The 86,216-nt window shown below is 61.9% G+C and carries 83 protein-coding genes and 1 pseudogene (1 of these 84 cut by a window edge); 21 read left to right on the top strand and 63 right to left on the bottom strand.

What is annotated here, in order from left to right:
- Nucleotides 1–975, top strand: partial view of an A/G-specific adenine glycosylase gene (gene mutY, locus PO883_RS03400; protein ID WP_289308502.1) — the 3' portion only. 132 nt of this gene lie to the left of the window's left edge; the window shows 975 of its 1,107 coding nt (coding positions 133–1,107); its start codon lies off the left edge, out of view; it ends in the stop codon at nucleotides 973–975.
- A 30-nt stretch (nucleotides 976–1,005) separates the two neighbouring features.
- On the opposite strand, the gene PO883_RS03405 is transcribed toward mutY, so the two are convergent.
- The 8 genes from PO883_RS03405 to PO883_RS03440 form a co-directional block, all read right to left on the bottom strand.
- Complete coding sequence (locus PO883_RS03405; protein ID WP_289308503.1) at nucleotides 1,006–2,142, bottom strand: deoxyguanosinetriphosphate triphosphohydrolase; 1,137 nt, start codon at nucleotides 2,140–2,142, stop codon at nucleotides 1,006–1,008.
- A 1-nt stretch (nucleotide 2,143) separates the two neighbouring features.
- A complete protein-coding gene (gene aroKB / locus PO883_RS03410; protein ID WP_373890028.1) occupies nucleotides 2,144–3,775 on the bottom strand; it encodes a bifunctional shikimate kinase/3-dehydroquinate synthase AroKB in 1,632 nt (543 codons plus the stop codon).
- A gap of 36 nt (nucleotides 3,776–3,811) precedes the next feature.
- Nucleotides 3,812–5,920: an Ig-like domain-containing protein gene (locus PO883_RS03415; RefSeq protein WP_289308505.1), complete on the bottom strand. Its 2,109-nt coding sequence runs from the start codon at nucleotides 5,918–5,920 to the stop codon at nucleotides 3,812–3,814.
- A 92-nt stretch (nucleotides 5,921–6,012) separates the two neighbouring features.
- The gene (pilQ, locus tag PO883_RS03420) at nucleotides 6,013–8,169 is read right to left on the bottom strand and encodes a type IV pilus secretin PilQ (protein WP_289308552.1); all 2,157 of its coding nucleotides are present in this window, start codon (nucleotides 8,167–8,169) and stop codon (nucleotides 6,013–6,015) included.
- A gap of 47 nt (nucleotides 8,170–8,216) precedes the next feature.
- Nucleotides 8,217–8,759: a pilus assembly protein PilP gene (locus PO883_RS03425; RefSeq protein WP_167092087.1), complete on the bottom strand. Its 543-nt coding sequence runs from the start codon at nucleotides 8,757–8,759 to the stop codon at nucleotides 8,217–8,219.
- Nucleotides 8,760–9,437 carry a type 4a pilus biogenesis protein PilO gene (locus PO883_RS03430; RefSeq protein WP_187363455.1) on the bottom strand — a complete coding sequence of 226 codons (678 nt, stop codon included), beginning with the start codon at nucleotides 9,435–9,437 and terminating at the stop codon, nucleotides 8,760–8,762.
- Between the two features lie 18 nt (nucleotides 9,438–9,455).
- Entirely contained in the window at nucleotides 9,456–10,109 is a 654-nt protein-coding gene (locus tag PO883_RS03435) for a PilN domain-containing protein (RefSeq protein WP_289308506.1), read from the bottom strand.
- Entirely contained in the window at nucleotides 10,109–11,182 is a 1,074-nt protein-coding gene (locus PO883_RS03440; RefSeq protein ID WP_054265867.1) for a pilus assembly protein PilM, read from the bottom strand. The genes PO883_RS03435 and PO883_RS03440 overlap by 1 nt, the downstream gene beginning before the upstream one ends.
- 353 nt (nucleotides 11,183–11,535) lie before the next feature.
- Here PO883_RS03440 and PO883_RS03445 point away from each other — a divergent pair, with 353 nt between their 5' ends.
- Entirely contained in the window at nucleotides 11,536–13,887 is a 2,352-nt protein-coding gene (locus PO883_RS03445) for a penicillin-binding protein 1A (protein ID WP_289308507.1), read from the top strand.
- Nucleotides 13,888–14,033: 146 nt separating this feature from the next.
- Here the strand turns inward: PO883_RS03445 and cyaY are convergent, their stop codons facing one another.
- Complete coding sequence (gene cyaY, locus PO883_RS03450; RefSeq protein ID WP_289308508.1) at nucleotides 14,034–14,360, bottom strand: iron donor protein CyaY; 327 nt, start codon at nucleotides 14,358–14,360, stop codon at nucleotides 14,034–14,036.
- A 41-nt stretch (nucleotides 14,361–14,401) separates the two neighbouring features.
- Here cyaY and PO883_RS03455 point away from each other — a divergent pair, with 41 nt between their 5' ends.
- The gene (locus tag PO883_RS03455; protein WP_187363456.1) at nucleotides 14,402–14,572 is read left to right on the top strand and encodes a lipoprotein; all 171 of its coding nucleotides are present in this window, start codon (nucleotides 14,402–14,404) and stop codon (nucleotides 14,570–14,572) included.
- Between the two features lie 3 nt (nucleotides 14,573–14,575).
- Nucleotides 14,576–15,853: a diaminopimelate decarboxylase gene (lysA, locus tag PO883_RS03460; protein ID WP_289308509.1), complete on the top strand. Its 1,278-nt coding sequence runs from the start codon at nucleotides 14,576–14,578 to the stop codon at nucleotides 15,851–15,853.
- A gap of 17 nt (nucleotides 15,854–15,870) precedes the next feature.
- Here lysA and PO883_RS03465 read toward each other — a convergent pair whose 3' ends face one another.
- The 6 genes from PO883_RS03465 to PO883_RS03490 all read right to left on the bottom strand — a co-directional run bounded on the left by PO883_RS03465 (nucleotide 15,871) and on the right by PO883_RS03490 (nucleotide 22,778).
- A complete protein-coding gene (locus PO883_RS03465) occupies nucleotides 15,871–16,881 on the bottom strand; it encodes an Rpn family recombination-promoting nuclease/putative transposase (protein ID WP_289308510.1) in 1,011 nt (336 codons plus the stop codon).
- A 42-nt stretch (nucleotides 16,882–16,923) separates the two neighbouring features.
- Complete coding sequence (locus tag PO883_RS03470; RefSeq protein WP_167092138.1) at nucleotides 16,924–17,544, bottom strand: sulfite oxidase heme-binding subunit YedZ; 621 nt, start codon at nucleotides 17,542–17,544, stop codon at nucleotides 16,924–16,926.
- Between the two features lie 5 nt (nucleotides 17,545–17,549).
- Entirely contained in the window at nucleotides 17,550–18,530 is a 981-nt protein-coding gene (msrP, locus tag PO883_RS03475) for a protein-methionine-sulfoxide reductase catalytic subunit MsrP (RefSeq protein ID WP_289308511.1), read from the bottom strand.
- Nucleotides 18,531–18,618: 88 nt separating this feature from the next.
- Nucleotides 18,619–19,800 (bottom strand): c-type cytochrome biogenesis protein CcsB, encoded by a 1,182-nt coding sequence (ccsB, locus tag PO883_RS03480; protein WP_289308512.1) that lies wholly within the window; start codon nucleotides 19,798–19,800, stop codon nucleotides 18,619–18,621.
- A 51-nt stretch (nucleotides 19,801–19,851) separates the two neighbouring features.
- The gene (locus PO883_RS03485) at nucleotides 19,852–21,954 is read right to left on the bottom strand and encodes a cytochrome c biogenesis protein ResB (protein ID WP_289308513.1); all 2,103 of its coding nucleotides are present in this window, start codon (nucleotides 21,952–21,954) and stop codon (nucleotides 19,852–19,854) included.
- 146 nt (nucleotides 21,955–22,100) lie between these two features.
- A complete protein-coding gene (locus PO883_RS03490; protein ID WP_289308514.1) occupies nucleotides 22,101–22,778 on the bottom strand; it encodes a cytochrome c in 678 nt (225 codons plus the stop codon).
- Between the two features lie 199 nt (nucleotides 22,779–22,977).
- On the opposite strand from PO883_RS03490, the gene yihA reads away from it, so the two are divergent.
- On the top strand, nucleotides 22,978–23,703 hold the full coding sequence (gene yihA, locus PO883_RS03495) for a ribosome biogenesis GTP-binding protein YihA/YsxC (RefSeq protein WP_289308515.1): 726 nt from the start codon (nucleotides 22,978–22,980) through the stop codon (nucleotides 23,701–23,703).
- A gap of 88 nt (nucleotides 23,704–23,791) precedes the next feature.
- Nucleotides 23,792–24,802 (top strand): porphobilinogen synthase, encoded by a 1,011-nt coding sequence (gene hemB / locus PO883_RS03500; RefSeq protein WP_167092118.1) that lies wholly within the window; start codon nucleotides 23,792–23,794, stop codon nucleotides 24,800–24,802.
- 53 nt (nucleotides 24,803–24,855) lie between these two features.
- Here hemB and PO883_RS03505 read toward each other — a convergent pair whose 3' ends face one another.
- The 6 genes from PO883_RS03505 to PO883_RS03530 all read right to left on the bottom strand — a co-directional run bounded on the left by PO883_RS03505 (nucleotide 24,856) and on the right by PO883_RS03530 (nucleotide 34,377).
- Nucleotides 24,856–25,755: a hypothetical protein gene (locus tag PO883_RS03505; protein WP_289308516.1), complete on the bottom strand. Its 900-nt coding sequence runs from the start codon at nucleotides 25,753–25,755 to the stop codon at nucleotides 24,856–24,858.
- A 174-nt stretch (nucleotides 25,756–25,929) separates the two neighbouring features.
- Nucleotides 25,930–27,825, bottom strand: coding sequence for an FAD/NAD(P)-binding protein (locus tag PO883_RS03510; RefSeq protein ID WP_289308517.1), 1,896 nt, complete (start codon nucleotides 27,823–27,825; stop codon nucleotides 25,930–25,932).
- 95 nt (nucleotides 27,826–27,920) lie between these two features.
- A complete protein-coding gene (locus tag PO883_RS03515; protein WP_289308518.1) occupies nucleotides 27,921–31,013 on the bottom strand; it encodes an efflux RND transporter permease subunit in 3,093 nt (1,030 codons plus the stop codon).
- On the bottom strand, nucleotides 31,010–32,203 hold the full coding sequence (locus tag PO883_RS03520; protein WP_289308519.1) for an efflux RND transporter periplasmic adaptor subunit: 1,194 nt from the start codon (nucleotides 32,201–32,203) through the stop codon (nucleotides 31,010–31,012). The genes PO883_RS03515 and PO883_RS03520 overlap by 4 nt, the downstream gene beginning before the upstream one ends.
- 84 nt (nucleotides 32,204–32,287) lie before the next feature.
- A complete protein-coding gene (locus PO883_RS03525; protein ID WP_289308520.1) occupies nucleotides 32,288–33,652 on the bottom strand; it encodes an ATP-binding protein in 1,365 nt (454 codons plus the stop codon).
- Nucleotides 33,649–34,377: a response regulator gene (locus PO883_RS03530; protein WP_289308521.1), complete on the bottom strand. Its 729-nt coding sequence runs from the start codon at nucleotides 34,375–34,377 to the stop codon at nucleotides 33,649–33,651. The genes PO883_RS03525 and PO883_RS03530 overlap by 4 nt, the downstream gene beginning before the upstream one ends.
- A gap of 172 nt (nucleotides 34,378–34,549) precedes the next feature.
- On the opposite strand from PO883_RS03530, the gene PO883_RS03535 reads away from it, so the two are divergent.
- Nucleotides 34,550–35,026 (top strand): Spy/CpxP family protein refolding chaperone, encoded by a 477-nt coding sequence (locus PO883_RS03535; protein ID WP_289308522.1) that lies wholly within the window; start codon nucleotides 34,550–34,552, stop codon nucleotides 35,024–35,026.
- 252 nt (nucleotides 35,027–35,278) lie between these two features.
- Nucleotides 35,279–35,938 (top strand): hypothetical protein, encoded by a 660-nt coding sequence (locus PO883_RS03540; protein ID WP_289308523.1) that lies wholly within the window; start codon nucleotides 35,279–35,281, stop codon nucleotides 35,936–35,938.
- An 18-nt stretch (nucleotides 35,939–35,956) separates the two neighbouring features.
- On the opposite strand, the gene dsbD is transcribed toward PO883_RS03540, so the two are convergent.
- The 7 genes from dsbD to PO883_RS03575 form a co-directional block, all read right to left on the bottom strand.
- Entirely contained in the window at nucleotides 35,957–37,822 is a 1,866-nt protein-coding gene (dsbD, locus tag PO883_RS03545) for a protein-disulfide reductase DsbD (RefSeq protein WP_289308524.1), read from the bottom strand.
- A 182-nt stretch (nucleotides 37,823–38,004) separates the two neighbouring features.
- The gene (locus PO883_RS03550) at nucleotides 38,005–38,715 is read right to left on the bottom strand and encodes a M48 family metallopeptidase (RefSeq protein WP_206091407.1); all 711 of its coding nucleotides are present in this window, start codon (nucleotides 38,713–38,715) and stop codon (nucleotides 38,005–38,007) included.
- Between the two features lie 5 nt (nucleotides 38,716–38,720).
- On the bottom strand, nucleotides 38,721–41,834 hold the full coding sequence (locus PO883_RS03555; RefSeq protein ID WP_289308525.1) for a type I restriction endonuclease subunit R: 3,114 nt from the start codon (nucleotides 41,832–41,834) through the stop codon (nucleotides 38,721–38,723).
- Nucleotides 41,831–43,072, bottom strand: coding sequence for a restriction endonuclease subunit S (locus tag PO883_RS03560; RefSeq protein WP_289308526.1), 1,242 nt, complete (start codon nucleotides 43,070–43,072; stop codon nucleotides 41,831–41,833). The genes PO883_RS03555 and PO883_RS03560 overlap by 4 nt, the downstream gene beginning before the upstream one ends.
- On the bottom strand, nucleotides 43,069–44,097 hold the full coding sequence (locus tag PO883_RS03565) for a YhcG family protein (RefSeq protein WP_289308527.1): 1,029 nt from the start codon (nucleotides 44,095–44,097) through the stop codon (nucleotides 43,069–43,071). Before PO883_RS03565 ends, PO883_RS03560 begins: the two co-directional genes overlap by 4 nt.
- The gene (locus PO883_RS03570; protein ID WP_289308528.1) at nucleotides 44,094–46,496 is read right to left on the bottom strand and encodes a type I restriction-modification system subunit M; all 2,403 of its coding nucleotides are present in this window, start codon (nucleotides 46,494–46,496) and stop codon (nucleotides 44,094–44,096) included. Before PO883_RS03570 ends, PO883_RS03565 begins: the two co-directional genes overlap by 4 nt.
- 448 nt (nucleotides 46,497–46,944) lie before the next feature.
- Nucleotides 46,945–47,874 carry a sodium-dependent bicarbonate transport family permease gene (locus tag PO883_RS03575; RefSeq protein ID WP_289308529.1) on the bottom strand — a complete coding sequence of 310 codons (930 nt, stop codon included), beginning with the start codon at nucleotides 47,872–47,874 and terminating at the stop codon, nucleotides 46,945–46,947.
- Nucleotides 47,875–48,241: 367 nt separating this feature from the next.
- Between PO883_RS03575 and PO883_RS03580 the strand changes: the two genes are divergently transcribed.
- The 3 genes from PO883_RS03580 (at nucleotide 48,242) to PO883_RS03590 (ending at nucleotide 51,265) form a co-directional block, all read left to right on the top strand.
- Nucleotides 48,242–49,354, top strand: coding sequence for a molecular chaperone DnaJ (locus PO883_RS03580; protein WP_289308530.1), 1,113 nt, complete (start codon nucleotides 48,242–48,244; stop codon nucleotides 49,352–49,354).
- Between the two features lie 76 nt (nucleotides 49,355–49,430).
- The gene (locus PO883_RS03585) at nucleotides 49,431–50,336 is read left to right on the top strand and encodes an SEC-C metal-binding domain-containing protein (RefSeq protein ID WP_289308531.1); all 906 of its coding nucleotides are present in this window, start codon (nucleotides 49,431–49,433) and stop codon (nucleotides 50,334–50,336) included.
- 317 nt (nucleotides 50,337–50,653) lie between these two features.
- The gene (locus PO883_RS03590; protein ID WP_289308532.1) at nucleotides 50,654–51,265 is read left to right on the top strand and encodes a ParB/RepB/Spo0J family partition protein; all 612 of its coding nucleotides are present in this window, start codon (nucleotides 50,654–50,656) and stop codon (nucleotides 51,263–51,265) included.
- Here PO883_RS03590 and PO883_RS03595 read toward each other — a convergent pair.
- From PO883_RS03595 to PO883_RS03750, 32 genes and pseudogenes are all read right to left on the bottom strand, one after another.
- Nucleotides 51,247–52,823 (bottom strand): annotated as a pseudogene (locus PO883_RS03595) (IS66 family transposase). The gene PO883_RS03590 and the pseudogene PO883_RS03595 overlap by 19 nt on opposite strands.
- Nucleotides 52,824–52,881: 58 nt before the next feature.
- Nucleotides 52,882–53,223, bottom strand: a complete 342-nt coding sequence (gene tnpB, locus PO883_RS03600) for an IS66 family insertion sequence element accessory protein TnpB (protein ID WP_289308533.1) — start codon at nucleotides 53,221–53,223, stop codon at nucleotides 52,882–52,884.
- The gene (locus PO883_RS03605; protein ID WP_289308534.1) at nucleotides 53,220–53,516 is read right to left on the bottom strand and encodes a hypothetical protein; all 297 of its coding nucleotides are present in this window, start codon (nucleotides 53,514–53,516) and stop codon (nucleotides 53,220–53,222) included. The genes tnpB and PO883_RS03605 overlap by 4 nt, the downstream gene beginning before the upstream one ends.
- A gap of 185 nt (nucleotides 53,517–53,701) precedes the next feature.
- Nucleotides 53,702–54,097 carry a 50S ribosomal protein L17 gene (gene rplQ, locus PO883_RS03610; RefSeq protein ID WP_289308535.1) on the bottom strand — a complete coding sequence of 132 codons (396 nt, stop codon included), beginning with the start codon at nucleotides 54,095–54,097 and terminating at the stop codon, nucleotides 53,702–53,704.
- A 110-nt stretch (nucleotides 54,098–54,207) separates the two neighbouring features.
- The gene (locus PO883_RS03615; RefSeq protein WP_054265842.1) at nucleotides 54,208–55,185 is read right to left on the bottom strand and encodes a DNA-directed RNA polymerase subunit alpha; all 978 of its coding nucleotides are present in this window, start codon (nucleotides 55,183–55,185) and stop codon (nucleotides 54,208–54,210) included.
- 133 nt (nucleotides 55,186–55,318) lie between these two features.
- Complete coding sequence (rpsD, locus tag PO883_RS03620; RefSeq protein ID WP_054265841.1) at nucleotides 55,319–55,942, bottom strand: 30S ribosomal protein S4; 624 nt, start codon at nucleotides 55,940–55,942, stop codon at nucleotides 55,319–55,321.
- Nucleotides 55,943–56,171: 229 nt separating this feature from the next.
- Nucleotides 56,172–56,576: a 30S ribosomal protein S11 gene (rpsK, locus tag PO883_RS03625; protein WP_008444339.1), complete on the bottom strand. Its 405-nt coding sequence runs from the start codon at nucleotides 56,574–56,576 to the stop codon at nucleotides 56,172–56,174.
- Between the two features lie 12 nt (nucleotides 56,577–56,588).
- Entirely contained in the window at nucleotides 56,589–56,954 is a 366-nt protein-coding gene (gene rpsM, locus PO883_RS03630) for a 30S ribosomal protein S13 (protein ID WP_054265840.1), read from the bottom strand.
- A gap of 28 nt (nucleotides 56,955–56,982) precedes the next feature.
- Nucleotides 56,983–57,096 carry a 50S ribosomal protein L36 gene (gene rpmJ / locus PO883_RS03635; RefSeq protein ID WP_010394471.1) on the bottom strand — a complete coding sequence of 38 codons (114 nt, stop codon included), beginning with the start codon at nucleotides 57,094–57,096 and terminating at the stop codon, nucleotides 56,983–56,985.
- Between the two features lie 37 nt (nucleotides 57,097–57,133).
- Complete coding sequence (gene infA, locus PO883_RS03640) at nucleotides 57,134–57,352, bottom strand: translation initiation factor IF-1 (protein WP_005663428.1); 219 nt, start codon at nucleotides 57,350–57,352, stop codon at nucleotides 57,134–57,136.
- A 36-nt stretch (nucleotides 57,353–57,388) separates the two neighbouring features.
- Entirely contained in the window at nucleotides 57,389–58,723 is a 1,335-nt protein-coding gene (gene secY / locus PO883_RS03645; RefSeq protein WP_167083925.1) for a preprotein translocase subunit SecY, read from the bottom strand.
- Nucleotides 58,724–58,755: 32 nt separating this feature from the next.
- Nucleotides 58,756–59,187: a 50S ribosomal protein L15 gene (rplO, locus tag PO883_RS03650; protein ID WP_054265838.1), complete on the bottom strand. Its 432-nt coding sequence runs from the start codon at nucleotides 59,185–59,187 to the stop codon at nucleotides 58,756–58,758.
- Nucleotides 59,188–59,215: 28 nt separating this feature from the next.
- Nucleotides 59,216–59,404, bottom strand: coding sequence for a 50S ribosomal protein L30 (rpmD, locus tag PO883_RS03655; protein WP_054265837.1), 189 nt, complete (start codon nucleotides 59,402–59,404; stop codon nucleotides 59,216–59,218).
- Nucleotides 59,405–59,414: 10 nt separating this feature from the next.
- Complete coding sequence (gene rpsE, locus PO883_RS03660; RefSeq protein WP_054265836.1) at nucleotides 59,415–59,933, bottom strand: 30S ribosomal protein S5; 519 nt, start codon at nucleotides 59,931–59,933, stop codon at nucleotides 59,415–59,417.
- 12 nt (nucleotides 59,934–59,945) lie between these two features.
- Nucleotides 59,946–60,308 (bottom strand): 50S ribosomal protein L18, encoded by a 363-nt coding sequence (gene rplR / locus PO883_RS03665; protein ID WP_054265835.1) that lies wholly within the window; start codon nucleotides 60,306–60,308, stop codon nucleotides 59,946–59,948.
- Between the two features lie 11 nt (nucleotides 60,309–60,319).
- Complete coding sequence (gene rplF / locus PO883_RS03670; protein WP_099873837.1) at nucleotides 60,320–60,853, bottom strand: 50S ribosomal protein L6; 534 nt, start codon at nucleotides 60,851–60,853, stop codon at nucleotides 60,320–60,322.
- 12 nt (nucleotides 60,854–60,865) lie between these two features.
- Nucleotides 60,866–61,261 carry a 30S ribosomal protein S8 gene (gene rpsH / locus PO883_RS03675; protein WP_054265833.1) on the bottom strand — a complete coding sequence of 132 codons (396 nt, stop codon included), beginning with the start codon at nucleotides 61,259–61,261 and terminating at the stop codon, nucleotides 60,866–60,868.
- 14 nt (nucleotides 61,262–61,275) lie between these two features.
- Nucleotides 61,276–61,581, bottom strand: a complete 306-nt coding sequence (rpsN, locus tag PO883_RS03680) for a 30S ribosomal protein S14 (protein WP_054265832.1) — start codon at nucleotides 61,579–61,581, stop codon at nucleotides 61,276–61,278.
- Between the two features lie 4 nt (nucleotides 61,582–61,585).
- Nucleotides 61,586–62,125, bottom strand: a complete 540-nt coding sequence (gene rplE / locus PO883_RS03685; protein ID WP_054265831.1) for a 50S ribosomal protein L5 — start codon at nucleotides 62,123–62,125, stop codon at nucleotides 61,586–61,588.
- A gap of 6 nt (nucleotides 62,126–62,131) precedes the next feature.
- Nucleotides 62,132–62,446: a 50S ribosomal protein L24 gene (rplX, locus tag PO883_RS03690; protein ID WP_099873836.1), complete on the bottom strand. Its 315-nt coding sequence runs from the start codon at nucleotides 62,444–62,446 to the stop codon at nucleotides 62,132–62,134.
- A gap of 9 nt (nucleotides 62,447–62,455) precedes the next feature.
- On the bottom strand, nucleotides 62,456–62,824 hold the full coding sequence (gene rplN, locus PO883_RS03695) for a 50S ribosomal protein L14 (RefSeq protein WP_008444317.1): 369 nt from the start codon (nucleotides 62,822–62,824) through the stop codon (nucleotides 62,456–62,458).
- A 455-nt stretch (nucleotides 62,825–63,279) separates the two neighbouring features.
- Nucleotides 63,280–63,552: a 30S ribosomal protein S17 gene (rpsQ, locus tag PO883_RS03700; protein WP_054265829.1), complete on the bottom strand. Its 273-nt coding sequence runs from the start codon at nucleotides 63,550–63,552 to the stop codon at nucleotides 63,280–63,282.
- Entirely contained in the window at nucleotides 63,549–63,740 is a 192-nt protein-coding gene (gene rpmC, locus PO883_RS03705; protein ID WP_054265828.1) for a 50S ribosomal protein L29, read from the bottom strand. Before rpmC ends, rpsQ begins: the two co-directional genes overlap by 4 nt.
- Nucleotides 63,741–63,752: 12 nt before the next feature.
- Nucleotides 63,753–64,172: a 50S ribosomal protein L16 gene (rplP, locus tag PO883_RS03710; protein WP_054265827.1), complete on the bottom strand. Its 420-nt coding sequence runs from the start codon at nucleotides 64,170–64,172 to the stop codon at nucleotides 63,753–63,755.
- 2 nt (nucleotides 64,173–64,174) lie between these two features.
- Nucleotides 64,175–65,023 carry a 30S ribosomal protein S3 gene (gene rpsC, locus PO883_RS03715; RefSeq protein WP_289308536.1) on the bottom strand — a complete coding sequence of 283 codons (849 nt, stop codon included), beginning with the start codon at nucleotides 65,021–65,023 and terminating at the stop codon, nucleotides 64,175–64,177.
- A gap of 9 nt (nucleotides 65,024–65,032) precedes the next feature.
- Nucleotides 65,033–65,365: a 50S ribosomal protein L22 gene (rplV, locus tag PO883_RS03720; protein ID WP_181002795.1), complete on the bottom strand. Its 333-nt coding sequence runs from the start codon at nucleotides 65,363–65,365 to the stop codon at nucleotides 65,033–65,035.
- Nucleotides 65,362–65,637 (bottom strand): 30S ribosomal protein S19, encoded by a 276-nt coding sequence (gene rpsS / locus PO883_RS03725; protein WP_054265824.1) that lies wholly within the window; start codon nucleotides 65,635–65,637, stop codon nucleotides 65,362–65,364. Before rpsS ends, rplV begins: the two co-directional genes overlap by 4 nt.
- 9 nt (nucleotides 65,638–65,646) lie before the next feature.
- Nucleotides 65,647–66,474: a 50S ribosomal protein L2 gene (gene rplB, locus PO883_RS03730; protein ID WP_054265823.1), complete on the bottom strand. Its 828-nt coding sequence runs from the start codon at nucleotides 66,472–66,474 to the stop codon at nucleotides 65,647–65,649.
- Nucleotides 66,474–66,791 carry a 50S ribosomal protein L23 gene (gene rplW / locus PO883_RS03735; protein WP_054265822.1) on the bottom strand — a complete coding sequence of 106 codons (318 nt, stop codon included), beginning with the start codon at nucleotides 66,789–66,791 and terminating at the stop codon, nucleotides 66,474–66,476. The genes rplB and rplW overlap by 1 nt, the downstream gene beginning before the upstream one ends.
- Nucleotides 66,788–67,408, bottom strand: a complete 621-nt coding sequence (gene rplD, locus PO883_RS03740; RefSeq protein ID WP_126077555.1) for a 50S ribosomal protein L4 — start codon at nucleotides 67,406–67,408, stop codon at nucleotides 66,788–66,790. Before rplD ends, rplW begins: the two co-directional genes overlap by 4 nt.
- 2 nt (nucleotides 67,409–67,410) lie before the next feature.
- On the bottom strand, nucleotides 67,411–68,067 hold the full coding sequence (gene rplC, locus PO883_RS03745; RefSeq protein ID WP_166870758.1) for a 50S ribosomal protein L3: 657 nt from the start codon (nucleotides 68,065–68,067) through the stop codon (nucleotides 67,411–67,413).
- A gap of 414 nt (nucleotides 68,068–68,481) precedes the next feature.
- Nucleotides 68,482–68,985 (bottom strand): hypothetical protein, encoded by a 504-nt coding sequence (locus PO883_RS03750; RefSeq protein ID WP_289308537.1) that lies wholly within the window; start codon nucleotides 68,983–68,985, stop codon nucleotides 68,482–68,484.
- 254 nt (nucleotides 68,986–69,239) lie between these two features.
- Between PO883_RS03750 and PO883_RS03755 the strand changes: the two genes are divergently transcribed.
- From PO883_RS03755 to PO883_RS03795, 9 genes are all read left to right on the top strand, one after another.
- Entirely contained in the window at nucleotides 69,240–69,815 is a 576-nt protein-coding gene (locus PO883_RS03755) for a TerD family protein (RefSeq protein WP_289308538.1), read from the top strand.
- A 249-nt stretch (nucleotides 69,816–70,064) separates the two neighbouring features.
- Nucleotides 70,065–71,399: a VWA domain-containing protein gene (locus PO883_RS03760; protein WP_289308539.1), complete on the top strand. Its 1,335-nt coding sequence runs from the start codon at nucleotides 70,065–70,067 to the stop codon at nucleotides 71,397–71,399.
- A gap of 41 nt (nucleotides 71,400–71,440) precedes the next feature.
- Complete coding sequence (locus PO883_RS03765) at nucleotides 71,441–72,475, top strand: ATP-grasp domain-containing protein (protein ID WP_289308540.1); 1,035 nt, start codon at nucleotides 71,441–71,443, stop codon at nucleotides 72,473–72,475.
- 2 nt (nucleotides 72,476–72,477) lie between these two features.
- A complete protein-coding gene (locus PO883_RS03770; protein WP_289308553.1) occupies nucleotides 72,478–73,632 on the top strand; it encodes a phosphoribosyltransferase domain-containing protein in 1,155 nt (384 codons plus the stop codon).
- Nucleotides 73,613–74,380, top strand: a complete 768-nt coding sequence (locus tag PO883_RS03775) for an HAD family hydrolase (RefSeq protein ID WP_289308541.1) — start codon at nucleotides 73,613–73,615, stop codon at nucleotides 74,378–74,380. Before PO883_RS03770 ends, PO883_RS03775 begins: the two co-directional genes overlap by 20 nt.
- Nucleotides 74,377–75,468, top strand: a complete 1,092-nt coding sequence (locus PO883_RS03780) for a cysteine protease StiP family protein (protein WP_289308542.1) — start codon at nucleotides 74,377–74,379, stop codon at nucleotides 75,466–75,468. Before PO883_RS03775 ends, PO883_RS03780 begins: the two co-directional genes overlap by 4 nt.
- Nucleotides 75,461–76,375, top strand: a complete 915-nt coding sequence (locus PO883_RS03785) for an HpcH/HpaI aldolase/citrate lyase family protein (RefSeq protein WP_289308543.1) — start codon at nucleotides 75,461–75,463, stop codon at nucleotides 76,373–76,375. The genes PO883_RS03780 and PO883_RS03785 overlap by 8 nt, the downstream gene beginning before the upstream one ends.
- Before the next feature lie 28 nt (nucleotides 76,376–76,403).
- Complete coding sequence (locus PO883_RS03790) at nucleotides 76,404–77,591, top strand: TerD family protein (RefSeq protein WP_289308544.1); 1,188 nt, start codon at nucleotides 76,404–76,406, stop codon at nucleotides 77,589–77,591.
- Between the two features lie 248 nt (nucleotides 77,592–77,839).
- Nucleotides 77,840–80,728, top strand: a complete 2,889-nt coding sequence (locus PO883_RS03795; RefSeq protein ID WP_289308545.1) for an EAL domain-containing protein — start codon at nucleotides 77,840–77,842, stop codon at nucleotides 80,726–80,728.
- A gap of 65 nt (nucleotides 80,729–80,793) precedes the next feature.
- On the opposite strand, the gene creD is transcribed toward PO883_RS03795, so the two are convergent.
- The 3 genes from creD to creB all read right to left on the bottom strand — a co-directional run bounded on the left by creD (nucleotide 80,794) and on the right by creB (nucleotide 84,555).
- The gene (gene creD / locus PO883_RS03800; RefSeq protein WP_289308546.1) at nucleotides 80,794–82,212 is read right to left on the bottom strand and encodes a cell envelope integrity protein CreD; all 1,419 of its coding nucleotides are present in this window, start codon (nucleotides 82,210–82,212) and stop codon (nucleotides 80,794–80,796) included.
- A gap of 220 nt (nucleotides 82,213–82,432) precedes the next feature.
- The gene (gene creC, locus PO883_RS03805) at nucleotides 82,433–83,863 is read right to left on the bottom strand and encodes a two-component system sensor histidine kinase CreC (protein ID WP_289308547.1); all 1,431 of its coding nucleotides are present in this window, start codon (nucleotides 83,861–83,863) and stop codon (nucleotides 82,433–82,435) included.
- Nucleotides 83,860–84,555, bottom strand: coding sequence for a two-component system response regulator CreB (creB, locus tag PO883_RS03810; RefSeq protein WP_289308548.1), 696 nt, complete (start codon nucleotides 84,553–84,555; stop codon nucleotides 83,860–83,862). Before creB ends, creC begins: the two co-directional genes overlap by 4 nt.
- 234 nt (nucleotides 84,556–84,789) lie before the next feature.
- Here creB and PO883_RS35035 point away from each other — a divergent pair, with 234 nt between their 5' ends.
- Nucleotides 84,790–85,485, top strand: coding sequence for a PEP-CTERM sorting domain-containing protein (locus tag PO883_RS35035; protein ID WP_167083953.1), 696 nt, complete (start codon nucleotides 84,790–84,792; stop codon nucleotides 85,483–85,485).
- Nucleotides 85,486–86,216: the final 731 nt, after the last annotated feature.

The following is an 86,216-nucleotide window of genomic DNA, read 5'->3' on the forward strand; positions in this document are numbered from 1 at the left end:
TCCGAGATCATGCTGCAGCAAACGCAGGTGGCTGCGGTGCTGGCCTACTACGCGCGCTTCCTGGAGCGCTTCCCTACCCTGCACGACCTGGCGGCGGCACCATCGGAAGAGGTGATGGCGCAGTGGAGCGGTCTTGGCTACTACACGCGCGCGCGCAACCTGCATGCCTGCGCCAAACGCGTGGTCGACGAATACGGCGGCCTGTTCCCGATCGATCCGGCCCTGCTGGCCGATTTGCCCGGCATCGGCCGTTCGACGGCGGCGGCCATTTCCGCGTTCTCAAACGGCAGGCGCGCCGCGATCCTGGACGGTAACGTCAAGCGCGTGTTCGCGCGCGTATTCGGCATCGATGAATTCCCCGGTGTGAAAGCGGTCGAAGATGGCTTGTGGCGGCGCGCAGAAGCGCTGCTGCCGCTTGAGGGTATCGAATCGGGTATCGAATCGTATACGCAGGGCTTGATGGACCTCGGGGCGACGCTGTGCACGCGCAGCAAGCCCGATTGCCCGCGCTGCCCGCTGCGCGAGCGCTGCGTGGCCCACGCCACCGGACGCACGGCCGAACTGCCGGTGCGCAAACCGAAAAAGACCATTCCCGAAAAACAGGCTGCCTTGCTGCTGGTGATCGAGGGCGGCCAGGTGCTGCTCGAACAGCGCGCCCAGAGCGGCATCTGGGGCGGGCTGATGTCGCTGCCGGAAGTCGATGGCCATGCCGTGCGCGGCGCGCTCGGCATCGATGCGGTGGCACCCGTGGCCAGCGCCTTCGGCGAGGTGGAAGAGGTGTCGGCGCTGCTGCCGCTGGTGCACGTGTTCACGCACTACCGGCTGCACATCGCGCCGTTCCAGGTAGCGCTGTCGCGCCGCTCGCCACTGGCGGCGCCCTATCTGTGGTGGGACCTGGCGCGCATCGATAGCGCACCGCTGCCGGCGCCGGTCAAGAAGCTGCTGCTGGAGCTGTCCGCGCCGTCCCTGTTCTAGTTACAAATCGACTGATTACAAGTCGACTGGTTACAAGTCGTCGAGCGAGAAGATGCGCCGGTGTTCACGGATCGCGTAGCGGTCCGTCATGCCGGCGATGTAGTCGGCGATCTTGCGCGCCTGCCGCGTGGCGTCGCCCGTGCCGAGCTGGTAATCGGGCGGCAGCAGCACCGGTTCGGCCATGAAGGCGTCGAACAGTTCGCGCACGATGCGGCTCGCTTTCACGCGCATCCGGTTCACCTTGAAATGGCGATACAGGTTGGCGCGCAAGAAGCGCTTCAGTTCCGTCGCATCCTTGCGCATCGGGTCGGAAAAACGGATCAGCGGCCCGCTGGCGCGCACCGCGTCGGTGTCGGCCGGCGCGGCTTCGGCCAGCAGCACGCCGGATGTTTCGATCAGGTCGTCGGCCAGCACCGTGATCAGGCGGCGCAGCGTTTCATAGATGGCGCGCCGGCCCGACAAGCCCGGATACGCCTTCTGCACATCGTGCCAGCGGCGCGCAAAAAAGTCGACTTCCTCCAGCTGCGCGATCGTGATCAGGCCGGAGCGCAGGCCGTCGTCGATATCGTGGCTGTTGTAGGCGATTTCGTCGGCCAGGTTGGTCAGCTGCGCTTCCAGCGAGGGCTCGGTGCGGTCGATGAAGCGCTGCGCCACGGGGCCGAGCAGCTTGGCGTTGGCCAGCGAGCAGTGCTTGAGGATGCCCTCGCGCGTGTCGAACATCAGGTTCAGGCCGTCGAAGGCGCCGTAGTGCTCTTCGAGTTCGTCGACCACGCGCAGGCTTTGCAGATTGTGCTCGAAGCCGCCGTGGTCCTGCATGCATTCGTTGAGCACATCCTGGCCCACGTGGCCGAACGGCGTGTGGCCCAGGTCGTGCGCCAGCGCGAGCGCTTCGACCAGGTCTTCGTTCAGGCGCAGGTTGCGCGCCATCGAGCGCCCGACCTGGGCCACTTCCAGGCTGTGGGTGAGGCGCGTGCGGAACATGTCGCCCTCGTGATTGAGGAAGACCTGGGTCTTGTATTCGAGCCGGCGGAAGGCCGAGCAGTGAATGATGCGGTCGCGGTCGCGCTGGAACTGGCTGCGCGAGGCATGCGAGGTTTCGGCATGGCGCCGCCCGCGCGCCGTCTCCGAGTGCACGGCGTACGGGGCGAGGTGCTCTTCGGGATGCATGTCAGCCGACGCAGGCGGCCAGGGTGGCCAGCAATTGTTCGCGCGGGGCGCTGGTGATGTTCGGGCTGCCCAGCGGCTTGAGCAGGATGAACTTGATGGCGCCGCCTTCGTTCTTTTTGTCGACCTCCATCAGTTCCAGCCAGCGTTCGGTGCCGAGATCCGGTGCAACGGTGGGCAGGCCGGCGGCGGCCACCAATGCGCGCATGCGCGCCACGGTGGCCGCGTCGACCAGTCCCAGGCGGTGCGACAGGTCGGCCGCCATGACCATGCCGCAGCCGACCGCTTCGCCATGCAGCCAGGCGCCGTAGCCCATGCCCGCTTCGATCGCGTGGCCGAAGGTGTGGCCGAAGTTGAGGATGGCGCGCAGGCCGCCCTCGCGTTCATCCTGGCGCACCACGTCGGCCTTGATTTCGCAGGAACGCGAAATGGCGTGCGCCAGCGCCTGCTGGTCGCGCGCCATCAGCTTGCCGATGTTCGCTTCGATCCAGTCGAAAAATTCGGCGTCGATGATGGCGCCATGCTTGATCACTTCCGCCAGGCCGGCCGACAGTTCGCGCGGCGCCAGCGTCTCGAGGGAAGCGGTATCGGCCAGCACGGCGCGCGGCTGGTAAAAGGCGCCGATCATGTTCTTGCCGAGCGGGTGGTTGATGCCGGTCTTGCCGCCCACCGAGGAGTCGACCTGCGACAGCAGGGTGGTCGGCATCTGCACAAACGGGACGCCGCGCATGTAGCTGGCGGCGGCATACCCGGTCAGGTCGCCGATCACGCCGCCGCCCAGTGCCACCAGGGTGGTCTTGCGGTCGCATTTGTGCTCCAGCAGGGCGTCGAAGATGGTCATCAGGCTATCCCAGTTCTTGAACTGTTCGCCGTCGGGCAGGATGATTTCGAGCACGTCACGCCCGGCGGCGCGCAGCGGCGCGGCCACGCGCTCAAGGTACAGCGGGGCCACGGTGGTGTTGGTGACGATGGCGACCTTGTGGCCGGCGATATGGCGCTCGAGCAGCGCCGGATCGGACAGCAGGCCGGCACCGATGGTGATCGGGTAGCTGCGTTCGCCCAGGTCGACGTTGAGGAAAATCCGGGATTGTTCGTTGATTGATGCTTGCGATGGTTGCATATATGGCCCGCGCCCTGTTCTCGCGGCGGCTGGGCCGAGCGCGGACAGTTGCGTCAGAATAGTTTGGACCATCGATTGTACGTTAGGTCGGCCCGTGTCGATCACCAGGTCGGCAATCTCGCGGTACAGCGGCTCGCGCTGGGCCGTCAATTCTTCGAGTTTCTTGCGGGGGTCGGCCGTCTGCAGCAGGGGCCGGCTTTTGTCGTGGGTGGTGCGCAGCATGATGCTGCTGACGCTGGCGCGCAGGTAGACCACGCGGCCGCGTTGTTTCAGGAAGGCACGGCTGGCGGGGTCGAGCACGGCCCCGCCGCCGGTGGCGAGGACGATACCGTCCTGCGCCGTGAGGTCACGGATGACCTCGGCCTCACGGCGCCGAAAGCTCGCCTCGCCTTCGATTTCGAAAATCCACGGGATCGTGGCGCCGGTACGGGCCTCGATCTCGTGATCGGAATCGATAAAGCGTTTACCTAGCTTCCTGGCAAGGATGCGGCCGATCGTCGTCTTGCCCGCGCCCATCAGCCCTACCAGGAAGATATTTTCCGATTTCAATGATTACTTGGCCGGAACCGATTTGAACACCTGCGAGGCAACCGACTTGCCGCGTGGCGTCGTGGTGCGGATCACGAATTCACCATCGCTGCAGAGCTCATTGCGCTTGATGTTGACAGAGTGCTCCGTGCCGCCAATGCGGTTGGTCGCGGGAACCGCGCTAGGCGATGGCAGGCCCGGGGCAACCTTGTCGACGTCGCCCGTCCCAACCGTCGTGCTGCTTGGCAGCGGATTGTTGTTTTCATCGGCGACGCGGAAATACAAGCTCTGGTTCGTGCAACCAACGCCAGACAGGCCGACGATCTTGTACGGATCGCCGTCGGCAGAGGTCCAGTCGCGCAGGGTGCCGGTGGCCGGATCGAATACCTGGCGGGTGAAGGTCGGTACGTCGCCACTGAAGACGATCTCGGTTTCTTTCCAGATGTAGTTGATGCCCCACTGGCCGTTGCCCACCGTGGTGTAGACCGGATGGTTGTAAGGGAACGGCAAATCGGCGCGCGGCACATCGTACTTGCCGTCGAGCGTACTGCCTTTTGCCGGATTGCCCAGCACTACGTCAGCACTGCCGGCATCGAGGAAAGGATCGCCCTGGTCCGAATACGGCTCGCCAGAACCTAGTTTGCAGATGTCGACCAGCGGACGGTATGGGGTGCCCGGTTCGACCGGTTGCACCTGCTCGAAATTGGTGCAGCTGTACTGGCCGTCGCCATTGACGTCGGTAAAGTTTTCGATGCCCTGGACATACGCCAGTACGGTGACGCGGCCATTCTTGGGACGGAAGGCCTGGCTTTTCAGGTCGACCGTGCAACCGCCGCCCTTGGTGCGGCAACCGCCTTGTTCTGGCGATGCAATCGCGCCGCCTTCGGTGACCAGATTGACGGCGGTGTCGTCCGAAATCGGATTGCCGTACTGGTCGGCCAACATCACGGTGACTTTGGCGACCGAATTGTCATAGAACATGCCGTCGATATTGTAGCTGTCGGCGCTGAGCGACATCGATTTCTGGATCGGCAGGCCGGTCGAGATGATCAGGCTGTCCGACAGGCCATTGATGGTGGTGCCGTTGCGCGACGCTTGTGCAATCACGCGCACCGGCGTCGGAATGGTACCCGAGGCGACGGTGGTGGTGACGTTACCCTGGGCATCCGAGGTTGCCTTGCTTGGCTGGACAATCAGGCCACCGGTACTGGTGGTGGTCTTGAACGTCACGTCCACGCCCGGCAAGCCGATGCTGTTCTGGTCGAGCACGCGGAAAGTCAGGATGGCCGATTCCTTACGGCCCAAGCCGCCCGAACCGCGCAAGACGATCGAGCTGCCGTTCAAGTCCGAACCGACGAACTGGATGGTGCCGATATTGGCCTTGCCGACGTTGATCTTGATCGTCTGCGTGGTGGTGCCGAGCGTGACCGTGATGGTATCGGTAACGCGCAGGCAACCTTTGTTGGTGTAAGTGACCAGCTGCTTGCCGTCCGCCAGCGAGCCGAGGACCAGCGATGCGGTGCCGTCGCCGGCGCACAGGGAATTGATGGTCAGGCCAGGTACGCTGGTGGCGCCGACGCCGCCGGTGGTCACCGGAATGGTCAGCACGGCGGTACCGAACGCCGGCAGGATGTCGGTTTGCTCAGGCGTGAATCCGACCGTGCCCAGGGTCAGGGGAGCTGCGCCCACTTCCAGGTTGATATTCGCTTCCGCATTCTTGCCGCCGGCGACCACGGTGGCGCCGATCGTGACGGCACCGGCCGCCAGGACGCTGGCCGGCTTGACGGTAATGATCGCCACGCCCGACGCATTGGTCAGCGCGGAAGCCGACTCCGGTGTGAACTGGAGCAGCTTGTCGTCGGTCTTGAATTTGACGACCTCGTTGACGGCAACGCTGCCGTTGGCGTTGAGCACGGTGGCCTTGACCTGGCCGGTCTGGCCACCCGAGAGGGTGGTGATCGGCGTACCGGTGGAGTCCACCAGTTGCAGCGTCATTTTCGGCTCGGCCGGCACCGGCGGCGTCGTCGTGCCCGGCGTGGTGGTGCCCGGCGTGGTGGTGCCTGGGGTGGTGGTCGAGGAAGTCCCGCCCGGGGAGCCTCCGCCGCCGCCGCATGCGGCCAGGGCCGTGGCCATGGAAACGCAGGTCAGCAGGCGAACTGGGTTCGCGAAAGCGCGTTGTAAATAAGTGGGCAGCATGTTAAGTCCTGATTAAATGTATTCGGGTGTTAGCGCGTCGACAGACGGTCTGCGACGATTTTGGGGGTAATGAAGACCAGCAGTTCGGTCTTGTTGTTGGTACGCGAGGTTTTCTTGAACAGATAGCCCAGGACCGGCAGGTCGCCCAGTAACGGCACCTTCTGGACCTGGCTGCTTTCGGTTTGCTGGTAAATACCGCCCAGCACGACCGTACCGCCATTTTCGACCATCACCTTGGTTTGCACGTGCTGGGTGTTGATCGCAAAGCCGGCTCTGGTTTCTTCGCCCTTGGAATCCTTGTTGACGTTCACTTCCAGCACAACGTTGCCGTCAGGCGTGATCTGCGGTGTCACTTCCAGACGCAGATTGGCTTTTTTCCACTCGATCGAGGTGGCGCCGCTGCTGGTCGATTTTTCGTACGGCAGTTCGACACCCTGCTCGATCACGGCGACGTTCTTGTCTTCCGTCACCACACGCGGGCTGGAAATGATCTTGCCCTTGCCGTCCGCTTCGAGTGCCGACAGTTCCAGGTTCAGGAAGCGGTTGGCGGCAGCCGAGAACAGGCTGGCGGCCAGGGTAGCGGCCGGGTTGCCGCCGATGTTGGCGGCAGGCAGGTTCAGCATGGTGGTATTGTTGTAGCTATCGGGGGTATCCTTGACCTGGCCGGTGGTTTGACCGACACCGACCAGGTTGCCGCTGAGGGCGACGCGCTCGTTGCCGCGGTACGAATAGCCGGAATCGCCACCGCGAAAGGTACGCAGGTCGGCAAAGCCGATCTTGGCACCCAGGTTGCGGCTGAAGCCGTCGCTGGCTTCAACCAGGCGCGCTTCGATCAGCACCTGGCGCGAAGCGATGTCGGTCTTCTGGATCAGCTTGCGCAAATCGTCCAGCTTCGAGGCGATGTCGGTGATGAACAGCTGGTTGGTGCGCGGTTCGATCACGGCGCTGCCGCGCTTGGACAGGATGCGGGTGCGATTACCCTCGCTGTCGGGCATTGGCGTACCGTCGGCATTCAGGCCAAACACCATACGGAACGATTCCGCTTTCTGGTAGTTAAGCTGGAAAATTTCCGATTTGAGCGGCTCGAGATCGGCGATCTGGGCGCGCTGTTCGAGTTCCAGCTTTTCCTTGGTCAGCAGTTCATCTTTCGGTGCAATCCACAGCACCGAACCGTTCTTGCGCATGTCCAGGCCCTTGGCCTGCAGCACCACGTCCAGCGCGTGGTCCCATGGCACTTCTTTCAGGCGCAGGGTCAGGTTGCCGCTCACCGAATCGCTGGTGATGATGTTCAGGCCCGAGATGTCGGCGATCGCCTGCAGGGCGGCGCGCACTTCCACGTTCTGGAAGTTGAACGAGATTTTCTCGCCGCGGTAGCCCTGGGTACCCTGGGTCAGCTTGTTCGGGTCTTCCTTGATCGGCTTGACGTCGATGACCAGCTGGGTGTCGCTCTGGTACACGGTCTGTTCCCACAGGCCGCGCGCTTCCACCGTCATGCGCACATTGTCGCCCTGGGGCACGGTCGTGATCTGCGACACCGGGGTGCCGAAGTCGGTCACGTCGAGACGGCGGCGCAGGGTTTCCGGCAAGCCAGTTTTCATGAAATCGACCACCACCGTGTTGCCAACCTGGCGCACGTCGACCGCCACCTGGCTGTTCGGCAGGTCGACCACGACCCGGCCTTCGCCATTGGCGCCGCGGCGGAAGTCGAGGTCGCGCAGGACCTGGCGTTTGCCAGCCTGGTCCGACACGGCCGGCGCGGAGGAAGACGAAGCGCCGTTGAGCACCGGCTTGCCGACGCTGTCGACCGCTTGCGCCACGCCGCCGGAACCATCGATGGTGACGATGATCGACTTGCCGTCGATGGCGGTAGCGTAGTTGAGCGGACGCTTCAGGTTCAGCACCAGGCGCGTGCGTGAGCCGGCCTGGACCACGTTAATGCCGCGCACGTCGGCCAGGTTCACGTCCTGGGCCGTCTTGCCGGTGGCATTGACCGTGGCGCCGAAATCGAGGGCGATGCGGGTCGGATTGGTGATCGAAAAGCCGATCGGCAGTTTGGTCGGGGCGGTTTTCATCGCCACGTTCACCACCACGTTCGAGCCCTGCTGGTTGGCCGTGATCGATTCGATCGCGTTGTCTTGCGCCAGGGCGCTATTGGCGCCAAGGGCCAGAGCCAGTAATGCGCCCATGCGGATCACCGCGCCCATGAGGGCGGTGCCATTCATTCTCAGTGCGATCATTTCTTCTCCTTACTTTCCTGCAACTCTAGCTTGGTGGGACGTTCGATCCACTCGCCACCGGCGTCCTGGACCGTTTCCTTGATACTGATTGCTTCATCGTTCACGCCGGTGATGATGCCGAAATTCTGGCCCACCCGGTCGCCTGGCTTGACGTGGTACATGGTCTTGTCGATCTGCACCAGCGCGTAGGTGACGCCTTTCGACTTCATGCTGCCCACCATCGACATGGTGTCGAGCGGGAAGGCTTCGAGCGGTTCCTTGCGCCGTGATTCGTCCGGCTTGAGCGGATTGTTGGCCCCGTTGGCGGCGCGCGCCAGCTCGGCCAGCAGCTTGTTCGGGTCGTACGGGTCGATTTCTCCGGCAGTGCTGTAGGCAAACGGGACGAAGGTTTTCGGTTCGGTCAGCGGCGGAACGTCGACCTTGGTTTCCTTCCTGGTCTGGTCCATCCATGCATTGACTTCCTGGACGTCGCTATCGCCGCAGCCTGCCAGCAGGCCCGCGCAGATCAGCAGCGCGAGGCTGTTTCGTGTGGTGTTCATTTACGCGGCCCCTTTGCCATCTTTGGCCTTCTTGTCGCGGTCGGCCTTGATCTTGCGTTGCGCGTTCGCCTCTTCGGGGTCGAGGTAGCGGAACGTCTTGGCAACCGCTTCGAGCACCAGGCCGCCATCCTTGTTGGTGGTCAGGGCCATATTATTGAGCGTGACGATGCGCGGCAGGTTGGCCATGTCGCTGGCGAATGCGCCAATGTCGTGGTACGTGCCGGTCACCTTGATGTCGATCGGCAGTTCGGCGTAGTAATCACGCACCACCACCTGGCCCGGCTTGAACAGGTCGAACGACAAGCCGCGGCCGACGCCGGCCTGGTTGATGTCCGACAGCAGGGCCGCCATTTCAGCCTTGCTCGGCAATTGCTTCTGCAGGCGTTCGACATACTGGTCCACCTGCGCCTTTTGGGCGATCAGGGCATCGAGGTTGATCGCCTGGGCGACCTTGGTCTTGTACTCGCCCTGCAGGGTCAGTTCGGTGGCGGCCAGCTGGTCGTACTCTTCGAACTGGGTGCTCCAGTAAAAAAAGTGGCCGGCCGTGATGACCGCCGCCATGACGCCGATGCCGCACAGGATGCGCGGAGCGATCGGCCATTGTCCCGGCGGGCGGTCTCCCAGGTTCTGGAACTGGGAGCTAAGCGAGCCACCCAGCGATTTCAGGTCTATATTCATTCTTTCAATCCGATCTGGCTAGGGGGCCGCTTTCGCGGGTACCGGTGAGCCGGTGGCGGGGGTGGCAGCGCCGGCGGCCGGTTTCTGGCCCGGCTTGAGCGCTTCATCCTTCTCGCGCTGACGCTTGATGTACAGGTTCAGCGAAAACTCGACGACTTTCTTGCCGGTTTTACTCTGCGCCAGTTGCACCGCGCGTACCTCGGTCAGGTCGGGGCGTTCGAGCCATGGCGAATTGCCGGCGATATTGCGCAGCAATTCGGCAACCCGTTCCTGCGACTGGGCGAAACCGCCCACCGTGACGCGCTGGCCATCTTGCTTGAACGACTTGAGATAGACGCCCTGCGGAGTCTGCCGAACCAGTTCATCGAGCAGATAGACCGGCTGGTTGCGGTCGCCCTGCAAGTCTTCGACCGCCTGCTGGCGTGCCTTGAGCGCTTCGATTTCCTGTTTCAGGGCGGCGATTTCGACGATTTTCTTGTCGAGTTCGACGATGGCCGCTTTCAGCACGCCATTGCGCTGCTCCTGGATCGAGATGCGGCGCGCGTTGTAACCGCCGACCGCCATCACCACGATCACGCCGAGCACGGCCGACAAGGCCATCAGGGCGACAAAGGCACTCTTCTTTTGCTTGCGCTTTTCTTCCCGGTGGGGAAGCAAGTTAATTCTGATCATCAGCCAAACCTCCGCAGGGCCAGCCCGCAGGCAACAAGGTAGGCGGGGGCCTCGGTACGCAATTGCTGCTCGCGCACGGATGGGCCCAGCGACATGCCTTTGAACGGCGATACCACCGCGCTGGAAATTTTGGTACGGCTTGCCACGATGTCGAGCAGGCCTGGAATCAGCGCGCAGCCGCCAGCCAGGAACAATTGATCGATCCGGGTGTAGGGCGTGGAGGTGTAGAAGAACTGGATCGCGCGGGTCACTTCGAGGGCCGCGTTTTCGAGGAAGGGAGCGAGCAGGTCGGCCTGGAAGTTGTCGGGCAGGTCGCCCGCTTTCTTCTTGGCGTCGGCTTCATCGAACGACAAGCCATACGAGCGCACGATATCCTGGGTCAGCTGGTTGCCGCCGAAGGGTTGCTCGCGCTCGTAAATGGTTTCGCCGTTGAGCATGACCGAAATGTGGGTGACCTGGGCGCCGATCTGGAACAGCGCCACGATCTGGCCCTCGGAACCCTTCATCTGCGAGGTCACGCGTTCGAGCGCGGCGCGCGCCGCATACGATTCGATATCCATCACCACCGCGGTCAGGCCGGCCGCTTCGGCAATCGCCACGCGGTCTTCGACCTTTTCCTTGCGCGAAGCGGCCAGCATGACGTCGATGTCGTCGATCGAATTGGCGGCCGGTCCGATCACGTCGAAGTCGAGGCTGACCTCGTCGAGCGCGAAGGGAATGTACTGGCTCGCTTCGGACTCCACCTGCACTTCAAGCTGGTCTTCGGACATCCCGGCCGGCAGGATGATCTTTTTCGTGATCACCGAGGCCGGCGGCATGCCGAGCGCGACCAGCTTGACGCGGGTACCGCTTTTCTTCCAGACGCGGCGCACCGCCTCCGACACCTGCTCGATATTTTCGATGTTTCCGTCGACAACCGCACCACGTGGGAACGGTTCGGACGCGTAGCGTTCGAGACGCAGCTCGTTTTTGCCGACCACGACCAGTTCAACCAGCCGGACGCCGGACGTGCTGATGTCCAGACCGAGCAAAGGTGGCCTGGATTGACCGAACAAGGAACCTAAATTGACCATCAAGACCGTACTCCCTTACCTACCTATAATCAATGCTTACGCTGCAAAACGGGCCTTGCAGAACCGAAAATGAAAGTGCCCGACGCGGGGAATTTGTTACAAAACCGCCATTTAGCATCCATACATAAGGCAGTACATTAAATCGTAGCAATAAGCGTGATCTCGTGTAAAGGTATTTCTGTTTTGAAATTTTATGCCTGTGGGCTGGAATGCGACACTCTGTGAACTGTGGGTCATCACAGTTGTTTTGCGGGCACAAATGTTCCAAAAGGCAAGTAGTTGGCAATGCGCCGCGGCAGGTGGCGGTGCATTATAATGAGGGGCACCCAATTAAAGCGAAAGATTCGACCCGCATGAGCTCTTCCAAGCCGGACGCCAGCACTTCTTCCCCGTCGCGCCCCGCCCGTGCGCGCTCGCCCAAGCGACTGTTGTTAATTGTCCTCGGCAGCCTGACCGGCACGGCCCTGATCGGCTTGCTGATCGTGGTGTTCGCACTGGCCATGGCCTACCCGAATCTGCCCCCGCTCGATACCCTGACCGACTACCGGCCCAAGATGCCCTTGCGGATTTTTTCGGCCGACAATGTGCTGATCGGCGAGTTCGGCGAGGAGCGCCGCAACCTGGTCCACATCAAGGATATTCCGGAGGTCATGAAGAAGGCGGTGCTGGCGATCGAAGACGACCGCTTCTACCAGCACGGCGGGGTCGACTACACCGGCATCCTGCGCGCGGCCTTGCACAATGCCACCGGCGGCGCCAAGCAGGGCGCCTCGACCATCACCCAGCAGGTGGCGCGCAATTTCTTCCTGTCGAGCGAGCAGACGCTCAAGCGCAAAGCCTATGAAGTGCTGCTGGCCTGGAAGATCGAGCAAAACCTGACCAAGGACCAGATCCTCGAGGTCTACATGAACCAGATCTACCTGGGCCAGCGCGCCTACGGCTTCGCCTCGGCGGCCCAGATCTATTTCGGCAAGAACCTGAAAGACATCACCGTGGCCGAGGCGGCCATGCTGGCCGGCCTGCCCAAGGCGCCGTCGGCCTACAACCCGGTGGTCAATCCCAAGCGCGCGCGCACGCGCCAGCAATACATCCTGCAGCGCATGCACATGCTGGGCTACATCACCCCGGCCCAGTTCGAGACCGCCAAGGCCGAGCAGCTGCGCATCAAGAACGACAGCAGCGAATTCGGCGTGCACGCCGAGTACGTGGCCGAGATGGCGCGCCAGCTGGTGTACGAGCAATTCAAGGAAGAAACCTATACGCGCGGCCTGAACGTGTTTACCACCATCACCAAGTCCGACCAGGACGCGGCCTACCTGGCCCTGCGCCGCGGCGTGATGGAGTACGAGAAGCGCCACCCTTACCGCGGCCCGGAATCGTATATCGAGATCCCGCAAGCGAAGGAAGAAGCCGATGAAGCGATCGAAAACGAACTGGCCGAGCACCCCGACAGCGACGACATCATCGCCGCCATGGTGCTGCAGGCGACGCCCACCGGCATCACCGCGGTGACGGCCTCGGGCGAGGAAGTCAAGATCAGCGGCACCGGCCTGGCGTTCGCCCAGAACTGGCTGTCGAGCAAGGCCCCAGCCAACCGCAAGGTCAAGCGCGGCGCCGTGATCCGCATCAGCCAGGATGGCGGGACGGCCTGGTCGGTCACGCAGATGCCGGAAGTGCAGTCGGCCTTCGTGGCGGCCGACGCCACCGATGGCGCAATCCGCGCGCTGGTGGGCGGCTTCGACTACAACCGCAACAAGTTCAACCACGTCACGCAAGCCTGGCGCCAGCCCGGCTCCTCGTTCAAGCCCTTCATTTACTCGGCCTCGCTCGAACGCGGCCTGTCGCCGGCCACCATCATCAACGATGCCCCGATCTCGTTCGATGCCGGCCAGACCGGCGGCCAGGCGTGGGAACCGAAGAACTACGATAACAAGTACGAAGGGCCGATGACCATGCGGCGCGGGCTGACCAAGTCGAAGAACATGATTTCGATCCGCATCCTCAACAAGATCGGCGCCAAGTACGGCCAGGAATACACGACCCGTTTCGGCTTCGAGGCCGAAAAGAACCCGCCCTACCTGACCCTGGCGCTGGGCGCGGGCGCGACCACGCCGCTGCAGCTGGCCGGCGCCTACGCCGTGTTCGCCAACGGCGGGTTCCGGGTCAGCCCCTACCTGATCTCGAAGGTCACCGACAGCAGCGGCAAGGTACTCTCGCAAGCGACGCCGGACAAGTCGGGCGATGAAGCGAACCGGGTGATCGATGCACGCAATGCCTTCCTGGTCGACAGCATGCTCAAGGATGTGGTGCGCTTCGGCACGGCCACCAAGGCGCTCTCGCTCAAGCGCACCGACATTTCCGGCAAGACTGGCACCACCAACGATTCGATCGATGCCTGGTTCGCCGGCTACACCCCGAAACTGGTGGGCATCGCGTGGATCGGCTACGACCAGCCCAAGAACCTGGGCAACAAGGAAACCGGCGGCGGGCTGGCCCTGCCGATCTGGATCAGCTACATGCAAAAGGCGCTCAAGGGCGTGCCGAACGAGGAGCGGGTGGTGCCCGAGGGATTGGTGATGGCGGGCGACGACTATTACTACGTCGAAAATCCGCCCGGCACCGGAGTGCAAAGCCTCGACATCGGCGCACGCGGCACGCCGGCCGAGGAAAAGGTCAAGGACGCGGTCAAGAACGAACTGTTCTGACGCAGGCAAGATAAACCGGGGTCAGACCCCGGTTCTGGTGGTTGGGGTCTGACCCCGGTTTATCGCGGGGTCATATCGCGGGGTCAGACCCCGGTTCTGGTGGTTGGGGTCTGACCCCGGCTTATCGTGCCCGGTTTATCTTGCCGTCAGAGCGTGACGCGGGCGCCGCCCTGGGCGCTGGCCAGGTCCGACAGCGCGGCGAACAGTTCGCTGCCGTCGCGCGTGTTGACCCAGGCGCCATCGATCCGCTTGTAGTGGAAGCCGCCCGACTTGGCGGCCACCCACAGTTCCTGCATCGGCGCCTGGCTGTTGACGATGATCTTGCTGCCGTTGTCGATGAATTCGATCTCCAGCACATTACCGCTGCGCTTGCACTCGACATCGATGACATCCTCGTCGTTCAGCCGGTCCATCGCCGCTTCGATCTTGTTCAGGGTCGTTTCGGCCAGGTCCAAAAATTCTTTTTCGCTCATGCTACACTCCAAGGTCTGCCAATCAAACCGTGATTCTAATCGTGAAGTCTTCATCTGCGCTCAATATCGGCATCACCGCCGTGGTCTTTGGCTTGCTGGCAGGCTGCGGCCAGGCCGGTCCGCTGTACTTGCCCAAGCCGCCCGCCAAGCCCGCCGCACCCGCCGTTTCACCGACCACGCCGCCCCCACCCTCTTCTCCCGCTGCCCAATAATCCATGCCGCATTTCTTTCACCTGGACGGCGTCCTGCACGCCGAACGCACCCCCCTGTCCCGCATCGCTGAACAGTTCGGCACGCCGACCTATGTGTATTCAAAAGCGGCGCTGCTGGACAATTTCGCCGCCTTCGCCGATGCCTGCGCCGGGCGCGATGCGCTGGTCTGCTATGCGATGAAAGCCAATTCCAACCTGGCCATCCTCGATCTGCTGGCGCGCCGCGGCGCCGGCTTCGACATCGTGTCGGGCGGCGAACTGCTGCGCGTGATCGCCGCCGGCGGCGATCCGGCCAAGGTGATTTTTTCGGGCGTCGGCAAGACCGTCGACGAAATGCGCCTGGCGTTGTCGCACGATATCCTGTGCTTTAACGTCGAATCGATTCCCGAGCTGCACCGCTTGAACGAGGTGGCCGGCGCCATGGGCAAGCAGGCGCGCGTGTCGCTGCGCGTCAACCCGAACGTGGATGCCAAGACCCATCCGTACATCGCCACCGGGCTGAAGGCAAACAAGTTCGGCGTTGCCTTCGACGATGCGCTGGCCACCTACCGCACCGCCGCCAGCCTGCCGCACCTGACCCCGGTCGGGATCGATTGCCACATCGGCTCGCAGCTGCTGGACGACGCGCCCCTGCTGGAAGCGCTCGACAAGCTGATCGAACTGGTCGACGCGCTCGGTGCCGAAGGCATCGTGCTCGACCATCTGGACATGGGCGGCGGCATCGGCATCAACTACGGCGCCGCCGGCGATGCGCCGCCGGTACCGGTGGGCGACTACCTGGGCCGCGTGTTCGCGCGCATCGACGCCTGGCGCGCGGCCAGCCATGGCGGTGCCCCGATCAAGGTGATTTTCGAGCCGGGCCGCGCCATCGTGGGCGATACCGGCGTGCTGCTGACCCGCGTCGAGTTCCTCAAACCGGGCGCCGAAAAGAATTTTTGCATTGTCGACGCCGCCATGAACGACTTGATGCGCCCGGCCCTGTACCAGGCCTGGATGGATGTGCAGCAAGTGCAGGCGGGCACGCAGCCAGCCGTGAGTTACGACGTGGTCGGGCCGGTGTGCGAGTCGGGCGACTGGCTGGCGCGTGAGCGCGAACTGAGCGTGGCGCAGGGCGACCTGCTGGCCATCATGCAGGCCGGCGCCTATGGTTTTACGATGTCGTCGAACTACAACACGCGCGGCCGTGCCGCCGAGGTGATGGTCGACGGCGACACGCTGCACCTGGTGCGCCGGCGCGAAGAGCCAGCCGAACTGTTCGCGCTGGAATCGTTGCTCCAGTAAGCCGGGACACGGGGCGTTCAGGCGGGCGCCGCGTTAGCGCCGAACAGCGCGGGCAAGCTGGGCGAGTCGATGCTGCGCTCGATCCAGCCTTCAAGTTCTTCCTGCGTGGCTTGCTCAATACGTTGCGCAGCCATTTCCGGAACGTCGCCGAACCTGACGCGCAACAGGCGTTTGAGCACCCCGCGAAGTGCGATGACTTGCCCTTCCGCCTTCCCTTCCGCCTTCCCTTCCGCCTTACCTTGCGCGCACCCTTTTTGAAAGCCGAGTTCCTCGAACTGTTCGGCCCAGCTTGCAAGCTTACCGCCCATGTCAGCACCCTCCTCCATACTCTCAACCATCAACAATTCCTCTGCGCTGGCTCCGCGTGCCAGCAGTGCGCTTATCCACACCTGAACGGAGCGCCGCAGACTGGCCTGGGGCGCTCCGTTGAACCAGGTCGTCAGCGCAGCAAAGACGTTTTTTGAGACATCGGGACCGGCTGAAAGTTCAAGCCGGAACAGCAGCGCCAGCAAGCTGGCATTCGCTTCCAGCGCCGCCTTGTCCAGGCGCTGCTGGTCGATCAGCACGTAGCGTTGGGATGGCTGGAGGGCCGCCAGCTCGGCGGGCGCTTGCATGAGCAGGCCGGACAAGTCCATGCTGGCGCTCCAGCGCGGCACGCCGTTGTAGAAGACCAGCGGCAGCACCGGCGGCAACAGCAGGCCAGGCGACAATTCGTGGCGCTTGACCAGGTCTTGATACAGCAAGCCGATGTAGGTCTGCATGCGCAGCGCCATCCAGCGGTCGACGCCGGACTGGCATTCGAGCAGGATGTATACGTACAAAAACTGTTCGCCGACCCGCACGCGCCAGACGATGTCACCTTCGCGCGCCGACAGGTGCTCGCTCACATACGCCGGGTTGACACGCTGGAAGGCCGACAGCGCAACGTCATCGAGCAGCTTGAAGGAAGTGAAGTCCGTGATCAGTTCGCGCACCAGTTCCGGGTGGGCGAACAGCGAACGGTATCCGAGGTCGTGAGGGGTGGGCATGGGGCATTGTAGCGAGCGACCCTGCCCCGCCTTTGCGCTGCCTCAGACGCGCGCGGCGGCGGCCTTCTGGCGGCTCCACACTATCCGCAGCCCCAGCAGCACGGCCACGATGGCGCCGGTAATGAGCGGTTCGGTGAAGTTGTTCTTGCCGGCTTTCATCCACCAGAAATGCAGGATCGCCAGCGGCGCGATCAGGTAGATGAGCCGGTGCAGCCACTGCCAGCGCTTGCCGCCGAGGCGCTTGATCATGCCGTTGGTACTGGTCACGGCCAGCGGAATGAGCAGCACGAAGGCAATGAAGCCGACCGTGATGAAAGGCCGCTTGATGACGTCACGGAACATCTCCGCCAGATCGAAAAAATGGTCGAACCAGAGAAAGGTGAGGAAATGCAGGCAGCCGTAGAAAAAGGTGAACAGCCCCGCCATGCGGCGCAGCTTGACCAGCCAGTTCCAGCCTGTCAGGCGCCGCAGGGGCGTGAGCGCCAAGGTGATGCACAACATGTAGAGCACCCAGTCGCCGCTGCCGCGCGTAATGAATTCGAGCGGCTCGACCAGTTGCCCGCTGACGGTCAGGTACACCATGCGCGCCAGCGGCACCAGCGCCAGCGCGAACAGCGCGGCCTTGATGGCGAGCAGCTGGCGGGAAGCGGGATTGAACGCCATCGTGCTCAAAAGTTCTTTTTCAGGTCGAGTCCGCTGTACAGGGAGGCAACGTCGCCGTAACCGTTGAACATCAGCGTCTTGCGCTTTTTCTGGAAGAAGCCGTCTTCGCCGATGCGGCGCTCGCTGGCCTGCGACCAGCGCGGGTGGTCGACCTCGGGATTGACGTTGGAATAAAAGCCATACTCGGACGGCGCCGATACATTCCACGCCGTACGCGGCTGGTCCTTGACGAAGCGGATCTTGACGATCGACTTGGCCGACTTGAAACCGTATTTCCAGGGCACCACCAGACGCACCGGGGCACCGTTCTGGTTCGGCAGGGTCTGCCCGTACATGCCCAGGGTCAGCAAGGTCAGCGGATGATTGGCTTCATCGATGCGCAAGCCTTCCACATACGGCCAGTTGAGCACGCGGCTGCTCACGCCCGGCATTTGCGCCTTGTCGGCCAGGCTGACGAATTCGACGTATTTGGCGTTGCCGGTCGGCTCGACTTTCTTGATCAGCTCGGAGAGCGAATAGCCGACCCATGGAATGACCATCGACCAGCCTTCCACGCAGCGCAGCCGGTACACGCGCTCTTCGAGCGGCGCCAGCTTGAGCAGCGCATCGAGGTCGAGCGTCATCGGCTTTTTGACTTCGCCTTCGATCGTCACCGTCCACGGGCGCGTCTTGAGCGTGTGCGCGTTCTGGGCCGGATCGGCCTTGTCGAGGCCGAATTCATAGAAGTTGTTGTAGCTCGACGCATCCTTGAACGGGGTCTGCTTGTCGAGCGCGCCATAGGCGGGATTGAGCTTGCCGGCCAGCTTTTGCGCCGGTGCGGCGGCCGCGAAGGCTTCGCGGTTGGCCATTTCCCACAAGGCGCCGCCAGCGACGGCGCCGGCCGCCATCTGCGCGATGAAACGGCGGCGCGATTCGTACACCGCCTGCGGCGTGATGTCGGAGGAATACGGCAGGTCGATACCGTTGGGGCTACGTTGGATCAGCATGGGCGTCTTTCGGCAAATCAAATGGTTTCAGCGAGGGATGACCCACATTACACCATCTTGCCGCTTTCAGCCCAGCAGGTTTGCGCCATTAAAGTTTGCCATAAGAATGCAAGCCGGACAGGAACATATTCACGCCCAAGAACGCGAAGGTCGTCACCACCAGGCCGATCAGGGCCCACCAGGCCGCCACGCGGCCGCGCAGGCCGGTCATGAGGCGCATGTGCAGCCAGGCCGCGTAGTTGAGCCAGACGATCAGGGCCCAGGTTTCCTTCGGGTCCCAGGACCAGTAGCCGCCCCAGGCTTCGGCCGCCCACAGGGCGCCCAGGATGGTGGCCACGGTGAAGAAGGCGAAGCCGACCGAAATCGACTTGTACATCACGTCGTCGAGCACTTCCAGCGACGGCAGGCGGTCTTCCAGGTGGCCATACGACTTGACCAGGTAGGCCGAGCCGACCATGGCCGCCAGCGCAAAGGTGCCGTAGCCGATGAAATTGGCAGGCACGTGGATTTTCATCCACCAGCTCTGCAGGGCCGGCACCAGCGGCTGGATGTCGGCGGCATCGCGCGAGACCGTGTACCACAGCAGGAAAGCGACCGCGGCGGCGATCACCGGCAGGACGAAGGCGCCCAGCTGGCGCGTGGCGTAGTATTTCTCGTAGTAGAGATAGAACATGGCGGTGATCATCGAAAACAGGATGAACACTTCATACAGGTTCGACACGGGAATATGGCCGACGTCGGCGCCGATCAGGTACGACTCGTACCAGCGCACCATCATCCCGGTCCAGCCAAGCACCACGGCGGCCCAGCACAGCTTCGAGCCGACCGAGGAACCGAAGTTCGAGCGGCTGAGCAAGCCGACCCAGTAAAACACGGTGGAAAACACGAACAGGGCGCTCATCCACAAAATCGCGGACTGGCTCGACAGCATGTATTTCAGGAAAAATTTCTTGTTCGCCATGTCGAGGTTGCCGGCATACAGGGACACGGCGAACAGCGACAGCAGCGCCACCAGCGGCATCAGCCAGCGTACCGGCTTCCAGTGCCAGCCGAGGGCGGCGAAGGTGGGCGCGGCCAGCACCAGGATCACCTTTTCGTAGGCATCCATGAAGGCGCCGTAGCGGTTCAGCGCGAACAGCGCGGCGCCCAGCAGCAGCGCGGCGAACAGCCAGTCGAGCGGGCCCAGGCGCTTGAAGTAGCCCGGCGCCTGCTGGTAAGTCTGGCCCTGGGTGGGGTGGGGTGCTGCTTGTGATGCTTGTGATGCTTCCATCTTGTTCTCCAATACGGCACTGCCAGCGTGCGCGGGGATATGCGGCACAGCTTACGCCAACTGCGGAAGCTTGGCTTTCAAATCGTTGAATTCATGCTCGAAATCGAGCGTCTTGCGCTGCGTGCTCATGGCCATCAGGGCGTGCGCCGGGCCGCCGTCGTCACCGTCGCGCACCCAGATCCACAGGCGCCGCTCGCGGATATAGAACATGGCGAACACGCCCAGCACCAGGAACACGCAGCCGAGATAGACCACGGCCTTGCCCGGCGAACGCGTCACCTGCAGCACCGAGGCCTTGACCTCGACGAATTCATCGAGCTGCAGATAGACCGGGGCGCCGTAGAAAAAGCTGTCGGACAGGGCATTGGTGGCCAGTTGCAGGAAGCGCGCCTGTTTCTCGTCGCCGGCCAGCTGGGCCATGCCATTTTTTTCGCGCGCGGCCTGCCACAACTCCCACAGGGTGCCGTTGAGGATCTTCATGAAGATGGCGGCTGCCTTTTCCTGCTCGGCGGCGGGAATTTTCTCCAGGAAACGCGACACCGCCACGTAACCGCCCTGGGTGCCGTCGCCGGCGAAAATGGACAGGCTCTTCGAGGACGATTCCTGCAACTGGCGCGCCAGCGTGGCCGCCGGGGTGTTGCTGGCGGCCGGCATGGCGCGCCGCGCATAGCGTTCGGCCGCCAGCTCGCGCAGGGCCGGATCGGCCAGCGCCGCGCGCAGGCGCATCCATTCCTTGACCGTGTGCGCCTCGTCCGAGGGAATGCGCAGGTAGCTGAACGGATCGTTGGGCGAGGCGCGCACGCCAGCCAGGAACACTTCGGCGCCATCGACCGTCACCGGCTGCATGTAATTCTGGTATTCGCGCGCCTGGCCGGTCTTGTCGCGCAGCTTGTACTGCACGCTCGGGCCGACATTCTTCAAATCCTTGTTGTTGGCATTCTTGCCGGCCGAGCCGGAATGCTTGTCGAGCGTGACGGCGAACTGCTCGTTCAGGCTCTGGCCCTTGGTGACGGCGCGCGCATCCTGGCTGCCGGCCGTGTTTTCGACGTTGAACGGCCGGAAACCGCTCCACTCGACCGTGTATTGCTCGCCGCCGCGCGCCAGCGGCGTGGAAGCGTTCACTTCGCCGTTCATGGCGAAGGATGCCGTGTCGGTGCCGCTCATCGGGTAGGCCAGCATCTTGAGCTTGGTTCCGCCATCTTCAAAGCTCGACTGGTACAGCGCCACGCCCTTGTAGATCAGCGGTTCGTTGACCTTGATCGTGGCCGGGAAGGTCTTGCCGGTTTCATGGTCGCGGATCACCACTTCGCTGGCGAACAGCTTGGGCATGCCGGTCGAGTAAAAGTCGATGATGAAGCGCTTGAGCTCGATCGTGAACGGCAGCGGCTGCAACAGCGAGCCATCCGGGCGCGGAATGATCGCGATATCGCTCGACTGGCCTTCGGGAATCAGGGTATTGCCGCGATAAGTCGGATTGCTCAGGCTCAGGCGGTTCTCGGCGGGAATCTCGGAAATCAAGCCGCCGCCCACGAAGGGCTTCTTGCCCAGGAACCATTCCTGGAACTGGATCGGGATGTCCGAATCGAGCATGCCGCCAACCAGGATGATGATGATCGAGCTGTGCGCGAAGATGTAGCCGAACTTGTTGGCCGCCCCCTTCCTGGCCGCGACCAGGGTGGCGTTCTCCTTTTCCACGATCTTGGCGGCGTAGCCGGCGTCGACCAGGCGGGCCGCGCTCTGGCGCGCCAGGTCGGCCCGCGAGAGCGGCGCGCTCCATTCGGTCTTGTGGTGGAAGTTGCGCAGCGAGGTTTCGCGCACATTGTCGCGCCAGCTGCGCATATCCTTGATCATTTTCGGCGCGTTGCGCACGATGCACAGCGAGGTCGAGAGGATCAGGAACACCAGGATCAGCAGGAACCACCAGGCCGAATACACCGCATACAGGCCGAGCTTGTTGAACACATCGAACCAGAACGGACCGAACTGGTTGACGTAATTGGGCATGGGCTGGTTTTGCGTCAGGACCGTGCCGATCATCGAGGCAACCGCGATGATGGTCAGCATGCTGATGGCAAAGCGCATCGACGAGACCAGCTCGACTGCCTCGCCCAGGACCGGGCGGCGCGTGTTCAGGACTATTCCGGTGGTGCTCATTCTCTACAAATCCCTATGTGCAGGCACGAATAACCCGCGAGGATACCAACAAAAAGGGCAGCCCGCTTGCGCGCCGCCGCCCTCTGACCTTCCCTGGCAGGCGCGCGCCTGGCGGCGCGTGCCCCGGCCGCGAGCGGCCGTACCGCTTACTTCAAGCCGGCGATGTAATCGGCGACGGCTTCCATTTCCTTGGTCGACATGCGCTGCGCCAGGGTCGTCATCTGCACGCTGTTTTCGCGCTTGCCTTCCTTGAATGCCTGCAATTGCCCAACCGTATAGGTCTGGTGCTGGCCGGCCAGGCGCGGGAATTGCACCGGGATGCCGTTGCCGTTGGCGCCGTGGCAGCTGGCGCAGGCGGCCACGCCGGTGGCGGGAATGCCGCCGCGGTAGATTTTCTTGCCCAGCAGGACGGTATCCTTGTTCTTGGCCGCGCCCTGTTTCGGGGTTTGCGTGGCCAGGTAGGCGGCGATGTTTTTCTTTTCGTCATCCGACAGCATCTTGGCGAAACCGGTCATGACCGCCTGCTTGCGCTTGGGCGTGGTGAAATCGACCAGTTGCTTGTGGATGTAGACGTCGAACTGGCCGGCCAGCTTGGGATTGTCGGCGATGGTCGAATTGCCGGCTGCGCCGTGGCAGGACACGCAGGCGGCCAGGCCGCGCGCGGCATCGCCACTATCGTACAGGGTCGCGCCTTTGGCGGCGTCGGCCTTGGCTGGGGCGGGTGCATGCTCGGCAGCGGACACGAGGCCCGACACGGCAAGGGTAGCCACCAGCAAGGATTTCACAAACGCCGCTCCGGCGGCCGGTAAAAACGCACGATTCATTCAAACACCCTGAGACAAGTCGAAAATTGGTTTTGTTGGGAATTGCCGGATCAAACCTGGGCCGGAAATTCGGTTCTAATGTAGTGCAAACGATCTTGTGTGCTCGCCATGGCTTTTGCGTGACAACAATTCGTAACCCCTTATTGTACAATAGCTTTCTCGCGTTATCGCCCCTCTTGTTGCATTTTCTGCCCATCCCATGTCCAAACTCTGGCAAGCCCGCTTCTTCACGACCGTCAACCAACTGCGCGATTTACCCGATACGCAGGCACCGGAAATCGCCTTCGCCGGGCGTTCCAATGCAGGAAAGTCGACCGCCATTAACATTCTGACAAATCAGAAAGGTCTCGCGTTCGCCTCCAAAACGCCGGGCCGCACCCAGCACATCAATTATTTTTCGATCGGTGGCGCCCATGTCGGGCAACACCGCAAGGATGCCACCATCGTCGAGGAAATCGAGGCGCTGCTGGTCGACTTGCCCGGCTACGGCTACGCCGAAGTGTCCGGTTCGGCCAAGCTGCACTGGCAAAAGCTGCTGGGCGACTACGTCCAGCGCCGCGAACAGCTGGCCGCGCTGGTGCTGATCATGGATTCGCGCCGCCCGTTCACCGAACTGGACGTGCAGATGCTCGAATGGTTCGCCCCCACCGGCAAGCCGATCCACTGCATCCTGACCAAGGCCGATAAGCTCAACCGCAACGAATCGACGAATGCCCTGCGCCAGGCGCGCATGATGCTCGAAAGCTATGTCGACGAAGATGGCGAAGGCTTCCCGTTCACGGTGCAACTGTTCTCGGCGCTCAAGCGGGTCGGCATCGACGAAGCCAACGACAAGATCATCGACCTGCTGGGCCTGACTGCGATTCCCGCCGATCCCGACACGCCGCTGGTCGACCCGGTCGACAGCGACGACGGCACGGCCTGACGGCAGGGCCCGACAGGCCGTGCCCGACAGGCCGTGCCCGACAGGCCGTGCCCGATTACCTGATTTTTTGTTCACTCGGAAAACAACGATGTCCACCATTCCAGTGCAGTTCCCCGCCACCCGCATGCGGCGCATGCGGCATGACCCATTTTCGCGCGCCATGGTGCGCGAAAACACGATCACCTCGTCCGACCTGATTTATCCGGTCTTCATCGTCGACGGCGTCAACCAGCGCCAGCCGATCTCGGCGATGCCGGGCATCGAGCGCCTCTCGGTCGACCTGCTGCTGCAGGTGGCCGAAGAATGCGTCAGCCTCGGCATTCCGGTGCTGGCCCTGTTTCCTTCCATCGATACGGCGCTGAAAACCGCCGACGGGATCGAAGCGACCAACCCGGACGGCCTGATTCCGCGCGCCGTGCGCGCACTCAAGGCGCGTTTTCCGGAACTGGGCGTACTGACCGACATCGCGCTCGACCCGTACACCAGCCACGGCCAGGATGGCTTGATCGACGCCAACGGCTACGTGCTCAACGACGAAACCACCGCCATGCTGATCCGCCAGGCCCTGTGCCACGCCAAAGCCGGGGTGGACGTGGTGGCGCCGTCGGACATGATGGACGGGCGCATCGGCGCGCTGCGCCAGGCGTTCGAGCAACAGGGTTACATCCACACCCGCATCATGGCGTATTCGGCCAAGTATGCGTCGGCCTTTTACGGCCCGTTCCGCGAAGCGGTCAGCTCGGCGGCCTCGCTCGGCAAGAGCGACAAGTTCACCTACCAGATGGACCCGGCCAACGGCAATGAAGCGCTGCGCGAAGTGGCGCTCGACATCGCCGAGGGTGCCGACATGGTCATGGTCAAGCCGGGCATGCCCTACCTGGATATCGTGCGCCGCGTGAAGGACGAATTCCGGGTGCCGACCTTTGCCTACCAGGTCAGCGGCGAGTACGCGATGATCAAGGCGGCCGCGCAAAACGGCTGGCTGGACCATGACAAGGTGATGATGGAAGCGATGATGGCGTTCAAGCGCGCCGGCGCCGATGGCGTGCTGACCTATTTTGCGCTCGATATTGCGCGTTTGCTCAAGGCGCGCGCGTAAGCCGGAGCGTTACCAGCACAAGGGGCGCCGCAGCGCCCCTTTTTCATGCCATCTTAGCGTCCGCGCCGGTTTTCCGGAAACATTTCCTTCTGCAAGAAATCGGCCAGCTCCGCCGTATCCTGCACCCGCGCGCTCATCGTCACCACGCGCTGCAAGCGGTGCGAATCCCACTCGAAATCGCCGGTCTTTTCCTTGCGGATAATCTCGATCATTTTCTTGATCACGGCCGTCTCGATATCCTTCTCCGTGCCCAGCTCGACCGTGACTTCCTGCAGCCAGCGCCGCTTGAAGCTCGGATTCCAGCCACGGAACTTGACGGTGGCCGTCATGGCATTCTTCTTCACCTCGAACACGCCGCCGGTATCGTTGCGGTCATCGCCCTGGCTGCGGCCATTGGCGGCCGCGATATTCGCCTTGGCGATGCGCATGCCGCGCTCGGCCGCGCTTTCCTCGGCCGGCTGCTCGCTCTCGGTCTGGCCGCGCGCGCGCCGGCGGGCCTCGATGGCGGCCGCCATGTCGGTCTCGGGCGCCACCACGGCAGGCTTCACCGGCTTGGGCGGCTCCGGCGTATCGGCTTGCTTGACCGGCTTTTCATTCGGGATGGTAATCGTGTTCGGCAAACGCTGCACCCTGGCCACGGTCGGCTTGCTGGGGCGCGCCTGGGTGGTCGGTTTGGGCGTCGTTTTCGGCTGTTCCTTGGGCTGCGGCTTCGATTGCGGCAGCGTGACGTACACCATCTCGGCGCCCGAGGGCGGCGGCGGGGCTTTTTTCTCGCTCTGGGGTTTCAGCACCCACAGCAGCACCAGCAGCAGGTGCAAGGCCAGCGTGACGGCGATCCCGACCGAATTGAAGCGCTTGATCTCGTAACTGGGCACCGCGTGACCGGGCAAGGGCTGACCGCAATGCTCGCAGTAGCCGGTATTCTCGGTCGAATGGTGGGAATGGTCACGCAAAATAGAACAGCTTTCCAGGGTACGGCGTCAACGAAATGCGGCACAGGTGCCGAAGTCTATACGTTTTGCGACTTTTGCGCATCGGCAAGCTCACCCTGTGCAGCTTACAAGATGAGTGTCTTGATGGTTGTTACTATATGTATCAGTGCTGCAACAATCGGGCCAGTCCGGGCTTCAGGTGGTGGCGCGCTCGGCGGCGGCCTGGAAGCGGGGACGCGCCTGGCGCCGCGCACGGTCGCGCTCGGCCAGTTGGCCGAACAGTTCGCGCACGCAGCGTTCGGCGTCGAGCACCTGGCGCGAGTGCATGCGCGGCCGTGGCAAGGCGTGGGTATAGTAATTCGGGCCTTCGACCAGGTAGCCGAGCGCCCACAGGTTGGCGCTCGGGCGCGCCGCGCTGTCGAGCGGATGATTGGCCTGGTCGATGTCGATCCCGCCCGGGTGGAAGGTGCCGTTGTAAAAGGGGCGGATGGTGCCGCGCTTGAGCAGGTTGCGGATCAGCGCACTGTCATCGGTTTCCGGCGAAAAGACGTCGAGCCGGGCCACCACCAGCGCATCGACGTGCTGGATGGCCGATCCGGAGGCGAAGCGCGTGTGCAGGGCGAACTGGGACAGGTCCTCGTCGATGCGGATGGCGGCGTTGGGCCCGGCCGCCACGCTCAGCACGCCGGCCTCGATCAGGGCCAGCAATTGCTCGTTGCGCTGGCTGGGCGGGCCGAAGGTGACCCGGTTGATGGCCGGGTTGTAGACACTGAGGAACTTGCGGTGCGAGGCGGCGCTCAGGCCGCCATGCTCGAGCATGTCTTGCAGCACGCTGCGGGCGTCGCGCAGCACGTCGGCCGCCGCCTTGATCGGACTGCCCTGGTTGCCGCGCCGCGCTTCCGACAGGTCGTCCGCGATCATGCAGGTGAAAAAGGTCGAAAAGTCGTCGGCGTTGGCGAACTGGCGCCCGTGCAGGGGAAACAGCATGGCGTCGAGCGCGGCGCGCTCCTCCGAGCCCGGCTCGTAGGCGGCGCCCTCGGGCACCGGGCGGCCCAGCGCGCCACGCCAGGCGCAGCCCATTTCCTTCATCAGGAGCGGCAACAGTTCGCGGTCGAAGTCGAGCTGGGGGCTGCCGCGCTCGCGCTGGGCTTGCTGGCGCAGGGCGCGCACCGCCTCGTGCGTGAAAAAGCGCGCCTGGTGGCGCCCGTTCAAGCCTTTCTGGTTGACCCCGCGCGCCGCCGCCGGCAGGCATTTGCGCGAAAACAGCAACAGCGCCGGCTCGCGTCCCGAGCGCAGGTAGCGCAAGCCGCTGCCGGCCGGCTCGAAGCGCCCGCCCCGGCCCACCGTGAGCTGCGACACCACATCGTGCGCGGTCAGGCCCAGCCCTTCGATGGCGACCCGGGCATCGCTGGCAATGCCGACCAGCTTGTCGAGCGGATACACATGGCGGATAAAGGCCAGCTTGCCGTTGTAGCGCGCATGGTCCTGGGCGAACTTGTGGCACCAGGCTTCCTCGTCGGTCAGGTTATTGCGGCTGTGGCCGGTAGTCATGAACACAAAGTCGCTGCTGACCGAAAAACCGCTGTCGAGTTCCACCATGAAGCTGCCGTCCGGCATCTGGAACATGTCGATGGCGCGCTGCCGCAGGTGGGTCAGCGTCACCGCCGGCGGCAGGGCCGCGCGGATGGCATCGAAGGCCCAGATCAGGTAGCGCCCCAGCAGCTGGCGCGGCAGGTAGTCGGATTCGGCGATGCTGGCGCCACCCTCCTCTCCCGGCGCCACCTGCACGAACTGCTCGCCGAAGCGGCGGTAACCCTCGGCATGGGCCCATTCGGTCAGCGAGGGCGTGGCGCACACCGGGGCCAGTTCGACCGCCTCGCGGAAGGGGAAAATGGTGACCTGGCTGGCCACGGTATTGATCAGGAGGTGCTGCGGCTGGCTGGGCGAATGCACGCCCGGGCCGCACTCGCCGGGATCGATCAGATTCACTTGCAGCGGCGTATTGTGCGCGCGCGCAAACGCGGCGATGCGTTCGAGCAGGGACAGGCCGCGCGGGCCCATGCCGATGAGGGTGACGCTGTGAGGTTTCATGGTGACCGCCCGTCAATGAAAAAATGCAGCTTCCATGGTGGCAGGCGGTCAAAAGATCGTGTTGTTTCCAGTCAATTAAATCCCTAGCGGAAACATCAACGCGCCTTTTCCAAGCTTGCCAGCTGGGCATCGCTCATCGGCCCGCTGCCGCTGTACTTGTCGAGGAACAGGTAGATCACGGGGGTGATGTAGAGCGTGATGACTTGCGAAAACAGCAAGCCGCCGACCACGGCCAGGCCGAGCGGCTGGCGCAGTTCGGCGCCGGCGCCCACCCCGAGCGCGATCGGCAGCGCGCCCATCAGCGCGGCCAGGGTGGTCATCAGGATCGGGCGCAGGCGCAGGATGCAGGCTTCGCGGATCGCCGCGGCCGGGCTCAGGCCCTCGTTGCGCTGGGCGTGCAGGGCGAAGTCGATCATCATGATGGCGTTTTTCTTGACGATCCCGATCAGCATCAGGATGCCGATGATGGCGATCATGGTCAGGTCCAGCCCGAAGATGCGCAAGGTCAGCAGCGCGCCCACGGCGGCCGATGGCAGGCCGGCCAGGATGGTCAGCGGGTGGATGAAGCTTTCGTACAGCACACCCAGCAGCACGTAGATGACGCCCAGCGCGGCCACGATCAGGATGATCTGGCTCGACTGCGAATCCTGGAACACGGCGGCGTCGCCACCGTATTTGGTGATCACCGAGGCCGGCAGCTTCATGTCCACGCCCATCCGGTCGATCTTGCCGGTGGCCACGCCCAGCGGCACATTCGCGCCCAGGTTGAACGACAGGGTGATCGCCTGCAGCTGGCCCTGGTGGTTGACCGAGGTCGGGCCCACCGTGCGCTCGACCGTCGCAAAGCTCGACAACTGCACCAGCTGGCCGCCCTTGCTGCGCACCGACACCCGTCCCAGGGCATCCTCGGACTGGCGGTCGGCCAGTTCGGCTTCCAGGATCACGTTGTAGCTGGCGGCGGCCGAATAGATGGTCGATACCTGGCGTTCGCCAAAGACCGCGTACAGGGCGGTGCGCACGTCGGCGATCTGCACCCCCATGGCGTTGGCCTTGTCGCGGTCGATCTTCAGGGTCGCTTGCAGGCCGCGGTTCTGCGAATCGCTGGTGACGTCGCGGAAGTCCGGGTCGGCGCGCATGCGCTCCAGGTATTTATTGGCCCAGTCGCCCAGCGCGTCGGAACTGACGCTTTGCAAGGTGTACTGGTAGCGGCTCTTGCTGGGCCGTCCGCCCAGTTGCAGGTTCTGGATCGGCGACAGGAATACCGACACGCCGGCCACCTGGCGCGTGGCTTTGCGCAAACGCTCGACCACCTGCGGCATTTTGACGCGCTGGCCGCGCGGTTTCAGGGCGATGAAGCCGCGCCCGGTGTTGCCGCCGCCGGTAAACGACGTCACATCCTGCACGCTCGGGTCGGCGCGGATCACGGCCACCACTTTTTCCTGCAAGACCAGCATGGCGTCGGTCGAGGTATCCTCGGCCGCTTCGATGGTCATGCGCAGCTGGCCCAGGTCTTCCTCGGGGAAAAAACCCTTGGGGATGGTGCTGTACATGATGATCGTCAACACAAAGGTGCCGAGCGCCACCAGCAGCACGATGAAGCGGTGTGCCAGCGCGAAGTCGAGCGAGCGCGCGTAACCATCGCGCACGCGCGCAAAGCCAGCCTCGAAGTGGCGCCCGATGAAACTTTTCTCGCCGCCCTCATCAAGCGCATGGGGCGGCAGCAGGCGGCTGGCCAGCATCGGCACCAACGTCAATGACACCAGCGCCGACACCAGCACCGACAGCCCGACCACCACCGCGAATTCATGGAACAGCAGGCCGATCACGCCCGGCATGAAGAAGATCGGAATGAACACGGCCACCAGCGAGATCGAAATCGAGACGATGGTAAAGCCCATTTCGCGCGAACCGACCAGGGCGGCCTCGACCGGCTTCTTGCCCATTTCGATATGCCGCACGATGTTTTCCAGCACCACGATGGCGTCGTCGACCACCAGGCCCACGGCCAGGGTGATGCCGAGCAGCGACACGTTATCCAGGCTGTAGCCGAAGGCATACAGCAGCGACAAGGCGCCCAGCAGGGAAATCGGCATGGTCACGGCCGGAATGAAGGTGGCGGCGGCGCGGTGCAGGAACAGGAAGATCACCAGCACCACCAGCGCCACAGTGCCGGCCAGGGTCAGGTTGACGTCGTGGATGGCTTCGCGGATCGACACCGAACGGTCGTTGACCAGGGTAATCTTGATCGAGGCGGGCAGCTGGGCCTCGAAACGCGGCAACAGCTTGCGCACCGCGTCGACCACCTGCACCGTGTTGGCGTTGGGCTGGCGCTGCACCAGCAGCACGATCGAGCGCTCGCCGTTGTAGCTGCCGGCCGCTTTCACCGACTGGTAGCTGTCTTCCACCGCGGCCACGTCTTTCAGGCGCACCGGCTCGCCGTTGCGGGTGGCCACGATCAGCTCGGAAAACGCGGCCGCGTTCATCAGCTGGGCATTGCCCTGGATGGTCATGGTCTGGCTCGGTCCGTCGAGCACGCCGAGCGGCGCGTTCGAGTTGGCGGCGCGCAGCGCCAGCGCCAGCTCATCCATCGACAGGTTGCGCGCGTTCATCAGGTCGGCCTTGGCGCGCACCCGCACCGCAAAGCGCTTCTGGCCGTTGACCGACACCTGGGCCACGCCGGGCAGGGTCGACAGGCTGGGAGCGACCAGGTTTTCGGCGTAATCGTTGAGCTCCGACAAATTCATCGAGGGCGAGGTCATGGCCATGAACAGCACCGGCGCGTCGGCCGGGTTGACCTTGCGGTAGGAGGGCAACTCCGTCATCTCTTGCGGCAACTGGCGCTGGGCGCCGAGCAGCGCGGCCTGGACATCGATGGCGGCCACGTTGACATCGATGCTGGGATCGAATTCCAGGGTCAGCGAGGTCTGGCCCTGGGTGCTGGTCGACGTGATGAGGTTGATGCCGGCGATGGTCGAAAACTGCTTTTCGAGCGGCAGCGCAACCGAGGAGGCCATGGTTTCCGGGCTGGCGCCGGACAGGTTGGCCTGGACGTTGATGACCGGGGTGTTATAGCTGGGCAGCGCGGCGACCGGAATGGCCATGTACGACAGCACGCCCACCAGAATCAGGCTGAGCGAGAGCAGCACCACCATCACGGGGCGCCGGATACACAGTTCGGACAGATTCATTGTGCCGCCACCGTGGCCTTGCCATCGCGTTTCGCAGCGGGCCCGTCGGCCAGCTTGACGCGGGCGCCGGGACGCAGGTTCTGCTTGCCTTCGGTGATGACTTTTTCATCGCCGTTCAAGCCCGAGACGGCCGCGTTCACGCCGAAGGTGTGCAAGCGCGTGACCGGCACCTGTTGCGCGGCCTGGCCGGCGTCGACCACGTACACGAAGGTGCCGTGGCTGTTGCTGATGATGGCCGCCTGCGGGATCACCACCGCGTTCCTGATGGTCTGCACCGTCACGCGCGCGCTGACGTACTGGCCCGGCCACAGGCTGGTGGCCTTGTTGTCGAACAGGGCCTTGACCTTGATCGAGCCGGCCAGCGGATCGACGCTATTGTCGATGAAGCTGAGCTTGCCGCTGGCCGCCTTGCCGCCGGCCGTGCCGAGCGCCTCGACCGTGACCGGGCCATTCTTTTGCGCGGCCAGCAAGTCGCCCAGCGCCGCTTCCGGCAGGCTGAAGGCGATGTTGATCGGGTCGAGCTGGGTGATGGTGGCCAGCGAGGTGGCCAGCTGCACCAGGCTGCCCGGGAACACATTGATGGCGCCGACCCGGCCCGCCATCGGCGCGCGGATGGCGCTGTAGCTGGCGTTGACCTGCTCGGCCTTGAGCGCGGCCTGGCCGGCGCCGACCAGCGCGCGCGCCGAATCGACCTGGCTTTTCAGGGTATCGACGGCGCTCCGGGCGATGAATTTTTGGGCGAACAATTCCTCGCTGCGCTTGTACTGGCGCTCCAGGTCGGCGAAGGTGGCGGCATCGCGCGCGATCTGGGCGCGCGCCTTGTCGATATTGGCGCGCTCGCTGCGGTCGTCGAGCGAGAACATCAGTTCGCCCGCCTTGACGAACTGGCCTTCCTTGATATGCACCGTGCGTATCGTGCTGGTCGTTTGCGGATGCAGGTCGACCGTGCTGACCGGGGTCACGCTGGCATTGGCTTGCAGCAGCACCGGCACATCCTGGCGCTGCGGCGCCACCACGTTGACGATGGCCGGCGGCTGGGCGCCGCCCTTGCCGTTCCTGTCGCCCGGCGCAACGGCGGCGCCCTGATGCTCGCCCGGACCGGCATGCTGCGCGCCCCGGCCCAGATACCATGCGCCGGCGCCGATGAGAACGGCGAGGCCGGCGATGATGACGATGCTTTTCTGTTTCATGCGTTTCCCTGCTCGCCACTGCGGGCGGCTTATGATCGGTTCAGTACATTCAATGGTAAGCGATGGCGGCGCTGGCGGGCGGAGCTATTTGCCGGCGTAATACTCCGGCAGGACCAGGGTGACCTCCAGGCCGCCCTCCGGATGGTTGGCCAGCGCGATGCTGCCGCCGTGCTGCTCGGCGATATTGCGGGCGATGGTCAGGCCCAGCCCGGTGCCGCCGGATTCGCGCGAGCGTGACGTTTCGACCCGGTAGAACGGCTCGAACACGCGCGCCAGCTCGCCCGGCGCGATGCCGGGGCCATTGTCGCGCACGCGGATGCGCGCCGCGCCGGCGCCCGCTTCCACCGTGAGATGGGCGCGCTGGCCGTACTTGATGGCGTTGTCGATCAGGTTGACCAGGCAGCGGCGCAGCGCCATCGGCCGCCCCAGCAAGGCCATGCCGGCGTGGCCGTGGACCATCACCTGCTGGCCGGCGTCGGTGGCGTCGCAGGTGACGCTGTCGAGCAGCGAATCGAGGTCGAGCGCCTGCATCGCTTCGGTGGTGTCGGTGCTGCGCGCCAGGTCCAGGCCTTCGCGCACCATTTCCTGCATGGCCGACAAATCGCCCACGAGGCGGTCGCGCAGCTCGCCGTCGCCGACTTTTTCGAGGCGCAGGCGCATCCGGGTCAAGGGCGTCTGCAAGTCGTGGGTGATGGCCGCCAGCATCTGGGTGCGCTGGAAAATGTATTGGCGGATGCGCGCCTGCATGGCGTTGAAGGCCGCGCTGGCCTGGCGGATCTCGCTCGCGCCCGACAATTGCAGCGGCGGGTGGTTGATGTCGTTGCCGAGGTCCTTGGCGGCCTGCGCCAGCTGCTTGAGCGGACGCGTGGTCATGCGCGCAACCAGGTAGGCGAGGAAAGCGATGCTGACCAGGAACAAGCCGATGATCATGCGGTAATCGGTTTCGTGGGCGATCACCGAGGGCGGCGGCGGCATCACCATCAGGCGCAGCAGTTCACCATCGCGCAGGCGCACGTTGATGCTCTCGCACACGCCTTTCCATTGCGATTCGGTGGGACCGAACATGCTGTTCTGGATGCGCGGCACGTCGCAGGCGGCGGGCCGGGCCGCGATGCTGGCCAGCTTGTACTGCGGCCCCATGCGCACCGCCAGCGCCGCCGTGAACGCCGAGGGCGCGGGCTTGACCGGCAGCTCGTCGTTGATGACAACCAGCTGGATGCCGGGGCGGTTGGCGGCGTCCAGATAGGCCAGGCGGGCCGAGGCCGGCACGGTTTCGGTGGCGGTGATCAATTGCTCGGCGCGGTCCATGGCGTGCTGGTCGCGGAAGGCTTCGATCACCCTCTGGCGTTCGTTTTCAGCCAGCAGCTGGGTCAGCACGGCGGTGATGACGACGCCCAGCAGCAGTGTCAGGAACACGCGCCCGGTCATCGAACCGAAGAAGGCCTTCACGCGCCGGGCTCCACCGTCACCTGGCCGGCCAGCACGTAGCCGCCGTTGCGCACTGTCTTGATAATCTGCGGCAGGCGCGCATCTTCGCCGAGCTTCTGGCGCAGGCGGCTGATCTGGATATCGATCGAGCGGTCGAAGGGATCGGCGTCGCGGCCCTGGGTCAGGTTGAGCAGCTGGTCGCGGTTGAGCACGCGGTTGGGATGCTCGAGGAATACGCGCAGCAGGCGGAATTCGGCGCCGGACAGCATGATGACGATGCCCTCGGGATTGAGCAGGTGGCGCGCGGTCAGGTCCAGGGTCCAGCCGGCAAAGCGCATCTGCTGGGCATTGTCGGAAGGCGCGTTGGACGGCATCGCGTGGCTGCGGCGCAGCACGCTGCGGATGCGCGCCAGCAGCTCGCGCGGCTCGAAGGGCTTGGGCAGGTAATCGTCGGCGCCCATTTCCAGGCCCAGGATGCGGTCGAGCGGCTCGTTGCGGGCGGTCAGCATGATCACCGGCAGGGTCGAGGTGGCGCGCAGCTTGCGGCACAGGGTCAGGCCGTCGTCGCCGGGCAGGTTCAGGTCGAGCACGATCAGGTCGGGACGCGCTTCATCGAGCGTCTTCCACATGGCCGTGCCGTCGGCCGCGGCCAGGGCGCGGTAGCCGTTCGATTCGAGGTAATCGGCCAGCAGCGAGCGGATGTCGCGGTCGTCGTCAACGATGAGAATGGTAGAAGGAGTATCCATGCCCGCAATTATCCCCACTTAGCGTGGCCCCGGATAGCGGTTTTGTATCGTCATGTATATTGCCATGGTGCCGATACATATTGATACAAACTCTTTGGCAGCAGACACGGCTTGGAAACATGCAAGGCACATGATGCAGTTGCACCCCGCACATTCACTCAAAGGAAACGCCATGAACGTACTGATTAATGTCCGCAACAGTCTTGTGATCGGTTTTGCCGTGCTGGGCATGGGCGGCGCCGCCGTCGCCGTGCACGCGCAGGAGAGCGGCCATCCGAAAGCGGCCAGCGTGGAACGCCACCACGGCGAGCGCGCCAACTGGGGCGCGCACATGGCCGCGCGCCAGGCGCGCTTGCACGACCAGCTCAAGCTGAGCGCGGCGCAGGAACCGGCTTGGGCGGCGTTCACCGCTGCCAGCAAACCGGGCCAGCGTCCCGCCCGTGGCGAACGCGGCCAGTGGGCCAGCCTGACGGCCCCCGAGCGCATGGAAAAGCAGCTGGACATGGCCAAGCAGCATGTGGCCGCCATGGAAACCCGGCTGGCCGCGCTGAACACCTTCTATGCGGCACTCACGCCGGAACAAAAGAAAGTATTTGACGAGCACAGCATGCGCCGCGGCCATCACGGCAAGCACAAACGCCACGCGTAAAGCAGCGTCATGTGCAGGCCATTCCCCGCGCGCCACGGGGAATGGCGCCCGGCCCGCCTTCTCCGTTATGCAAGGCGGTTTAAATTTCTACTTTAACGTTGTACTTACACCTCAATTGTGTCTTGCCGCCATAAAAATGCGTGTGCGGGGATTCCTGCAAAGTGTAACGTGGTGTATCCTCGAGAAAATCTATCCGCGCGGCAATCCCATACCAGTTTCCGGCTGCGGCATCAACCACATTCCGGGGGCAACATGAGCACGATGGTGTACGACAAGACCGAAAAGGGTCGAGAGGAAATCTCCACACGAAAACATCAACTGTCATCGCGCCTGCGCACGATCCTGGTGATGATGGACGGGCGTCATTCGCTCGATGATTTGCTGCGTAATTTTGCCGGCGTGGGCGTGACTGCGGACAGCGTCAAGGAATTGCTGCAAGAAGGCTATATTTTCCTCGCCAGCGGGGAAGAGCCAGTGGCGGCGGCGGCACCCAAGCTGCCGGCATCGGCACGGGCGCGCCAGGTGGCGCGGCGCGCGGCCGGAGCCGAAGGCGCTCACCATGACGAGGGGCACGACGACGCTGCGGCGCCGTTGCCCGTGGTCGCCAGTGCCGAGGCGCCGTCCGCGCAGGCGCTGGCCGAGAGCCAGCTCGACGACGCCACCCGTTTTCGCCACCTGTACGACTTCTACAACCAGACCATCAAGAGCACGATCGGGCTGCGCGGCATCATGCTGCAGCTCAAGGTGGAAAAGTGCAATAACGTCGACGACTTCCGCGCGCTGCGCCTGCAGTACCTGCAAGCGGTGCTCAAGGCCAAGGGCAGCGAAATGGCGCGCAGTCTGCGCGGCCGCCTCGACGAGCTGCTGGGCGGCAAGCCCGAGCACGAAGACTTCATCCTCCCGGACAATTAAGTCCGCGCCCCTGCGGGCTTAGTTCAGCTTCTTCAGCGAGGCCGTGAACTTGTCCGCATTCTGATATCCGATCACGCGGCTGCCTGCAATTTCCTGGCCGCGCTGATCGAACAAGATGATCCCCGGCGGCCCGAACAGGCCGAAGCGCTTGAGCATGGCCTTGTCGTCGGCATCGTTGGCGGTGACGTCGACTTGCAGCAAGAGCGTGCCGGCCAGTTGCTGGCGCACGCGCGCATCGACAAAGGTCAGCTTTTCCATTTCCTTGCAGGACACGCACCAGTCGGCATAAAAATCGAGCATCGCGGTCTTGCCGGCGTTGTGCGCCAGCGCGGCGTCGAGCTGGGCCACGGTTTTGACGCGGGTGAAGGCCAGCCCATGCTGCTGGCCGCCCACGCCCAGATGGGCCAGCGGTGCGAGCGGATCGCGCCCGCCGGTGGCTGCGCCGACCAGCTGGAGCGCTCCCAGCAGGGCGCACACCACGCCGAGCGCGAGTCCGGCCCAATGGCGGACGTGGCGCAGCATGTAGACGCCGTAGCCGAGCAGCAGCGCGCTCCACAGCAGCATTTGCAGCAGCGGCGGCAGCACGGGCGAGGTCAGCCACAGGGCCATGCCCAGCATGGTGACGCCGAAAAAGCGTTTGACGTGGTTCATCCAGGCGCCGGTGCGCGGCAGCAGGGAACCGGCCGACAGGCCGACCAGCAACAGCGGAATGCTCATGCCCATCGCCAGCGAAAACAGCGCGACCCCGCCGACGACGCCATCGCGCGACTGGAAGATGAAGGTCAGCGCGCCGGCCAGCGGCGCGGCCACGCAGGGACCGACGATCAGGGCCGACAGGGCGCCCATGATGAACACGCCGATGAGTTTACCGGCCGACTGGCGTCCGGAGGCGTCGACCAGGCGGTGTTGCAGGAAGGATGGCACTTGCAGCTCGTACACGCCGAACATGGACAGCGACAGGGCCACGATCATGATGCCGACGCCAATCAGGATCCACGGCTTTTGCAGCTCGGCGGCCAGGCCCTCGCCCATCAGGCCGGCGGCCACGCCCAAGGCGGTGTAGACCAGGGCCATGCCGAGCGAATAGGCCAGCGCCAGGATGAAGCCGCGCGCGCGCGTGGTGCCGGCGCCCTCGCCCACGATGATCGATGCCAGGATCGGGACCATCGGCAGCACGCAGGGGGTAAAGGACAGGCCGAGGCCCAAGGCGATGAAGGTGGGGATGATCAGCCACAGCTTGCCGCCGCCGAGCAGCGCGGCGCCGTCGCCGGTGGCGGGCGTGGCGGCCGGGGCCTGGACTGCGGCCGGGGCTGGCGCTGGTGCGGTGGGCGGCTCGGGTGTGAGGGCTTCGTCGGCGCTGCCCTGCTTCGGCTTGGCGACGGGAATGGAGGCGGGCGGGGTCGACATCGATGGCTTGGACATGCCGGGCGCTGGCGACGATCCGGCCGCGCCTACCAGGCGGGCCTCGGCCTCCTGCGGTGCGTAGCACAGGCCGGCGTCGGCACAGCCCTGCGAGGTGGCCGTCAGCGTGAACATGCCGGACGACTCGACGGGAATCGTGATGGTGATGCTCTTGCGGTGGGTTTCGACATCCTTCTGGAAGGTTTCGTCGAACTTGACCTTGCCGGGCGGGATGAGCGGGGAGCCCAGCGTGGCGTTGGCGGCGGTGAATTTGAAGCGTTCGCGGTACATGTAGTAGCCGTCGGCGATGTTGTAGGTGACGGCGATGGTTTGCGGGTCGACCATGCGGGCAGAGAACTTGAAGGCCACCTCGGGGGCCAGGTAATCGTCTTCCGCGCGCGCGGGGCTGGCGAACAGGAACGAGAGGGCAAGCAGGAGCAGCGCGAGGGCGTGAGCCGGCGCTTTCAACGAAAAGGCAAACATGACTTCCTTAGCGGGACGCGAAGCAGAATAGTACACCGGGGGAAGAGGTCGCGTCTGCGGCGGGTCACGGCCAGCGGCCCTCATGCAAGGTGAGTGATCGAAGCAAGCGATTCGGTTTTGCAAGAAGCTTACGAATACTGGACGCCGGCAGCGGCCACGCATGTCGGACGCGACGATGTTCGTCAATACTCCCATTCCTGATGCGCCAATGGCAGACTGTTCAACATCTCTCTATATTGAGGCCACTGCGGCATGTGTGTATCCATGAGCGCAATGAAGCGCTCATTGTGATGCCGCTCCACCAGGTGGATCAGTTCATGGGCGACGATATATTCGAGACACTGTAACGGTTTCTTTGCCAGATCCGTGTTGATACGGATATTTTTGGGGCCGGGGCTGCAACTGCCCCATTTTGTCTTCATCTTCTGCACGAAGAACTTTCCGGCCTTCGCGCCCACAACGTTCTCCCACTTGGCAATCAGGGACGGGATGACTTCTTTCAGCTGCTCACGATACCAGGCATCGAGTACCTCTTGCCGCTTCTCGTGGCTGGCCCCGGGCCGCAACTGGAGAATCATCTTATTGTGTTTGAGTTCGACGGTCGGAGCAGCCTCTTTCTCGACCAGCTTGAGCAGGTAACGCTTGCCCCAAACGTAGTGGCTCTCGCGGTCGAGATATTCACGGGGGGTTTCGCGCTGCTGCTCGCGCAATTTCTTCTGCTGGCTCTTGATCCAGGCCAGCTTGGTGATGGCGAACACCCGGATGGTGTCGATGTCCATGCGCAAGGGCGCGGAAATACGCACCTTGCCGGCGGGGGGATGGACGCTCAAGTGAAGGTTCTTGATATCCTTCTGCACGACGTCGACAGCGATATCGCCCAGCTTAAATTGCATCAAAGTCAATATTCCTTTTGCTGCCGGATGATCGGGAAAATGCGTTCGACTTCATCCACGTCCTGCAAGATCCCGTACAAGGCTGCCTTGATCGCGTTTTCTTTCGCCTGGACGCCGCGCCAGCCATCGGGTCGCGCGTGTTTGATGGCCGCATCGATCCTGAGTGCAAGCGCCACCATGGCATCGCTTTCGCCTCCCAGATCCCCCGCCCCTGATTGCGCCACATGCTGTGCGCCAGCACTACCTTGCCGCAACAAATTGTATAGCGCACGTCGTCCCGGCGTGTTCAACTGCTTCGGGGTGTCATCGGCCTGGCCCGCCTCGACCCGCTTCGCCAGATCCGCGACCTTGATCAGGTAATCCTCGTACTCAAGCGCCGTGGCCTTGCGCGCCGCGATGATTTCGTCGAGCAGCGCCGACATGCTGGCGTAATAGGCCGGGTCGTTCAAGTGCTCCTTGATGATCTTGCTGCGCACATTGTTCTCGATGGTTTCGGCAACCGCCTCCTTGCTACCCCTGAGTCCTGCCGGCAGACTGTCAATGGCCTTGGCAATGCCGGTTTTGACAATCAATTCCAGCAGCGGCATGTCGTCGAACGGCGAAATTTTTCTTGGTTCGCTCGCTTCGATATACGTGTCGATCAGGTGGCGCATGTCAGCCTCGAAGGGCTTCACGTCCAGCTTTTCATTGGCGGCGTTGCGGATCGTCTCGCGCAGCTTCAGGTAGCGCTCAATCGCCTGTTTGATGCGTTCGATATCGGCATCGGTATAACCGGCCTTGCCGAGGTCGTCCGAGATATTGGCGAATGCGCGCACCAGCGCCACCATGGCCTTGTAGAGTGCGACACGCTGCGGCTCGTGCGCCTTCAGATCGTCCGCGATTTCGGTGTTGCCACAGAAATAGCGAATGTGTTCGAGCTCTCCCTGGGGCGGTGCCACCGGCTCGCAAAGGAGCGCGACCGTTTCCAGCGCATTGTCCAGACGCTCGCGCCCCTTGCTCAAGCGATCCTGGAGCAGTACTTCGGACGCGGCACCGCCGGCGCTGTGGTCCAGTTCCGAGGTGTACACGGCAATGGCGTTCTCTACCTTCTTGAACAAATCCTTGTAATCGACGACGTAGCCGAATTCCTTGTCGTCGCCGTCGAGCCGGTTGGTGCGGCAGATGGCCTGGAACAAGCCGTGATCCTGCATTCGCTTGTCGATGTAGAGGTAGGTGCAGCTTGGCGCGTCGAAGCCGGTCAAGAGCTTGTCGACCACGATCAGCAAGCGCATGTTCGCCGGCTGCTCCTTGAACAGCTTCTTGGCATGGTCCTCGTACGTTTCGGTCCTGGATTTGTCGGGCAGCGCCGCCACGTTGTGCAGCAATGCAGTGTAGGTGTTGTAGATGAACTGCTTGGCGGTTTCCGTATTGGCGCCGGTGTCTTCCAGCGCGATGTCCTGCGCGTGTGGGTTATAGGAGGTAACCACCGCGCATTTGCCTTTGAAGGGCGTACCTTGGAACAGCTCGAAATACTTGCACGCTTCGTAGATACTGGAAGCGACCAGAATGGCGTTGCCGCGCTGGTCGGACAGGCGCGGCCTGTCGCTGAAATCGAAAACGATGTCGGCCACCACCCGATGCATGCGCGACTTGGAACTGAGCACATTTTGCATCGTTCCCCACTGCTCGCGCAGTGCCGCCTTTTGCCAGTCGTTCAAGCTTTTGGTTGTGGCGTCGAACCATGCGTCGATCTTTTTTTCCGAACCAAGCCGCTGGTCGATGTCGCGCGCCTCGTAGATCAGATCAAGCACGACTTCATCCTCGACCGCCTCGCTGAATTTATAGGTGTGGATGTAGCCGCCGAACACTTCCAGACTGGTTTGCTTGTCCTGCTTGAGCAGTGGCGTGCCGGTAAACCCAATGAACACCGCGTTCGGCATCAGCGCCTTCATTGTGCGGTGCAACTTGCCGCTCTGGGTGCGGTGGCATTCGTCGACGAAGACAAAAATCTCGCCGACTGTCGGGCAGGGTTGCGCTTCCAGATCCTTGATGAACTGCTCAAAATTGTCGACGCCCTTCTTGCCGAATTTGTGTACCAGCGAGCACAATAAACGTGGCGCGGCCTGGCCGAGCCGGGCCATCAGGTCGCGTCCGCTGTTAGCGCGGGTCATCGGATAGCCGGCGGCAATGAACACGCCCTCGATCTGCTTGTCCAGTTCATCGCGGTCGGTGACGATCACGACACGGGCCTTGGGTTTATTTTCCAGGATCCATTTGGCCAGCAAGACCATGACGATGCTCTTGCCGCTCCCCTGGGTGTGCCAGATGATGCCGCCCTCGCGGCGATGCACATGGGCCTGGGCCGCCTTGATGCCGGCATACTGGTGCACGCGCGGCAGTTTCTTGACGCCGCCGTCGAATAGCACGAAGTCGTGCATCAACTCGATCAGGCGCGACTTGTCGCACATCTTCAGCAGGTATTTGTCGAGCTTGAAGCGGCTGTTATCGGCTTCGTCTTCCTTCCAGGTCAGGAAGTACTTTTCCTCGGTCTTGATGGTGCCATATTTGAGGCCTTGGGAATCGTTGCCGGCGAAAACAAACTGGATCGTGCTGAAGAACCATTCATTGAATGCCGCCTGCTGGTTGGAGAGGTTTTGGCGGATGCCGATCCCGATATCGGCGCGGCTGTTTTTAAGTTCCAGCACGCCGACGGCAATGCCGTTGACATAGATGACGATATCGGGGCGGCGCTCATGGTTGCCGTGCAGCGTGACCTCCTCGGCGATGGCGAAATCGTTCAGCAGCGGTTCGTTCCAATCGATCAGACAGACTGTTTCGGCATGTTCGCCCACGGCTTCTTGCACTTGTACGCCGTAACGGAGCAGGCTGTATACAGCCTTGTTGTTGTCGTAGAGACTACGGTTGGGATTGCCAGCCTCGACGCGCAAACGATCGACGACGCGCCCGATTTGCGCCGCACTGTAGCCACGCCTGGTCAGATAGGCCGAGAGCAGCACGACTTCGACGTTGCTGTTGTTCGGGCGATGGGTCCAATCACCGAGGGGCTGATAGCCCAGTTCGTCGCGGAACAGAGCGGCGACGCGGTTTTGCGTGGCGCGTTCGGGCTGGCCAGTGGTCATATGAGGCGAATCTTTCCAGTGAGGAGTTGGTTCATCATGCCTTGCTTGATGGCTCGGGCCTTGGCGAGCTGGGCCTCCAAATCGGCAATCTCAGCATCCATATCGAATAGCACTGCGCCAATAGCGCGTTGTTCTAGTAAGGTTGGGAATTTTCCTTGAATACTCGCTAACGCGCCGCTGCTGATATGAACGACAGCATCCCCTTGACCTCGACTAGCCTTTTGTTGATTTATGGGCGAAGTATTTAAGTAGTATCCGAGAAATAGTGGATCTGACTTCTCTGCGCGAAAGATAACGATATCACCACCCGCATATGCCTCGAATTTATCGATGAATGCAGCGCATTTTCCAATTTCCGCCTTGGTCTCGCCTGAACCGGCAAATAGGATATCGCCGTACTGAAGACGCGTTGCACAAAGTGCGACATCACGGGCGATCCAAGAGAAAAACTCCGTTATGTAATCGTCGTGTCTGGTGTAAATTTCGCCATATCGGACACAAGCGAGACTTCCACCCGAAGACTGGTGTCTGGTAACGCCCCGCCCCTTCAAGAACGTGCCGATCTCACCCAATTGCTTAGCTTCCCAATCACCACTGAACCCGGGCAAACGCTTTTTCCCCGTGAGCAAATCCTGCATGACGCCTTGCTTGAGGTAGCGCTTTTTGGTGACGAGTTGCTCCAGCGATTCGATGAGAGCATCCGCATCGCTCAACGCCTCGGAGATAGCTTCTTGTTCAGCTTCCGGCGGCAAGCGAATTTGAATTGAGCGAACGAGAAAATTATTTAGGTTTTCCTGACTTCCCGTATTGCTTAAATTCCTGATAGCTTCGTACTGACTGCGAAGGAAGTGCAGGATGAAATTGCCCAAAGCACCTCGACGGAGAGAAATGGAGGCACATGCTTGATTCGTCGCGGCTTCAATTCCAAGAATGCCAACTTTTCCGCGCGTCTTTCCTTGCCCATATAATGCCATCAAAAGCGTTCCTGGCGGGAGTAATTTCGCGGCGGAGTTGCTTAGTCCTTCCTTGGAAATAAATTGTTCCGCGCTATTTATAGTACGGGCATTCACTTCTGTCGTGGTAATCCAAGGGATATCACCATGCCAAAACAGTTCGTTCGCACGGCTCGGCGTACCGCCTGCCGTGACCGTCGCAAGTTCTCCCAAGCGCTTAGCTTCCCAATCCTCCGGAATCACGCCCACCTCGGACTGCTTGTACCCCGCTGGAATCGCACTCATTGCTCCACCTCCCGCAAACTCAGCTCCAGCTCGCGGCGCAACGCCTCGCGGTCAGGCAAGTAAAGCTGGTATTTCTGCACGAAAAGCTGGCTGTTCATCTGGTAGGTCGCATATTCAACCAGCAACTCATCCTTGTTGCGGCTGAGGATAATGCCAATCGGTGGGTTATCGCCCTCGACGTTTTCCTCGTTGGCGAAATAGCCCAGATACATATTCATCTGGCCGATGTCGTGATGCTGGACGTCGTTGATCTTGAGATCGATCAGCACGAAGCAGCGCAGGATGCGGTGATAAAAGACCAGATCGACCTTGTAGTGCGTATTGTTGATCGTGACCCGGTATTGCCGGCCGACGAAAGTGAAGCCCTTGCCCAGTTCCAGCAGGAAGGGCTGGAGGTGATCGCAGAGCACCGTTTCGAGCTGGGCTTCCGAGAGCTGGTACGGCTCGGGGATTTTCAGGAACTCGAACACATATGGTTCGCGCAGCAGGTCGGCGGCTTGTTCGACGATCTGCCCTTGGGCGGCGAGCTGCAGGATGCCAGCCTTGTCCTTGCTGGCGGCCAGTCGCAAGAACAAGGCGCTTTCCTTTTGTCGTATCAGTTCCCGCACCGACCAGCGCTCGCGGCCAGCTTGCTGTTCGTAAAACCCGCGTTCCAGCGGGTCGTCGATTTTCAGCAGTTCGACGATATGCGACCAGCTCAATTGGTGCGACAGCGTCGCACTATTTGGGTAGGCTTGATAAAACTGGCGGATGCGAATCAGGTTGCTGCGGCTAAAGCCCTTGCCGTGACGCAGGCTTAAATCCTTCGCCAGACTGGCAAGCAAAGCCGTACCATAATCTGCGCGGATTTTTCCGCCCTGCTCGAATTCGACGATATGCCGTCCGACCTGCCAGTAAGTCTCAATGAGCTGGTCGTTGACGGCCTGCATTGCACGAACGCGGCCCTGGGTGTACGTGCCGGAAATCTGCTCCAGCAGCACCCGATAGTCAGGCGAGGCGCTGAGTATGTGAACATCATTGCTCATGGCTGGAACCCCATTTTCTTCAGGTGCGCCGCCACCTTGTCGCTCAGGTCGGCAACCTTGTCGACCAGTTTCGGCAGTGGCGTCTCGTAGCGCTCGGCCAGCTCCTTGACCCGTTTGGTCAACGTCTGGCTGATGCGGTCCATTTCGCCATGAATGGCTGCGCAGATCGTTGCCATCCATTTGTCCTCGACCGCCAGCGTCTTGATGTCGGCCTCGCCGAGCGTCGGATACCTGGCATAGGCCAGCGCGTCGAGCTCGGCCTCGGCGTCTTTCAACTTCTTCCGGAGGTCGGCTTCGCTCATGCAGAGTTTAAGCCAGGCGTCAAGGGCTGCGGCTTCTTCCTTCGCATCCTTGTCACCCTTGATTTCTTTCAAGCGGGCGGTAACGCTGGCCTTGTTCACCTTGTCGAGTTCGGCGAACGCGCCCTCGTCGCCACCGTGCTCCTCTTCCATTTCGGCCATTTGGGCGGCAAGGCTATCCACCGCCGCTTCCAGCTCGCCGATGGCGGCCTGCTGACTGGCGAAGTAACGGTCGACAATGAGTTGCTTGGGCACGAGATCGCAGGCCCAGCCCTTGTCGACGTCCTTGCCTTTCTTGTTCTTTTCGACGACGCGGTAGGTATCGGCCTTCCAGCCGTCCGCAGCAATCAGATAGCAATCATCCTGCATTGTCGTGGCCCAGTAATCCATCAAGTGTTGATAGACCGCGTATTGGTCGATCAGCGGCTTGTCCGCGTAGTGGGCGAGCAAGTCTTCGGCAAGCTCGTTGATGATGCGTTTGGGGTGGCAGCCGGCTTGCAAGTCCTTGAGCGTCCCGGTGCTGCGCTGTTGCCAGTCGGCGAACAGGGCATTCATGCTGTCGATGAAGGTGACGAATTCCGGGTGCTCGTAGATGCCGGGCTTGATGTCTTTCTTGGCGACCGCCAGATCGAGGTAGCCCGGGCGGTTTGCAGAGAACAGTGCTTTTCGCAGTTGCGGGCAAACTGTCCAGTACGCCTGCAAGGCATCCACATCGGCGCCTGGAATGCCGCCTTTCAGGTGGCCTTCGATATCCTGGATATCCTCGAGCTGCTGACTGTCGATGTAGCGCGGAATGTTGAGATTGAAGTCGTTTTTCTCGATCTCCTCGATGCCGACCATGCGCGCGAATTTCGGGTCGCTTTCGTCGCGCCGGTTGAACACATCGACGATCCGGTGAATATCGCAGTCGCGCAAGCGGTTTTTCGGGCCGTCCTTCATGAAGCCAGCACTGGCGTCGATCATGAAAATACTCTTGCGGCTGTGGGCATTTTCCTTGTCGATCAGGATGATGCAGGCGGGGATACCGGTACCGTAGAACAAATTGGCGGGCAGGCCAATAATACCTTTGATGTAGCCTTGGTGGATCAGGTTGCGGCGGATGTCGGCCTCGGCGTTGCCGCGAAACAGCACGCCATGCGGCAGGATGCACGCGCCTTTTCCCGTGCTCTTGAGCGAACGGACGATGTGCAGCAGGTAGGCGTAGTCGCCCTGCTTGGCCGGCGGCGTGCCGAAATGCTCGAAGCGCTGGTGCGGGTCGTTGGCCGGGTCGATCCCGGTGCTCCAGCGCTTGTCGCTGAAAGGCGGATTGGCGACGACGTAGTCGAAGGTTTTGATCCAGCCGTCTTCGCCGGCGAACAGCGGATTGGCGATCGTGTTGCCTTGTTTGATTTCAGCCGTCGGGTTGTCATGCAAGATCATGTTCATGCGTGCCAGGCCGGAGGTAGCCGCATCCTTCTCCTGACCGTACAGCGTCACTTTGGCATGGGCTTCGTCGCCCACTTTCAGCAACAGCGAGCCCGAGCCGCAGGTCGGGTCGTAGACGGTCGTGCTGTTGTTGGTCTGCGAACCACCGATGCCGATGATCTGCGCCATGATGCGGCTCACTTCGGCAGGCGTGTAGAACTGCCCCTTGCTCTTGCCGCTTTCGGCGGCGAAGTGGCGCATCAGGTATTCGTAGGCGTCACCCAGGATGTCATCACCCTCGGCGCGATTTTTGCTGAAGTCGAGCGCCTTGTTCTCGAAGATGGAAATCAGGTTGGTAAGACGGTCGACAATTTCCTGTCCGCTGCCCAATTTGCTCGGGTCGTTGAAGTCCGGCATGTCGGACAGCTTGTTGGCCTTCGCCAGCGGGCCGATAATTTTCTTGTTGATCTGGTCGCCGATGTCCGGGCTGCCCTTGAGTGCGACCATGTCGTTGAAACTGGCCCCGGGCGGAATCACGATGGGCGCGTACGGCAGGCCAGCATATTTATCAGAAACATACTTGACGAACAACAGGACGAGAACGTAATCCTTGTACTGACTGGCGTCCATGCCACCGCGCAACTCGTCGCAGGACTGCCAAAGGGAGGAATAGAGTTCAGATTTCTTGATTGCCATAAGCTGCTTAGATGTGGATCATGCCACGGAGAGGAAAGTGCTTACTTTACCGTATCGATGACACATGACCAAGGCATCTGAAGAACAGCTCACATGCTTTCCATCCCGGACGCAATGAGCAAAGCGTCAATGGCGAAGCGGCGACAACAGCCGCGATCGGAGGGCGCGCGACCAATCGGCATCAGCGCAGGCGCACATGGCGCCTCTGCCGAAATTTTTGCCACCGTGGATATACTCAGCGATCATTGTTGGTGTCGCCGCTAAAGGATGTTGCGGTAAAATTCGGGGTGCAGCTCGGCACGACTGCCCCCCCCGTCGGGCGCTGCGGTACAAGCCCGCGAACGATGGCCGATATCAGCGTGATAGCCGATGCAATAACCGCGCGCTCGACCGTCGCTTGGCGATTGGAGGTGGCGAGTCCTTAGCCGACCAGGAGCAATGTCAACCTTCAGTAGAAATGATGCACCCAGCGCTGGTAGACCGGCAGACCCACCAGCACGTTGACGGGAAAGGTGATACCCAGCGCAGCGAGCGTAGCCAGACCCAGATCGGCATGCGGGATGGCGCTGCGGATCGCCGCCGGCGCGGCAATGTAGGAGGCGCTCGCCGCCAGCGCGGCCAACACCAGGGCACTGCCTTCGGGCAAGCGCAGCATCAGCGCGAGCGCAATGCCGCTCCAGGCGAGCGCGAACGGCGCGAGCGCGGCAAAGACCATCAAGCGCCAATGGCGCAACGGCGACGAGGCAAAACTGCGCGCGGCACACAAGCCCATTTCCAGCAGGTAGAGCGAGAGCATGGTTTTAAAGCCGTCGATCAGCACCGGCTTCAAGGGAGCCAGACCGGCCGGACCGTACAGGTAGCCGATCAGCACGCCCCCGCCGAGCAGCAGCACGCCGCGGCTGGTGAGGGCGTCGCGCAAGACATGCAAGCCACCGTCGCGCCCGCTCATACGGCGCTGCCACAACAGCATGAGCACGATCGCGGGTAGCTCCAGCATCACCAGGTACAAGGTCGTTTGCGGCGCCAGCGCGAGGCCGGAGCGCTCGGCCAGGGCCACCACCACGGCAAAGGAGCCGGCGCTCACCGAGCCGTAATGCGCGGCCACGCTGCTCGCGTCGTCGGCCGACAGCCTGACCAGGCGGCGCAGCATGGGATAACACGCGGCCGGCAGCGCCAGGCCCGGAGTCGCCACCGCCAGCAACTCCGGCAGCATGGCCATGGTGAGGATGCCGTGCAAAGCCATGCCGCCCTTGAGGCCGAGCACCAGCATCAGCAAGATCGCCAGGGTGTCGTAGATCGCCACCGGCACCTTGAGGTCGGATTTAACGAGCCCGGCCGCCAGTCCAAGCACAAAGAAAGCAATCACAATATCGAACATACGCGCTCCAGGGAAGACAGGACGGCGAGTTTGCCCAACATTACGCATATGCGATAATAAATTGTTCAACACCAAGCCATAGAGCATCATCTATGAACGTCCGCCATCTGAGTTTTCGCCTGTTGCAGGTCTATGTCGAGGTTGTCCGCTGCGCCGGCGTATCGGCTGCGGCGCGCGCGTTGCACCTGCCCTTTGGCGCTCACGGAAATTGACCCACGTCCGCTCACGGAAATTGCCCCGGCGATGTGGAGCTTGCGCCCGGCGCGCACCTGTGCGCGTGGGACCCGCTGTCCGACTGCTGAATCATTCTGCCGAGCCGCTATAATGACGGCGATCCACAATCGACCGCCGTGTTCGCGCCAACCCCATGCTCCTCCCCACCCAATACGCCATTCGCATCGCCGCGCCCGCGGCCGCCGGCCCGCTGTCGCGGGTACGCAAGCAATTCAACACCCTAGTTAAGAAGCTCGAAGCCGAACGCGTCAGGCTGTCGCTCTGGCGCGAGGAGTTGCCGAAGATACGCGCCCTGGCCGACAGTGAGTACAGCCCCTTGGCGCGGACCTTCGACGCCCATCGCCGGCGGCTGTTGTTGCTGCTCGATCAGGCCTATTCCGACAAGACGATGGGCAAGAAGGACAGGGAAAAGCTGGCCGACGTGATCTGTTCGACGGCCCTGGACTTGATGGGGGTCGATGAGGAGGACGAGGCGATCAAGGAAATCTATAACAAGCACAGCGGATGCGACTTCGATCTGGACATGGAGGCGGAAAAGGCGTTCATGCGCAAGATGGTGGGCGCGGCGACCGGCGTCGAACTGGACGAGGACACTGATTTCAGCTCTCCGCAAGCCTTCTTCGAGGCCATGCGGGACAAGATGGAAGAGCGCAAACGGGAAGAGGAGCGGAGCGAACAGTCCCATGCGGCCAAGCCGGCCAAACTGAGCGCGCGCGAGGCGCGCCACCAGGCCGAGGAGCTCAAGCTAAAACAGTCGGTGCGCGACATCTTCCGCAAGCTCGCCAGCGCCCTGCACCCGGACCGCGAGACCGATTCCGCCGAGCGCGGGCGCAAGACGGCGCTGATGCAGCGCGCAAACGTGGCGTATGCGTCCAATGACCTGCTCAGCCTGCTGGAGCTGCAACTCGAGGTCGATCAGATCGATCAGACAGGCCTGGACAATCTGGGCGAGGACCGGATCAAACAATATAACCGTATTCTCGATGGCCAGGTCGGCGAAATAAAATCCGAAATCATCGCGCTGGAAACCGCGCTCTCGCTCGACATGGGCTGGGAATTTGGCCAGCACCGCACGCCCAAGGCGATGATGCAGGGCCTGCGCGCTGACATCGCCGCGATGCGGGCCAACGTCAAGTACATCGAGGCGGACCTCGACACGTTCAGCGACATCAAGAAGCTAAAGGCTTGGCTGAAGGATTACCGCATTGTCGCCAACGACCCGGGCTACGGCGAACCGTGGTTTTAACGGCGCCGCCAAAAGCGCTGGCGCCAATCGGATAAACTGGCGGCACCGATGTACATTTCCGTACGGAGCGTCTTGCATGAACCATCAACACATTCAATCTGCCCTTGCCATGCAAGGGCCATCCATGCCGGGTAATGGCGTTTTCGAACTCGCCGGTGCGACACCGGTATGGATGTTGGCGCATACCTGCCGTACTCCGGGTTGCGAATGTCGGATCGCCAAGATCATGGCGAGTCACGATGGCGAACAGGCCTTGCTGCGCTACCAGGATAGCTTCCACGAAGCCATGCAGGGTGGACATGACTTTGCGCTCGATGCTTCTGCCGATCTGATTCTGTTCGATCTTGATATTGATTCGGCAAGCGTGTATGCCATGCGCGGCACCGCACCACTGGATTTGACACGGCACCCGGCCATTGCCGAGGTGGCAAAACGCATCGATGGCGAGGTGCTTGAATCGCTTGGGCGGCTGTGGTATTGCGGCAAAGGGTGGCCTGACCCAGAGGAAGCGGCACTGCGCTCGCCAACGATCGAAGTCAAAGGGTGGAAGCCTGGCCAGCGGCTTGGATGGGATGAAGCATGCTACGGCGTGCGGATGGACTTGTATGACATCGACGGCGTGACTTACGACGCCATGGATTTCTATTGCCCGGCCGCCTCTTTCGCATGCGAAGAAGTGATCATCCACTTCGATGCGCCGGACGGGATCGAATCGCCCGGGGATGTGATCGTCCATTTGTCCGGCAAGGTCGATATGGATCCGAGCAAGAAAGGCCATGCGCTGCTGGGGCGCTTGTGGGACGCGTACAGGCAGCGTCACACCGATCATCTTGCGCGCCTGTCGCGACGCTACCAGGCGATGAAAAGCGTGGGGGAGCGTATCGTGCTCAAGCAGCCTGCGGTGTCGCACAAGGTCGGACGCAATGAGCCATGTCCTTGTGGGTCGGGGAAGAAATACAAGAAGTGTTGCGCGACGGCTTGAGTCAAAGGTGGACGTTTTTGTCCAACGCCGATCGGCTTGACCGAGCAAGCCATTGGATACCGAACCGCCGGGCCGCCGCTATCTTTGTGCGCGGTCGGAATACCGCGCACAGGTGCTCATCTGTTCGCCATGCGACCGCGGGCACATCTACTGTTCCGATACATGCTCAAGCATGGCGCGCCGACGTACCGTCAGGGAGGCGGGCCGACGTTACCAGAATAGCCGCCCTGGGCGTTTGAAACACGCCGAGCGGACGCGCCGCTATCGGGCCAAAATAAAAAAAGTGACGCATCAGGGTTCACCACCACTGCCTGCCGGTGCTTTACTGGTATCGGACCCGGCTGTATGCGCTGTATCAGCGCTCCCTGTTCGCGCGCCGCCGGCCGCCTTGGCAAATCACTGCCATTTTTGCGGCCGGCGTTGCTCCGCAATTGCGCGTTCGGAATGTCTGCGTGGCCGCCGCGTCCAGTTGCGCCCCCGACAAGGCGCATTACAGCGAGGAGACGACGGTGGCCATTCACCATGAAGTTCCGGACAGCGCCTGCGCTGGCGTGCCCGTGCAAGGTTCGTACGTGCCGACAGGCGCAATACAGATCGACCTGCATCGTCTGGAGCTGGCGTGCGCGAGCACACGTATCGTCAATGTTCCGGCTGTACAGCAGTTGACCGATTCGATACGGGAACGCGGACAACTGGTGCCGTGCATTGCCGCAGGTAGTCCGGTAGGCGGCCCACTGGTGCTCATTGATGGCTACCGGCGTGTGAGCGCGCTCAGGCGCGCGGGCTTTGATACCGCCTTGGTGCAATGCTGGAGATGTTCCGTTGGCGAGGCGATCACACAGTTGCTGGCGCAGTCGTGCTCACGTCAATTCGACCGTATGCATCCAACCATCCCACCTTCCAGTGGAATCTATTTCCCCGTAATCTGAGCAAATGGCAGAAGCGAATCGATTTGACTGTTGGGGCAGGTAGGGAGTTTTTCCAGCGTTTCGGTCAGCCAGCGCATGGGGCCGATACCGTTGAGTTTGGCGGCGGCCACCAGGCATTGAATGGCAGCGGCGCGCCGACCAGCGCGCTCCGAGCCGGTGAAGAGCCAGTTCTTTTTTCCAACGGCGATGGGGCGTATGGCGTTCTCGACGGCGTTGTTGTCGACCGGGTAGGTGCCGCTGTCGACATAGCGAACCAGGGCCAGCCACCGTATGAGCGCATGATCGAGCGCCTTTGCAGTGCCGCTGCCATCAGCAACGACGGGTCTGGTCTTGACGAGCCACGCGTGCAGCTCATCAAGGACTGGTTTGGCGTCGCTCTGGCGGCGAGCATGACGTGCCGACGCCGAGTCATCGACCGCATTGCGCTCGATGGCATACAGCAGCCCAATGCGGCGCAGGGCCTCGGCGGCGATCGGGCTGCCATTGGCCGCATGCAGCTCGAAGAATTTTCGGCGCACGTGGGCCAGGCAAGCCAGTTCGGTAACGCCGTGCACGAACAGTGCCTTGTAGGCGACCTAATCGTCGACCATCAGGTGCCCGCGCCAGTGTTGCAGGAACGACTGGGCATGCGCGCCGGCGCGCCCGCCCTGATAGACGAACACGACGATAGGGGGACCTTCGTCCAAGCTGTTGGAACGGTACGCCCACAAGTAGGCACGCTTGGTTTCACCCTGCCCGGGATCGAGTTGCCTGACCGGCGTCTCGTCGGCATGCAGGGTCGGTCGCATGCGCAGCAGTTGCGCCAGCCGGTCAGCCAGAGGCTGCTACGCCACGCCGACCTTGCCGGCCCAGTCCGATGTCGTCGAGATGGGCAGTGGAACGCCCTGGCGCTCGCCAAACTGGTTGATCCGATACAGCGGCAGATGATCGACGAACTTGCTGATGGCGATCCAGGCCAGCCGGCCGGGCGCGGCCATGCCGCCGTCGATGATCGCCGGCGCCACCGGCGCCGCGGTGACGCTGTCGCAGACGCGGCAGGCATACTGCGGGCGGATGTGGCGGTGCACGAAGAAGCGGGCAGGTTCAACGTCGAGCTGCTCGCTGACGTCCTCGCCGATCAGGGTCAGGGTTTGGCCGCACTGGCCGCATTCGCAGCAGGCCGGCTCATGACGGTGGACGATGCGCTCCAACTGGGGCGGCAAGGGCTGACGCCCGGCACGTGGCCGCTTGTTCTTCGGCTTCTCGCCGACGAGCAGATCGCGTTGACGCTGCAACTCCGCTTCCATGGCAACCAGATCAATTTCCTGGCATTCTTCGAACAGATCACGCTGTTCAGCGGTAAAGGCCTCGCTCTTGTTGGCGAATCGAATGCGGCGATGTTGCGCCAGCTCAAGCTTCAAGGCGGCAATCGTGGCGTGGGCCGCCTTGATGACGTCGTCTTTCACCGCCACGGATCAGCCAGCTGGTCTGCATGCGCGGCCTGCGCCAGCAAGGCCCGTACCGCGTCGAGCACGGCAGGATCAAGGTTGGCGCGGGTCAGTTCGTTGAGCAAATCCATCAGCCCAGTTTACCGGGCTCTGCTTACGTTTACAAGCAAGATCGTCTGTACCGACGCACTACAGTTGCCAATGGCCCGGTGCCGGCGCCGCCATGCGTTGCCAGTCCACGCCCGCGATCAGCCATTGCCATTGCTCGCCGCTCATTTGCCAGGTGGCGTCGTCGGCCTGCGGCCATACGAACTGGCCGCGATGTAAGCGGCGCAGGCACAGCCATACGCCATTTCCGTTCCAGTACACCAATTTGAGGCGCGTACGGCGCCGGTTGCTGAACACGTAAGCCGTGCCATCGCAGGGAGGGCAACCGAGCACTTGCTGCACCAGCAGGGACAGGCCGTCGACGCCGATGCGCATATCGACGGGCCGGGTGGCCAGCCGAACCAATTCGACCTGCAGCTTCATGCCAGTTCGCGCAGCAGTGCCGCCACCCAACGGGCAGGCAAGGCCGGCGGCAATGTGACGGTCCAGCCGCTGGGACTACGCAGGCTCACCGCCGGTGCCGCATCGGTGAAGGCTGCAATCGACACTGGCAGCAGCGCCGCCGGCACGACGGCCGCGGCCAGGCGGCGCGCCCAATAATTAAGCTGCCGCTGCGGGTAGCCCTGGCTCTGCGCAAAGGCGCGCTGGGACTGGCCGCTCTTGCGCCATTGCGCAACCCGCTCCTCCCACAATGATTCGCGTTCCAAATTTGCCATCTCTATCTCCAAGTTGAAGATCACAGTGTGGGCAATTTATGGAACGGAAGAAAGGTGGGCGGGCTGGACGCTTACTTTACCCCGACATCGCCCAGCTGGCGGAAGCGTTCATCGAGAGCCGATGAGGCCAGCCCAAACGAAAAAAAGCCAGGCAATGCCTGGCTTTCTTCTACGTACCGCGCCGATTACTCAGCGGTTGGTGCGTCTTCAACGTCGGTGACTTCTGGACGGTCCATCAGTTCAACGTAGCACATTGGTGCATTGTCGCCAACGCGGAAACCCATTTTCAGGATACGCAGGTAGCCGCCATTGCGGTTTGCGTAACGTGGGCCGAGTTCGGCGAACAGCTTCAACACCATTTCGCGGTCGCGCAGGCGGGCGAATGCCAGACGCTTGTTTGCCAGCGTGTCGGTCTTGCCCATCGTCAGGATCGGCTCGACGACGCGGCGCAGTTCCTTGGCTTTTGGCACGGTGGTTTTGATGGCTTCATGACGCAGCAGGGAAACGGTCATGTTGCGCAGCATTGCCAGACGGTGGGACGAGGTACGATTCAGCTTGCGAAGGCCGTGACGGTGACGCATGGTAATTCCTTTCGAGTTGTTTAAATCCAGCTCTTCGATCGCCTCTCAGCGCGGGCCGGTTTGTATGGAGTGATAAATGCCCGGAACACCTGTCCCGGACAGTGCTGCAATTACTTCTCGAGGCCGGCTGGTGGCCAGTTTTCGAGCTTCATGCCCAAGGTCAAGCCGCGCGACGCCAGCACTTCCTTGATTTCGTTCAGGGACTTGCGGCCCAGGTTCGGCGTCTTGAGCAGTTCGTTTTCCGAACGCTGGATCAGGTCGCCGATGTAGTAAATGTTTTCTGCTTTCAGGCAGTTGGCCGAACGCACGGTCAATTCCAGGTCGTCGACCGGACGCAGCAGGATCGGATCGACCAGCGGTGCGCGCGAAGGCGCTTCGGCAGCTGCTTCGGTGCCTTCCAGCGCCGCGAACACGTTCAGTTGATCGACCAGCACGCGCGCCGATTGACGGATCGCTTCTTCCGGCGTGATGACGCCGTTGGTTTCGATGTTGATCACCAGCTTGTCGAGGTCGGTACGCTGTTCGACGCGGGCCGATTCAACGAAGTACGACACGCGGCGCACCGGCGAGAACGAGGCGTCCAGGATGATGCGGCCGATCGTCTTGTTGGTGTCTTCCGACAGGCGGCGCACGTTACCAGGCACATAGCCGCGGCCTTTTTCGACCTTGATCTGCATGTCCAGCTTGCCGCCAGCGGTCAGGTGGGCAATCACGTGGTCTGGATTGATCAGTTCGACGTCATGCGGCAGGTCGATGTCCGAAGCCAGGATCGCGCCTTCGCCTTCCTTTTTCAGGGTCAGCGTGACGGAATCGCGGTTGTGCACTTTGAACACAACGCCCTTCAGGTTCAGCAACAGGTCGACCACGTCTTCTTGCACGCCGTCCAGCGACGAATACTCATGGACAACGCCGGCGATCGTCACTTCGGTTGGCGCGTAGCCGACCATCGACGACAGCAGTACGCGGCGCAACGCATTACCCAATGTATGGCCATAGCCACGCTCGAACGGCTCCATCACGACTTTGGCGTGACCGGCACCGAGGGCTTCTACATCGATAATACGTGGCTTCAACAGACTGTTTTGCATGAAATGTCCTTTTCAATACCCTCGGCTCATTACACCGATAAGGCTGATGGCATTAGTGAAAACGCCCACTCCAGGGAGCGGGCGGGGAATCGGGTCATTGCGCGGCCAACAAGCCGCGCAATCGAGCCGAGTATTAACGCGAATACAGTTCGACGATCAGCGATTCGTTGACGTCGTTAGCGATCTCGTTACGCTCTGGGAACGAACGGAAGGTGCCTTCCATTTTCTTCGAGTCAACCGAAACCCAGCTAGGCATACCGACTTGTTCAGCCAGCGACAGGGCTTCAACGATACGCACTTGCTTTTTCGACTTTTCGCGAACAGCGATGACGTCGCCGGTCTTGACAGCGTACGAAGCGATGTTCACAACGTTACCGTTGACAGTGAACGCTTTGTGGCTGACCAGCTGGCGCGCTTCGGCGCGGGTCGAGCCGAAGCCCATGCGGTAGCAAACGTTGTCGAGACGCGCTTCCAGCAAACGCAGCAGCGCTTCGCCGGTGTTGCCCTTGCGACGGTTTGCTTCAGCGAAGTAGCGGCGGAACTGACGCTCGAGGACGCCGTACATGCGCTTTACTTTTTGCTTTTCGCGCAGCTGGTTACCGTAGTCCGAGGTACGAGCACCGGATTTGACACCGTGCTGGCCTGGCTTGACGTCCAGTTTGCATTTCGAATCGAGCGAGCGACGTGCGCTCTTGAGGAACAGGTCCGTACCTTCACGGCGGGACAGTTTTGCTTTAGGTCCGATATAACGTGCCACAATGTTTCCTTTAGAATAATGACGCCCCGGCGGCATCCTGTGATGCTGGCCAGGCGCTAGTCCGTACACAACTGCGTCGGACGGTGGCTGACAATAAACCCGCGCAAAAAATCGCGACAGGCGACAACAGCCGGGCAGTATACCCTATTCGGGGACTGCGCCGGCGATCATCAACGACTAATTTACAACGAACGGCCGAAACTTGCGTTCCGGTCGCCAGCGGGCCGTATCAGATACGACGACGCTTTGGTGGACGGCAGCCGTTGTGCGGCACTGGCGTCACGTCCTGGATTTCGGTGATCTTGATACCCAGGTTGTTCAAAGCGCGAACAGCCGATTCACGACCAGGGCCTGGGCCCTTGATGCGCACTTCGAGGTTCTTCACGCCGCACTCGACAGCGACCTTGCCTGCTGCTTCAGCCGCAACCTGCGCTGCGAACGGGGTCGATTTACGCGAACCCTTGAAGCCAGCACCGCCGGACGTCGCCCACGACAGGGCATTGCCCTGGCGATCGGTGATCGTGATGATGGTGTTGTTGAACGATGCGTGGACATGTGCGATGCCTTCAGCGACGTTCTTTTTAACTTTTTTGCGAACGCGTGCTGCTGCGGCGCTGCTTTGTTGCTTAGCCATGGTGTTGTCCTATTATTTCTTAAGCGATTGTGCGGCCTTGCGCGGACCCTTGCGAGTACGAGCATTGGTGCGTGTACGCTGGCCGCGGCAAGGCAGACCCTTACGGTGACGCATACCGCGGTAGCAGCCCAGATCCATCAAGCGCTTGATGTTCATGGACAGTTCACGACGCAGATCGCCTTCGACTACGAAAGTGCCGACGGCATCACGCAGTTTTTCCAGTTCGCTGTCGTCCAGGTCCTTGACCTTTTTGTTGGTCGCAACACCCGTTTGTGCGCAGATCTTCTGTGCGCGCGGGCGGCCAACACCGTAGATAGCCGTGAGGCCGATTACGGTGTGCTGATGATTGGGGATATTAACCCCTGCAATACGTGCCATTCGTTATTCCTCAATAAATAACGTTAAATTAACCTTGACGCTGCTTGTGACGCGGTTCCACGCAGATTACGCGGACGACGCCTTTGCGCTTGATGATCTTGCAGTTGCGGCAGATCCGCTTGACTGATGCGAGAACTTTCATATTTGCACTCTCTTATGTTCGGATTGATTACTTAAATTTACTTGGTCCGGAACACAATGCGGGCCCGGCTCAAGTCGTACGGCGTCAACTCCACCGTGACTTTGTCGCCGGGCAGGATGCGGATGTAGTTCATCCGCATTTTACCCGAAATGTGTCCGAGCACCACGTGCCCGTTTTCCAGCTTTACTCGAAACGTTGCATTAGGGAGATTCTCAAGAATCTCGCCCTGCATTTGTATGACGTCGTCTTTTGCCATTCGGTCTGTACACTCCTGGTTCGCGGTAACCGCCGGTTAGCGCGTCGGAATTCCGCCCTTGAAATTTGCCTTGCGCAGCAGCGATTCATATTGCTGCGACATGACGTAGTTTTGTACTTGAGCCATGAAGTCCATGGTGACAACCACAATAATCAACAGGGAAGTACCGCCAAAATAGAATGGCACTTTCCAACGGGCTTGCATAAATTCCGGCAACAAGCACACTAAAGTGATGTACACCGCACCGGCCAGTGTCAAACGCATCAGAATCTTGTCGATGTAGCGCGCCGTCTGGTCGCCGGGACGAATCCCCGGCACGAAAGCACCGCTCTTCTTCAGGTTATCCGCTGTTTCCTTGCTGTTAAAGACCAGCGCCGTATAGAAGAAACAGAAAAATACGATTGCCACTGCATACAACAGCGCATGGATAGGCTCGCCTGGCCCCATCGATGCTGCCAAGTCTTTCAGGAAACCGATCACTGGGCTGCTGGAGTCTTTGCCCTTCGTGAACCAGTCCACGATGGTGGCGGGGAACAAGATGATCGACGATGCAAAGATCGGCGGGATCACGCCGGCCATGTTCAGCTTCAAAGGCAGATGGCTGGTTTGACCGCCAACGACTTTGTTGCCAACCTGGCGCTTCGCATAGTTGACCAGGATCTTGCGCTGGCCACGTTCAACAAAAACCACACCAAAAGTAACGAATCCGACCAGGATCACGATGAAAATCGCTGACAGGTTGCCAATAGCGCCACTGGACACGAGCGAGAACAGATTACTCAGCGCCGACGGCAGGCCAGCGGCAATGCCGGCAAAGATGATGATCGAAATACCGTTGCCCAGACCACGCTCGGTAATTTGCTCGCCGAGCCACATCAGGAACATCGTACCAGTGAGCAGCGATACCACCGCCACGAACCGGAAAGCCATGCCAGGCTCGATCACCAGATTCGGCTGCGATTCCAATGCCACGGCAATCGCCGTCGCCTGGAACAGTGCCAGCACCACCGTGAAGTAGCGCGTGTACTGCGTGATCTTGCGGCGCCCGGATTCGCCTTCTTTCTTCAATGCCTCGACGGCCGGAATTGCCAGGCCGGCGAGTTGCATGATGATCGAAGCCGAAATGTACGGCGTAATACCGAGTGCGAATACTGCCGCGCGCTCCAGCGCGCCACCCGAGAACATGTTGAACATGCCCAGGATGCCGTCTTGATTCTTGCTAAACGCCGATGCCAGTTCCTCTGGGTTGATCCCTGGAACAGGGACATGGGCACCCAGACGGTACACGACCAACGCGCCGAGCAAAAACCAGAGCCGACCCCAAGGGAAACCGGCCGCTGCACTTTTACCAAGTTGTGAATTAGTCGCCAATTTATGCTCCGATCAAGCTGTTAGCCTGCAACTTACGCTACCGTGCCGCCAGCTGCTTCGATGGCCGCTTTCGCGCCTGCCGTTACTTTCAAGCCCTTGAGGTTCACCGCTTTGGTGATCTCGCCGGACAGGATCACGCGCACATCGCGCGCCAGCACTTGCAGAACGCCTGCTTGCTTGAGCACCAGGATGTCGACATCGCCGACCGCCAGGTTGTTCAAGTCGGACAGACGCACTTCAGCCTTGAACGTTGCATTGAGCGACTTGAAACCACGCTTAGGCAAACGGCGCTGCAGAGGCATCTGACCGCCTTCGAAGCCGACCTTGTGGAAACCGCCCGAACGCGACTTCTGACCTTTGTGGCCACGGCCAGCGGTTTTACCGATGCCCGAACCAATACCACGGCCTACACGGCGCTTGTAATGCTTGGCGCCTTCAGCTGGTTGAATTGTATTCAATTCCATTGTTTTCTCCGTTCATAAGCCCGAAGGCTTACGAAACAACTTTAACGAGGTACGAAACTTTGTTGATCATGCCGCGCACCGAAGGGGTGTCTTCCAGCTCGGAAACCGAGTTGACGCGACGCAGACCCAGGCCGCGAACGGTAGCGCGATGCGATTCGCGCGTGCCGATCAGGCCCATGACCAACTGAACTTTGACTGTTTTGGTAGCTTGTGTCATTTTGTCCGCCTTAAGCCAGAATGTCTTCAACCGACTTGCCGCGTTTCGCAGCGATATCGGAAGCAGTACTCATTTTCGACAGACCGTCCAGGGTAGCGCGGACCAGGTTGTATGGGTTCGACGAGCCCGTGGATTTCGCCACGACATCGGTTACGCCCATGACTTCGAAGATAGCGCGCATTGCGCCACCAGCGATGACGCCGGTACCAGGCTTGGCAGGCATCATCATTACTTTCGATGCGCCGTGACGGCCGGTTACTGTGTGGTGCAAAGTACCGTTCTTCAGAGGAACCTTGATCAGGTTACGACGGGCTTCTTCCATTGCCTTCTGCACGCCCACTGGCACTTCTTTCGATTTGCCCTTGCCCATGCCGATACGGCCATCGCCGTCGCCCACAACGGTCAGTGCTGCAAAACCCATGATACGACCACCCTTGACCACTTTGGTCACGCGGTTGATCGCGATCATCTTTTCGCGCATGCCATCATCCGGCTTGTCGCTTTGCATTTTCGCTTGCATTTTTGCCATGACGATTCTTCCTTAGAACTTCAGACCGGCTTCACGCGCGGCTTCTGCCAACGCCTTCACACGGCCGTGGTAACGGAAACCGGAGCGGTCGAACGCAACTTCGGTAATCCCTGCTTTCAGTGCTTTCTCGGCGACGCGCTTGCCAATCAGTGCGGCAGCGGCGGCATTGCCACCCTTGCCGGACTTGCCTGCCAGCTCGGCGCGAACTTCGGCTTCGGCGGTGGACGCCGAGACCAGGATTTTCGCGTCCGGGCTGATCAGGTTGGCGTAAATGTGCTGGTTGGTACGATGTACCGACAGACGATTTACTTTCAGTTCCGCGATCTTGATGCGGGTCTGGCGTCCACGACGCAGACGTGATTCTTTCTTGTCCATGGTCAGCCCTATTATTTCTTCTTGGTTTCTTTAAGCTTAACCACTTCGTCCACATAGCGGACGCCCTTGCCTTTGTAAGGCTCAGGGGAGCGGTAAGCGCGCACTTCTGCAGCGACCTGACCAACCTGTTGACGATCGATACCCTTGATGATGATTTCGGTCGGGGTTGGGGTGGCGCAAGTCACGCCTGCTGGCATCGAGTGCACAACAGGGTGCGAGAAACCCAGCGACAGGTTCAGCTTGTCGCCGGCGGCTTGGGCTTTGTAGCCCACGCCGACCAGGGACAGCTTCTTCTCGAAGCCTTTGGTCACGCCGGTCACCATATTGTTGACCAGGGCACGCAAGGTGCCGGACATCGCGTTCGACTCACGGCTGTCATCGACGACGTCGAAGCTCAGCGTGCCATTGTTGTTTTCTACTTTTACCAGGCCGTTCAGGGCCTGGGTCATGGTGCCCAACGGGCCCTTGACGGTGATCGCTGCTGCAGTGATCGCCACATCGGCGCCAGCTGGGACAGCGATCGGCATTTTAGCTACTCGGGACATTGTCGATACTCCTTAAGCCACGTAGCAAATAACTTCGCCGCCGACACCGGTGGCGCGTGCTTTGCGGTCCGTCATGACGCCTTGCGGGGTCGACACGATCGCCACACCCAGGCCATTCATCACGGTAGGGATGTCATCTTTGCCTTTGTAGACGCGCAGGCCCGGACGGGACACACGCTCTAAACGCTCGATGACGGGACGGCCAACGTAATACTTCAAACCGATCTTCAGTTCCGCCTTGCCACCAGCTGCGGTGACGGCGAAATCTTCAATGTAACCCTCGTCCTTGAGGACGACAGCAATCGCTACTTTAACTTTCGACGATGGCATGGCCACGGTCGTTTTTTGGACACCTTGTGCGTTGCGAATGCGGGTCAGCATATCGGCGATAGGATCGCTCATACTCATTGCATATTCTCCTATTACCAGCTTGCTTTAGTCATACCCGGAATCTCACCACGCATGGCAAATTCACGGAGCTTGATACGGGCCAGACCGAATTTACGGAATGTGCCACGTGGACGGCCGGTCACGGCGCAGCGGTTACGCTGGCGGGTCGGGGCCGAGTTGCGCGGCAATGCCTGCAACTTCAGACGGGCTTCATAGCGCTCTTCTTCCGACTTAGACTGGTCGTCGATGATGGCTTTCAGAGCGGCACGCTTCGGGGCGAATTTCTCCACCAGGTCTGCACGCTTCTGTTCGCGGTTAATCAGTGCTAGTTTTGCCATGATCTCAGTTTCTGAACGGAAATTTAAAGGCGGCGAGCAGAGCTTTCGCTTCGTCGTCGGTCTTGGCGGTTGTCGTGATGCTGATATTCATACCGCGCAACGCGTCAATCTTGTCGTACTCGATTTCAGGGAAAATGATCTGTTCCTTGACACCGATGTTGTAGTTACCACGGCCATCGAACGAACGGCCATTGACGCCACGGAAGTCACGCACGCGCGGCAGGGCCACGGTGATGAAGCGATCCAGGAATTCGTACATACGGGCACCACGCAGGGTGACCATGGTACCGATTGGATAGCCTTCACGGATTTTGAAACCCGCGATTGCCTTGCGCGACTTGGTGGTCACTGGCTTCTGGCCGGCGATCTTGGTCAGATCGGCGACAGCGTGCTCGAGAACCTTCTTGTCGGCGATTGCTTCACCAACACCCATGTTCAGGGTGATCTTGGTCAGGCGCGGCACTTCCATTGCCGATTTGTAGCCAAATTTGGCAACCAGGTCGGCAACGACCTTATCTTTATAAAATGCTTGGAGACGGGCCATGATGTCTTAAACCTTCACTACTTCGCCGGAGGACTTGAAAACGCGGACTTTCTTGCCGTCTACGTCTTTGAAGCCCACGCGGTCTGCCTTGCCAGTCGCTGCATTAAACAATGCAACGTTGGACACGTGAATCGGCATTGTCTTGTCGACGATACCACCAGTTACACCGGTCATTGGGTTCGGCTTGGTCGCTTTTTTAGCGACGTTGACGCCTTCAACCACGACATGCTCAGCATCGATACGTTGCTGAACAACACCGCGCTTGCCCTTGTCTTTCCCGGTCAGAACGATGACTTCGTCGTTTTTACGAATCTTATCCATTACGACTCCTTACAGGACTTCAGGTGCCAGGGACACGATCTTCATGAACTTTTCAGTGCGCAGTTCGCGCGTGACTGGTCCAAAAATCCGGGTACCGATCGGCTCGAGCTTGGCGTTGAGCAAAACAGCAGCATTGCCGTCGAACTTCACCAGGGAGCCGTCTTGGCGGCGCACACCTTTAGCGGTACGCACAACCACAGCGTTATAAATTTCACCTTTTTTGACACGGCCGCGTGGCGCAGCAACCTTGACGGTTACCTTGATCACGTCACCGATGCCAGCATAACGGCGCTTGGAACCGCCCAATACCTTGATGCACATGACTTCCTTGGCACCGGTATTGTCGGCTACTTCGAGCCGGCTTTCAGTTTGAATCATAGTATTCTCTTTCCCAACTTAAGCCGAAGAATCCCCACAATGTGGGCCTGCGGTCAGTCTTGGTCCCGCCAACCTCCCCTGCTGGGTCGATTGATTGGGTGATGGACTTTCCAAAAACTTTCGTTGCAGGCCGCGCCACCGGGGTGACTAATAATGCGGCGTTACATGAACGAAGCCCGCTAGTATCACACAATACTGGCGGGCCCGCAAGAACTTTTATCCGGAAGCTGGCTGCCGCACAAAAATGCGACACCCCCATCCGGCACTACTGGCACTGCTAAGCTGGACCTAGTCAGTTGAGGGCAGGGCAACGGCGATGAACCATGCCCTGTCCCGCAACCTATCTGATCAGTTGAGGACAGGGCAACGGCGATGAACCATGCCCTGTCCCGCAACCTATCTGATCAGTTGAGGACAGGGCAACGGCGATGAACCATGCCCTGTCCCGCAACGATTTAGATTACCTGCGCCGCTTGCACGACACGGGTCACGGTCCAAGCCTTGGTCTTCGAGATCGGACGACCTTCTTGAATCTCGACCGTATCGCCGGTCTTGACCGAGTTGGTCTCGTCATGCGCGTGATACTTGTTCGAACGCATGATGATCTTGCCGTACAAAGGGTGCTTGACGTGACGCTCGATCAGGACGGTAACAGTCTTGTCCATCTTGTCGGAAACCACTTTACCGACCAAGGTGCGCTTCAGGGCGACTTTAGTAGTTTCGGTCATTTGGCTTCCTTCGAGTTCATAACAGTCTTCACACGCGCGATGTCGCGGCGTACCTTCTTGAGTTGCGAAGTGTTGCTCAGCTGTTGCGTAGCGATTTGCATGCGCATGCCGAACTGTGCCTTCAACAAATCATTCAGCTCTTTCTGGAGAGCTGCCTGGTCTTTGCCGCGGAGTTCTGTTGCTTTCATATACGACTCCTTTTATTGGCCGACTTGGCGGATGACAAACGTCGTCGCCAGTGGCAGTTTGGCGGCGGCCAGACGGAACGCTTCCCGGGCCAGCGTCTCATCGACGCCGTCCATTTCGTACAGTACCTTGCCTGGCTGAATTTCAGCGACGTAGTACTCCGGGTTACCTTTACCGTTACCCATACGAACTTCAGCTGGCTTGTTCGAAATTGGCTTGTCCGGGAAAATACGGATCCAAATACGACCACCGCGCTTGATGTGACGGGTCATGGCACGACGAGCTGCTTCGATCTGACGTGCTGTGATACGGCCGCGGGCAACTGCCTTCAGACCGAATTCACCGAACGAGACAGCGGTGCCGCGTGTGTGCGAAATGCCGGTGTTACGGCCTTTCTGCTCTTTACGATACTTCCTGCGTGCTGGTTGCAGCATGATTATTCTCCTGCTTTCTCAGCTGGTGCAGCAGCAGCCGCTTCCGGCTTCTTCACTGCGACTGCAGGACGAGCACGGACGACTGGAGCGCCAGATGGGGTTGAACCTGGACGGCCTGGAGCACCGGCTGGACGCGGACGGCCTGCTGGCTTGCCATCGTCACGGCGCGGACCGCGGCTCTTCTTCTCGTCAGCCGGGGTATCGATGACTGGTGCATCGCCATTTGGCGCGCGGTCACCCTTGTATACCCAGACCTTGACGCCGATGATGCCGTAGGTCGTTGCTGCTTCGCTGGTACCGTAGTCGATATCGGCGCGCAGGGTGTGCAGAGGCACGCGGCCTTCGCGATACCACTCTTTACGTGCGATTTCGATACCGTTCAAGCGGCCCGACGACATGATCTTGATGCCCAGGGCACCCAGACGCATGGCGTTTTGCATCGCGCGCTTCATGGCGCGGCGGAACATGATCCGCTTTTCCAGCTGCTGCGAGATCGAATCGGCGATCAGCTGCGAGTCGATTTCCGGCTTGCGGATTTCTTCGATGTTCACGTGCACAGGAACGCCCATGATCTTGGTCAGCGCCGACTTCAGTACTTCGATGTCTTCGCCTTTTTTACCAATGACCACGCCTGGACGCGAGCTGTAGATCGTGAAGCGCGCGTTCTTGGCAGGACGCTCGATCACGATGCGGCCAACCGAAGCGTTCTTCAGTTTCTTTTTCAGGAACGCACGTGCCTTGAGATCTTCGTTCAGCATTTGGGCAAAGTTACCATTGCCCGCGTACCAACGCGATGCCCAGTTACGGGTTACTGACAGGCGAAAGCCTGTTGGATGAATCTTCTGTCCCATCGTGACCCCTTAGTTGCCGACAGTCACGTAGATGTGACAGGATTGTTTTGAGATGCGATCACCCCGGCCTTTAGCGCGTGCAGTAAAGCGCTTCAGGATAGGACCCTTTTCAACGTAGATCTGGACGACCTTCAGCTCGTCGATGTCAGCGCCATCATTGTGCTCGGCGTTCGCGATCGCGGACTCCAGAACCTTCTTGATGATCGTTGCACCTTTTTTCGGGCTGAACTGCAAGATGTTGAGTGCTGCATCAACCTTCTTGCCACGGATCAGATCGGCAACCAGACGACCTTTTTGGTCGGACAGGCGCACACCTTTGAGGATAGCTTTGGTTTCCATTATTTCTTCGCCTTCTTGTCAGCGGCATGGCCCTTGAACGTACGGGTCAGTGCGAATTCGCCGAGCTTGTGACCAACCATGTTCTCGGAGATGTATACCGGCACGTGCAGCTTGCCGTTATGCACTGCGATCGTCAGGCCGATGAAGTCTGGCGAGATCGTCGAACGGCGCGACCAGGTTTTGACTGGCTTCTTGTCTTTGTTCGCTTGCGCGGTTTCGACTTTTTTCACCAGGTGGGCGTCGATAAACGGCCCTTTTTTCAATGAACGTGTCATGTCTTATCCTTATTTCTTGCCGCGGCGCGAGACGATCATCGAAGTCGTACGCTTGTTACGGCGCGTCTTCTTACCCTTCGTCTGTTGGCCCCAAGGCGACACTGGATGACGACCAGCTGCGGTTTTACCTTCACCACCACCGTGCGGGTGATCGACCGGGTTCATGACCACACCGCGAACGGTAGGACGAACACCGCGCCAGCGCATCGCGCCAGCTTTACCGATCTTGCGCAGGCTGTGCTCGGCATTACCGACTTCGCCAACCGTTGCACGGCATTCGATGTGCACGCGGCGTACTTCACCCGAGCGCAGACGCACTTGAGCGTAGGTACCTTCGCGCGCCATCAGAACAACACCAGCGCCGGCGGTACGTGCCATCTGGGCACCTTTACCTGGCAGCATCTCGACGCAATGCATCACGGTGCCGACTGGGATGTTACGGATAGGCAGGCAGTTGCCCGACTTGATAGGCGCTTCCGAACCATTCATCACCGAATCGCCAACGGACATGCCCTTGGTTGCGATGATGTACTGGCGCTCACCGTCTGCATAGCACAGCAGGGCGATGTTCGCGGTACGGTTTGGATCGTATTCGATACGCTCGACCTTTGCCGGAATACCATCCTTCTGACGCTTGAAGTCGATCAGGCGATAGTGCTGCTTATGACCACCGCCGATGTGGCGGGTGGTGATGTGACCGTTGTTGTTACGGCCGGCAGTTTTCGATTTCTTTTCAACCAGGGCTGCGAACGGACGACCTTTGTACAGGTCCGGGTTCACAACCTTCACCATGCCGCGACGGCCTGGTGAGGTTGGTTTCATCTTTACGAGTGCCATTATTTAGCCTCCTCGGAGAAGTTGATTTCCTGGCCAGGCTTCAGGCACACGAAAGCACGCTTGGTATGGTTGCGACGGCCATTGAAACGGCCCGAGCGCTTTTGCTTACCTTCGCGATTGGCTGTCTGCACCGACAGCACTTCAACCTTGAACAACAGTTCAACGGCTGCCTTGATTTCAGGCTTGGTCGCATCCGGCAATACGCGGAACACGATCTGCTCGTTCTTTTCCGCGACCATGGTGGCCTTCTCGGAAATGACTGGCGCCTGGAGCACCTTCATCAGGCGCTCTTCGGAAAATTTGATTACGCCGCTCATGCGAACATCTCCTCGATCATGGCCAGTGCTGCTTTGGTGACCACGATTTTTTTGTAGAACACCAGCGACATCGGATCAGCGTGCTTCGGCTCGACAACCAGCACGTTCGGCAGGTTACGCGATGCCAGCAGCAGGTTTTCTTCGAGCTTGTCGGTGATGATCATGACCGATTCCAGGCCCATGCCCTGCAGCTTTTGCGACAGCAGCTTGGTCTTTGGCGCATCCAGATTGATGCCTTCGACCACGACCAGACGCTCTTCGCGTGCCAGTTGCGACAAGATCGAGCAGATACCTGCGCGGTACATCTTCTTGTTCACTTTGTGGGTGAAGTTTTCGTCAGGCGAGTTCGGGAAAATCCGACCGCCGCCGCGCCACAGTGGCGAGGACGACATACCAGCACGCGCGCGGCCGGTACCTTTTTGGCGCCATGGCTTCTTGGTCGTGTGGTGAACTTCTTCACGATCCTTCTGCTTGCGGTTACCGCTACGTGCGTTGGCAGCGTAAGCGACGACGATCTGGTGGATCAGGGCTTCGTTGTAGTCACGACCGAAAACGGTATCGGCTGCGGCGACGTTCGAACCTGCTTGACCTTGCTCATTCAGAAGCTTGAGTTCCATAATTAAGCTCCCTTCTGAACTTTGGATTTAATGGCTGGCGAAACGATCACCTGACCATTTTTCGCACCTGGTACGGCACCTTTGACCAGCAACAGCTGACGGTCGGCATCGATACGGGCGATTTCGAGATTCTGTACGGTACGATTCACGTCACCGAGGTGACCGGTCATGCGCTTACCAGGGAAAACACGACCTGGATCCTGCGCCATACCGATGGAACCTGGCACGTTGTGCGAACGCGAGTTACCGTGCGTTGCGCGGCCGGAAGCGAAGTGGTAACGCTTGATGACGCCGGCGTAACCCTTACCGATCGTGACGCCTTGGACGTCGATCTTCTGACCGACTTCGAACAGGGAAGCAGCAACAACGTCGCCAGCTTTCAGTTCGGCAGCTTTACCAGCGTCAACGCGGAATTCGCGCAACATGGTGCCTGCTTCGACGCCAGCTTTGGCGTGGTGACCCGCGACAGCTTTGGTCACGCGGGAAGCGCGACGTTGACCGAATGCGACCTGAACAGCGGAGTAACCATCTGTTTCAGGGGTTTTGATTTGTGCGACACGGTTGTTCGACACGTCCAGAACGGTGACAGGGATCGAGTCCCCTTCATCCGTAAAGATGCGCATCATTCCAACCTTGCGACCGAGAAGGCCTAGGCTCATTTTTTCTCCATTCCCACCTGCGATTGGGCGGGGCTGACTGTTTAACTACCAAGTAAAGGACAGATTCAAAAACACACGAATCCATACCGAAGCCGGCTAGGATAGCATGCAAAAAGGCTTGACGCAACAACTTAGTTGGGGTTATGTCGATGTGTTGTGCAGCGGCGGATGCGGAGGTGTTGCGAGGGGCGCAAGCGGGGTGTTTTACGGGGTCAAATGCGTGGCGAAACGCGTAAAACCTGGGGGTTTCGCTATCTCATGATCCGTCGTTCCCGCGCAGGCGGGAACCCAAGTCCGTACCGCCCGCCACCGGCTCATCGCAAAACGTGGGTTCCCGCCGAGTGCCGCCTTGGCGCGGGAAGTCGTTTCTGGCAATGCCAGGAACGACAGCCTGGAGGCTGGCGCTCTGGCGAGCTACCTTGCCAGCGGTTGCCCGCCCGACCCGATCCGCAAGCGCAGCCAGAACTGCGCCAGCCGCTCCCACCAGCTGCGCCGGACCCGGCCGGTGCGCAGGCGCGTCTCGCCCGCCATCGGCACGGCCATTTCCCAGCGCACCGGATAGATATTCACGCGCTTGGTATACCTGCTCAGCAGCGCGGTGGTCTCGATCCCGGCAAAATCGAGGTGCCGGTCCAGCAGGAACACGAACATCGGCTCGACATGCTGCTTCTTGCCGCGCGTGCTGACCTCCACGCAGGACGGCAGGATCACGCCATCGCTCAAGGTGGTGTTGGCGGCCACAATATAATGACCCAACGGGTCGAGCGGCACCGCGTCCAGGCTGGTCGGGCGCACGAACGACTCCCCATTGCCCAGGTTGACCTCCTCGTCGATCGCCCATTCCCAGATGGGATAGGCGGCAAAGTCGGCATGCGTGACCTTGCGGATGGAGCGGCGGATAGCAAGATCTGGGGTCATGGACGGGGCGGCATAGCTTCGAGGTAACGGGTCCAGTTTACGGCCAGCGCTGATTTCTGTCCAGCAACGCCCAGCTGGCGTGACCGGAAAACCTCAAAACAAAAATTTAAGACTTGCCTACCAATCAAGTGCGCCCATATACAGGCTGGCAAGCACGTTGTATATTACGACCGGAAATTGCAACACTGTAATTTTATTATCGTGCGCCACTGCGTTGGCGTGAAGTGCCCTCAACCCGTTACAAGGAGTTATACATGGCAATCAGTTTGCAAAAAGGCGGCAACGTCAACCTGAGCAAGGAAGCGCCGGGACTGACCAAGGTCGTCATCGGCCTCGGCTGGGATCCACGCGCGACCGACGGCAGCGCCTTCGACCTCGACGGCAGCGCCTTCATGCTCAAGGCGGACGGCAAGGTTCGCGCCGACGCCGACTTCATTTTCTACAACAACCTCAAATCGAGCGATGGTTCGCTGGTGCACGGCGGTGACAACACCTCGGGCGCGGGCGACGGCGACGACGAGCAGGTGCGCATCGACCTGAGCGCGGTGCCGGCCGAGATCGACAAGGTATCGTTCTGCGTGACCATTCACGAAGCCGAAACGCGCAAGCAGAACTTCGGCATGGTCGGCAAGGCGTACATCCGCTGCCTGAACGCCGATGGCGACAAGGAACTGGCCCGTTACGACCTGTCGGAAGACGGTTCGACCGAAACGGCGATGATCTTCGGCGAGCTGTATCGCGCCGGCGCGGAATGGAAGTTCAAGGCCATTGGCCAGGGCTTCAAGGGCGGCCTGGGGCCACTGGCCAAGTCGTTCGGCGTCAACGCCTAAAGCACGACCCGCTGGTCCGCGCCCGCAAGGATGGCTGCTTCAGGGCGGCGCCTTGCGGGCGTTGTGACGTGTGGGGGATGCGTATGCATGAGTGCGGCCCGTGAGCGTGCCGGGCCGCCATCCCTCCCCCGTCGCTCCTGTTCCCCAGCCCGTCGTTTCTGCCAATGGCAGGAACGACGGTTTTGAGGTGCCGGCCACAATACCGTGGCCGTTTACCCGACTCTTCCTTTTACCTGATCGCGGATCACCATGGAAAACTTATCACGCGGGCAGCGCCTGCCGCTGGCCGGCATCGCTCCCAACGGCACCTTCGACATCGGCCTGAACGCCGCTGGCCTGCGGCTCGACTTCGCCTGCTTCGGCCTGGGCACCGACGGCAAGCTGCTCGATGAGTCGTACATGACCTTCTTCAACCAGCCGCGCACGCCCTGCGGCGGCGCCGAGCTGATCGAGATCCCCGGCGACCTGCTCGGTTTCCGCATCGATACCCGCCTGCTGCCCGCCAACATCGACCAGCTCGCGATCACCGCCAGCGTCGATGGCGACGGCACCATGTCCCAGCTCTCCAGCGGCTACCTGCGCCTGCTCGCCGGCACCGAAGAAAAAGCGCGCTTCGCCTTTTCCGGCGCCGATTTCGCCCAGGAACGCGCCATCATGCTCGGCAACCTGTACCGCAAGGATGGCCAGTGGCGCTTCATGGCCGTCGGCCAGGGCTTCAACGGCGGCCTCGACGCGCTGGTGGCCCACTTCGGCGGCGCCGTGGCCGCCCCCGCGCCGGCCGCCGCCCCGGCATCCCGCCCGCCCGCCGAAGCGGGCCGCGTCTCGCTCGAAAAGCGCATCGCCAGCAGTGCGCCCCACCTGGTCAGCCTGGTCAAGCACGCCACCGTCTCGCTGGAAAAAGTCGGCCTGGCCAGCCACCGCGCCAAGGTCGCCCTGGTGCTCGACATTTCCGGCTCCATGGGCACGCTCTACCGCAAGGGCCTGGTACAACAATTCGCCGACCGCATCCTGGCCCTGGGCTGCAAATTCGACGACGATGGCGAAATCGATGTCTTCCTGTTCGGCTCCAAGGTGCACCAGCCGGCGCCCATGAACCTCGGCAACGCGCGCGCCTACATCCGCGACGTCGTCGAAGCCCACCCGCTCGAAGGCGACACCCGCTACGGCCGCGCGATGGAAGCGGTGCGCCGCTTTTACTTTCCGGATTCCCAGGGCGGCGAGCGCAAGAGCGCAGTGGCGGCGCCGCTGCCGGTATTCGTCATGTTCGTCACCGATGGCGGCACCTCGGACAAGCCGCTCACCGAGAAACAGTTGCGCTGGGCTAGCTACGAACCGATCTTCTGGCAATTCATGGGCATCGGCAAGGGCAAGAAATCGAAAAGCAAGAAACTGCTCCAGTTCGCCGACTCCGACTTCCCCTTCCTGGAACAGCTCGACGAGCTCTCCGGACGCCTGGTCGACAATGCCGGCTACTTTTCGGTCAGCTCGCCCGACGAACATTCCGACGCCGAACTGTACGACCTGCTCATGGCAGAATACCCGGGCTGGATAACGCTGGCAAAACAACACCGGCTGCTTCCCTAAAATAGCAGCAGCAACAATCACGATTCATTAAGAAAGCAAACATGCGTGTCTGGTTCAACAGGACGTTCTCGTCCGTGTACGCGGCAATCGGCCTCATCCGCGAAGCCGATCTGGAAGGCCGTTTCCACCTCATTTACACCAATGCCAATCCGCACGCCACCGCCGGCCGCGTGGCCCACGAATTCTTCGTCGAACCGACCGGCCTGGACAACGCCGCCTACATCGACTGGTGCCTGGAGTTCTGCCGCGAGCACCGGGTCGACATGTTCATCCCCGGCCGCCTGTCGAGCGAGCTGGCCAGCGCCCATGCGCGCTTTGAAGCCCAGGGCACGCGCGTACTGAGCGCCGCCTCGCAGGAACAGCTCGAACTGATCCACGACAAGGCGCGTTTCTACGCCACCACCAACCTGCCCGGCGCGCCGGTGGCCGAATTCCGCGTATTCGAGAACGTCGCCCAGTTCGACACCGCCTACGCCGACCTGCGCGCGCGTTATCCCAAGCTGTGCGTCAAGCCCTCGCGCTCGGTGTACGGCCTGGGCTTTGCCATCCTCGACGAGGAACGCAGCAGCGCCGCCCTGCTGCTGGCCGGCGCCGAATATCATATCGGCCGCGACGACATGCGCCGCGGCCTGGCCGAGCTGGGCGAATTCCGCACCATGCTGCTGATGGCCTACCTCGACGGCGTCGAATACAGCGTCGACTGCGTGGGCGACAACGGCCGCCTGGTGTGCGCGGTAGCGCGCAAGAAGCCAATGAAGGCCGGGAACGGCCAACTGATCGACATGCGCGAGGACATCTCGCAAGCGACCGCCGAACTGGCCAGCATCCACGGCCTGAACGGCGTATTCAACGTCCAGTTCCGCGAAGGCGACGGCAAGCTGCACCTGCTCGAAATCAATCCGCGCATGTCGGGCGGCATCGGCATGGCCTGCGTGGCCGGCCCCAACCTGCCCTACATCGCCCTGTGCGGCTTTGCCGACGGCTTCGACAAGGTGACCGTGCCGCCGGTACGCGCCGGCATCCGCGTGGCCGAACTGAGCTCCCCGGCCGAGCTGACCTCGGTGGACTTGCTGTGAGCATGCCCGAGCGCCACCGCCTGAGCCTGCCCACCGGCGAGCTCGAACTCGACATCCACGACAGCGCCTTCGCGCTGGACGACGTGATGGGCTTTGCCGCGCGCGCCAACGCCAAGCGCGGCTTCCTGTTCCTGAGCAAGGTGCTGGGCAAGCACTGGCCGGTCACGCCCGCCATGATGCGCAAGGTCCACGTCAGCCTGGCCGATACCGTGCCCGAACTGCCCGGCCCGCTGGTCTTCATCGCCATGGCCGAAACCGCCATTGGCCTGGGCCAGGGCGTGTTCGAAGCCTGGCTGGCCGCCCATCCCGGGCGTGAGGGCCTGTTCCTGCACACCTCGCGCTACCGGGTGGGCGAGGCCCCCATCATCGAATTCGAGGAAGCGCACAGCCACGCCCCGCGCCAGTTCCTGCACATGCCGCCGGACGCGCACACGCGCGAACTGCTCTTGCATGCCAAGGCCCTGGTGCTGGTCGACGATGAAGCGAGCACCGGCAACACCTTCCTCAACCTGACCGACGCCTGCCGCAAGCTCAACCCCGGCATCGCCCACGTGCACCTGGCGACGATTACCAACTTCATGGGCGCGAGCGCCACCGCCGCCCTGTCCGAGCGCTTCGGCCTGCCGGTGACGATGGGCGCGCCGGTCAGCGGCGAATACCGTTTCACCCCGGGCCAGCTGGCCAGCGCCAGCGCCCCGGCCCAGCTGTTCGATGGGTCCGCCGACCGTGGCGCCAGCGGCGAGTTCGGCCGCTACGGCCTGCACCGCGCCCTCACCATCCCAAGCGGCCTGGCCGAGCGCCTGGCGGGCGCTGTCAAGCCGGGCGAGCGCGTGCTGGTGCTGGGCACGGGCGAATTCATGCACCCGTCCTACCTGCTCGGCGCGGCCCTGGAACGCCTTGGCGTGGGTGTCGTTGTGCAATCGACCACACGTTCGCCGATCCTGACCTGGGGCGCCGTGACAGCCGCGCTCACGTTCCCGGACAATTATGGGGAGGGTGTCGCCAATTTCCTGTATAACGTCACCCCCGGCCAATACGAGCACGTATTCATTTGCCACGAAACCGCGCCAAAACAGGCGCTGCTGGACCTTGCAGACACGCTCAAAGCGCGCCTGCTCCACTTTAAGACCGAGACCCATGTTGAAGAAGTTTCATAAATTCCTGTTCGCCGACCTGGATGACACCCTGTTCCAGTCGCTGGAAAAGTGCGAGGGCCGCGGCCTGCCGATCGAAGCGGCCGCCTTCCTCAAGGATGGCAGCCCGATTTCGTACACCACGCCCGGCCAGCGCGCCTTTCTCGCCTTTGCCCAGGATGGCATGACGATGATCCCGACCACGGCGCGCAACCTGAACGCGTACCAAAGGGTGGGCATCGACTTCCACAGCTACGCCGTGCTCGACTACGGCGGCATCGTGCTGCTGCCGGACGGCAGCGTCGACCAGGAATGGCTGGACCACATGCGCAGCGCCATGCAAGCCGCCCTGCCCGGCCTGCAAGAACTGGCCGGGCTGATCGACGCCTGGGCCGAGCGCACCGGTTTCGGCAACCGCGCGCGCCTGATCGAGGATGTCGGCACGCCCTTCTACCTGGTGGTCAAGGACCCGCAAAAAATCGCGGCCAAGCTGGAGCCGATCGAGCGCGAGGTGGTCCAGCCTTGGATCAACGAGGGCAATCGCGACTACTTCATCCATCGCAACGGCAACAACCTGGCGATCCTGCCCAAGGCATTGAACAAGGAGCACGCGGTGGCGCACGTGAGCGCGCGCCTGCGCGCCGAACATGGCGATATCCTGACGTTCGGCATGGGCGACAGCAAATCGGATGCGCGCTTCATGGCCGCCTGCGATTACGCCATCGTGCCGAGCCGCACCCAGCTCGCCGGCCTGACCCTGGAGACCCTATGAATTTTTCCGGCAGTTACCGTTCCGAAGACGTCAGCTTCCTGCTCAAGCCGCTGGCGATGCAGGATTTCGTCGATGTCCCGGAAAAGGAATTCCTGATCCAGTCGGGCCAGCGCCACTACAGCGAAATGCTCTCGCCCGAATCGCTGCCGTCCGAGCGCTACCTGGCGGTATTCCGCGAAGCCTGCGCGGCCAACACGGCGCGCATGGCGCGCGACTGCCTGACCCTGGCCGGTTTGATCAGCCAGCGGCGCAGCGGCCCGGTGACCCTGGTCTCGCTGGCGCGCGCCGGCACCCCGGTCGGCGTGGTGCTGAACCACCTGCTGCCCAAGGTGTTCGGCCGCGCCAGCACCCATTACTCGGTCTCGATCATCCGCGACCGCGGCATCGACCAGGTCGCGCTGGAGCACATCCTGGCGGCCGGCCACGCGCCCGAATCGATCGTCTTCATCGATGGCTGGACCGGCAAGGGCGTGATTTCGCGCGAATTGTCCGCCGCCATCGACGGCTTCAACGGGCGTCGCGGCACCGCGATTGACGGCGGCCTGTACGTGCTGTCCGACCTGGCCGGCAGCGCCGCCTGCGCCGCCTCCTGCGACGACTATCTGATTCCGTCGAGCATACTGAACGCCACCGTATCCGGCCTGATCAGCCGCTCGATCCTGAACCAGGCAATCGGGCCAGGCGACTTCCACGGCTGCGTGTACTATCAGCAGTTCGAGGCGCACGACCAGTCGCAAAGCTTCGCCGACGGCCTGGTGGCGGCCGCGCTGGAGATCGCCGCCGCCGATGGCGCGCAGCAAGTGCAAGCGGTCGACCGCGAGCAGGCCGGCGCCGTCTCGCGCGCCTACATGCTGGCGGCGCTGGAGCAGCATGGCATTAGCGACGTCAACATGATCAAGCCCGGCATCGGCGAAGCGACCCGCGTGTTGCTGCGCCGCAGCCCGCGTCTCTTGATCCTGCGCGACGCCGGTGCGCCCGACGTCGCCCATCTGGCCCTGCTGGCGCAGGAAAAGAATATCCCCGTGATCGTCGACCGCGCGTTGCCGTATCACGCCGTTTCATTGATCAGGAGTGCACTCGATGGTTAAGTCGATGGGAGCGTCGCTGTACGTGCCGGCGAATCACAAATACCTGATGGAGGTGGCCAATGGCCAGCGCATGGGGCACGTGCGCTCGCTGATTTTCTGTACCGAGGACGCGGTCGCCGACGCCGACCTGAGCTGGGCGCTGTTCAACCTGTCCGTGGTGCTGGCCAATATGCGCAGCGAAGGCGCGGCCGAGCGCTTCGTGCGCGTGCGCAATCCTGAAGTGATGGCGCGCGTGCTGGCCATGCCGGGCGCCGACAAGCTGGCCGGCTTCGTGATCCCGAAAGCGACGCGCGCCAACTTCGACGCCTACTTCAAGCAGATCCGCAATACCGACCACATGCTGATGCCCACGCTGGAAACGGCGGAAGTATTCAACGACTGGGAAATGCGTCAATTTCGCAAGATGCTCGAAGCGCCCGGCGTGCGCCAGCGCATCCTGGCGCTGCGCATCGGCGGCAACGACCTGCTGGCCCTGCTGGGCCTGCGCCGTCCGCGCACCATGACCCTGTACCGCACGCCCCTGGGACCGGTGATCGCGCGCCTGGTCACCATCTTCCGCCCCTACGGTTTCGTGCTGACCGCGCCCGTGTTCGAGCACCTCGACCTGCCCGAACTGCTCGACCAGGAAGTGGCGGAGGATCTGGCCCACGGCATGGTCGGCAAGACCGCCATCCACCCGAGCCAGATCGCGCCCATCGAGCAGCACTACCGGGTCAAGCCGAACGACCTGGCGGCCGCCCGTGCCATTCTCGACGTCGACGCGCCGGCCGTGTTCAAGATGCATAATTCCATGTGCGAAGTGGCCACCCACCGCGCCTGGGCCGAACGCACCATCGAACAATCGAACGTGTTTGGCGCGCATCACGACCACCCTCCGATGAGCCCGGCAATTCCACGGGAACTTTGAACCTGACTTGAGTGAAAAGGACGCTATCGTGACAAATTTTTCGCGCGGACAAAAAGGCAAGCTGGCCGACCTGGGCCTGGCGGCGCCCTTCCAGGTGGTGCTCGATATCGACAGCGCCGGGCTGGTGATCGACATTTCCTGCTTCGGCCTGGACAGCGCCGACAAGCTCTCGGACGAGCGCTACATGGTGTTCTACAACCAGCTGGCCAGCCCCGCCAATGAAATCAGCATGACCATGGCCGGGCGCACCGCCAGCTTCGCCGTCAAGCTCGATGCGCTGCCAGCCTCGATCGCCAAGCTGGTGTTCGTGGCCGCCATCGATGGCAGCGGCACCATGCGCAATGTGGGCGCCAGCAGCCTGAAACTCGGCGAGAGCGTGCAATTCCCCTGGTCGGGTGCCGATTTCCAAGATGAAAAAGCCGTCATCGTCGGCGAAATCTACCGTAAAGACGGCATCTGGCGCTTCGGCGCGGTCGGCCAGGGCTTCAACGGCGGCCTGTCGGCCCTGCTCAAGCATTTCGGCGGCACCGAAGCGACCCCGGGCGCCGCGCCCACGCCACCGGCCCCCGTGCCGGTTCCGCCCGCGCCCCAGCAGCAACAGCCGGTATCGCTCTCGAAAGTCACGCTCGACAAGCGCGGCGACAAGGTCTCGCTCGACAAGCGCGGCGGCAGCAAGGGCTTCGGCCGCATCCACGTCAACCTGAACTGGAACCGCAGCGCCACGAGCGCCACCGGCAAGGGCATCGACCTCGACCTCGGCTGCATGTACGAGCTGGCCGATGGCCGTCCGGGCCTGGTACAGGCGCTGGGCAATGTCTGGGGCGACTTCGACCGTCCACCGTACATGCGGCTGGCGGCCGACGACCGCACCGGGCAATCGGCCGAAGGTGAAAACCTGGCCATCAACGGCGACCACTTCCACCAACTGAAGCGCGCCCTGATCTTCGCCTTCATCTACGAGGGCGCGCCGAACTGGGCCGCCACCGATGGCGTGGTGACCATCAATATGCCCGACCAGGCGCCGATCGAAGTGCGGCTCGACCAGGGCGGCAACCAGATGATGTGCGCGATTGCCATGATCGAAAACCGCGGCGGCAGCATGCAGGTGACCAAGCTGGCCGACTACTTTTCCCAGCAAGGCCGCGAAAGCGGGCACGAGCTGATGGACCGCCGCTTCGGCTTCGGCCTGCGCTGGACCACCGGCTCCAAGCACTGAGCGTCACGCCGCGCCGCAAGCGGCCAGCGGCGCGCGCCTGCCGCTCCGCTACCAGGCCTTGCCGGTGGCGCCCATCCTCATCTTCCGAACTTTTCGTCGCCATATCGGGTCTTACAGCATGGACCCAAGGTCTCGGGTACAAGCACATCAACGACGTTCGTTGCATTGAATTACTGGAGAGATGCAACGCGCCTGCGCTTTCCGGAGGTGCGTCCACCTCATGCCCGCAGGCCGTATGCGGATGACATATGCAGACTCAGGTGATACGCCGGATGGGCGAGACGATCGTTCTCGCCCTTCTCTATTACATCGCCGCCCGGTTCGGCTCGCTGATGGCAGTCTCGTCCGGGTATGCCGCGCCCATCTGGCCTGCCGCGGGCATTGCGCTGGGCGCAGTGCTCATCCTTGGCAAGCGCGTGGCACCCGGCATCTGGCTGGGGGCGCTTTTGGCCAATGCGGTCATTTCATTCGATGGCAGCAACACCGCCTCGCTGGTGACATCCTTGCTCTTGCCGGCCGCTATCGGCACTGGCGCCACCCTGCAAGCCCTCGCCGGCGCCGGCCTGATTCGCCGCTTTGTCGGCTTCCCGACGCCGCTGGACCGGACCGGCGACGTGCTCAAGTTTCTCGCGCTGGGCGGGCCGCTCAGTTGCCTCATCAGTGCCAGCGTGGGCGCGACAGCGGTGCTGCTTGCTGGCAGGGTGCCGCCACAAAATTATGCCTTTACCTGGGGGGCCTGGTGGATTGGCGACGCCATCGGCGTACTGGTCGTGACGCCGCTGGTACTGACATGGTTCGGGCAGCCGCACCCCATCTGGCGGCGTCGGCGCAACACGGTGGCTCTCCCGATCTGCCTCGCATTCGCGGTGGTGGTGGGCGTGTTCAACGGCGCCAAGGAACCGTATTTTTCGCCCCCGCATCTTCGGGTTGCCTGGTTCGTGCTGACCGGCGGGCTGGCGTTTACCGGCCTGCTCGGCGCGTTCCTGCTCGTGATCAGCGGCCATGCCACGTTGATCGAGCAATTGGTCGCCCAACGCACGCAAGACCTGGAGCGCACCCGCCAGGCCGAGCAAGCCGCACTGCAACTGGCTGACATCGTCACCTCTTCCGACGACGCCATCATCGGCAAGACGCTCGACGGCATCGTCGTCAGCTGGAATGCCGGGGCCGAGCGCATGTATGGATACAGTGCTGCGGAAATGCTCGGCCAACCGATTTCGGTCCTGATTCCACCCGAGCTGGCCGCGGAGATGCCGGCTATCATGGAGCGCCTGCGGCGCGGCGAGAGGATCGCACATCTCGACACTGTGCGGATGCGCAAGGATGGTCGCCGCATCGATGTGTCGCTCACCACCTCCCCGATCCGGGACGCCGCAGGGCGGGTGACTGGCGTATCGGCCATTGCGCGCGACATCAGCGAGCGCAAGCGCGCCGAGGAAGCGTTGCGGGACAGGGAGGCGCGCATCCGGCGCCTGGTGGATGCCAATATCATCGGGATTTTCATCGGCGACCTGAGTGGGCGCGTCAGCGAGGCGAATGACGCCTTCCTGAGAATTTCCGGCTATTCCAGGCAAGACGTGCTGGCGGAAAGCTTCCGCTGGACCGACATTACGCCATCGGAATATGATGCGGCGGATCAGCATGCCCTTGAAGAACTCAAGACCACCGGACATTGCACCTCCTACGAGAAGGAGTACATCCGCAAGGATGGCGGCCGCATTCCGGTACTGTTTGCCAGCGCCCTGTTCGAAGGGCCGCGGCAAGAATGCGTCAGCTTCGTGCTCGACCTGACTGAACGCAGGCTGGCCGATGAGCGCATCCAGCATATGGCCGATCATGATGCCTTGACTGGATTGCCCAATCGCACATTGTTGCAGGACCGCATGCGCCAAGCCATCGCCTTTGCCAATCGCCACCGGCGCTGGGTCGCGATCTTGTTCATCGATCTCGACTATTTCAAAAATATCAACGATTCGCTCGGCCACCATATCGGCGATCAAGTGTTGAAAATGGCTGCCATGCGATTGCAACAATGCCTGCGCGAAGGCGATAGCGTGGCCCGGCTGGGCGGCGACGAATTCGTCCTCATCCTGCCTTTGCTGGGGGACAGCAGCGATGCCGCGCGGGTGGCGCAAAAGGCGCTCGACAGCCTGACGCAGCCTTTCGGGGTGGAACTGAACCAGTTGCATCTGGGCGCCAGCATCGGCATCAGCCTGTATCCCGACGATGGCCTGGATGTGGACTCCCTGATGCGCGCCGCCGATACCGCCATGTACCACGCCAAGGCCATGGGGCGAGGCAATTTCCAGTTCTTTACTGCCGCGCTCAACGAGGCAGTGCTGGCGCGTCTTGATATCGGCAAGCGCTTGCGCCAGGCCCTGGCGCAAGATGAGTTCATCCTGCATTACCAGCCGCAGGTGGAGATGGAAAGCGGCATCATTTTTTCCGCCGAGGCCCTGCTGCGCTGGCAGCCGCCGGGAAAAGCGCCGATTTCCTGCGGCGATTTCATCGCCAACGCGGAAGAGTCCGGCCTGATCGTGCCGATCGGCGAGTGGGTATTGCGCCAGGCTTGCCAACAGCTGAAACTGTGGCACGATGCAGGCCACCCGGAGCTGAAAATGGCGGTCAATCTGTCGCCCCGACAACTCGAACAAGCTGACTTTTGCTACGTGGTCGGGCAAATCCTGAACGAAGCGGGCATTCCCGCCACCGCCCTCGAACTGGAGATCACCGAAAGCATGTTGATGCAGCGCAGCGACTACAATCTTGCCATGCTGACCCGGCTGAGCGACATGGGAATCCAGCTCTCGGTCGACGACTTCGGCACAGGCTATTCCAGCCTGGCCTACCTGCAGCGCTTTCCAGTGCATTCGCTCAAGATCGACCAGTCGTTCGTGCGCGACATCGGCAAAGACCAGAACGACACGGCGCTGGTCACGGCCATCATCGCCATGGCTGCCAGCCTGCACCTGGGGGTGATCGCCGAAGGTGTGGAAACCGTGCAACAGACCCAGTTTCTCATGGCCCATGGCTGCCGTGCAGCCCAAGGCTTTTATTACAGTAAAGCCGTGCGGGCGGATGCGTTCTACGCATTGATCGGAGACACATTCGAACGCCAGACCCGGCAGCGTCGCTGACGGCTGTTTTCAGTGCCGCGCCTGCGCCGCAAAAACCAGTCGGCATGCCCGCCGGCCACGGTTTCTCAGTACGCTTGCTCGTCTGCGACCGGCTCGGGCTTGCCGATCTGATACCAGTCCACCTTGCGGGTAGCGACCATGATCGCCCCCAGCACCGCAAACAGCAGGATACTGCCCAGCACCAGCGCATTATTCTCCGAGCTCAGCAAGCCATACAGCGCACCGTAGAGCACGGTCAGCGCCACGCCGAAGCCCACGCCGCGCACCCGGTTGCGCAGCACGAAACTGAGGTAAAAACCCAGCAGCAAGATGCAGGCCGTGCTGGCGATCAGGTAGGCCACGACGAAGCGGATATGTTCCGACAAGCCCACCAGCAGCAGGAAGAACAGCACCAGCGCCAGGCCGACCAGCAGGTACTGGATCGGGTGAATCGGCAAGCGCTTGAGGATTTCAAAGATAAAGAAGGCGGCAAAGGTCAGCGCCACGAACAGCAAACCGTATTTGGTGGCGCGCTCGGCCAGCGAATAGGCGTTCACCGGTTCGATGAAGGCCACGCTGAAGCGGTCGGCGCGGCCATCGCCATCGGCTGTGGGAGCGCGCGCGGCCGGCATGGCGTTCGCGGCCGCCGCAGTGCCATCCTGCAGGGCGCGCAATTGCTGCTGGGTGGCGCTCGACAGCGACGAGATCGACCAGTTGGCCTTGAAGCCATCGTCGCTGATGCTGCGGTCCTTGGTCGATGGCAGGAAACGGCCGCCGAATTGCGGATGCGGCCACTTCGATGTCAGCGTGATCTGGTTATTGCGCGCGACGGGCGAGAAATGCTGGCGTTCGATGCCATCGAGATTGAGGTTGAACGCGAAGTTGACGCGGCCGCCCTGTTCCATCTCCATGGGTGGCAGATCGGCATGCAAGCCGCTGCCAAGGGCGACGCTGCCGGTTCCCTGCTGGAATTCGATCGGCTGCTTGCCCCAGGTAATGCTCGGAATATTACGGATGCCACGCACATCCTCGATCCCGACCGCGATGCTGGCTTGGCCCACGGTAATGCGCGAGAGCGAATTGGCGCGCGGCAGGGATGACTTGAGCGGCAAGTCGAAGTTGCCCGACAGCGCGTGCTGGCCGCTGTAATACAAGACCCGGTGGATGCCGCGATAACGGTAATCGGTATCGAAGCGGCCATCGATCGTTAGCTGGTTCGGAAACACCAGGTGCACCCGGCTGACCGAGCGCCGCACGGTTTCGGGCTTGCTGGCGGCATCGCTGGTGGCGGGCACGGTCACATCGAATTCATCGGTGTAGGGAATGACCATGATGGGACCGGTGATCGACTGTTCGCGCACCGAATCGGCGGCGATGCTGGCCACGGCCTGGGCGCGGAACTCGGAACGGTCGCTGATGGTCCCCTGGATCATCGCCAACAGCAGGCAGATCACCAGCGTGAGTGCCAGGATGGCGAGTATTTTGTACAGCAGTGTTTTTTGCATGAAAGCTCCCGATTGGTGGTGGAACCAGTATAGGGAGCGTGTATGCGCTGCAGATGCGCTGCGTGTGAAGTCGCCCGCATGAAAGTATCCCAACCGGGGTCTGCAACTAAACCGGGGTCTGACCTCTGATTAGCAACGTTTTTGTTGCTAATCAGAGGTCAGACCCCGGTCATGCTAAGAGGTCAGACCCCGGTCATGCTAATCAGAGGTCAGACCCCGGTCAGGAAACCAAGACGATGGGCAGGTGCAGCATGGCGCAGACGCCGTGCGGCTCGATGTTGTCGACCGTTACCCGGCCGCCGTGCAGCGCCATCACTTCGCGCACGAACGGCAGGCCCAGGCCCGTGCTTTTGGCGCCGTCCGGGCGCGGCAGCGAGTAGAAACGCTCGAACAGCCGCTCGCGCGCGAACGCGGGAATCCCACTCCCGCTGTCGCTCACGCTGATCACCGTTTCATCGCCCATTTGCTCGCCCCGCAATGTGATGACGGCGCCCGGCGGCGAAAAATCGATCGCGTTGTCGAGCAGGTTGCCGACCGCCTGGCGCAGCAGCAGCGGGTCGCCCTTCACGATCAGCTTGTCGACGAAGGCGTCCAGGGTCAGGCCGCGCGCCAGCAGCCGCACCGAGACATCCGCCCGCACCTGCTCGGCCAGGGCGCGCAGCGGCACCGTTTCCGGCGCGCCCAGGCGCTGCTGCTTTTCCACGCGGATCAGCGCCAGCAACTTGTCGATCAGCTGCTTCTGGCGCAAATTCTGGTTCAGGATATTGCCGAGGAAATGCTGGCGCTCGGCGGCCGGCATGTCTTCCTGCATCAGCTCGGCCGAACCCTGGATCGCCGCGATCGGGCTCTTGAGCTCGTGGGCCAGGGTGTGCATCAGTTCTTCCACGTATTCCTTGCCTTCGAGCTTGTTGCGCATCGCTTCGAGCGCGCGCCCGAGCGTGCCGATCTCGTTATTGCCCAGCGCCGGCAAGGTCGCCTTGCGGCCGGCCTCGACATCGGCGATGTACACCATCAGGGTGCGCAGGGCGCGGTTGAGCCACCAGGCAAATCCCACCCCGATCAGCAGCGACGAGCCCAGCAGCACGGCGCCGCGCTGCAGGATGATGCGCTGGCTGCGCTCGACAAACGGTTGCACGGTCGAGACCGGCTTGGCGACGGTCAGCACGCCGATGATGCGCTCGCCATCCATGATGGGCGCCGCCACGTGCATCACGGCGCTGGTGTCGTCGCTGCCGGTGGCGCGCGTGCTGCGCGCCCCGTACTGGCCGCGCAGGGTGAGGTAGACATCGTTCCAGAGCGAGTAATCCTTGCCCACATCCTTGCCGCTCGAATCGAAGGTGACGCGCCCCTGCAGGTCGGTGATGTACACCCGGTAATTCAGGCTGCGCTTGTTCAAGCCATCGATCTGGACATCCACATGGCGCCTGGCGACGTTCTGGATGCGCGTGAGCATCTGCGAGTCGCCCACCTTGCCGGCCTTGACATCGTCGGCCACCACTTCGGCCAGCAGGTGGGCGGTATCGACCAGGGTGTCTTCCAGCGTCGAGCGCACGCCCGGCTTGACCTGGGCCACGAACACATTGAGCAAAAACCACGCCGCCAGCCCGACAATCAGAAAGTAGCCGAGCAGGATGCGCAGGCCGATCCTCATGTGCCCGCCAGGCTGTAGCCCATCCCGCGGTGGGTCTGGATCGGGTCGTCGCCGGGGTCGACCTGGCGCAGCTTGGCGCGCAGCGACTTGACGTGGGCGTCGACGGTGCGCTCGAGCGTGTCGGGCGCATCGGCCCAGACCCGGTCCATCAACTGCGCGCGCGAGAGCACGTGGCCGGGATGCTCGCACAGGGCCTTGAGCAGCAGGTATTCGTAGCGGGTCAGGTCGAGCACCTGGCTACGGTACAGGATGCGCGCCTGGGCCGCGCGGATGTCGAAGCGCCCTGCCGGCGGCCCGGCCGGCGGCGCGGCCGGCGGCGCCAGGCGGCGCAGCACGACGCGGATGCGCGCCACCAGTTCGCGCGGCGAAAACGGCTTGGTGACGTAATCGTCGGCGCCGATTTCGAGCCCGACGATGCGGTCGATTTCGTCACTGCGCGCGGTCAGGAAAATCACCGGGGCGTTGCAGAACTGGCGCAGCTGGCGGCATACCTCGAAACCGTTCATGTCGGGCAGGCCGACGTCGAGCACGACCAGCGCCGGCAGCTCGGCCGGGCCGTCACCGCGCATCGCTTGCAACGCCTGCGCGCCCAGGGTCACATGGCGCGCCACGAAGCCATCCGTGCGCAAGGCGTAGGCGATGCTGTCGGCGATCGCCAGTTCATCTTCCACAATCAGGATCGTTACAGGCATGCGCTTCCGTTCGTCGTGGTCATGGCGACAGTATCCGGGGCGGGCGCGGACCAGTCAACCGGCGGCCGGGATCACGCCCGGCCCGCGCGGCGCGCCTGTCGGAAAATCTTACAGACGTTCAGGGGATTTCTTCGCGGACATTCCTAAGCCGATGATAGCAAACACGAATTTCCCAATGGCATGTTTTTTGCTTGATGATCAAGCCACCTTAACCAAACTACAAGAAAGAATATCGTGTCAGCAAAATCATTCCTCGCGTTCGCCCTCGTTGCCTCGGCCTGGATCTCCAGCGCCCAGGCGACCATTCTCACCACCACTTCGCGCGGCGTGATCAGCAGCGTTGCCCAGAACAACCTGGACGAATTCGGCCCGGGCGACCTGGTCGGCAAGCGCTACCAGATGACGCTGACGTTCGACGATACGGGCGCCACGCGCGACCATTACCTGAACCAGTATGACGGCCTGTATGGCTTGAATCTGTTCAGCGCCAGCATCACGGTCGACGGCGTGACCCGCAATTACCGCCGCACCGGGCATTTCCAGCAGCAGACCGCCAACGGCGCATCGACCGCGAGTGCGTGGGGATCGGACCAGGCGTTCGCCGGCGTGAACTGGACCACCCAGGATGAAAGCATGTATGCCTACCACGGCATCGAATCGGTGAATCACTTGTTCGCCGGCGCCAACGCCAGCCTGACCACGCCTTTCTCGACCACTGTGCGCCCCGACCTGTACGACTACGCGATGAAACAGTCGCAGTTCGGCTACAACGACGTGCTCACGGGCCGCTCCACGGTGTTCTACGGCGATATCCAGGAGTTTTCGATGAGTACCGTGGCGGCGGTGCCGGAACCGGTCAGCCTCGCTTTGCTGGGACTGGGCGCGCTGGCCATGCTGGGCGCACGCAGGCGTGCGCGCCAGCCGGCCTGAGCGGGATCAAGGCGGCGCGCCCGCGCCGATGGTGCGCTCGAGCAGCTTGATGCGCTCGGCACGTCAAGCAACAACCACTGGCCCGGATCGACATCGCTGTACGAATAGATCAGCAGCTTGTTGGTCAGGCTGCCGGAGATCAGATTCATCCGGTCCGGCAAGGCCGTATCGACGCTCTTTTGCATCGCCGCCCAGGCCGGATCGAACCATTCGACAACGGGTTTCATGCCCGCGCTGGCGATCTGGCGAAACTGTCCGTCGGTCTCGGTGTCGGGTACGTAGATGTCCTGGGTCGGATGACCGGCGAGCAGCTCGCCGACGCTGCGCGTCTCCAGGCTGTAGCGGAAGTAGGCGAAGGTGTCGCGATCGTGGCGCGACCTCACCACCAGCGACTTTTGGTCGCGCGACAGGCTTTGCGGCCACCAGTGCTCGTCGCTATAGCCGAAGGTGGCCAATTTTTCCCAGGGCTTGTCTTGCGCGGCCCGATACCAATGCGTGATGCTGGTGTCGTCCGACCAGATGGCGGTGCTGATGGTGCTCACCACGCGGGCGTCGCCATTGTCGTCGAGTATCCACCATACCGGCTTGCCGGGCATATGGAAGTTGACCACCTCGGACTCGCCCGTCCTGAGCGTGATGCGGGCGATGTACGCCGGGGTGCGGTAGCCGTTAGCCGTTAGCCGTTAGCCGTTAGCCAGGATACGCACGTTGCCGGCCGAGTCAGGATTGAC

Source organism: Massilia sp. DJPM01, from assembly GCF_030348125.1.
Classification (GTDB): domain Bacteria; phylum Pseudomonadota; class Gammaproteobacteria; order Burkholderiales; family Burkholderiaceae_D; genus Telluria_A; species Telluria_A frigida.

What these genes read in the sequence shown, in the direction of transcription:
- rpsE (WP_054265836.1), bottom strand. Translation starts at nt 59,933, where the DNA reads ATGGCAAAAATGCAAGCGAAAATGCAAAGCGACAAGCCGGATGATGGC.
- dsbD (WP_289308524.1), bottom strand. Translation starts at nt 37,822, where the DNA reads ATGTTTGCCTTTTCGTTGAAAGCGCCGGCTCACGCCCTCGCGCTGCTC.
- rpsS (WP_054265824.1), bottom strand. Translation starts at nt 65,637, where the DNA reads ATGACACGTTCATTGAAAAAAGGGCCGTTTATCGACGCCCACCTGGTG.
- PO883_RS03765 (WP_289308540.1), top strand. Translation starts at nt 71,441, where the DNA reads ATGCGTGTCTGGTTCAACAGGACGTTCTCGTCCGTGTACGCGGCAATC.
- PO883_RS03430 (WP_187363455.1), bottom strand. Translation starts at nt 9,437, where the DNA reads ATGAATATAGACCTGAAATCGCTGGGTGGCTCGCTTAGCTCCCAGTTC.
- aroKB (WP_373890028.1), bottom strand. Translation starts at nt 3,775, where the DNA reads ATGGGCGCGGGCAAGACGACGATCGGCCGCATCCTTGCCAGGAAGCTA.
- creC (WP_289308547.1), bottom strand. Translation starts at nt 83,863, where the DNA reads ATGAGGATCGGCCTGCGCATCCTGCTCGGCTACTTTCTGATTGTCGGG.
- PO883_RS03445 (WP_289308507.1), top strand. Translation starts at nt 11,536, where the DNA reads ATGAGCTCTTCCAAGCCGGACGCCAGCACTTCTTCCCCGTCGCGCCCC.
- rplD (WP_126077555.1), bottom strand. Translation starts at nt 67,408, where the DNA reads ATGGAACTCAAGCTTCTGAATGAGCAAGGTCAAGCAGGTTCGAACGTC.
- rplW (WP_054265822.1), bottom strand. Translation starts at nt 66,791, where the DNA reads ATGAGCGGCGTAATCAAATTTTCCGAAGAGCGCCTGATGAAGGTGCTC.
- rplC (WP_166870758.1), bottom strand. Translation starts at nt 68,067, where the DNA reads ATGAGCCTAGGCCTTCTCGGTCGCAAGGTTGGAATGATGCGCATCTTT.
- PO883_RS03580 (WP_289308530.1), top strand. Translation starts at nt 48,242, where the DNA reads ATGCTCCTCCCCACCCAATACGCCATTCGCATCGCCGCGCCCGCGGCC.
- PO883_RS03490 (WP_289308514.1), bottom strand. Translation starts at nt 22,778, where the DNA reads ATGAATCGTGCGTTTTTACCGGCCGCCGGAGCGGCGTTTGTGAAATCC.
- PO883_RS03585 (WP_289308531.1), top strand. Translation starts at nt 49,431, where the DNA reads ATGAACCATCAACACATTCAATCTGCCCTTGCCATGCAAGGGCCATCC.
- PO883_RS03605 (WP_289308534.1), bottom strand. Translation starts at nt 53,516, where the DNA reads ATGGCAAATTTGGAACGCGAATCATTGTGGGAGGAGCGGGTTGCGCAA.
- rpmJ (WP_010394471.1), bottom strand. Translation starts at nt 57,096, where the DNA reads ATGAAAGTTCTCGCATCAGTCAAGCGGATCTGCCGCAACTGCAAGATC.
- PO883_RS03540 (WP_289308523.1), top strand. Translation starts at nt 35,279, where the DNA reads ATGAGCACGATGGTGTACGACAAGACCGAAAAGGGTCGAGAGGAAATC.
- PO883_RS03755 (WP_289308538.1), top strand. Translation starts at nt 69,240, where the DNA reads ATGGCAATCAGTTTGCAAAAAGGCGGCAACGTCAACCTGAGCAAGGAA.
- PO883_RS03575 (WP_289308529.1), bottom strand. Translation starts at nt 47,874, where the DNA reads ATGTTCGATATTGTGATTGCTTTCTTTGTGCTTGGACTGGCGGCCGGG.
- PO883_RS03520 (WP_289308519.1), bottom strand. Translation starts at nt 32,203, where the DNA reads ATGAAACAGAAAAGCATCGTCATCATCGCCGGCCTCGCCGTTCTCATC.
- ccsB (WP_289308512.1), bottom strand. Translation starts at nt 19,800, where the DNA reads ATGGAAGCATCACAAGCATCACAAGCAGCACCCCACCCCACCCAGGGC.
- PO883_RS03560 (WP_289308526.1), bottom strand. Translation starts at nt 43,072, where the DNA reads ATGAGTGCGATTCCAGCGGGGTACAAGCAGTCCGAGGTGGGCGTGATT.
- tnpB (WP_289308533.1), bottom strand. Translation starts at nt 53,223, where the DNA reads ATGAAGCTGCAGGTCGAATTGGTTCGGCTGGCCACCCGGCCCGTCGAT.
- rplO (WP_054265838.1), bottom strand. Translation starts at nt 59,187, where the DNA reads ATGGAATTGAATACAATTCAACCAGCTGAAGGCGCCAAGCATTACAAG.
- hemB (WP_167092118.1), top strand. Translation starts at nt 23,792, where the DNA reads ATGTCCACCATTCCAGTGCAGTTCCCCGCCACCCGCATGCGGCGCATG.
- rplQ (WP_289308535.1), bottom strand. Translation starts at nt 54,097, where the DNA reads ATGCGTCACCGTCACGGCCTTCGCAAGCTGAATCGTACCTCGTCCCAC.
- PO883_RS03570 (WP_289308528.1), bottom strand. Translation starts at nt 46,496, where the DNA reads ATGGCAATCAAGAAATCTGAACTCTATTCCTCCCTTTGGCAGTCCTGC.
- yihA (WP_289308515.1), top strand. Translation starts at nt 22,978, where the DNA reads ATGTCCAAACTCTGGCAAGCCCGCTTCTTCACGACCGTCAACCAACTG.
- rplB (WP_054265823.1), bottom strand. Translation starts at nt 66,474, where the DNA reads ATGGCACTCGTAAAGATGAAACCAACCTCACCAGGCCGTCGCGGCATG.
- creD (WP_289308546.1), bottom strand. Translation starts at nt 82,212, where the DNA reads ATGCAAAAAACACTGCTGTACAAAATACTCGCCATCCTGGCACTCACG.
- pilQ (WP_289308552.1), bottom strand. Translation starts at nt 8,169, where the DNA reads ATGGGCGCATTACTGGCTCTGGCCCTTGGCGCCAATAGCGCCCTGGCG.
- rplN (WP_008444317.1), bottom strand. Translation starts at nt 62,824, where the DNA reads ATGATTCAAACTGAAAGCCGGCTCGAAGTAGCCGACAATACCGGTGCC.
- PO883_RS03435 (WP_289308506.1), bottom strand. Translation starts at nt 10,109, where the DNA reads ATGATCAGAATTAACTTGCTTCCCCACCGGGAAGAAAAGCGCAAGCAA.
- rpsK (WP_008444339.1), bottom strand. Translation starts at nt 56,576, where the DNA reads ATGGCTAAGCAACAAAGCAGCGCCGCAGCAGCACGCGTTCGCAAAAAA.
- PO883_RS03795 (WP_289308545.1), top strand. Translation starts at nt 77,840, where the DNA reads ATGCAGACTCAGGTGATACGCCGGATGGGCGAGACGATCGTTCTCGCC.
- PO883_RS03530 (WP_289308521.1), bottom strand. Translation starts at nt 34,377, where the DNA reads ATGGATACTCCTTCTACCATTCTCATCGTTGACGACGACCGCGACATC.
- PO883_RS03565 (WP_289308527.1), bottom strand. Translation starts at nt 44,097, where the DNA reads ATGAGCAATGATGTTCACATACTCAGCGCCTCGCCTGACTATCGGGTG.
- rpsQ (WP_054265829.1), bottom strand. Translation starts at nt 63,552, where the DNA reads ATGACCGAAACTACTAAAGTCGCCCTGAAGCGCACCTTGGTCGGTAAA.
- rplP (WP_054265827.1), bottom strand. Translation starts at nt 64,172, where the DNA reads ATGCTGCAACCAGCACGCAGGAAGTATCGTAAAGAGCAGAAAGGCCGT.
- PO883_RS03750 (WP_289308537.1), bottom strand. Translation starts at nt 68,985, where the DNA reads ATGACCCCAGATCTTGCTATCCGCCGCTCCATCCGCAAGGTCACGCAT.
- lysA (WP_289308509.1), top strand. Translation starts at nt 14,576, where the DNA reads ATGCCGCATTTCTTTCACCTGGACGGCGTCCTGCACGCCGAACGCACC.
- PO883_RS03470 (WP_167092138.1), bottom strand. Translation starts at nt 17,544, where the DNA reads ATGGCGTTCAATCCCGCTTCCCGCCAGCTGCTCGCCATCAAGGCCGCG.
- rplE (WP_054265831.1), bottom strand. Translation starts at nt 62,125, where the DNA reads ATGGCCCGTCTCCAAGCATTTTATAAAGATAAGGTCGTTGCCGACCTG.
- rpmD (WP_054265837.1), bottom strand. Translation starts at nt 59,404, where the DNA reads ATGACACAAGCTACCAAAACAGTCAAAGTTCAGTTGGTCATGGGCCTG.
- PO883_RS03465 (WP_289308510.1), bottom strand. Translation starts at nt 16,881, where the DNA reads ATGCCCACCCCTCACGACCTCGGATACCGTTCGCTGTTCGCCCACCCG.
- PO883_RS03510 (WP_289308517.1), bottom strand. Translation starts at nt 27,825, where the DNA reads ATGAAACCTCACAGCGTCACCCTCATCGGCATGGGCCCGCGCGGCCTG.
- PO883_RS03425 (WP_167092087.1), bottom strand. Translation starts at nt 8,759, where the DNA reads ATGAACACCACACGAAACAGCCTCGCGCTGCTGATCTGCGCGGGCCTG.
- PO883_RS03535 (WP_289308522.1), top strand. Translation starts at nt 34,550, where the DNA reads ATGAACGTACTGATTAATGTCCGCAACAGTCTTGTGATCGGTTTTGCC.
- rpmC (WP_054265828.1), bottom strand. Translation starts at nt 63,740, where the DNA reads ATGAAAGCAACAGAACTCCGCGGCAAAGACCAGGCAGCTCTCCAGAAA.
- creB (WP_289308548.1), bottom strand. Translation starts at nt 84,555, where the DNA reads ATGCCTGTAACGATCCTGATTGTGGAAGATGAACTGGCGATCGCCGAC.
- PO883_RS03615 (WP_054265842.1), bottom strand. Translation starts at nt 55,185, where the DNA reads ATGCAAAACAGTCTGTTGAAGCCACGTATTATCGATGTAGAAGCCCTC.
- PO883_RS03515 (WP_289308518.1), bottom strand. Translation starts at nt 31,013, where the DNA reads ATGAATCTGTCCGAACTGTGTATCCGGCGCCCCGTGATGGTGGTGCTG.
- PO883_RS03440 (WP_054265867.1), bottom strand. Translation starts at nt 11,182, where the DNA reads ATGGTCAATTTAGGTTCCTTGTTCGGTCAATCCAGGCCACCTTTGCTC.
- PO883_RS03550 (WP_206091407.1), bottom strand. Translation starts at nt 38,715, where the DNA reads ATGCAATTTAAGCTGGGCGATATCGCTGTCGACGTCGTGCAGAAGGAT.
- rplX (WP_099873836.1), bottom strand. Translation starts at nt 62,446, where the DNA reads ATGGATAAGATTCGTAAAAACGACGAAGTCATCGTTCTGACCGGGAAA.
- PO883_RS03760 (WP_289308539.1), top strand. Translation starts at nt 70,065, where the DNA reads ATGGAAAACTTATCACGCGGGCAGCGCCTGCCGCTGGCCGGCATCGCT.
- PO883_RS03785 (WP_289308543.1), top strand. Translation starts at nt 75,461, where the DNA reads ATGGTTAAGTCGATGGGAGCGTCGCTGTACGTGCCGGCGAATCACAAA.
- rpsH (WP_054265833.1), bottom strand. Translation starts at nt 61,261, where the DNA reads ATGAGTATGAGCGATCCTATCGCCGATATGCTGACCCGCATTCGCAAC.
- msrP (WP_289308511.1), bottom strand. Translation starts at nt 18,530, where the DNA reads ATGCTGATCCAACGTAGCCCCAACGGTATCGACCTGCCGTATTCCTCC.
- rplF (WP_099873837.1), bottom strand. Translation starts at nt 60,853, where the DNA reads ATGTCCCGAGTAGCTAAAATGCCGATCGCTGTCCCAGCTGGCGCCGAT.
- rpsC (WP_289308536.1), bottom strand. Translation starts at nt 65,023, where the DNA reads ATGGGACAGAAGATTCATCCAACAGGCTTTCGCCTGTCAGTAACCCGT.
- rpsM (WP_054265840.1), bottom strand. Translation starts at nt 56,954, where the DNA reads ATGGCACGTATTGCAGGGGTTAATATCCCCAATCATCAGCACACCGTA.
- PO883_RS03555 (WP_289308525.1), bottom strand. Translation starts at nt 41,834, where the DNA reads ATGACCACTGGCCAGCCCGAACGCGCCACGCAAAACCGCGTCGCCGCT.
- PO883_RS03780 (WP_289308542.1), top strand. Translation starts at nt 74,377, where the DNA reads ATGAATTTTTCCGGCAGTTACCGTTCCGAAGACGTCAGCTTCCTGCTC.
- rplR (WP_054265835.1), bottom strand. Translation starts at nt 60,308, where the DNA reads ATGGACAAGAAAGAATCACGTCTGCGTCGTGGACGCCAGACCCGCATC.
- PO883_RS03485 (WP_289308513.1), bottom strand. Translation starts at nt 21,954, where the DNA reads ATGAGCACCACCGGAATAGTCCTGAACACGCGCCGCCCGGTCCTGGGC.
- cyaY (WP_289308508.1), bottom strand. Translation starts at nt 14,360, where the DNA reads ATGAGCGAAAAAGAATTTTTGGACCTGGCCGAAACGACCCTGAACAAG.
- PO883_RS03770 (WP_289308553.1), top strand. Translation starts at nt 72,478, where the DNA reads ATGCCCGAGCGCCACCGCCTGAGCCTGCCCACCGGCGAGCTCGAACTC.
- PO883_RS03775 (WP_289308541.1), top strand. Translation starts at nt 73,613, where the DNA reads ATGTTGAAGAAGTTTCATAAATTCCTGTTCGCCGACCTGGATGACACC.
- rpsN (WP_054265832.1), bottom strand. Translation starts at nt 61,581, where the DNA reads ATGGCAAAACTAGCACTGATTAACCGCGAACAGAAGCGTGCAGACCTG.
- PO883_RS03415 (WP_289308505.1), bottom strand. Translation starts at nt 5,920, where the DNA reads ATGGCCACGGCCCTGGCCGCATGCGGCGGCGGCGGAGGCTCCCCGGGC.
- infA (WP_005663428.1), bottom strand. Translation starts at nt 57,352, where the DNA reads ATGGCAAAAGACGACGTCATACAAATGCAGGGCGAGATTCTTGAGAAT.
- PO883_RS03405 (WP_289308503.1), bottom strand. Translation starts at nt 2,142, where the DNA reads ATGCATCCCGAAGAGCACCTCGCCCCGTACGCCGTGCACTCGGAGACG.